The organism is Streptomyces sp. DSM 42067, assembly GCF_055792885.1.
Genome location: NZ_CM147706.1, coordinates 7,533,872 through 7,645,462 on the forward strand (window position 1 = coordinate 7,533,872; position 111,591 = coordinate 7,645,462).

Genomic DNA, 111,591 nt, shown 5'->3' on the forward strand with positions numbered 1-111,591 from the left:
GTGACTTGACGCGCTGTCACCGAGTCGGCTGATGCCTCAGGCACTGTGGCCATACCCTGGGCATGGGGCTCCGCGACTGGGATGATGAGCGAGCTGGATGCGCCGATCCCCGCGGAGGGTGGCAGCTGATGAGAGCGTGCGTTGTCGGGGCCGGCCCCGGGGGAATCGTCACCGCCAAGGTGCTGCTGGAGAACGGCTTCGACGTCACGGTCTTCGACAAGTACCAGCAGGTCGGCGGGATATGGTCGTCAGAGGGCTGCTACGACGGGCTGGCCAACCAGTCCGCGCTCCGCATCTTCGAGTTCGCGGACCTGCCCAACCGCTTGCACTTCGCCAGTGCGGTGGACACGCAACGCTACCTGGAGAACTACGCCGGGACCTTCGGTGTGCTGGACCGCGTCCGACCCGGCACCGAGGTGGTCTCCATCCGGCCCGTGGAGGGGCCTGGGCGGGTGGGCGCCTCCGGCTGGTTGATCGACTCCCGGCCCGCTGGGGACAAGACGGCGGAGGTTCATCACGAGACATTCGACTACGTCGTTGTCGCCAGTGGGGCTCATCATCATGCACAAATGCCCGAGCTGCCCGGGCGTGAGCTGTTCCGCGGGACCGTGCTGCACTCCAACGAGGTGCGGGCCGGGACATTCGCCAGCCGGCGCGTGGTAGTCGTAGGCGGCGGCAAGTCCGCATTAGACCTGATCACCCGCGCCGCACGTGAGGCGACCTCGGCCACCCTCGTGCAACGCAAGGTGAACTGGATGGTCCCCGAGCGGTTCCTGCTCGGGCTGGTCGGCTACAAGTGGATCCTGTTCACCCGGCTCGGTGAGGCGCTCCTGCCCCGCTACCACGATCCTGCCTGCATCCGTCCGATCGACCGCATCGACGAGCGGGTCAAGCGGGCTCTGTGGTGGCTCATCACCCGCGACATGCTGATTTCCACCGGGCTGTACCGGCTGCCGAGGCAGCTGCGGCCCGCTCACGCGCTCCCCTTCCACCTGGCCCACGCGGGAGTGATGCCACGCGGCTACGCGCGGGCCGTCCGCCGCGGCCAGATCGCCCCCAAGGTCAGTGCTGTCGAGGCGTATACCGACAAGGGGCTGCGACTGGCGACCGGCGAGGAAGTGGCGGCGGATGTCATCGTGTTCGCCACGGGGCACCACAAAGTCTTCCCGTTCCTGGATTCGACAGTGCCAGTGCACGACTCCGCCGGGCGGCTGCGGCTCTACCGAGGCATCGTGCCACCCAGCGCCGACCGGCTGGGGTTCGTCGGTTTCCGGCAGGTCTTCAACAACATCATGGGCATGGAACTCACCGCGCACTGGCTGACCTGTTATTTCCGGGAGACGCTGCGCACCACCCCGGGCGAGCAGGAGATGCGGGAGGCCATCGACGCTCGCCTGGCCTGGCAGGAGAAGGTGCTGCCAGGCTCCGGCGGCTACGACTTCGGCCCCTACGACATCCACTGCGCGGACGAACTCCTGCACGACATGGGGTTGCCATCCCGCCGCGCCGGCAACCTGCTGGCCGAATACCTGCTTCCCGGCGGAGTCGCACACCGCTACGCGGGCCTGACGCGATCGAGTTCGGCGACAGCCGGCAACGGTTGACTCTCGGGCAACCCGAAACCCGATGCTGTTCCAGTGAGCAACGACAACCTCCTGAGCATCGGCGGCTTCGCACTCCTGAGTGGCCTGTCCATCCATGCCTTGCGGCACTATGACGAGGTCGGACTCCTGCCTCCAGCGGTGGTCGACCCGGACACCGGATACCGCCGCTACCGACCCGACCAGGTCCAGCGCGCCCGGCTGATCGGCGCCCTGCGCAAGGTCGACCTGCCGCTCGACGAAGTGCGCCAGGTCCTGGACGACCCGGACCCGATCACCCGCAAGGCCGTCCTGACCCGGCACCAGCAGGAGCTGGCGGAACGTGCTCACACCCTGTCCCGCATGGTCCACACCCTGGACCACTACATCGAACATGGAGTCGCTATGCCACAGGTGACCAGCCCGCGCATCGTCCAGGTGACCATCAACGTCCGCAGCCTCAGCGAGGCGAGAGCCTTCTACGAGCACGTGTTTGCGGCGGAGTTCAACGAGGAGATCTCCTCCTTCCAGATCGGGACCTGGCCCGGTGAGGAGTTCTTCCTGCTGACCGTCGCGCACGAGCCCAACCATCCTGGCCCCGCCGGCCCCTCACGGTTCGGTCTTCTGGTCGCCGACCTCGACACGGTCCACAAGCGGGCGCTTGACGCAGGCGCGGCCGAGATCGAGCCCCCTGCCGACAGGCCCTGGAAGCCGCGCTCTTCCTGCGTGGCCGACCCCAGCGGCAACCGCATCGACCTCTTCCAGAGCTGACACCGGGAACCGGAGGAGGAAGGGGCCCTGATGCCCCTCACCTGGACCCGCAGGACCTGATCCGCCCCGGTCGAGTAGCGGCAGCACTCCGGCCAAGGCATCCGACGATCGGCTCGTTCGCGCCCGCGACCTATGCCTCGCGCTGGACCTGCCCTTGATGCCCAAGCACGTCGAAGGCACCCGCGCGAAACTCAAGCGCCTGGTCAGCCTCGGATTCCTCGACGAGACCGAACCCGGACTGTTCGCACAGCCCGGCCCTCAAGCCCCGACAGCCCCCGCCGACCAGCAATCCTGATCCAGACCAACGGGCAAAACGTTAGAAGACTCGCTTATTGCCCGCTGAGCTCGCGCGTTGGCGTCAGGAACGAAGGGTGCGCAGGCCGGTGCGGATTTCGCTGACAAGGATCTCGGGCTGTTCCAAGGCCGCGAAGTGCCCGCCCTTGTCGGCCTCGCCGTAGTGGATCAGATTGCTGTAGGTGTCTTCGATCCAGCTACGTGGCACGCGTGGGATGTCCCTCGGGAAGACGGTCACCGCGACCGGAAGCGTCACCTTCGGGCCGGCGAAAGTGAGCGATTTGTTCTCCCAGTAGATGCGGCCGGACGACGCTGCGCTGTTGGTGAACCAGTAGAGGGATATCGCGTCGAGCATGTCGTCGAGGCTGAGAGCATCCTCGGCGAGCCCGTGGTTGTCGGTCTTGGACTGGAACTTCTCGTAGATCCAGGCCGCCTGGCCAGCGGGAGAGTCCGCCAGGGCGAAACCGACAGTCTCCGGCTTCGTGCCCTGAAGGTGGTTCGACCCACCGAGATCACCGGCGTAGAGGGCGAGGGTCTCCACGGCGTAGCGCTGTTCGGGCGACAAGGTGTCGGGTATCTGTGCGGGAAAGGCGTACTGGGTGTTCAGATGAATTCCGAGAAGCCCCTCAGGCTGCATGGCCCCCAGGGCGGTGGTGACGACGGCACCCCAATCGCCGCCCTGCGCGGCCCATCTCGTGTAGCCGAGTCGCTTCATCAGCTCCGCCCATGCGCTGGCGATGCGCGATACAGTCCACCCGGTCTCCGTGGGCTTCTGGGAGAACCCGAACCCGGGGAGCGACGGGACGACGACGTCGAATGAATCGGCGGCGTCTCCTCCGAACGAAACCGGATCGGTCAGCGGGCCGATCAGCTTCAGGAACTCGACGATCGAGCCCGGCCATCCGTGCGTGAGTATCAGCGGCATCGCGTGGGGATTCTTGGACCTGACGTGGATGAAGTGGATGTCCAGCCCATCAATCTCGGTCAGGAATTGGGGGAAGCGATTGAGGTCGGACTCGAAGCGCCGCCAGTCGTAGCCGCGCTCCCAGTAGTCGACCAGAGATCTGGCGTTCTCCACGCGAACCCCTTGCGACCAGTCGCCCACCGTTTCCGGATCCGGCCATCGAGTTCTGGCCAGTCGCTGCTTGACGTCGTCGATCTCCGATTCCGGGATCGAGACGGTGAACGGGCGGACGAGGGTCGAGGTGGGTGGCGTCGGTGCGGTCATTGCCTTCTTCTCTTCTCCTGAGCTTCGAAGTGCAGCTCAACTCTTCACTGCACACTGGTGTACAGCCAATCTCACTGTACACACGTGTGCAATACTGGCGCCATGTCCACCCAGTCCGCCCGTGTGCGCTCGATGATCGAGACCCGCAATCGCATCCTCGACGTCGCCCTCGATGTGCTGGGAGAGAACCCCGACGCCGGAATGGGCGACATCGCCTCCGCTGCCGGCGTCGTCCGTCGCACCGTCTACGACCACTTCCCCTCACGCCTCGACCTGGTTCGGACACTCACGGAACGGGCCGTCACCGAAGTGACAGCCGTGCTCACCGAAGCCAACGCCTCCGGCACGGAAGCGGACGCGACATGGGTCGAATTCATCGCCCGCGTCTGGCCGGTGGCGCACCGGTACCGAGTGCTGTTGGCGCTGCGCCGTGGCGAGTACGGCGAGGCGATCCACGGCCTGCTCGGGCCAGTCGATGAGCTCCTCGCCGATCTCGTGAAACGGGGCCAGGACAGCGACGTGTTCGCACAGCACCTGCCGGCGGGCATTCTGAGCCAGGTTGCCTACGGCGTCGTGTTCGCCATCGCGGACAGTGACCTGTCGAACGGGACCCTAGGCGCCCGAGCAGCGACGATCACGAGCCTGCTGATGCTGGGAGTTCCCGAGACGCGCGCAATCGCTCTCGTGGGCGACCAGCCCTGACCCGCAGCACTCGAGCGGAGCCACGGATCGTCCTGCCGGACACGACATCGTCACCGCACCCCGCCAAGAATCCGGTGAGAACAGTGTGATCGCGACGATGTCGACGGGTCTCTAGTCGAGGGTGTGTGCCGCTCAGCCCGGATCGCGCTCGCTGAGGTCAGAAAAACGCGCGGCCTTGCGCCGTTCGCGGTGTGCGCAGGTTGAGCCCGTTGGCACAGGCGGCGCTGTCGAACCAGGTTCGCCTGTTGTTCTTGGGTGGGGTCCGCGGCGCGTCCGGCCTTCTCGCGCACCATCATCCGCAGCACGTCGTTGATCCGCGCATCGAGACCATCGCGCTTCCACACGTCGAAGTAGTAGCGCACCGCGCCGGTCGGCGGCAGGTCGTGCGGCAACAGTTCCCACTGGCAGCCGGTCCGGTTCTGGTACCGCAGCGCGTTGACGATCTCCCGCATCTCGTAACGCCCCTGATGGCCGGAAACCGACGGATGCCGTGCCTTCCACGCGCCCGCAGGCACGACTCTTCCGGAGATGGAGCACCACCATGCGAGGAGAAATCCTCCACACCCCCGGCGACGTGCGTGTCGAAGATCAAGGACAGTCCTCCCCGGCTTCCATGCTCGTCCAGGGCACCGCGTCGGTGGCGCCCAGGGCGCCGGCGTCGCCAGACGCGTCACACCGGGGCTGTTGCGCCCTCCCAAGAGGAAGCCGTGCCTTCCAGACCACGAATCGGCGTCGTAGGCGCCGTACACGAAACGAGGAGACCCCCACATGCGTGGAGTAGTGATGTACACGGCCGGTGATGTCCGGGTGGAGGAGCGTGAGGAGCCGAAGATCATCGACCCCACCGACGCGATCGTCCGGCTGACCGCGACCTGTATCTGCGGGTCGGACCTGTGGCCCTACCGCGGGGTCGAGCCCGCCGACCACCAGGTCATGGGGCACGAGTACGTGGGCGTGGTCGAGGAAGTCGGCTCCGGGGTGAAGAACGTCAAGGTCGGCGACTTCGTCGTCGGGTCGTTCGTCATCTCCGACAACACCTGCGAGATCTGCCGCTCGGGCTACCAGTCCGGCTGCGTCCACAGGGAATTCGTGGCGCAGACGATCGGCACCCAGGCCGAGAAGGCCCGCATCCCCCACGCGGACGGCACCCTGGTGCCCACGCCAGGGCAGCCGGACCCGGAGCTGATCCCGTCGCTGCTGGCCGCGTCCGACGTGCTCGGCACCGGCTGGTTCGGTGCCGTCGCAGCCGAAGCCGGTCCCGGCAAGACGGTCGCGGTCGTCGGGGACGGTGCGGTCGGCCTGATGGCCATTCTCGCCGCCAAGCAGCTGGGCGCCGAGCGGATCATCGCGATGTCCCGCCACCCTGAGCGGCAGGAGCTGGCCCGGTTCTACGGCGCGACCGACATCGTCGAGGAGCGCGGTGAGGCGGGCGTGGCGAAGATCAAGGAACTCACGGGCGGGCTCGGGGCGCACTCGGTGGTCGAGGCCGTCGGGACCCAGGAGGCGACGATGCAGGCGATCGGCGCCACCCGTCCTGGCGGGCACATGGGCTTCGTCGGCGTCAACTACGACGTCTCGATCCAGGGGATCGACCTGTTCTTCGCCGGCATCCACGTACACGGCGGCCCCGCCCCGGTGCGCCGGTTCCTGCCCGATCTGATCCAGCTCATCTGGGACGGCAAGATCGACCCCGGCAAGGTCTTCGACCTCACCCTGCCGCTGGACCAGGCCGCGGAGGGCTACAAGGCGATGGACGAGCGGCGTGCCACCAAGGTGCTCCTCACGCTCTGACGCGCCTTCGCACGCCCTTGCGCCGCCGTGCTCGATCTCGCCGTCGAGCCCCACGATGGCCGATCGGTGCCGGCTCCGCATCGCTCCGGCGGACGAGGCGGCCCCGATGGCGCTCAGATCCTCGAGCGCGGGTACGCCCAAACCTGCGACCGGCAGGCCGACGCCGGTCGACTTGGGCTCATGGGGAGACCGTGTTGCGCTGCTTCTACGACTTCCACGCGGCGGAGGGCAAAGGCTCGCGGTCGCCGAGGAACTGCATTTCGGGCGGGCCGCGACCATCACGCTCGACCACTACGCCCACCTCATTCCGGAGGCAGCGGAGAAGGGACGCAGGGCGATCGATAGCCTGCTTGATGATCACGTGAACGCGAGTCCTGGCTGGAACTCCCCAGACCCCCAGGACAGTTCCTGAGCGCTGATCGGATGGACCGATGCGCGTAAACAGCGAGGTGAGACGCCAGATGTTCAGTACCCGGCCCACGCTCCAGGGCACCTTCGGCATGGTCTCCTCCACCCACTGGCTCGCCTCGCAGTCGGCGATGGCCGTGCTGGAGGGTGGCGGCAACGCCTACGACGCCGCGGTCGCCGCCGGTTTCGTACTCCATGTCGTCGAGCCACACCTCAACGGCCCCGGGGGTGAGGTACCGATCATCCTGGCGCCGACGGGCGGCGAGGTGCGCGTGCTGTGCGGGCAGGGCGTCGCGCCCGCCGGGGCCACCGTCGCCCACTACCGGTCACTGGGACTGGACCTCGTCCCGGGCACCGGGCCGCTCGCCGCCGCCGTGCCCGGCGCTTTCGACGCCTGGATGCTTCTCCTTCGCGACTACGGCACGAAGTCGCTCGCCGACGTCCTCGCGTACGCCATCGGGTACGCCGAGGACGGCCACGCGCCCGTGGAGCGCGTCTGCGAGACCGTGGAGACGGTCCGTGAGCTCTTCGAGACCGAGTGGACCTCGTCGGCGGAGGTGTATCTGCCAGAGGGCCGCTCCCCACGGCCGGGGGAGTTGCTTCGCAATCCGGCGCTGGCCGCCACATGGCGCCGCCTGATCGCCGAGGCGACCGAGGCGGGCGGCACGGACCGGGTCGCACAGATCGAGGCCGCACGGCAGATCTGGAGCCGCGGGTTCATCGCCGAGGCGCTCATACGGCAGGCGCAGCGCCCCACGATGGACACCAGCGGCACCCGGCACACCGGCACGCTCACCCTGGACGATCTCGCCTCCTGGTCCGCGTCGTACGAGGCGCCGGTGACGTACGACTGGCGCGGCTGGACGCTGTGCAAGGCGGGCAGCTGGAGCCAGGGGCCCGTCTTCCTGCAGCAGCTCGCCCTGCTCCCGCAGGAGCTGCCCGAATACGGCTCCGCCGACTACGTGCATCTGCTCATCGAAGGCTGCAAGCTCGCGATGGCGGACCGCGAGGCCTGGTACGGGGACGCGGCGGAGGTGCCCGTCGCCGAGCTGCTGTCCGACGCGTACAACGCGCGGCGGCGCGCGCTCATCGACGCCAAGGCCTCGCCCGAGCTGCGGCCGGGGAGTCCCGGCGGGCGCACCCCGAAGCTGAGCGAGCACGCGCGCGTGGTGGCCTCCGGAGAACCCGGCTTCGATGCGATGGGTCTCGCGGGGGCGGGCGTGGGCGAGCCGACCGTGGGCGGGAGCGGCCGCTCGCCCGTATCCGGCGCATCGTCCGTGCCCGGCGAACCGGATGTCGCACCGGACGGCGGCACCCGTGGCGACACCTGCCATCTCGACATCGTCGACCGCTGGGGCAACATGATCGCGGCCACGCCCAGCGGCGGCTGGCTGCAGTCCAATCCCGTCGTGCCCGAGCTGGGCTTCCCGCTCGGCACGCGCCTGCAGATGGCGTGGCTGGAGGAGGGCCTGCCGAACTCGCTCACGCCCGGCCGGCGGCCCCGTACGACGCTGACCCCGTCCCTCGCCCTGAAGGACGGGGTGCCGGTGATGGCGTTCGGAACGCCCGGCGGTGATCAGCAGGACCAGTGGCAGGTGCACTTCTTCCTGGCGGTGGCGCTGCGCGGGCCGGTGCGCGGCGGGCTCGACCTGCAGGGCGCCATCGACGCCCCGAACTGGCACAACGACAGCTTCCCCGGTTCCTTCTACCCGCGCGGGATGCGACCGGGCTCCGTCACCGTCGAGTCCCGTATGGACCCCGAGGTCGTCGAGGAGCTGAGGCGCCGCGGTCATGAGGTGACGGTGGGGGAGCCGTGGTCGGAGGGGCGGCTGTGCGCGGTGGCCAGGGACCCGGAGACCGGGATTCTGTCGGCGGCGGCCAATCCGCGCGGGATGCAGGGGTACGCCGTGGGGCGCTGAGGGGCGGCCTGAGCTGCGGAAGCCCGAGGACGAGGCGGCGGAGCGGGGCGGCTTTCATCCCGTTCACGGTGATTCCACCCCCTGTACACCGGGCCCGGCGGGCGATGTCAGTGGCGCATGCTCTCATGGACGCATGATTGATGACTTTCTCGTACACGGACTGACCCACGTCGAGGAGGTGGTCCGCAAGGCGGCCGCCGTCGAGATCGTGCCTCGCTTCCGGCAGCTCGCCGCGCACGAGATCGTCGAGAAGAGCGGGCCGCACGACCTGGTGACCGTGGCGGACCGGCTGGCCGAGGAGTTCCTGACGACAGCGCTCACCGAGCTGCTGCCGGGCTCGGTGGTCGTCGGCGAGGAGGCGGTGCACGCGGACCCGACGACGTACGAGGCGATACGCGGCGAGGCGCCGGTGTGGATCGTCGACCCGGTCGACGGGACGCGGCAGTTCGTGCAAGGGGACCCCGGGTTCTGCACGCTCGTCGCGCTTGCGCTGGGCGGCGAGGTGATCGCCTCGTGGACGTATGCGCCGGCGCTCGACGAGCTGGCCGTGGCTGTTCGCGGGCAGGGTGCCGTGCTCAACGGCGAACCGCTGCGGGCCGGTTCGCCCGCCGCGGGTCAGGCGCTGCAGGTGGCCACGTCCCACCCGGACTACACCACGCCCGAGCAGAAGCAGGACCTGCTCGGGCTGCGCGTGGAGGGCGTGGACCCGCGGCCGTGCGGCTCGGCCGGGCTGGAGTATCTGGCCGTCGCCCGCGGTGAGGTGGACGCCGTGGCCTTCTCATGGGAGGCCGCCTGGGACCACGCCGCCGGGGTGCTGCTCGTGGAGGAGGCGGGCGGTGCGCATCTGACGCGTGCGGGCGAGCCGTTCCGGATAACCGGGGGCAATGCGCTGCCGTTCACGGCCGCGCGAGACGCGGCCACGGCTCGCCGGGTTGCGGGGTTGCTCTCGGGCGGAGCCTGATCTGAAGGCGTGCCCGAGCGTCCTCGAAGTCGAACCGCACAGTGGTCACCTCCAGCTCGACCTCCGTGCCGACGGGCGGCCAGTCGTCGGCATCGCGCGGCAGCCACGGCATGTCGATGAAGCCGTCGAACGGCAGCCCGATGTCGACGAACAGACCCGTGACGCCGGGCGGCCAGGGGGTCGGGGCGATTTCGCCGATCATGCGGGCGCCCGCAGGCAGCGGTCCGCTGTCGTACGGCGGCGCCTCGCAGTGGCGATACCAGCGGGCGTGCCGCCAGGCGTCGGCGAACTCCTCCTCCGTCACCGGCTCCGCATCCGGCGTCTCCTCCGCGGGCCCCTCGGCCAGGACGCCGTACACGGCCTCGTAGAGCTGCACGCCCAATGGGCCGAACTCCTCGCGGACCAGACCCAGTTCGGTCTGGGAAGCGGCGGTGACGGGAACACGGGCAGAGCCCGCGAAGGAGACCTGGCGCATCGGCCAGCCGTCCGGCGCGGTCTCGAACCAGTACGTGGTCTCGTCCTCGTCGGGCCAGACACGAAAGCGGCGCCCCACCATCCGGCCGAGACTACCAACGGCCGCCGGGCCGGCTCCCCGAGCCTGGCCGGGCCGGATTCGAGCCTGGCCCGGCTCGCTGCAAGGCTGGCCGGCTCCCTTGCTTTCAAGGCAGGCCGGGCTGGCTGCCAACTCCCCGTCGGGCTGTCAGAGGCGCGGCATATCCTGTGGTTGCAGTGGCCGTCGGCTGACAAGGGAGTCCGAAGGTGCCGTCGATGCTCGATGCCGTCGTCGTGGGTGCGGGGCCGAATGGACTGACCGCCGCCGTCGAGCTGGCCCGCCGCGGCTTCTCCGTCGCCGTCTTCGAGGCGCGGGACACGGTGGGCGGGGGAGCGCGGACCGAAGAGCTCACGCTGCCCGGTTTCCGGCACGACCCCTGCTCCGCCGCCCACCCGCTGGGGATCAACTCGCCCGCGTTCAAGGCGATGCCCCTCGAGCGGTACGGCCTGGAGTGGCTCCATGCCCCGCTGCCCATGGCACACCCCTTCCTGGACGGCACGGCCGCGGTGCTGTCACGCTCCGTCGCCGAGACGGCCGCGTCGTTCGGCCCGCGCGACGCCGGGACGTACCGCAGGCTGGTCGCCCCCTTCACCAGCAGGTGGGACACCCTCGCCCGCGACTTCATGTCGCTGCCGCTGACCGCGCTCCCACGCGACCCGGTCACCCTGGCCCGCTTCGGACTCGTGGGCCTGCCGCCGTCGACGTGGCTGATGCGCCGGTTCCGCGACGACCGGGCGAAAGCCCTGTTCGCAGGGCTCGTCGCGCATGTCATCGCGCCGCTCGACGGCCTCGCCACCGGCGCCGTCGGCCTCGTCTTCGCGCTGGCCGCGCACGCGGGCGGCTGGCCGGTCGCTCGCGGCGGCTCCCAGTCGATCGCCGACGCCCTCACCGCGTACCTGAAGGACCTCGGCGGCCTCGTGTACACGGACTACGAGGTCAAGCGCCTGGACGACCTGCCGCCCGCGCGCGCGTACGTCTTCGACACCTCGCCCGCCGCGCTCGCCCGGATCGCCGGGCTGGGGCGGGCCTACGAGCGTTATCGGTACGGCGCCAGCGTATTCAAGATCGACTATGCGCTGGACGGGCCGGTGCCGTGGACCGCCGAGGAGCCGCGCCGCGCCGGGACGGTGCAGGTCGGAGCCGGCATCCAGGAGATCGGGGCGGCCCTGCGTGCGGCGTCCCGAGAAGGCCGGGCACCGGATCCGCCGTTCCTGATCACGGTGCAGCCGAGCCTCGCCGACCCGTCCCGCGCACCCGCCGGAAAGCACGTCTTCTGGGCGTACGGTCATGTGCCGAACGGCTGGGACGGCGACCTGACGGACGCCGTCGAGCGGCAGCTGGAGCGGTTCGCCCCAGGCTTCCGCGATCGCGTCCTGGCGCGCGCCACGGCGGGCCCGCCCGAGCTCGCCGCACGCAACCCGAACTACGTCGGCGGCGACATCGCATGCGGCGCCGCCTCCGGCCTGCAGCTGCTGCTCCGCCCCAAGCTCTCCCTCTTCCCGTACAACACCCCGCACCCGGCGATCTTCATCTGCTCGTCGGCGACACCGCCCGGGCCCGGAGTGCACGGGATGTCGGGGCACAATGCGGCGAAGGCGGTGTGGCGGCGACTGCGGCAGAGAGCGTGACCTCCGGGCCTCCGGGCCTCCGGGCCTCCGGGACGGGGCGCGCACGGCGTCACGTCTGCCGATCTTCTGCGGTCTGCTGACCTACGGAAATCGGCTGGCCCTCGGGCCCTGCCGACCCCCGCGCCGCTCCGTACGATGGGTGATATGACCGCCATCACCCTGGTACAGGGGGACATCACCGAGCAGACGGTCGACGCCATCGTCAACGCCGCGAACTCCTCACTGCTCGGCGGCGGGGGTGTCGACGGAGCGATCCACCGGCGGGGCGGGCCCGCGATCCTCGAGGAGTGCCGCAAGCTGCGGGCCTCCGTGTACGGCGGAGGGCTGCCCACCGGCCGGGCAGCCGCTACCACGGCGGGGCAGCTGCACGCCGCTCACGTGATCCACACGGTGGGCCCCGTCTGGTCCCACGGCGAGGACCGTTCCGCGCTGCTGGCCTCCTGCTATCGGCAGTCCCTGCGCATCGCCGCCGAGCTGGGCGCTCGGACCGTCGCCTTCCCCGCGATCTCCACCGGACGCTACGGCTGGCCGCTGGACGACGGGGCCCGCATCGCCATCCGCACCGTGCGGGAGGCCGCCGCGCCGCCCGTCGAGGAGGTGAGGTTCGTCCTCTTCGACAAGGAGGCGTACGAGGCGTTCGAGGCGGCGCTCGCGGAGCCGGCGAAGAGCTGAGCGCGGCGCTGGCCGAGCCGGCGAAGAGCTGACCGCGGCGCTCGCCGAACCGGCGAAGAGCTGACGCGACTCAGCCGCGGGCCGCGGGGCCGGACCAGGCCCACGGGCCGAGCGCGCCAAGCATGAGACGCGCGCCCCTCAGGCATCCGGAGGGAAGCGCGCCCCCAGGCAGCGCAAGGTTGATGTCGGATTTCCGCCAGCTCCGCCCGACACCGTGCACCATCCTTGAGCCATGCACACCGATACCGAGCGCTGTCTGCGCGCCGTGCAGGCCAAGGAGGCCCGCTTCGACGGGTGGTTCTTCACGGCCGTACTGACCACGGGGATCTACTGCCGCCCGAGCTGCCCGGTCGTGCCGCCCAAGCCGCAGAACATGAGGTTCTACCCGTCCGCCGCCGCCTGCCAGCAGGCCGGATTCCGCGCCTGCAAACGCTGCCGCCCCGACACCAGCCCGGGCTCGCCCGAGTGGAACCAGCGCGCCGACCTCGTGGCCCGCGCCATGCGGCTCATCGGCGACGGCATCGTCGACCGTGAAGGTGTCCCCGGGCTCGCCGCCCGCCTCGGCTACAGCACCCGGCAGATCGAGCGGCAGCTGCTCGCCGAGCTGGGTGCCGGCCCCCTCGCGCTCGCCCGGGCCCAGCGCGCCCAGACCGCCCGCCTGCTCGTCGAGACGACCGCGCTGCCCATGGCGGAGATCGCCTTCGCCGCGGGTTTCGCCTCGATCCGCACCTTCAACGACACCGTACGAGAGGTCTACGCGCTAGCCCCGAGCGAGCTGCGCACCCGGGCCCTGAGGGGCACCCAGAGGACGAACGGAACGGGCACCCCGGGCGCGCTCACCCTGCGGCTGCCGTTCCGCGCGCCGCTCAATCCCGACAACCTCTTCGGCCACCTCGCCGCGACCGCCGTACCTGGCGTGGAGGAGTGGCGAGACGGCGCCTACCGGCGCACGCTCCGCCTCCCCTACGGGCACGGAATCGCCGCGCTCACCCCCGCCCCCGACCACATCGGCTGCCGCCTGACCCTCACCGACCTGCGCGACCTGCCCGTCGCCATCAGCCGCTGCCGCCGCATGCTCGACCTCGACGCCGACCCGGTCGCCATCGACGACCTGCTCCGCACGGACCCGCTGCTCACGCCGCTCGTCGACAAGGCGCCGGGCCGGCGGGTGCCGCGCACCGTCGACGAGGCCGAGTTTGCGGTGCGCGCGGTGCTCGGCCAGCAGGTCTCCACGGCTGCCGCACGAACCCACGCGGCCAGGCTGGTCGTCGCCCACGGCGAGCCCGTCGACGACCCCGAGGGCGGCCTCACCCACCTCTTCCCGTCACCCGAAGCGCTGGCCGCGCTGGACCCCGAGTCACTCGCCCTGCCGCGGAGCCGCCGCACCACGCTCACCACGCTTGTCCACCAACTAGCCGCAGAAGAGCTGCGGTTGGGTGCCGACAGCGACTGGGACGAGGCCCGCGTACGGCTCGCCGCGCTGCCCGGGTTCGGACCCTGGACCGTCGAGGCCATCGCCATGCGCGCCCTCGGCGACCCGGACGCCTTCCTCGCCACCGACCTCGGAATGCGGCGCGCCGCCCAGGAACTGGGCCTGCCGTCCACTCCGGCCGCGCTCACCGCCCGCGCCGCGGCCTGGCGCCCATGGCGGGCCTACGCGGTCCAGTACTTGTGGGCCACCGACGACCACCCGATCAACTTCATGCCCATGTAGGGCAGTTACGAAAAAGGATGTACGAACACATGTCACCGAGCAACCGTCAGCACACCGTCATGGACAGCCCCTACGGCCAGCTCACCGTCGTCCTCACCGACGGCGTCCTGTCCGGCCTCTATATGACCGGCCAGCGCCACCGCCCGCCCGAGGAGAGTTTCGGCGACCGCGACGACACCGCCTTCGCCTTCGCGGAGATCGCCACCCAGCTGAAGGCCTACTTCGCAGGCGAGCTGAAGGAGTTCACGCTCCCCCTCCACCTCCACGGAACGCCCTTCCAGCGCACCGTCTGGGAGCAGCTCCGGAAGATCCCGTACGGCGAGACCCGCTCCTACGGCGAACTCGCCCACGAACTCGGCAACCCCAAGGCCTCCCGCGCGGTCGGCCTCGCCAACGGCCGCAACCCCGTCGGCATCATCGTGCCCTGCCACCGAGTGGTCGGCGCGGACGGCAGCCTGACGGGCTACGGCGGCGGCCTGGAACGCAAGCAGCAGCTGCTGGACTTCGAGCGGGGCGCCGGACTGTTCTGATCGTGGACCGCGGATCATCCCCGGTCAGTGGGACAGGGACTCATCCCCGGTCAGTGGGACAGGGACTCATCCCCGGTCAGTGGGCCAGGCTCCGCAGCAACTCCGGCAGCGCCGTCCCGATCGGCTCCCGGACGACCTCGTCGGCCTGGTCGTCGTACGGCGTCGGCTCGGCGTTGACGATGATCAGCCGTGCGCCGTGGTCGGCGGCGAGACCGGCGAGACCCGCGGCGGGCTGCACCTGCAGAGTCGTCCCGACCGCGATGAACACCTGGCACGCCTTGGTGATGGCGACCGCCTGGCCCAGTACCTCCGGATCGAGCCGCTCGCCGAACATGACCGTCGCGGACTTGAGGATCCCGCCGCAGTCCAGGCACGACGGGTCCTCCTCACCCGCGGCGACCCGCGCGAGCGCGTCCTCCATCGAGGAGCGGGCGCCGCACCCGGTGCACATCACGGACCGCGCGGTCCCGTGCAATTCGAGGACCTTGCGGTCCGGCAGCCCGGCGAGCTGGTGCAGCCCGTCGACGTTCTGTGTGATGACCCGCACCGGCACCCCGGAACGCTCCAGGTCGACCACCGCCAGGTGTGCGGCGTTCGGCTGGGCCTGCAGGGTCCGGTTCTTGCGCCGCATCTGCCATGAACGGCGGCGGATCTCCGGATCCGCCATGTAGTACTCGTACGTGACGAGCTTCTCGGCCTCCGGATCCCGCCGCCACAGCCCGTTCGGCCCGCGGTAGTCCGGGATGCCGGAGTCGGTGGAGATACCGGCGCCGCTGAGGATGGCGACGAGAGGCTTGTCCATGCCGTCGAGCCTAGGCCGCGGGGCCCACGGCGGCGAACCGATATCCCAGGTCCCGCAGCGCGGGACTCCGTACCGCCGTCGTCACATCGCAGGCCGGCCGTTCTCCAACTCGGCCGTGCCGGTGCCCTCCTCCAGTACGTCGAGTGCGGCGAGCACCCGGAGGCTCAGCGTGCCGTGCAGGTACTGCTGGATCTCGGCACGTGGCACCAGCCGCCAGGACAGCAGCTCCTCCTCCTGCAGCCGGATCGACTTGAGCTGTTCCTCGGCGAGCACGCCGCCGTCGTACACATAGGCCACGATCGGCGGGCGCCCCGTGCCCAGCACCCAGTCCACCGCGAGCAGCCGCCCGAGCTCGACGTCCAGGCCGATCTCCTCCAGCGTTTCGCGCCTGGCGCCCTGCCGCGGGCTCTCACCGGCGTCGGATTCGATGGTTCCGCCGGGCAGCGCCCAGCCCTCGCGGTAGTTGGGCTCGACGACCAGTACGCGCCCTTCGGCGTCACGGAAGAGGGCGGCGGCGCCGGCGAGGACGCGGGGGAGGCCGGCGATGTAGGTGGCGTAGTCCGGAGTGGTCACCAGGGAAGGGTAACCAGCGCGGGCGCCTCCCACCCGCGGCTTCAACCCGGTGTACGTCAGGTGTTCTGCGCGGCCAGCAGTACCGTGCGCTCAGCCAGTTCGCTGATACGCGCCCCGTCGAAGCCGAACACGGCGCTGCGTACGGTGTCCTCCAGCGGTTCCTTCCACTGGGGCGGGATCGCGGCGGCTCCGCACAGCACGCCCGCGACGGAACCGGCGGTCGCGCCGTTGGAGTCGGTGTCGAGGCCGCCGCGCACCGTCAGAGCGATGGTGCGGGTGAAGTCGCCGTCTCCGTACAGGAGTCCGGCGGTGATGACGGCGGCGTTGGGGATCGCGTGGATCCAGTTGAGCCCCGCCGTCTCCTCCTGGACCGCGTCGAGTGTGTCCTCCCAGCCGAGCCGCGAGTCGTGCAGCGAGATGACGCGTCGTACCGTCCGGGCGAGACGGCTGCTCGCCGGGATCACGGTGAGCGCGGTGTCCACCGCGGCCCGCACCGTCGGCGCCGTGAACGCGGCGGACACCAGCGCCGCCGCCCACATCGCGCCGTACACGCCGTTGCCGCTGTGGGACAGCACCGCGTCGCGGCGGGCGAGCGATGCCGCGCGGCGCGGGGCGCCCGGGCAGGTCCAGCCGAAGACGTCGGCGCGGATGAGTGCGCCGATCCACTCCTGGTAGGGATTGTCGTAGGTCGCGGTCAGCGGCGGCTTCAGGCCGTTCGCGAGGTTGCGGTACGCGGCCCGCTCCGCGGTGAACGTCTGGAGATACGGGAGCCGCAGCAGCCACAGTTCGCCCACCTGTTCGGTGGTGAAGCCGAAGCCGTGGGTTTCCAGCAGGTCCAGGCCGAGGATCGCGTAGTCCACGTCGTCGTCCCGGCAGCTGCCGTGGATACGGCCCCGTACGCACGAGCGCCACTCGGGGCGCAGCGCGAACCCGTCGGACTCGGACACGGGTTCCGGCAGATAGTCCGTGAGGGGAAGGGCGGCTGCCCGTGTGAGATAGCCGTCGATGCGCTCGCGTGTCCAGTGGTCGCCCTGCTCCACCGGCTTGCCGAGCATGTTGCCCGCGATCCGGCCGAGCCAGCCGCCGAGGATCCGGTCGTCGAGTGCCGTGCCCACATCCGTGCCCACATGCGTGTCCACAGAGGTCATGCCTCCGGTTTACCCATTCCCGGGCGCTTTCGCGCGGCCGATGCCGGGCCGGGGCCAACACCACCTGACGCGGGCCATGGGCAGCGGGCCCCGCCGCCGGTTAAGGTCGCAGCGGCGCGACTGCCCTGCGTGAGCAGCAGGGCCCGGAAGCAAGGGGATGCAACGGTGGCGGACGCTGCACGGACGGCAGCGGGCAAGGCACAGGCGACGGGCCCGTCGGGGTCGTCGGGGAAGTCCGGCCAGGTCGGACGCGTGCTGATAGCCGCAGACAAGTTCAAGGGATCACTCACGGCCGTGGAGGTCGCCGAGCGTGTCGCGGCCGGCCTGCGCCGCGTCGCTCCATGGGTGGAGGTCGAGGCGCTGCCGGTGGCCGACGGCGGCGACGGTACGGTCGCGGCCGCCGTCGCCGCCGGATTCGAGCGCCGGGAGGTACGGGTCACCGGGCCGCTCGGCGACCAGGTCACGGCGGCGTACGCGCTGCGCGAGGGGACCGCCGTGGTCGAGATGGCGGAGGCCAGCGGGCTCCAGTGGCTGCCGGACGGCGTCTTCGCGCCGTTGAGCGCGACGACGTACGGCTCCGGGGAGCTGATCCGCGCGGCCCTCGACGCCGGGGCCCGCACCATCGTCTTCGGCGTCGGCGGCAGCGCCACCACCGACGGGGGCGCGGGAATGCTGGCCGCGCTCGGGGCGCGGTTCCTGGACGCTGACGGGGAACCCGTCGCGCCGGGCGGCGGGCCGCTGCGGGGGCTGGCCTCCGCGGATCTGTCCGGCCTCGATCCGCGCATCGCCGATGTCGACGTGGTGCTCGCCAGCGACGTCGACAACCCGCTGACCGGGCCTACGGGGGCGCCCGCGGTGTACGGGCCGCAGAAGGGGGCGAGCCCGGAGGACGTGGCCACGCTTGACGCTGCGCTCGGCCATTACGCCGCGGTCCTGGAGAAGGCGATCGGCCCGAAGGCTGCGGAGTACGCGCAGTCGCCGGGGGCGGGGGCCGCGGGGGGTATCGGATACGGGGCTCTCGTCGGGTTCGGGGCGAGCTTCCGGCCCGGTATCGAGGTCATGCTGGACGTTCTCGGCTTCGCGCCCGCACTGGAACGCGCCGCCCTCGTCATCACGGGGGAGGGCTCGCTGGACGAGCAGACCCTGCACGGCAAGGCCCCGGCGGGCGTCGCCGCGGCGGCGCGTGCGGCGGGCAAGGAGGTCGTGGCGGTCTGCGGCCGCCTTGCGCTCCGGCCTGAGGCGCTGGGCCGGGCAGGCATCCGTCGGGCGTACGCGCTCACGGACGTGGAACCGGACGTCGCCCGCTGCATCGCCGAGGCGGGGCCGATTCTGGAGACGGTGGCGGAGCGGATCGGCCGCGACTTCCTGACGTGATGGGCTCCGCCCACGGTGGGTGACGCCTCCGGGCGGGTGGCCCCGTCCTCTGTGTGGTGCCTCCAGCCGGGGTGGCTCCGCCCTCGCTGCGCGGTACCGCCGACCGAGTGGCGTCTGCGGCCCGTGGCCGGTACGCCACCCGCCGGTGGGTGGGGCGGGGCCGCGCCGGGATCACCGTGCGTCGCGTATGGCCAGAGCGCGGGGTTCCAGTGGCCCGCCCCGGTCAGCGGCACCGAAAAAACGGGTGTGGCCCGAGCCAGAAGGCTCGGGCCACACCCGTTTGCGTACCGTTAGGGCAGCTGCGCTGCCCTGGCCTCACGCCGGTTGTCCCGGAAGTTGTTCACCCTCCGAGCCGTGGCGAAGAGGGGAATCACCGCGCCCAGCACGAGCTGGAGGGAGCAGCCGGTCTGGAGGAGCAGCTGGCCCCCCGGCGCATCGAACGCCCAGGCCGTCAGCAGACCCATGCTGAGGACGATCCACGAGAGCATCGCCACCGCGAGGCGCCCCCGCGGCTTCGGGTACTCGACCCGGCTCACCATGAGCCAGGCCGTCCCGAGGATCGCCATGAGCGTGGCGACGAACGGCAGCTCGAGCAGAACGATCGAGACGACGGTCAGCGCACCGAACGGCGACGGCATGCCCTGGAACGTGCCGTCCTTCACCGTCACGCACGAGAATCTCGCGAGGCGGAGGACGACTGCCAGGAGGACGACGATCGCCCCGACCGCCGCCACCCGCTGGTGCGCGTCGTCCGCGACCATGCCGTAGACGAGGACGAAGTACGCAGGCGCCAGCCCGAAGCTGATCAGGTCGGAGAGGTTGTCCAGCTCCGCACCCATCGGCGACGAGCGGAGCTTTCGTGCCACCAGTCCGTCGAACAGGTCGAAGACCGCCGCGCACAGCATGAGGATCACGGCCGTGGCCGCGCTGTGCCGGGCCATGCCCGACTCCTGGCTGCCCGTGAGGTGCGGGATCAGGATGCCGGTGGTGGTGAAGTACACCGCCATGAAGCCGCACGTGGCGTTGCCGAGCGTGAGGGTGTCCGCTATCGACAGGCGCAGCGACAGCGGCATCTCTTCCGCGTCGTCGTCCACCTCGTCGGCCTCCGGCACCCAGCCGGGCTTGGTATGGGGATCAATCACGGTCAATGCGAGTCACCCCAGCCACGGTCTTCTGGCCGACCTCGACCGCGACCTCGACGCCCTCGGGCAGGTAGATGTCGACGCGCGAGCCGAACCGGATCAGACCGATCCGCTCGCCCTGCTCGACCTTCGTGCCCTGCGGGATGTAGGGGACGATGCGGCGGGCGACCGCACCGGCGATCTGCACCATCTCGATGTCGCCGAGCTCGGTGTCGAAGTGCCAGACGACGCGCTCGTTGTTCTCGCTCTCCTTGTTGAACGCCGGCACGAACCCACCGGGGATGTGCTCGACCGACGTCACTGTGCCCGCGAGGGGTGCGCGGTTGACGTGGACGTTCAGCGGGCTCATGAAGATCGCGACGCGGGTGCGTCCGTCCTTCCACGGCATGATGCTCTGCACCACGCCGTCGGCCGGGGAGATGACGCGGCCCGGAGCGATCTCACGCTCCGGGTCGCGGAAGAACCACAGCATGCCCGCCGCGAGAGCGGTGGCGGGCACGGCGACGGCGGCCGCGCTCCTGGAGCGGCGCGACCGGGCCAGGCTCAGGGCAGCGGTGGCGACGGTCGGCAGGAGCCACGGCGATGCTCCGCGCGCGAGGCGTACGCCGGCGAGGCTGTCGCGAGGTGCAGAGGTTTGGCTGTGGGGCATGGATGACCTTCGTAGCGGATGATGCCGCGCTGTTGACGGGGGACGGCGGCTTTCCGGGATCGTATCGGTTACGGCCCGCAACTGGGCAAGCCGTGAAGCCGAGTCGACGGCCGAAGTGCGCTGACGGGGTGTGATCTTCTTCTCGAAGAAAACACCCCGTACTCGGACATCTAACCCTGGAACCGGTACTCTTCGAGCAGCCTACGCCCGATGATCATTTTCTGGATCTCAGCAGTACCTTCGCCGATCAGCAGCATCGGCGCCTCCCGGTAGAGACGCTCGATCTCGTACTCCTTGGAGAAGCCGTAGCCGCCGTGGATCCGGAAGGCGTCCTCCACAACCTCTTTGCAGTATTCGGAGGCGAGGTACTTCGCCATTCCTGCTTCAAGGTCGTTTCGTTCCCCGGAGTCCTTTTTGCGAGCTGCGTTGACCATCATGGCATGGGCCGCCTCGACCTTGGTAGCCATCTCGGCCAGCTTGAACTGGATGGCCTGGTGCTGGGCGATCGGCTTTCCGAAAGTGTGACGCTGCTGGGCGTAAGCGACACCCAGCTCGAATGCACGCTGTGCGACACCACAGCCACGAGCCGCTACATTCACGCGGCCGACCTCGACGCCGTCCATCATTTGGTAAAACCCTCGGCCGGTGGTGCCGCCGAGTACACGATTGGCCGGAATACGCAGGCCGTCCATGATGAGCTCTGTCGTGTCGACGCCCTTGTAGCCCATTTTGTCGATCTTCCCGGGGATGGTGAGGCCGGGGCGGACCTCTCCGAAACCGGGCTCCTTCTCGACGAGGAAGGTCGTCATCGACTTGTGCGGGGCCGTGCCCTCGGGGTGGCCTTCGTCACTCTTGCAGAGGACCGCCACCAGAGTCGACGTTCCGCCGTTCGTGAGCCACATCTTCTGACCGTTGAGGACGAAGTCGTCGCCGTCCCGCGTCGCCTTCGACGTGATCGCCGAGACGTCCGAGCCGAGGCCCGGTTCGGACATCGAGAACGCACCGCGCACCTCGCCCGCCGCCATGCGGGGCAGGAAGTACTCCTTCTGCTCCTGCGTGCCGTGCTGCTTGAGCATGTACGCCACGATGAAGTGCGTGTTGATGATGCCGGAGACGGACATCCAGCCGCGCGCTATCTCCTCCACACACAGTGCGTAGGTGAGCAGCGACTCGCCCAGACCCCCGTACTCCTCGGGGATCATCAGGCCGAAGAGACCCAGCTCCTTGAGGCCGTCGACGATCGCTTGCGGGTACTCGTCGCGGTGCTCCAGCTCGGTGGCGACCGGGAGGATCTCCTTGTCCACGAAGTCGCGGACGGTGGAGAGGATCTCCTGCTGGATGTCGGTGAGACCGGCGGTCTGGGCGAGTCGCGCCATGGCTACTTCTCCTGTGACTTGAGCTCGGGGCGGCCGGGCTGCTCGCCGCCGCGCTCCTTGATGTACGTCTCGGTGGGGACCATCACCTTGCGGCGGAACACGCAGACGAGCGTGCCGTCCTGCTTGTAGCCCTTGGTCTCGACGTAGACGATGCCGCGGTCCGACTTGGACTTCGACGGGGTCTTGTCGAGGACCGTCGTCTCGCCGTAGATCGTGTCGCCGTGGAAGGTCGGCGCCACGTGCTTCAGGGACTCGATCTCCAGGTTGGCGATCGCCTTGCCCGACACGTCCGGCACGGACATGCCCAGCAGCAGCGAGTAGATGTAGTTCCCGACGACGACGTTCTTCCCGAAGTCCGTCGTCTTCTCCGCATAGTTGGTGTCCATGTGGAGCGGGTGGTGGTTCATCGTCAGGAGACAGAACAGGTGGTCGTCGTACTCGGTGACCGTCTTCCCGGGCCAGTGCTTGTAGACCGCCCCGACCTCGAACTCCTCGTAGGTGCGTCCGAACTGCATGATCCCTACGCCTCCGGGGCCTCGAACTTGGAGGTGCGCTGCATGCCCGCCGCGCGACCCTTGCCCGCGATGACCAGCGCCATCTTGCGGCTGGCCTCGTCGATCATCTCGTCGCCGAGCATCGCGGAGCCCTTCTTGCCGCCCGCCTCGGACGTGCACCACTCGTACGCGTCAAGGATGAGCTCCGCGTGGTCGTAGTCCTCCTGCGAGGGCGAGAAGACCTCGTTGGCCGCGTCGACCTGGCCCGGATGCAGCACCCACTTGCCGTCGAAGCCGAGAGCCGCGGCGCGGCCTGCGACCTCGCGGAAGCCGTCCACGTTCTTGATCTGCAGGTAGGGGCCGTCGATCGCCTGGAGGTTGTTGGCGCGCGCGGCCATCAGGATCTTCATCAGGATGTAGTGGTACGCGTCCGCCGGGTAGCCGGGCGGCTGCTCGCCCACGACCAGCGACTTCATGTTGATGGACGCCATGAAGTCGGCCGGGCCGAAGATGATCGTCTCGATGCGCGGGGACGCCGTGGCGATCTCGTTGACGTTGTTCAGGCCCTGGGCGTTCTCGATCTGCGCCTCGATGCCGATCTTGCCGACCTCGAAGCCCATCGTCTTCTCGATCTGGGTCAGGAGCAGGTCCAGGGCGACGATCTGCTGGGCGTCCTGCACCTTCGGCAGCATGATGCAGTCGAGGTTCTGGCCCGCGCCCTCGACGACCGTGACGACGTCTCGGTACGTCCAGTGGGTGGTCCAGTCGTTGACGCGCACGACCCGCGTCTTGCCGGTCCAGTCGCCCTCGTTCAGGAACTTCACGATGGTGTGCCGGGCCTCGGGCTTGGCCAGTGGCGCGCACGCGTCCTCCAGGTCCAGGAAGACCTGGTCGGCAGGCAGGCCCTGGGCCTTCTCCAGGAAGCGGGGGTTGCTTCCCGGCACCGCGAGACACGAGCGGCGGGGGCGCAGCCGGTTCACCGGCGTCGCGGGCGTTGTCATGCGGGGACCTCCAGAGGGTCGAGCTTGTTCGCTTTCCGGATCTCGTCGACGATGCGGCCGATGATTCCGGTGATGTCGAAGTCCTTCGGGGTGAAGACCGCGGCCACGCCCGCAGCCCTGAGCTGTTCGGCGTCGCCATTGGGGATGATCCCACCGGCGATGACAGGTATATCTGTGGCACCGGCCACACGAAGCCGTTCCAGCACGTCCGGGACCAGCTGGGCGTGCGAGCCGGAGAGGATCGACAGGCCGACGGCGTGCACGTCCTCGGCGAGGGCCGCGTCCACGATCTGCTCCGGGGTGAGCCGAATGCCCTGATAGACCACCTCGAAGCCGGCGTCGCGGGCCCGCACGGCGATCTGCTCGGCGCCGTTGGAGTGCCCGTCCAGGCCCGGCTTGCCGACCAGGAAGCGCAGTTTGCCCACGCCCAGGTCCCGCGCTGTCAGGTCGACCTTGCGGCGGACCTCACTCAGCGCCGAGCCCTCCTCGGCGGGCATCGCCACCGGCGCCGAAGAGACCCCGGTCGGCGCCCGGAACTCGCCGAACACCTCGCGCAGCGCCCCGGCCCACTCGCCGGTCGTGACGCCGGCGCGGGCGCACTCCAGGGTGGCCTCCATGAGGTTGCCGGTGCCCTTGGCGGCCTCCTTCAGGCGCTCCAGCGCCTTGCAGGGGCGGGGGTGGTTGAAGGGTGGCTGGTAGCGGGTGTCGCGCCAGTTCTGCAACGCGGAGATGACGCGGGCCTCGACAGCTGGATCGACCGTCTGGATGGCTGTGTCGAGATCGGCGGTGAGCGGATTGGGCTCGGTCGTCTCGAAGATGTTGACACCGACGATCTTCTCCTGCCCGGACTCGATACGGGCGCGGCGTTCGGCGTGCGAGGAGACCAGCTGCGACTTGAGGTAGCCGGACTCGACGGCGGCCATCGCGCCGCCCATCTCCTGGATCCGCTCGATCTCGGCGAGTGACTCCTCGACGAGCTTCGCGACCTTCGCCTCGATGACGTGCGAGCCCTCGAAGATGTCCTCGTACTCCAGCAGGTCGCTCTCGTGCGCCAGCACCTGCTGGATGCGCAGTGACCACTGCTGGTCCCAGGGCCGGGGCAGGCCCAGCGCCTCGTTCCAGGCCGGAAGCTGCACGGCACGCGCGCGTGCGTCCTTCGACAGCGTCACGGCCAGCATCTCCAGCACGATGCGCTGGACGTTGTTCTCCGGCTGCGCCTCGGTCAGACCGAGAGAGTTGACCTGGACGCCGTAGCGGAAGCGGCGCTGCTTGGGGTTCTCGATCCCGTAGCGCTCCTTCGTCACCTTGTCCCAGATACGGGTGAAGGCCCGCATCTTGCACATCTCCTCGACGAAGCGGACGCCCGCGTTCACGAAGAAGGAGATGCGCGCGACGACGTCGCCCATCCGCTCCTGCGGCACCTGACCGGAGTCGCGCACCGCGTCGAGGACGGCGATGGCGGTCGACATCGCGTACGCGATCTCCTGCACCGGAGTGGCCCCGGCCTCCTGCAGGTGGTAGCTGCAGATGTTGATCGGGTTCCACTTGGGCATGTGGCTGACCGTGTACGCGATCATGTCCGTGGTCAGGCGCAGGCTCGGCCCCGGCGGGAAGACGTGCGTCCCGCGCGACAGGTACTCCTTGACGATGTCGTTCTGCGTCGTCCCCTGGAGCCTGGTGATGTCCGCGCCCTGCTCCTCCGCGACGACCTGGTAGAGCGCCAGCAGCCACATGGCGGTGGCGTTGATGGTCATCGAGGTGTTCATCTGCTCCAGCGGGATGTCCTGGAACAGCCGGCGCATGTCACCGAGATGCGAGACCGGGACCCCGACCCGGCCCACCTCGCCGCGCGCGAGGATGTGGTCGGGGTCGTAGCCGGTCTGCGTCGGCAGGTCGAACGCGACCGACAGACCGGTCTGGCCCTTGGCGAGGTTGCGCCGGTACAGCTCGTTGGACGCCTCGGCCGTGGAGTGACCGGCGTACGTGCGCATGAGCCACGGCCGGTCTTTCTGGCGCTCAGTCATTTATGGACCTCCGGCCTCAGATGTTCCGGAAGCGGTTGATGGCCTCGACGTGCTTGGCGCGCATCTCCGGGTCGCGCACGCCCAGGCCCTCCTCGGGGGCCAGGCACAGCACGCCGACCTTGCCCTGGTGGAGGTTGCGGTGCACGTCGTATGCCGCCTGGCCGGTGTCCTCCAGCGAGTAGACCTTCGACAGGGTGGGGTGGATCTTGCCCTTGGCGATGAGGCGGTTGGCCTCCCACGCCTCACGGTAGTTCGCGAAGTGCGAGCCGATGATCCGCTTCAGGGACATCCACAGGTAGCGGTTGTCGTACTCGTGGTTGTAGCCCGACGTCGAGGCGCAGGTGACGATCGTGCCGCCCTTGCGCGTGACGTAGACCGAGGCGCCGAAGGTCTCGCGGCCGGGGTGCTCGAAGACGATGTCGACGTCCTCGCCGCCCGTGAGCTCGCGGATGCGCTTGCCGAAGCGCTTCCACTCCTTGGGGTCCTGGGTGTGCTCGTCCTTCCAGAACTTGTAGTCCTCGGCGTTGCGGTCGATGATCGCCTCGGCGCCCATGGCGCGGCAGATCTCCGCCTTCTGCGGGCTGGAGACGACGCAGATCGGGTTGGCGCCGCCGGCCAGCGCGAACTGGGTGGCGTAGGAGCCGAGACCGCCGCTGGCGCCCCAGATCAGGACGTTGTCGCCCTGCTTCATGCCCGCGCCGTTGCGCGAGACGAGCTGCCGGTACGCGGTGGAGTTCACCAGGCCCGGCGCCGCGGCCTCCTCCCAGCTGAGGTGGGCGGGCTTGGGCATGAGCTGGTTGGACTTCACCAGGGCGATCTCCGCGAGACCGCCGAAGTTGGTCTCGAAGCCCCAGATGCGCTGCTCGGGGTCGAGCATCGTGTCGTTGTGGCCGTCCGAGGACTCCAGTTCGACGGAGAGGCAGTGCGCGACGACCTCGTCGCCGGGCCGCCAGGCGTTGACGCCCGGGCCGGTGCGCAGCACGACGCCCGCGAGGTCGGAGCCGATGATGTGGTACGGCAGGTCGTGGCGCTTGGTGAGCTCGCTGAGCTTGCCGTAGCGCTCGAGGAAGCCGAAGGTCGACAGCGGCTCGAAGATCGAGGTCCAGACCGAGTTGTAGTTGACCGAGCTCGCCATGACGGCGACCAGGGCCTCGCCCGGGCCGAGCTCGGGCACGGGGACCTCGTCGACGTGCAGCGACTTGCGCGGGTCCTTGTCGCGTGTGGAGAGCCCGGCAAACATCTCCGTCTCGTCCTTGTGCACGGTGACCGCGCGGTACGACTCGGGGAGGGGCAGGGCCGCGAAGTCGGCGGCCGTGACTGCGGCGGAGCCGCTGTTCGATGCTGACTGCGATTGGATCGCGTCCAGGATTTCCTTCATCACGGGTTGCCTCCGGCGGATGGGGTCTCCCCTGCTCGAGCAGAGCCGAGAGCTTGGGGAAGCGTTGGGAGAACGCTGCGGGAACGTCGGGTGGGGTGGAGCTCTTGGGTGAGGTGCCGTCGGTTCGGCGGAGGTGGTGCTCGGCAGCGCGTTGTGGCGCGGAAGGTTGCCTGTGACGCAGGCGTCCGGGCGCGCTCGCCTTGTGGCTTGCGGGGACAGCCGGCGTACGGATGTGCTCTGCACGCCGGCCGCCCGGACAACATCAACGTATGGCACGGCGTGCCAGGCCGCAAGACACTGCGTGCCAACAATTTCTCTCACTTGTCATCTGCCGGTAACAGATGAGCGATGATCGATCAGATTCGGCTGCTGCGGGCCTGCTACCAGCCGCTTTGGGTGGGTGGCCACGCATCGGCGCCACCGCCCTCGAGCAGGGGGACCTCCGTCGCCCGGCGGAACGCCTGCCCACAACGGGACACGAAAACGGCCCCCTCCGCGGGGCGCGGAGGGGGCCGGATGCGGCGGGCTAGCGGGCCCGCAAAGCGTCCTCGATCGTGCGCATGACCTCGTCCAGAGGAGCGTCCGTGCGGGCCACCGTGACAAGCACGTCACCGCCGGTGGCCACCGCCGCCGGGGCGGGGTGGGAACCGGTGATGCGCCCGGCCCCGATCCCCGTACCGAACGTCTTGCGCACGATGGCGAAGGCGTGGTCCAGCTGGGCCTCCACGTCGCCTTGGCCCCCGGCCCGCAGCCAGCGCCGCAGTACGTGGTTGTGGGCCGTGACCACGGCCGACGCGGCGACCTCGGCGAGCAACGGGTCGTCGTTGGCGTCGTCGTCATGGGCGTGCTCGTCGAAGTGGCCCAGCAGATAGCGGGTGAACAGCCGCTCGTAACGGGCCACCGAGGCGATCTCCGCCTCGCGCAGCGTCGGGACCTCGCGGGTGAGCTTGTAGCGGGCCACGGAGATCTCCGGCTGGGCCGCGTACATCCTCATGACTTCCTTGATGCCCCGGCACACCGTGTCGAGCGGGTGCTCGTGCGGGGGCGCCGCGTTGAGCACCGCCTCCGCCCGGACCAGGGTGTCGTCGTGGTCCGGGAAGATCGCCTCTTCCTTGGAGCGGAAGTGCCGGAAGAAGGTCCGGCGGGCGACGCCGGCCCTGGCGGCGATCTCGTCGACGGTCGTCGCCTCGTACCCCTTGGTCGAGAACAGCTCCATGGCCGCGGCAGCCAGTTCTCGGCGCATCTTGAGCCGTTGGGCGGCGGCGCGACTGCCTGCGGCACTTTCCGGAGCGTCGGGCGCAGTCGACGTACGGGAGGACTTGACGGGCTGGGACATGCCCCGAACGTACTGCATCCGCGCACGGGAGCGCGTACGACCGGGACTCCCCCCGCCCGGAGCGGGGGGAGGGTTTCCGGCCGGATCGAGCAGTCCGCCCCAGTCGGCGCGCTCCCCGGACCAGTCCTCGTGTGCCTCAGCGCCGTGCATATTCGCGGAAGCCGCGGCCCGTCTTGCGGCCGAGGCAGCCCGCGGCCACCAGGTGCTCGAGTAGCGGCGCCGGGGCGAGTCCCGGATCGCGGAACTCGCGGTGCAGGACGCGCTCGATGGCCAGCGAGACGTCCAGGCCGACGACGTCCAGGAGTTCGAACGGGCCCATCGGGTAGCCGCCGCCCAGCTTCATCGCCGCGTCGATGTCGTCGAGCGAGGCGTAGTGCTCCTGCACCATCTTGATCGCGTTGTTGAGGTACGGGAACAGCAGTGCGTTGACGATGAAGCCCGCGCGGTCGCCGCAGTCCACCGGGTGCTTGCGGATCTTCGCGCAGACCTCGCGGACCGTGGCGTGCACGTCGTCCGAGGTCAGAACCGTGCGCACGACCTCGACCAGCTTCATCGCCGGTGCCGGGTTGAAGAAGTGCATGCCGATCACGTCCTGCGGGCGCGAGGTGGCACGGGCGCAGGCGACGACGGGCAGCGACGACGTGGTGGTGGCCAGGACGGCTCCCGGCTTGCACACCTTGTCGAGCGTGGCGAACAGCTGCTGCTTGATCTCGAGGTCCTCGGCGACGGCCTCAACTGCGAGATCGACGTCGGCGAACGCGTCGTACGAACCGGCCGGAACGATGCGGTCCAGCGTCTCGGCCGCCGCCTCCGCCGTCATCCGTCCCTTGTCGACAGAGCGCGAAAGCGACTTGCCGATACGGGACTTGGCGGCCTCGGCCTTCTCCTGGCTGCGCGCGGCGAGCACGACCTCGTACCCGGCCTTGGCGAAGACCTCGGCGATGCCGGACGCCATGGTGCCCGAGCCCGCGACGCCGACCGAGCTCACGGGGCGTCCGGCCGCGAGCTGCCCACCCTCGAGCGGGGTCAGCGCGTCCCGGACGACGGTGCCGCTGCCCGGCGCCTCGTACGTGTAGAAGCCGCGGCCCGACTTGCGGCCGGTCAGGCCCGCCTCGCTGAGCTGCCTGAGGATGGGCGCGGGCGCGTGCAGCCGGTCGTGCGAGGCGGCGTACATGGCCTCCAGGACGGTGCGCGCGGTGTCGATGCCGATGAGGTCGAGCAGCGCGAGCGGGCCCATCGGCAGGCCGCAGCCCAGCTTCATCGCGGCGTCGATGTCCTCGCGGGACGCGTACTTGGCCTCGTACATCGCAGCGGCCTGGTTGAGATAGCCGAACAGCAGGCCGTCGGCGACGAATCCGGGGCGGTCGCCGACCGCGACGGGCTCCTTGCCGAGTTCCAGCGCGAGGTCCGTGACGGCCGCGACGGCGGCCGGCGCGGTGAGCACGGAGGAGACGACCTCGACGAGTTTCATCGCGGGTGCCGGGTTGAAGAAGTGCAGGCCGAGCACGCGCTCGGGCCGGGCGCAGTCCGCGGCGAGCCGCGTGACGGACAGCGCGTTGGTCCCGGTGGCGAGGATCGTGTCGGGGCGGACGATGCCGTCCAGCTCGCGGAAGATCTGCTGCTTGATCTCGTACGACTCCGGGACGACCTCGATCACCAGGTCGGCGGGTGCCGCCGCCTGAAGGTCGGTGAAGGTGCGGAAGCGGGCCAGCACATCGCCGCGCTCCTGCTCGGTGAGGCGCCCGCGCTGCACGGCGCGCGCGGTCGAGGCGGACAGGGCGTCGACGGCGTGCGTGGCGGCGGCCTCGCTGATGTCGATGCCGATGACCTCGCGGCCGGCACGGGTGAGCACCTCGGCGATGCCGGTGCCCATGGTGCCGAGTCCGACGACGGCGATGGTGTTCAGGGAACGCAGAGGAGTGTCCATCGAGGACTCCAGAAAGGTGGAAGTGACGACTGAGGACCCGTGCGCCAAGCGCAGGCAGCGGGCGGAATTGGTGCCGCTTCCGGGCTGCGCGTCTGCAGTGCGCTGCACACGCCCGGAGGGGAGAACCGACGGGGCCCTGTCCCGGAGCCGCGTCGTACTGCGGTACGTGGAGTACCGAACCGACTTCCTCGCGGCGGCTGCGTCACCAGGCCGCCATGAGTGTGGTGCGGGGAGTGTGTCCCGCTCGTATGAGCTTAACCGGTGAGTAACGAGCGCGCCAGTCCCCTGGTGCTGTGACATGCCCCCTGGGTCTGTGACGTACGTCGCCGCTAGTCTCGGGCGCCATGGACGACAGCATGGACGAAGAGTCGCGAGCGCTCACGGTCCGCTTACGGAAGGAGTCGGGTGGGTCGGAGGCGTATGAGCGGCTGGTCGCGACCGACCGCCTCGACGAGCTCGCGGCCGTACTGACCGCCGGGGGCCAGCCGCTGTGGGCCCGTGAAGTCGCCGCGTTCCGCCTCGGCCGCGCCGGCGACCGGCGCGCGTTCGAGGCCCTCGTCCTGCTGCTCAACCACCGGGACCCGGAACGCTGTGCCTCAGCCGCCCATGCGCTGGCGCGCCTTCGGGACCCGCGGACGGCCCGGGCCGCGGCGGCCCTGGCGACGAACGAACTGCGCACCGCGTACGCGCTGTACCCCGTGCGTCTGCTGACCGAACTGCGTGCCCCCGAGAGCGCACCGGCACTCATCACCACGCTCGAACGCCTGCTGTCGCCCCAGAACCCCTACTGGCGGATCGCCCTCGCCTGCGTGGAGGGCCTGGGCGCCCTGGGCGACCCCCGCGCCCGCCCGGTCCTCACGGCAGCCGGCACCCATCCCCGCCTGGCAGCCGCAGCCTCGGCCGCGCTGGCCCGGCTGCGGGGCTGACGCCGTCGCCGGCCGTCGTCCTCAGGCCAGCCGGGTGCTGTACCGCACCTCGGGCACCTGAACACCGTCCACCTCGAAGGGCTCCCGGGCACCGTCCGGCGCGAGGCCGGCGCGCTCGTAGAAGCGGCGGGCGCGGGCGTTGCCCTCGAGCACCCAGAGCCGGAGCCATGTGTGCCCCGACGCCCGGCAGCGGGTCATGCAGTGCTGTATGAGAGCCCGCCCCACGCCGGTGGAAAGCTGGGAAGGATGCACGTACAGCGCGTACAACTCGGCGTCACCGGTGGTCGCTTCACCGTCCCGGTAGGGGCCGTGGCAGGCCCAGCCGACGACCTTGCCGCCGCGCTCGGCGACGACGTTCACCACTGGACCGGCCCCGCCCTGCGCGAGACGCTCGCGGCGGCGGGCGGCGTCCTCGTCGACGCTCATGACGTCGAGGAAGCGCTGCGGTATCAGACCCGCGTACGCGTTCTGCCACCCGCGTACGCGTATCTCGGCCACCGCCTCGCAGTCGGCTTCGGTCATCTCACGGATGTGCACGTCCATGTCACGCATCCTTACTCGGGACGACAGCGAAGGCCTCGGCAGTGGCGAAGTCAGCAGCGGTCACAATGCCGCGGGGGGCGTGGATGTGGGTGAGTCGGACACTCATACGCCCATCCTCGCCCAGGACCATCCACGCCCCCAGCGAATTACCTCTCTACTGCTCTACGTCTATTGCTCTACCTCTCCTGCTCTACCGCTCGCCTGCTCCGCTCCGGCGTTCAGCCACGGAAGCCCAGTAGCCCGTGCAACGCCCCGCCCCGCGAAGGAGGCGAGCTCTTTGCGGCCTGCGGTTCGGGATCGGGGAGGGTCTGGCAGACCGCGTCGGCCTCGCCGGTGCCGCGCGGGACCTCGCCGGTGGACAGGTACGTCGCCAGGTGGCCGTCCAGGCAGTCGTTCCCGCCCAGAGTGATCCCGTGGTTTCCGCCGCCCTGTTCGACGACCAGGCTCGAGCCGCGCAGCTCGTTGTGGATGACGACGCCGCCCTCGTACGGTGTGGCCGCGTCGTCCGTCGCCTGGAACAGCAGTACGGGCGGCAGGGAGTCGTTGGAGACGTCTGTCGCGGACAGCGGGCGCGTCGGCCAGAAGGCGCACGGCGCGTTGTACCAGGCGTTGTTCCAGGCCATGAACGGTGCCTTCGCGTACACCTGCCAGTTGTCGGTGCGCCATTGGTTCCAGTCGCGGGACCAGGACGCGTCCCGGCACTGCACCGACGTGTAGATGCTGTAGCCGTTGTCGCCCTCGGCGTCGACCGCGCCGAAGGTCTCGTACGCCTTGACGAGCGCGGCGGAGTCCTTGTCGTTGACGTAGGCCGCGAACGCCTGGGCCAGATGGGGCCAGTAGCCGTTGTAGTAGCCGCCGGGGATGAAGGTGTCCTCGAGCTCGGACGCCCCGACCTTCTTGCCCGCGGGGTTCTTGGCGACCGCGGTACGCATCGCGTACCACTTGGTCTCGACCAGCGCGGGGTCGGTGCCGAGCTTGTACGTCGCGTTGTGCTTGGCGATCCAGGCCATGAACGCCTTGTGGCGGGCGTCGAAGGCGTAGTCCTGCTGGATGTTGTCGTCGTACCACACGCCGGTGGGGTCGACGATCGAGTCCAGCACCATGCGGCGTACGCGGTGCGGGAACAGCTTGCCGTAGACCGCACCCAGGTAGGTGCCGTACGAGTAACCGAAGTAGTTGATCTTCGACGCCCCGAGCGCGCCGCGGATCACGTCGATGTCCTTGACGGCGCTCACCGTGTCGATGAACGGCAGCACGTCGCCGTACTTGTCGGCACACGCCTTCGCGAAGGCCTGGGCCCGGTTCAGATTGGCCCGTTCGATCGCCGGGGTCGACGGCACACTGTCGGGCCGTACCGCGTTGAAGTGGCCGGGACGGCAGTTCAGTGCGGGCTCGCTGTCGCCCACGCCGCGCGGGTCGAAACCGATGACGTCGTACTGCGCGGCCACCTTCTTCGGCAGCGACGAGGCGACGAAACCGGCCAGTGTCAGACCGCTGCCGCCGGGGCCGCCAGGGTTGACCAGCAGCGGGCCCTGGGAGGTCTTCGCGGTGTGCGGGACACGGGACAGCGCGAGGGTGATCTGCCGGCCGCCCGGCCGTTTGTGGTCGAGCGGCACCTTCACAGACGAACACTGGAGCGTCGGATAGTCCTCGGTGGCGCACTTCTTCCAGGTGAGCTTCTGAGGCTTGATGGCGCTCTGGGTGGTGTGCGGGGCGGAGTCGGCGGTCGCGCCGGCCGGGACCGCTGTGATCATCCCGGCCGCCACGGCGGCGACGCCGCACAGAGCGGCTGCTCTCTTCTTCAATCGGGCTCCCAGGACTGCGGGGGGTTAGGGCCGTAAGTGCCACGGCCCCCGCGCATCGTCCCGGAAGTCCGGTTGGAAGAAGGGGTGTTCTGGAAAGAAATGACGTGATCAGCGAAGAATTGACCCGATCAGCAGGTGTTTCGGCCTCAGGTCACTGTGGTCTCAATTACTGGTGACGTGTCGTCAGGGCACGTCAGAGAAGGGTGAGCTGCGTGGGTCCCGCGACGGGCTCCGGTTCCGGCTCCGGTACGGGGATGCGGCGTGCCGCACGCGCGTGTGACGGGCCGATGCCGAACTCCTCCGCCAGCTCGTGCACCTGACGGGTGATCCGCCGCTGGTACCACTTGGGCGCGTACGCCCCCTCCGCGTAAAGCCGCTCGTACCGCCCCACCAGATACGGGTGGTGCTGTCCCAGCCACGACATGAACCACTCGCGCGCACCCGGCCGCAGATGCAGCACGAGCGGTGTCACCGAGGTCGCGCCGGACGCGGCGATCGCCCGGACGGTCGCGCGCAGCTGGTCGGGGTGGTCGCCGAGGAAGGGGATCACCGGCGCCATCAGGACACCGCAGCCGATGCCGTGGTCGCTCAGGGTGCGTACGACGTCCAGGCGCCGCTCCGGCGCGGGCGTGCCGGGCTCCACGGTGCGCCACAGCTCGTGGTCCGTGAAGCCGACGGAGACGGAGATGCCGATGTCGGTCACGGCGGCGGCCCGGCGCAGCAGATCGAGGTCGCGCAGGATGAGCGTGCCCTTGGTGAGGATCGAGAACGGGTTCGCGTGGTCGGTCAGGGCCGAGATGATGCCCGGCATCAGCCGGTAGCGGCCCTCCGCGCGCTGGTAGCAGTCCACGTTCGTGCCCATCGCGATGTGGTCGCCGTGCCACCGGCGCGAGGCCAGCTGGCGGCGCAGCAGCTCCGGGGCGTTGACCTTCACCACGATCTGGGTGTCGAAGCCGATTCCGGTGTCGAGGTCCAGATAGCTGTGCGTCTTGCGCGCGAAGCAGTACACGCACGCGTGCGTGCAGCCCCGATAGGGATTGACCGTCCACTCGAAGGGCATGCGGGAGGCCCCTGGAACCCGGTTGATGATCGACCGCGCCCGGATCTCGTGGAACGTGATGCCGCGGAACTCCGGGGTGTCGAAGGTGCGGGTGGTCACCACGTCCGTGCCGAACAGCGCGGCGTCCCGGGTCCGGTCCCCGGCGGGACCGCCGGTGAGGTTCTCCCAGCGCATGAGGCCTCCTTGGTAGCACTGGACCCAGAATAGAACACATGTTCCCTTGATCGTGTGTGGAGTGAGTCGAACGTTCCGGCACGCGCGAACACGACCCGGCAGTGGCCACCCCGATTTGGGCCCCCGGGCGAGGGGTGGTTGGCTGATCGCGACCCCTGCAACACGAAGTCCTGGAGGAAGTGCAATGGCGCAGGTCGAGGCCACAACGGAGCGGATCATCGCGGCCCAGCCGGGCGACGTGTTCGATGCGCTCGCGGACTACAGCGGTACACGCGCGAGGCTGCTGCCCGAGCACTTCAGCGAGTACGAGGTCCGCGAGGGCGGAGACGGCGAGGGCACCCTCGTCCACTGGAAGCTCCAGGCCACCAGCAAGCGGGTTCGCGACTGCCTGCTCGAGGTGACCGAGCCGACCGACGGCGAGCTCGTCGAGAAGGACCGCAACTCCTCGATGGTCACCACCTGGCGGGTGACCCCGGCGGGCGAGGGCAAGTCGCGCGTCGTCGTGACGACGGTGTGGAAGGGTGCGGGCGGCATCGGCGGCTTCTTCGAGAAGACGTTCGCGCCGAAGGGACTGGCGCGGATCTACGACGCGGTGCTGGCAAAGCTTGCCGCCGAGACGGAGAAGTAGCCCTCCGGGGAGGAGCTCCATGCGAGACCGTCCGTTAGCCCGGACGAGTTGCTCTCACTCTCACCGTTTCGAGTGGTTTTCCGTCTGGGGCACTCGTACGCCGTAGGGCTCCGACCGGCGACGACGTTTGCCGTGCCCGCTTCGGGGGTGACTCGTCGCGCTTGCTCGTAGTTGTCGCGTAATGCGAGAAATGGGCGGCGCAGGCGCGACGAGGGGAGCGGATACGTGGGCGGGACGGCACTGGCGAAGGGCGCCGGGCAGGGTGAGCGGACGACCGCTGTTCAGCCGACGCCGTGGCCCCCGGACGGCCCGTCGGCCACGGCCGGACCCTTAACCGGGGAGACGCCCGGGCAGGCACCGGGACACGCTGCAGCACAAGCACCGGCACCCGCGCCCGAACTCAGCCCCAGCCGCGTCCGGATGGTCTTCTTCGGGCTCATGCTCGCGCTGCTGCTCGCCGCCCTCGAGCAGATGATCGTGGCCACCGCGCTCCCGAAGATCGTCGGAGAGCTCCACGGCCTCGACAAGATGTCCTGGGCCATCACCGCGTATCTGCTCACCGCCACCATCGGACTGCCCGTCTACGGCAAACTCGGCGACCTCTTCGGACGCAAGGGCGTCTTCCAGTTCGCGATCGTCGTCTTCGTCGTCGGCTCCGCGCTGGCCGGCTGGTCCCGGTCCATGGACGAGCTCATCGCGTTCCGCGCCGTCCAGGGCATCGGCGCCGGCGGCCTCATGATCGGTGTCCAGGCGATCATCGCCGACATCGTGCCGCCCCGGGAACGCGGACGCTACATGGGCCTCATCGGGGCCGCGTTCGGCGTCGCCTCGGTCGCGGGACCGCTGCTCGGCGGCTACTTCACGGACCACATCTCCTGGCGCTGGTGCTTCTACTTCAACGTGCCCTTCGGGCTCGTCACGCTGGCCGTCGTCACCCTCGTACTGAAGCTGCCGAGGCCCTCGGTCAGACCACGGCTCGACGTACTCGGGACTCTCTTCCTCACCGGCTCCTCCACGTGCCTCGTGCTGCTGACCAGTTGGGGCGGCATCGAGTACGCATGGGACTCGCGCGTGATCCTCGGGCTCGGCGCCGGAGCCGTCGTGGCGGCGCTGCTGTTCGTCGTCGCCGAGCACTTCGCGGCCGAACCCCTCATCCCGCTGCGGCTGTTCCGCGACCCGGTGTTCGTGCTCACCAGCCTGGTGGGCATGGTCGTCGGCGTCGCGCTGTTCGGTGCCGCGAGCTATCTGCCGACATTTCTGCAGATGGTCGACGGGGCGAGTGCCACCGAGTCAGGACTGCTGATGCTCCCGATGATGGGCGGCATCGTCGGCGCGTCGATCGTCTCCGGACAGCTCATCAGCCACACCGGCCGCTACCGGATCTATCCGATCCTCGGCGGAGCCCTCTCCGTCGCCGGCATGTGGATGCTGTCCTGGCTCGAGGTCGACACCCCCCGGCTGCACTACAGCATCTGGATGGCCGTGCTGGGCGCGGGAATCGGCCTTGTCCTGCCGGTGCTGATCGTCGCCGTGCAGAACGCGGTGCCCGTCACCGACCTCGGCACGGCCACCAGCGCCCACAACTACTTCCGGCAGATCGGCGGCAGCGTCGGCGCGGCCATCTTCGGCACCCTCTTCGCCGACCGGCTCGCCGACGCCCTCACCGACCGCCTCCCGTCCGGCGAAGACCTGCCGGACCCGCAGTCCATCACTCCGGACCTCGTCCACGCGATGCCCGACGCGCTGCGCGACGGCTACATCCACGCCTACGCCGACGCCATGCCGCGGATCTTCCTCTATCTCGTGCCGGTGCTCGTCCTCGGCCTGCTGATCGCCTGCTTCCTCAAGGAGACCCCCCTGTTGTCCAGTACAACGCCCCACCAGAGCCCCGCCGCCGAGCCCTCGCCCGCCACTCAGGTCCCCCAGGCCCGTTCCGCGTACGCCGCCGGGGTGCCCGTCTGCGGCCTGGTGCAGCACTCCGACGGCACCGCCGTCCCGCGCGCCGCGCTCACCCTCATCGACATCGGGGGCCGCCAGATCGGGCGGGGCGCGAGCGGCGACGACGGGCGGTACGCGCTGTCCACGCCCGGCTCCGGCTCGTACGTCCTGATCGCCGCGGCCGGAGGCCATCAGCCGCAGGCCGTGTCGGTGACCGTCGGCGAACGGCCCGTCGAGCTCGACGTGGTGCTCGGCGGTGCCGGGCGGCTCGCGGGCAGTGTCCTGACCGCCGAGGGTGCGCCGGTGCGGGACGCCGTCGTCACGCTCACCAATGTGCACGGCGAGGTCGTCGCCACCACCCGCAGCGGGCGCGAAGGAAGCTATGTGATCAACGAGTTGGTGGCAGGCGAGTACACCCTGGCCGCGAGTGCGCCGGCCTTCCGGCCGGTCGCCCTGCCCGTCACCGTGCAGGCATCCCGCGAGACCCGCCAGGACGTCGAGCTCGCCGGCGGCGCGGTGCTGCGGGGAACCGTGCGCGCAGGAGACGGCCGTCCTGTCGCGGACGCCCGGGTGACGCTGCTGGACGCGGCGGGCAATGTGGTGGACACGCTGACGACCGGCGACGACGGAACGTTCCGGTTCGTCGATCTGTCCTCCGGCGAGTACACGGTGATCGCGGCGGGCTATCCGCCGGTGGCCACGGTTCTCCGGGTGGCCGCGGGAGGACGTACGGAGCGGGACCTGCAGCTCGGGCACGAGGACTGAGCATTGTCGGGCACAAGGCCGGACTCGCGGACCCCTACGGTCCGGTGTGCGCGTCCCGTCCGGTGTGTGTGTCCGGGTGGACGCGCAGCGTCAGGGTCGTCGGATCGTCGAAGATGTGCTCCATGGCGAACGCGGCGCCGAGCACGGCGGCCACGCGGTCGACCGCGTCCACATCGCCGAGGAGCTCGACGGTGGCCGGGCCCGAGCCGGCGGGTGCGAGCGGAGCCCGGCCGGCGCTGAAACGCCTGCCGGCTGTTTCCACTCCGAAGGGCTCTTCGATTGCACCGCCGGAGGGCCGGTCGGCCGGCTCGGTTCCCCCCGCCCCGGCGGCGCCGACGGGAACCTCGAGCGTGTCGAATGAGCGAGTGATCGCAGTCCGTACGGCTTCCCTGGCCGCCGCACTGCCGTCGAGGATGCGTACCTGGGCGATGGTGGACCAGGATGACGTGCTCATCACGGGGCACTCCCTCGCAGGTGGCGGGACAGGCCGGCCGGCTCACCGTCCCGGCCGGCCTGCCCCCTGAGGTGCGGTGTCAGCCGAGCCGGGTGCGCAACAGCTGCTTGCCCAGCTCGGCGCCCTTCCGGCTGTCGGACTGCGCCTTGCGGAACAGCTCCACGACTTCGTTGTCCTTCTCGCGTTCCGCGTCGCGGATGTAGGTCTCCAGCCGCAGAGCGTTGTTCAGGCACGACTCGACGTACCAGATCAGGTTGTAGTCCTTGTCCTTCGTACCCGTGACCTCGCCGGTCTCGGTGTTGCTGGTCATGGAGTTCCCTTCTCTGTGGCGTGTATGTGCGGGACGGCCCGGCAGCATTTCCGTCGGCCCGGCGGCAGACGGCGACGCCCCGTCGCCTGCTGGGGGTGCGGCTGATGGGGGCGGACTCACGCGTGCTCACGGTGAGTGATGGCGGGCGGACCGTAACCATCTGACAGCCAGCCGGCGGGACGGTGCGCCCGACACGGAGGACCTCTCCCTCCGGTTCACACAGACGGCTGCGCACCGAAGGCCCGGTTCCGCCCACTCCGGCCTGGTGGTGCGGGGGCTGGATGGTGCGTAGCGTGAGGCCGCATGAAGATCCTCATCAGCGCCGACATGGAGGGCGCCACGGGAGTGACCTGGCCTGCCGACGTGATGCCGGGCGCTGCGCAGTGGGAGCGGTGCCGCTCGATGTTCACCTCGGACGTCAATGCCGCCGTGCTGGGCTTCTTCGACGGCGGCGCCGACGAGGTGCTCATCAACGAGGCGCACTCGACCATGCGCAATCTGCTGCTGGAGCGCCTCGACGAACGGGCGCAGATGCTCACCGGCCGCCACAAGGCGCTGTCCATGGTCGAGGGCGTGCAGCACGGCGACGTCGACGGCGTGGCGTTCCTCGGGTATCACACGGGGGCGGGCATGGAGGGTGTCCTCGCGCACACGTACCTCGCCAACTCCATCACCGGTGTGTGGCTCAACGGAGTCCGTGCCAGCGAGGGCCTGCTGAACGCGCACGTGGTCGCCGAGTTCGGTGTGCCGGTCGTGCTCGTCACCGGTGACGACCTGACCTGCGAGGACGCTCTCGGGTACGCACCCGGGGCGCTCAAGGTGGCCGTCAAGGACCATGTGTCCCGGTACGCCGCGGTGTGCCGTACGCCCGCGCGTACCGCCGCCGAGATCAGGGCCGCGGCGAAGCAGGCGGCGGCGCTCGCCGTGCGTCATGAGCCCGCCCGGGGCGGGCCGTTCACCGTGGAGCTGGAGTTCGACGCCGATCAACTGTCCATGGCGGCCACCGTGGTGCCGGGTGTGGCGCTCTCCGGTGAGCGGAAGGTGGCCTACACCCACGAGACCATGTACGAGACCATTCGCACCTTCAAGGCGGTCACCACGATCGTCTCGGCCGCGATGGAGGAGCAGTATGGCTGACCAGGTGGATCAGCAGGTGGATCAGCAGGCCCTGGACGAGGTCGTCGCCTTCACGTCCGACCTCATCCGCATCGACACGACCAACCGGGGCGGCGGGGACTGCCGGGAGCGGCCCGCCGCCGAGTACGCGGCGGAGCAGTTGGCCGGCGCGGGCCTGGAGCCGGTGCTCCTCGAGCGCACCCCGGGCCGTACGAACGTGGTCGCGCGTCTGGAAGGCACCGATCCGTCCGCCGACGCCCTGCTCGTCCACGGCCATCTCGACGTGGTGCCGGCGCAGGCCGAGGACTGGAGCGTGCACCCGTTCTCCGGGGAGATCCGCGACGGCGTCGTATGGGGCCGCGGCGCGGTCGACATGAAGAACATGGACGCGATGATCCTCGCGGTCGTACGCCAGTGGGCGCGGGCGGGAGTGCGGCCCCGGCGAGACATCGTGATCGCCTTCACCGCGGACGAGGAGGCCAGCGCCGCCGACGGCTCCGGCTTCCTCGCCGACGAGCACGCCGCCCTCTTCGAGGGCTGCACGGAAGGCGTCAGCGAGTCCGGTGCGTTCACCTTCCACGACGGCCTCGGCAACGAGCTGTACCCGATCGGGGCGGGGGAGCGGGGCACCGCCTGGCTCAGACTCACCGCGCGCGGGCGGGCCGGGCACGGATCGAAGATCAACCGCGAGAACGCGATCATGCGTCTGTCGGGGGCCGTCCTGGACATCGGCGCCCACCCGTGGCCGCTGCGGCTCACCCCGACGGTGAAGGCCGCCCTGCGTGAACTAGCCGCCGTGTACGGCATCGACGAGATCGACGGCCGCCCGCTGGACGTCGACGACGAGTTGTTCGACGCGGACGCGCTGGTCGAACGGCTCGGCAGGGCCCGCGCGATCGTCGAGCCGACGCTGCGCAACAGCACCAACCCGACCATGCTGGACGCCGGTTACAAGGTCAACGTCATCCCCGGAGAGGCCACCGCCTACATCGACGGCCGCTATCTCCCCGGCACGGAGGACGAGTTCCGCGCCACCCTCGACAAGCTGACCGGACCCGACGTGGACTGGGAGTTCCACCACCGCGAGGTGGCCCTGCAGGCACCGGTCGACTCGGCGGCGTTCGCCGCGATGCGGGCGGCGGTCGAGGAGTTCGCGCCCGAGGGGCGAGTGGTGCCGTTCTGCATGCCGGGCGGCACGGACGCCAAGCAGTTCTCCCGGCTCGGCATCACCGGTTACGGGTTCGCGCCGCTGAAGCTGCCCGAGGGCTTCGACTACGCGGCCCTCTTCCACGGCGTGGACGAGCGCGTACCGGTCGAGGCGCTGCACTTCGGCGTCCGCGTCCTCGACCGTTTCCTGCGAACGGCCTAGGGGAGTGGAGGACTTGGTGGAGACCCGGCCGTACGGATCTTGGCCGTCGCCGATCGGTGCGGACCTGGCTGCCGCGCATGACGGGCAGCCGGAGTACGTGGGCTACGTCGGGGTCGAGGCATGGTGGACCGAGCCGCGGCCCGAGGAGGGCGGCCGGCGCGCGCTGGTGCGGCGACGCCCGGACGGCCGCGAGGAGTCGGTGCTGCCCGCCCCCTGGAACGTACGCAGCCGCGTCATCGAGTACGGCGGTCGGCCCTGGGCCGCCGCCGAGCGCCCCGAAGGGCCTCTGCTGGTGTTCGTCGACTTCGCGGACCAGCGGCTGTACGCCTACGAGCCCGACGCTCCGGGCGCTGAGCCGCGCCCGCTCACGCCGCTTTCGCCGGTGGGTGGCGGCCTGCGCTGGGCCGATCCGAGCCTGCACCTCGACCGGGGCGAGGTCTGGTGCGTGCTGGAGGAGTTCACCGGGGACGGGCCGGCCGATGTGCGGCGGGTCATCGCCGCGGTGCCACTCGACGGTTCGGCGGCCCAGGACCGTGCCGCCGTGCGCGAACTCTCCGACGACCGGCACCGGTTCGTCACCGGCCCCCGCCTCTCGCCCGACGGAACGCGCGCCGCATGGCTGGCCTGGGACCACCCGCGGATGCCGTGGGACGGGACGGAGATCCTGCTCGCGGATGTCGCTGCGGACGGAACGTTCGGCGACGCGGTGCCCGTCGCGGGCGGCCCCGAGGAGTCCGTCCCGCAGGTGGAGTGGGCCGCCGACGGGCGGCTGCTCTTCGCGAGTGACCGTTCGGGCTGGTGGAACCTGTACCGGGCCGGCCCCGACGGCCGTGGAGCCACCCCGCTGTGTCCGCGCGACGAGGAGTTCGCGGGTCCGCTGTGGAAGATCGGAGTCAGCTGGTTCGCGCCGCTCGACAGCGGACTGATCGCCGTCGTCCACGGCGCGGGAGCCACCAGCCTCGGCGTTCTCGACCCCGAGACCGGTGAGGTCGTCGACACGGCGGGCCCCTGGACCGAGTGGGCACCCACCGTCGCCGTGCACGACACCCGCGTACTGGGCGTCGCAGCCAGCCCTCGCAGCGCGGGAGAGGTCGTCGAGCTGGACACCGGCACCGGCCACGCCCGGGTGATCGGCGCCGCGCACGACGACCCGGTGGACCCCGCGTACTACCCGGAGCCGCAGATCCGCACCTTCACCGGGCCCGACGGCCGCGACATCCACGCCCACGTGTATCCGCCGCGCCACCCCGGCCATGTCGCGCCCGCCAACGAGCTGCCGCCCTACGTGGTGTGGGCGCACGGCGGCCCCACCGGCCGTGCCCCGCTCGTCCTCGACCTGGAGATCGCCTACTTCACCTCACGCGGCATCGGCGTCGCGGAGGTCAACTACGGCGGCTCCACCGGGCACGGCCGCGAGTACCGCAACCGGCTGCGTGAACAGTGGGGCGTCGTCGACGTCGAGGACTGCGCGGCCGTCGCCCGAGCCCTCGCCGACGAAGGCACCGCGGACCGGGACCGGCTCGCGATCCGCGGCGGCAGCGCGGGCGGCTGGACCGCGGCCGTCTCGCTGACCAGCACCGACGTCTACGCCTGCGGCACGATCATCTACCCGGTCCTCGACCTCGCCGGGTGGGTGTCCGGGGGAACCCACGACTTCGAGTCGCAGTATCTGGAGTCGCTGATCGGGCCGTTCGCCGACGTGCCCGGCCGGTACGAGGAGCGGTCCCCGTTGGAGCACGCCGACCGGATCACCGCGCCCTTCCTGCTGCTGCAAGGGCTGGACGACGTGATCTGCCCGCCCGCCCAGTGCGAGCGCTTCCTCGCCCGCATGGAAGGGCGGCGCGTTCCGCACGAGTACGTCGCCTTCGAGGGCGAGGGGCACGGGTTCCGGCGCGCGGACACGATGATCCGTGCCCTGGAGTCCGAACTCTCCCTGTACGCCCAGGTCTTCGGCCTGGACGTGCCCGGCATACCGACCTTGGAGCTCGCCAAGTGAACCGCCCCGCAGCTGTTAGGGAGTGCGCCGAGTGAACCCTCTGACGCGTCCCGCCCGGCTCGCCCCCGGCGCCCGAGTCGCCGTCGTCGCACCCAGCGGGCCGGTCCCCGAGGAGCGCCTGCAGGCAGGTGTCGACATCCTGCGGGCCTGGGACCTGGACGTTGTCGTGGCACCTCATGTCCTGGACCGGCACGCGGAGTTCAGCTACCTCGCGGGCACGGACGAGGACAGGGCCGCCGACCTCCAGAGCGCCTGGTGCGACCCGTCCGTGGACGCGGTGCTGTGTGCCCGCGGCGGCTACGGCGCCCAGCGTATGGTGGACCTGCTCGACTGGGACGCGATGCGCGCCGCCGGCCCCAAGGTGTTCCTCGGGTTCAGCGACATCACGGCGCTGCACGAGGCGTTCGCGATACGGACGGGCCTCGTCACCCTGCACGGGCCGATGGTCGCGGGCGTCGACTTCCTCAAGAACACGCGGGCACAGGAGCAGCTGCGGGCCACGCTGTTCGAACCCGAGAGCGTCCGGACCATCTCCTCGTCCGGCTCGGCCCTGGTGCCCGGTCGCGCGCACGGCATCACGCTCGGCGGCTGCGTCAGTCTGCTCGCCGCCGACCTCGGCACTCCGTTCGCGCGACGCTCCGCGGGCGGCGGCATCCTCATGATCGAGGACATCGGCGAGGAGGCGTACCGGCTCGACCGGATCCTCACGCAGCTGCTGCGCGCCGGATGGCTCGACGGTGTAGCCGGGATCGCGCTCGGTTCGTGGGTGGAGTGCGGGCCGCCCGAGGAGGTGCGCGCCGTCCTCGCCGACCGGCTGGGCGGACTCGGGGTGCCGGTCCTGGAGGAGTTCGGGTTCGGGCACTGCGAGGGGGCCTTGACGGTTCCGTTCGGGGTGGCGGCCGAACTGGACGCGGACGCCGGGACTCTCACCCTGGATGTGCCGGCCCTGACGTGACCCGGCGAGTGTCAGTGCTGAATTTCCCGGCCCTGGCCTCCGTACGGCCCCTGGCCCCCGTACGGCCCCTGGTCCACCCCGGAGCGACGTCCACCGCGCGTCACCCCCGACCAGCGGTCCATGCTGGTCGGGGGAGGCCGCACGTACCTCCGACGGAAGGGGCCACTCATGAGGGCGAAGAGTTCCGTGGGCGGCGGCACGCACGGTTCGCGAGGCTCGGCGGTGACGGCGGGCAGGATCATCGTCCTCGTGCTCGCCGTCCTCGCCATCGTCTTCATCTTCCAGAACACCCAGAGCACCACCATCCGCGTGCTGATCCCCGAGGTGATCATGCCGCTGTGGCTGGCGCTGCTCGGCACGGGTGTGATCGGTGCGCTCTGCGGGGCCCTCTTCCTCAGCAGACGCCGATGAGCCTGATGCCGATGAGCCTCATCAGCAGATGCTGAATCTCAGGAGGCCCTGGCGATCGCGTCGGTCACCGGGTGCCCGTCGCTCACGTAGTGCAGGCCGTACAGGCCGGGATCGAGCCGCGTGGTGCCGCAGTCACTGCTCGGTGTGAGGGAGACCGTCGACAGGGCCGGTACATCGAGATGCCAGAAGGCCCTCGCCGGCATGCCCAGAGCCTGGAGGAGCAGGGCACGGACGGCGGCTTGTTCGGCGATGGCCAAGGCGTGGCCCGTACCGGGCTCCACGCTGCGCAGCCAGTTCGCCGTTCGGCGGCAGAGCCCGCGTACGGACTCGCCTCCGTGCGGCGCGGCATCCGGGTCCGTGAGCCATGCATGGAATCCGTAGGGGTCGTCGTCGGCGACTTCGGCGACCGTGCGGCCGCGCCAGTCGCCGTGGTCCAGGTCGCGCAGCGCGGGCTCGACCGCGGTCTCCAGGCCGAGGGCCTCAGCGATCTGCGCGCAGCGGACCGAAGGCGCGCGGACGGCCGGGGAGTACGGAGGGAGCACTGCTCGGGCGGCGCCCGCCTCGAGCAGGGCGAGCTCGTTCAGAGCACCCTCACCGAAGACCGCGTCCCTCGTGGCGTTCCAGGTGCTCGCACACAGGAGTGTCAGGCGGACGGTCATACGGCTGCCCTCCTTCCCAGCCCGGCATGGCGCCGGATGGTCGGTGCGCGGCGGCCTGCACGGGCGGCGGGTGTCGCCCGGGGCAGCACGGCCTGTGATGCGTCGCGCGTCATGTCCTCAAGGATTGGTGATGCGTCCGGTTTCAACCATCCGGCAGTTGTCCGGAATCGCCCCCGCCGACTGGCTGGCCTCGGCCCGCCGCCCGGCCGGACCGGGTGTCGGGCACGCGCCGGGTGGCCCTCCGCGTGGTACGAATCGGACAGTGGTCCGGTGGCGAGTGGAGCACGCGTGATCCGGGTAGTGGTGGTCGACGACGAGGCCCTGATCCGTACGGGCTTCCAGCACATCCTCGACGCGGCGGACGACATCGAGGTCGTGGGGGCCGTCCCCGGCGGCCAGGCCGTCCGGACGGTGCAGGAGACACGCCCCGACGTCGTGCTGCTGGACATCAGGATGCCGGACGTCGACGGACTCACCGTCCTGACCGATCTGCTCCGGCTGCCCCATCCGCCGGTGGTGGCCATGCTCACGACGTTCGACATGGACGAGTACGTGGCGACGGCGCTTCGCTCGGGTGCCGCGGGCTTCCTGCTGAAGGACACCGACCCCGAGGAGCTCCCGTACCTGGTGCGCGCGCTGGCCGACGGCGGCGCCGTACTGTCGTCCAAGGTCACCCGGACGGTCGTGGACGGCTACCTGGGGGCGGGCTCCCAGGAATCCGCGGCCCGGAGCCTCGACCGGCTGACCGACCGCGAGCGCGCCGTACTGGTCCTCATCGCCGAGGGGCTGTCCAACGCGGACATCGCCACACGGATGCATCTGAGCACCGGCACGGTCAAGGACCATGTGAGCGCCATCCTCACCAAGCTGGAGGTGGGCGGCCGCGTCCAGGCCGCCCTGCTCGCCGAACGGGCCGGACTCCTCAAGCCGCCACGGGACGAGGAGGCGGGATGATTCCGCGCCGCCTGACCGCCTCGCTGCTGAACGCCACCCTCGTCACAGCGGCACTGGTCGATGTCTGGGTCAATGTCGACCCTGCCGCGACGCTGCGCATGACCTGGGCCCTGGCCGCCGCCGTCGCGCTTCTGCTGCGCCGACGCCTGCCGCTGCTCACCTTCCTGCTCTCCCTTCCCGCCGTCCTGCTCTCCGACGCGATCTTCGCCGCGCTGGCCGCGCTGTACACGCTCGCCTCGCTCACCCGCAGCCGCATCCTGCTGGCCGTCTGCGCGCTGGCGTTCACGCTGAGCGACATGACCTCGTGGCCGTCGCCGAACCTCGACCTCTTCCATCCCCCGACCCTGATCACTCTGGGCTACACCGCGGCGACGGCGGCGGCTCCCGTCTTCCTGGGCCAGCTGGTCCAGGCACGGCGTGATCTGTCGCTGCGGCTGGCCGAGATCTCCGAGGCCCGCGACCACGAGCGGCTGCTGACCGCCCAGGCCGTGCTGGCCAAGGAACGCGCTCAGCTCGCCCGGGAGATGCACGACGTGGTCTCCCACCAGGTCAGTCTGATCGCGGTGCGGGCCGGAGCACTCCAGGTCGGCACCCGGGACGCCGAAGCCAAGGAAGCCGCGGCCACGATCCGGCGGCTGAGCGTGCAGACCCTGGACGAGCTGCGGCACATGGTCAGCGTCCTGCGCGCCTCGGGCGGCCGCCCCGCGGAGCTCACCCCGCAGCCGTCCCTGGCCGACCTCCAGCGGCTGGTCGACAGCAGCGGAATCGAGGCCGAGCTGACGACGGACCTGCCCGGCAGCCCTCCGCCGACCGTTCAGCGCGCCATCTACCGCACCGTCCAGGAGGCGCTGACCAACGTGCGCAAGCACGCCCCCGGAGCCACCGCGACGGTGCACATCGCCCACGAGGGCGGCGCCGTCCGCGTCACCGTCACCAACACCGCACCGACCCGGCCCGCGCTCCCCCTGCCGAGTGCGCACTACGGTCTGGTGGGTCTGCGGCAGCGCGCCGCCCTCCTCGGTGGCACGGTCACCTCCGGCCCGACACCCGAGGGCGGCTACCAGCTGCGTCTGGAGCTGCCGGCCGAGGGCACGGCGTGAACGGCTGTCCCATGGCGGGGGCCCGGCGACGGCACCCGTGGATCAGGGGGACTTGGGCGGCGGGGTCACATGGGTTTTGCGTTGCCGTCGTGAGCGTGGTCCCGGGTTCGGCCGCGCACGGCCGGGCGGTCCCCGGCCGTTGCCGTTGGGGCGGCCCCGTGCACCGCATGCACGCCATCAGGGCCGATCGGATACAACTGATCGGTGACGCAACCGACACCTGCCCTCGATCCGTGCGTACTGACCACGGACGGCCTCGTGCTGCGGCCCTTCGAAGAGAGCGACGAACCAGCGGTCGCGGAGGCGCTCCGGGACGCCGGGATTCTTCGGTGGGCCGTCGGCAGGGCGGTCGCCGGGGCGCCGGAGAGCGAACGGGCCCGGATGTGGCTTCGGCTCCGTATCGTCTACTGGGAGAGCGGCAGCGCGGCTTTCGCCGTGACCGACGCATCGGACGGCACGCTGCTCGGCTCCGTCAGCGTTCGAGAGGTGAACCGGCTGCCGGACCAGGCCGTCGTCGGCTACTGGGTGACGCCGAAGGCCCGGGGGAGAGGCGTGGCGACACGCGCCCTGGACGCGGCGAGCCGCTGGGCGTTCGATGCGCAAGAGAAGGGCGGGCTCGGGCTGCACCGCCTCTCGCTCGACCACGCGCTCGCCAATCCGGCTTCCTGCCGGGTCGCGACCAATGCGGGCTTCCAGCTCGAAGGCACCATGCGGGACTTCTATGTGGACGCGGACGGACAGCGCCACGACTCGCACCTCCACGCCCGGCTCGCGACCGACCGGATCTAGTGCCCCGACAGGCAACGTTCGCCCCGTCGCGACGCCCGGCACGCTCCCCCGAGCTCTTCGAGCAGGGGGGACCCCCACTCGCCGCACCGGCCGAAAGCCCAAGTACGTCCAGTACGAGGGCTTCCGGCCGGCCCGCCGAGGGCACGCACCGGACGCCGCCCCTTGACGGGCAAACGTTGCCTGCCGGGGCACTAGCTCGGACGTAGCAGGGGGCCGCATCGCGGACTCACATCACGGTGCGCCGGTCCACGTACTCGAAGACGGACCCGTCCGGGTGCAGGGCTAACAGGTTGCGGCCCGCCGGGGTGGGGAGCGGGCCGGCGAGGATGCGGGCGCCCGAGGCGCTCAGCACGTCGCCGGCCTCGTCGACGTCCTTCACCGCGATCGTCGCCGACACCTTCCGCAGCACCTCGAGTTCCTGCTCGGGGCCGCTCATCAGCAGGAAGCACCCGACCGCGGCGACCGACACACCCCCACGCTCGAAGCGGAGGGCTTCGCTGCCCGCTATCCGCTCGTAGAAGGGAACCGAGGCCTCCAGGTCCTCGACGCAGACACGGAGAGTTGTTCCGAGGATCTCCATACGGACGAGCCTAGTTGGGGCCGGCCGGGGGCGAGATCGATTCGGGCGATCCTCCCCCAGTACCTCAAGGCCTGGGAGGTACCCCCGGCCGGCCCTTGTGGCGACGACCGGCTCAGGAGCCGCTCATCGCCTTCCGGACGGCGTCCCGCGTACGGTCCACGACCGACGCGACCGGTCCCGCCGCCAGGTTCTTGAGCGCGGAGTCGGTGCCCGGGTGCGGGCGCGTGGGCGCGACCGCCTCGGCGGCCTGCACCGCCCTGGCCAGGTTCTCGAGCTTCGCCCGGTCCGCGTGCCGGTGGAAGTGGGCGAACTCGTAGCGCTCCTCGGCCTCCGCATGGGCGAGCACGTCCTGCCGCAGCGCGGCGAACTCGTCCAGGAACTCCGGCGAGTCGGGGTCCATGTCCTCCAGCCGCGCCAGCGCCCGCTTGGCTTGCTCCTCCTCCTGGATCCGGTCCTTGACGACCAGTTCACCGCCGTCGATCGCGCTGCGCGCGAAGGGATGCACGACCTCCTCCTCGGCGGTCTCGTGCACCGCCAGAAGGCGGACCAGATCCTGGAAGCACCGCTTCCGTTCCTCCCCCTTCGTGGCCGCAACCTCGTCGAGCAGCTCGCGGATCCTCGTGTGCTGCTCCTTCAGCAGCTCCACGACGTCGTTGTGCTGGGTCATCCTCTTCCTCCGTAGTGGGGTGCGGAGCGTGCCGGGTACCCGTCTGCGCGGCGTTACACACGGTGGCGCCCGGGTACCCGGCCGCCATGAACCGCTTGGATCATCTGGAACACCTGGACAAGGGCCTGGTCGACGAGCTCGCCCAGGTCGCCCGCGAAACCGTGCGGGACGAACTGCGCGAGCAGAGCAGGAAGCGGCGCCGCACGGCCGCGCTGTACGCGGCGTCCGGGGCCGCGGCGCTGTACGCGGGCGCCGCCGTCGCACTGGCCGTCGGACTCGCGCTGGCCCTCGCCCTGCCCGGCTGGGCGGCCGCCCTGATCACGGCCGCGCTGCTCGCCGTCGCCGCCGTCGTCCTGCGCAACACGGCACGCCCCTCGGCCGGCCGGGCCACTCCCGAGCGCCTCGCCGAAGCCGAACGCGCCAGTGAGACGCCCGGCACTGAGGGTGCGCCTCCGGTGCCGCCCATACCGCCTCCCGCCCCCAACGTGCCGCCGTCCCCGGGCACCGGCGCGACCGGGCCCGAGGCCCCGCACCACCGGGCGTAGTGGGCCATGAGGTTCGGCAGCCGCAGGACAGTCGTGGTGACCGGCGCCAGCGCGGGCATCGGCCGGGCCACCGCCCGTGCCTTCGCCGCCCGTGGCGACCGGGTCGCGCTGCTGGCCCGCGGCCGCGACGGGCTCGCGGCGGCCGCCGACGAGGTACAGCGCGCGGGCGGCGAAGCGCTCGTCGTGCCCGTCGACATGGCCGACCCCAAGGCCGTCGAGGACGCCGCGGAGCAGGTCGAGGAGACGCTGGGGCCCGTCGACGTCTGGGTCAACAACGCGTTCGCAGGCGTGTTCGCGCCCTTCATGGAGATCAGCGCGGACGAGTTCCGCCGGGTCACGGAAGTGACGTATCTCGGGTATGTGTCCGGCACACGGGCCGCCCTGCGCCATATGCTGCCGCGCGACCGCGGCACGATCGTCCAGGTCGGCTCCGCGCTCGCCTATCGCGGCATCCCGCTCCAGACCGCGTACTGCGGTGCCAAGCACGCCATCCAGGGCTTCAACGAGTCACTGCGCTGCGAACTTCTGCACCAGGGGAGCAAGGTGCGCACCACGATGGTGCAGCTCCCCGCCGTCAACACGCCCCAGTTCGACTGGGTGCTGGACCGGCTGCCGGGCCGTGCGCGGCCCGTCGCCCCCATCTACCAGCCCGAAGTGGCCGCCCGCGCCATCGTCCACGCGGCCGCGCATCCGCGGCGCCGCGAGTACTGGGTGGGCGGCTCCACCGCCGCCGCCCTCGTCGCGAACGCGCTCGCACCCGGGCTGGTGGAGCGCTACCTGGCCCGCGCCGCGTACGACGCGCAGCAGACCCCGGGCCTCCCGCCGCCCGAGACGGCCAACCTGTGGGCCCCCGCCGACGGGCCGCACGGCCACGACTACGGGGCGCACGGCCGGTTCGACCAGGAGGCGCTCCCCGCCGGGCCGCAGGAATGGCTGTCCCGTAACCGGGCGCGCATGGGCATGGGGCTCGCGGTCGGTGCGGCGGCACTGGCGGGGCGTCGGCTGTCGCGCCTGACGGCGCGCAGGTGACGCAGTGCGCCGTCAGAGCGGTGGTCGGGCCGCGGGCTGGTGGGTCCGGTGCGGGCCGGGGGCTGTGCCCACCCTCCCCCAGCTACCGCTGGGAGGTGCCCCCAGCCCTGTGGCCCCGTTCCGCCCTGCGGAACGCCTGCCCACAGCCTGGAGACAGCTCAGGCGCCGGGTGACAGCGGCAGATCTGCGAACCTGAACAGCACCCTCGTGATGTCCTCCGGTTCGGCCGTCACCGGGCGGCCGAAGTGGTCGCCGAGCGCGGGAGCGAGGGCGTACAGCCGGATGCGCTCCTCCGGGCTGTACGCGGGGAAGCGCGCCCACCCCTTCTCCGCCAGCTCCTGGGCCATGTGCTGCAGGAGGTTGACCCGGAACCGGTGTTCCTCGTCGGGCGTGAACGGTGTCCGGTAGTCCTCGTCCGTGAGCGGCGTCGGGGCGTCGTCGCCTGACAGGATGCGTACGTTGCGCAGGTCTCGGACCATGGATGACTCCGCTCGGCAGACAGGGCTGATCGCCGCGGCCATCGTCTCAGGCAGGCGGGACCGCCGGTGAGCCGGGTCACGGGGGCCGGGTGGCACGCTCACCCCCGCTGCAGCTGCGGCAGCACCTTCGTGCGGTAGAAGTCGAAGAACGCCTGCTGGTCGGGGCCGATCTGGTTGACGTAGATGCGGTCGAACCCTGCCTCCTCGAAGGCCAGCAGCGCCCGGACGTGCTGCTCGACGTCGTCGCCGCACACGACGTTCTCCGCGACCATCTCGTCGGTGATCAGCGGCTCCAGCTGCTCGAAGTGGCGCGGGCTGGGCAGCACCTGGCCCATCTCGCCGGGCAGCAGCTGGTTCGACCAGAGCCGGCGCACCGTGGCGACCGCGGCGTCCCGGTCAGTGCCGTAGCAGACCTTCGTACCGCCGAGCACCGGCTTGGCTCCCCCGCCGCCCTTGCGGAACTGGGACACCATCGACTCGTCGGGCGTCATCGTGATGTAGCCGTCGGCCACCCGTGCCGCGAGGGCCGTGGCCTGGGGGCCGAAGCCGGAGACGTCGATGGGTACGGGCTCGTCGGGCACGGTGTACAGGCGTGCGTTCTCCACGGTGTAGTGCTTGCCGTAGTGGTTGACCCACTTGCCCTCGAAGAGCTCGCGCATGACGAGGATCGCCTCTTCGAGCATCTCCAGGCGTTTGTGGGCCGGAGGCCATGCGGCGCCGATGATGTGCTCGTTGAGCGCCTCGCCGCTGCCGACGCCCAGCCGGAAGTTCCCGCCCGTCATGACCGCGCTGGTCGCCGCAGCCTGGGCGACGACCGCCGGGTGGATCCGCATCGTGGGGCAGGTGACGGCCGTCTCGACGGGCAGCGAGACCGCCTCGGCCAGTGCGCCGATCACCGACCAGACGAAGGGGCTCTGCCCCTGTGCGTCGTTCCACGGGTGGTAGTGGTCGGAGATCCACAGCGACTGGAATCCGGCCTGCTCGGCCATCCGCCCCTGCTCCACGAGGGCTGCCGGGCCGAACTCCTCCGCTGCCATGAAGTAGCCGTACTCGGCCATGGCGTCACCTCCGGAAGGGCGGTCGAGGTCGCATCCCGGGTAACCACGGCGGCATGGACGGAAACCCGGGCCGTGGCGGCAGGGTCGGAGACGGTGGCTGCGGTGGCATGGGTGGAGACGGCGGCCGTGGCGGCAGGGTCGGAGATGGTGGCTGCGGTGGCATGGGTGGAGACGGCGGCCGTGGCGGCAGGATCGGAGACGGTGGCCGTGGCGGCGGCTGAAACGGTGGCCGTGGCGGGCCCGCGACGTTTGCCGAACCCCTGCGGGGGGACGCGGGAAGCGCTGCGGTCGACGGCCCGTGGCCGTCGTAGCCCCGTGGCGGGCGTCCCCGTGGTCGACGGCCGTACCCGCCGGAACCGCCGGCCGCGCCCGCCAGGCGACCCGCCACACTTTCCCGACCGTTCCGGAGGCCCTCGTGAGCCGATCCCGAATCGTGATCGTCGGAGCCGGTTTCGCCGGCTACCGGACCGCCCGCACCCTGTCCCGCCTGAGCCGCGGCAAGGCGGACATCACGCTGCTCAACCCGACCGACTACTTCCTGTATCTGCCGCTGCTGCCCCAGGTCGCCGCCGGCGTCCTCGAACCGCGTCGGGTCACCGTCTCGCTGTCCGGCACCCTGCCGCACGTACGACTCGTGCTCGGCGAGGCCGACGACATCGACCTGGACCGGCGCACCGTCCGCTACCAGGGCCCCGAGGGCGATCGGGGCGAGCTGTCGTACGACCGGCTCGTACTGGCCGTCGGCAGCGTCAACAAGCTGCTGCCCGTTCCCGGCATCGCCGAGCACGCACACGGCTTCCGCGGCCTGCCCGAGGCGCTGTACCTGCGCGACCACGTCACCCGCCAGATGGAGCTGGCCGCGATCGCCCCGGACCCCGAGACATGCCGTGCCCGCAGCACCTTCGTCGTGGTCGGCGCCGGCTACACCGGAACCGAGGTCGCCGCGCACGGGCAGCTGTTCACCGACGCACTGGTGCGCAAGCATCCGCTGCGCAAGGGCATACGGCCACACTGGATGCTGCTCGACATCGCGCCCCGCGTGCTGCCGGAGCTCGACCGCCGGCTGTCCGACACCGCCGACCGCGTGCTGCGCAGCCGCGGCGTCGGCGTACGCACCCGGACGTCCGTGAAGGAGGCCACGCGGGACGGGGTCCTGCTCGACGACGGCCAGTTCGTGGACACCCGCACCCTCGTCTGGTGCGTGGGCGTACGGCCAGACCCGCTCGTCGGCGACCTCGGGAGGCCGCTGGAGCGCGGGCGGCTGCTCGTCGACCCGTTCCTCAACGTGCCCGGGCACCCCGACGTGTTCGCGTGCGGCGACGCGGCCGCCGTGCCCGATCTGTACAACCCCGGGCAGTACACGACGATGACCGCGCAGCACGCCTGGCGGCAGGGCAAGGTCGCCGCCCGCAACGTCGCCGCCTCGCTCGGGTTCGGGGAGCGGCGTGCGTACCGGCACCGCCCCGTGGGCTTCACCGTCGACCTCGGTGGAGTGAAGGCCGCCGCCAACCCCTTCGGCGTGCCGCTGTCCGGCCCGCTCGCCGGAGCCGTCACCCACGGCTACCACCTGGCCGCGATGCCCGGCAACCGCGTCCGCGTCGCCGCCGACTGGCTGCTGGACGCCGTACTGCCGCGCCAAGCGGTGCAACTCGGCCTCGTGCGCTCCTGGGCGGTGCCGCTCGACACCGCGTCGCCCGAACTCGCCCGCATGTCCGGAGCCCCCAGGGAGGACTCGCGATGACCGCCACCAAGACGGGTGAACTCACCGCGCTCGCCCGGCAGTTGCGCGTCGACTCGGTGCGCGCGGCCGCCGCGGCGGGCTCCGGCCATCCCACCTCGTCGATGTCCGCCGCCGACCTGATGGCCGTCCTGCTGGCCCACCACCTCCGCTACGACTTCGAGCGCCCCGAACACCCCGGCAACGACCGCTTCATCCTGTCCAAGGGCCACGCCTCGCCCCTGCTGTACTCCGCGTACAAGGCCGCCGGGGCGATCAACGAGACGGAACTGCTCACCTACCGCCGGCTCGGCAGCCGCCTCGAGGGGCATCCGACGCCGCGGCGGCTGCCGTGGGTCGAGGTGGCCACCGGGTCACTCGGGCAGGGTCTGCCCGTCGGCGTCGGCATGGCGCTGTCCGGCAAGCGGCTCGAACGGATCGGCTACCGGGTGTGGGTGCTGTGCGGCGACAGCGAGCTCGCCGAGGGCTCCGTCTGGGAGGCGGCCGAGCACGCCGGCTGCGAGCACCTGGACAACCTCACCGCGATCGTCGACGTCAACCGGCTCGGCCAGCGCGGCCCGACGCGCCACGGATGGGACCTGGACGCCTACGCACGCCGCTTCCAGGCCTTCGGCTGGCACACGATCAAGGTCGACGGCCACGACGTCGACGACATCGACCGGGCGTATGCCGAGGCCCGCTCGACCCTGGGGCAGCCCACCGCGATCCTCGCCCGCACGGTGAAGGGCAAGGGCGTCGAGTCCGTCCAGAACCGGGAGGGGCTGCACGGCAAGCCGCTGCCGGACGCCGAGGAGGCCATCGAGGAGCTCGGCGGGGTGCACGACGTGCGCGTGGAGGTCCAATCGCCGCCCGCCGCACGGATGTTGCACGCCGTCCGCAGCGGCCACCTCGAACTGCCGCGCTTCGAGACCGGCGACAAGGTGGCCACCCGCGACGCCTACGGGCAGGCCCTCGCCGCGATCGGCACGGCACGCGACGACGTGGTGGCGCTGGACGGCGAGGTGAGCGACTCCACGCGCTCCGAGTTCTTCGCCAAGGAGCACCCCGAGCGGTTCTTCGAGTGCTACATCGCCGAACAGCAGATGGTCGCCGCCGCGGTGGGTCTTGCGGCGCGTGGCTGGGTGCCGTACGCGTCGACCTTCGCGGCGTTCTTCACGCGCGCGTACGACTTCATCCGTATGGCCTCGATCAGTGGCGCCGACATCAATCTGGCCGGGTCGCACGCCGGGGTCGCCATCGGAGCGGACGGCCCCTCGCAGATGGGTCTCGAGGACCTCGCGATGTTCCGCGCCGTCCACGACTCCACCGTGCTGTACCCCTGCGACGCCAACCAGACCGCACATCTCGTCGCGGCAATGGCCGAGCAGCGCGGGGTCAGTTATCTCCGTACGAGCCGGGGCGAGATGCCCGTCCTCTACGGGCCCGGCGAGGAGTTCCCGGTGGGCGGCAGCAAGGTGCTTCGGATGTCAGACGCGGACCGGCTGACGGTCGTCGCGGCCGGGGTGACCGTCCACGAGGCGCTGGCGGCCTCCCGGCTGCTGGAGCGGGAGGGGATTCCGGTGCGGGTCATCGACCTGTACTCGGTCAAGCCCGTCGACCGGCGCACGCTGCGTACCGCCGCCGAGCGCACCGGGTGTCTGCTCACCGTCGAGGACCACCGGCCGGAGGGGGGCCTCGGGGACGCGGTCATGGATGCGTTCGTGGACGGGGGGCCGGCGCCGAGGGTGGTGCGGCTCGCTGTTCGTACGATGCCGGGGTCTGCTGCTCCGGAGGAGCAGTTGCATGCCGCGGGCATCGATGCGGAGTCGATTGCGGCGGCTGTGCGGCTGCTCGTGGAGCAGGCCGTGGTGAGGTAGTCCCCGAACCCAGGGAGAGACTCCTGTGAGCGACACACGGGCGGGCCCCGCGCGTGCGGGCCGTACCCGCACCCTGCGCGCCGGCCGTCGCACCGTCGAACTGCATCGCCCGGACAAAGTGCTCTTCCCCGAAGACGGCTACACCAAAGGCGACCTCGTCGACTACTACCGTTCCGTCGCCTCGTTCATGCTCCCCCATCTGCGCGATCGTCCGCTGATGCTGGAGCGGCACCCGGACGGGATCGACGGGTTCCAGTTCATGCAGAAGGACACCCCGGACCACTACCCGGAGTGGATCAGGCGGATCGAGGTGCCCAAGGAGGGCGGCACCGTCACGCACACCGTGTGCCAGGACACGGCCACCCTGGTGTACCTCACCGATCAGGCCTGCATCACCCTGCACCGCTGGCAGTCCCGGGTGGGCCGTGTCGACCGGCCGGACCGCATGGTCTTCGACCTGGACCCTCCGCAGGACGACTTCGAGCCGGTACGCGAGGCAGCGCGGCTGCTCGGCGGGCTGCTCGACGAGCTGCGGCTGCCGTCCGCCCTGATGACCACGGGATCCCGTGGTCTGCACGTCGTCGTGCCGGTCGGCGGAGAGCATGACTTCGACGAGGTGCGCGCGTTCGCCAAGGACGTCGCCGACACCCTCACCGACGCACACCCGGACCGGCTCACCACCGCCGCCCGCAAGAAGGACCGCGGCGACCGGCTCTATCTCGATGTTCTGGGGGCACCTCCCACGCCCATTAGGCAGTGGGGGAGCAACGGCTACGCACAGACCGCTGTCGTGCCCTACACCGTCCGTGCCCGGCCCGGCGCACCCGTGGCCGTGCCCCTCGCCTGGAGTCAGCTCGACGATCCGGCCGTCGACGCCCGCCACTGGACGATCGAAGACGCCGTTGACCAGGCCCGCAGCGACCCGTGGGCCGGGCTGCCGCGGCGCGGACGTGCGCTCGGCCCGGCGCGGCGCAGGCTGGACGCGCACCGCGGCTGAGCACGCCGTCACGCCTTGACGCCGTCGGGGTTTGGACCATTGCCCACTGGCCACTCGACCGAGGAGGTGGCCATGGGGAACACACCGAACAGAGAACAGAGACAACAAAGAGAACAACCCGCAGCGGCGGACGACCTGCCGGGCCCGATGGCGGTGCTGCGCAACGCACGCGCCCAGCTGGAGGAGCTCACCGGTATGAGCGCCGAGTCCGTCTCGTCCTTCGAGCGGACCGACGACGGCTGGAAACTGGACGTCGAGGTACTCGAGCTCGAACGGGTGCCCGACACGATGAGTCTGATGGCGAGCTACGAGGTGGATCTCGATCCACAGGGCGAGCTCATCGGCTACCGGCGCGTCCGCCGCTACGAACGCGGGAGGGCCGACACACACCGGTCCGGCGGCCGCTAGGCGGCCGCTCATCCCGTGCCGATACCACAGACGGACAAGGAGGACCGGTCGTCATGACCGTAGTCCCGGCAGCACAGACCGGAGGCGGAGGCGGCACCAGCGGCCTGTACGACGTCTTGGAGCTCGTCCTCGACCGAGGACTCGTCATCGATGCCTTCGTACGGGTCTCTCTCGTCGGAATCGAAATTCTCAAGATCGATGTGAGGGTCGTCGTCGCCAGTGTCGACACCTATCTGCGCTTCGCCGAGGCCTGCAACCGGCTCGACCTCGAGGCCGGGAAGAAGGCCAGGCCCGGCCTGCCCGAGATGGTGGGCCAGGTCACCGAGTCCGGCGCGCGCCAGAAGACCAAGGGGGCGCTGTCCGGCGCCGCCCAGACCGTGCAGGACGCCATCGGTTCGGTCCGTGAGAAGGCCGAGCAGGCGACGGCCGGCAGCACACGCGGCAGCCGTTCGGAGAGCACGGGCAGGCGGGCGAAGGCGCAGGCTCGGGAGAACAGGGAGGAGGAGCAGGAGTGAGCACTTACGTTTATGGCATCGCTCGCCGTGCTCACAAGTCGTTGCCGGACGGCATGGAAGGCATCGGCGACCCGCCGCGCCCTGTGCGGATCGTCGCCGAGGGCGAGCTCGCCGCGATCGTCAGCGAGGCGCCCGAGGGGCTGCGGCCCAAACGGAGCGACCTGCTCGCCCACCAGAGGGTGCTGAGTGAGGCGGGCGCCGCCGGTCCGGTACTGCCCATGCGGTTCGGCAGCATCGCCCCCGACGACGAGGCGGTCCGTCACGTGCTGCAGGAGCGCGCCGGTCACTACGCGGAGCGGCTGAGGACCCTCGAGGGAAAGGTCGAGTACAACGTCAAGGCCGTGCACAACGAGGAGGCCGTGCTGCACCGCGTCATGGCGGAGAACCCGGAGATCCGCGCCATGACGGAGTCCAACCGCAAGGCAGGCGGCGGCAGTTACGAGGACCGGCTGCGCCTCGGTGAAATGGTGGTGGCCGCACTGCAGACGCGCGAGGCCGAGGACGCCGTCGAACTGCAGCACACACTGGAACCGGTCGCTGAAGCGGTCAGTGTGGGCCCGGAGTCGACGGGCTGGGTGGCGAATGTGTCGTTCCTGGTGAACCAGGACTCGGCCGAGCAGTTCCTCGCCGCCGTCGAGGAGGTGCGCAAGGCCCATCCGTATCTGGAGCTGCGGGTCAACGGTCCGCTGCCGCCGTACAGCTTCGTCGAGCCCGGGCCGTCCGAACCCGCCGAAGCCACGGCGTCCGCGAGCGCGGAGTGAGTCCGAGCCCATGAGCGCGGACGCGCGGACGGAGTGCGCCCGACGTCCGACGACCACGGCTTGACGTCCGACGACAACGGCTTGACGTTCAACGACAACGGCTTGACGTTCAACGACAACGGAGTGAGCGTATGGGACTGCTGAGCGAGGTCCTGCTGCTGCCCGCCGCCCCGGTGCGCGGCAGCATGTGGGTGATCAGACGGGTACTCGCCGAGGCCGAGCGGGTGTACTACGACCCGGCGGCGATACGCGGCGCACTCGCCCGCCTCGAGCAGAAGCTGGAGGCGGGCGAGATCGACGCCGACGAGTTCGACCGGCTCGAGGACGAGCTCCTCGACCGGCTCGAGCAGGCCCAGGCGTATCTGATGCAACGGCCCTTCGGAGAGTGAGCCGACGCACATGACGACAGCAAGCAGGCTTCCCGAGCCGTACGGGCAGGGCAGCGGGGCCAATCTGGCCGACATCCTTGAACGAGTGCTTGACAAGGGCATCGTGATCGCCGGCGACATCCGCATCAACCTGCTCGACATCGAGCTGCTCACCGTGAAGCTGCGTCTCGTCATCGCCTCGGTCGACAAGGCGAAGGAGATGGGCATCGACTGGTGGGAGTCCGATCCGGCGCTCTCGACCCGTGCCCGCCGCGACGAACTCGCCCGCGAGAACGCGGAGCTCCAGGCACGCGTGGAGGAACTCGAGGCGAGGCGTCGGCTCGAGGAGCTCCACGCGTACGAGGAGCCACGCAGGCCCGCGGAGATTCGCGGATACGAGGAGCGGCGCAGGGCCGAGGAGGTCCCCGAACACGAGGAGCGGCGTAGGACCGAGGAGGTTCCCGCATACGAGGACATCCCCGCATACGAGGACATCCCCGCATACGAGGACATCCCCGAGTACGAGGAGATTCGCGAGTACGAGGACCGCCGCCGGTCCGACGAGATGCCGGGGGCCGAGGAGATACGCCGGACCGGCGAGGCACGTCGGCGAGACGAGGGGCGCCGGACCAGCGAGGTACGCCGGACCGACGAGGAGCGCCGGACCGACGAAGGCCGCCGGACCGGCGAAGGCCGCCGGACCGGCGAGGTGCGCCGGACCGACGAGGGCCGCCGCGGTTCCGGCGAGCTTCGCCGGCCCGGTGAGGTACGCCGCTCCGGCGAAGGTCATCGGCCGGAGAAGGTCCGCAGGACGGGCGAGGGCCACCATCCGGGCGAGGCACGTCGGTCGGGCGAGGGCCGTCATCCGGACAGGCCTCGCCGGTCCGCCGCCGAGGGCCGGTCGGAGAAGGCGCACGCGGCCGACGAGGGGCGCCGGTCGGAGAAGCCACACCGGGCCGACGAGGGCCGCCGGTCCGAGAAGGTCCGTCGGTCCGAGGAGGTCCGTCGGTCCGATGAGGCTCGCGAGTCCGACGACGTTGACCACGTCGGCGAGGACCTCCAGGACGGCCAGGACAGCCAGGACGGTGAGAACGGCCAGGACGAGGAGAGGGGATGAGCGACATGAGCGGTCTGCGCTATGTGTACGCCGTCTGCCGGCCCTTCGATGCGCCTCTGCAGGCCGAGCTCACGGGAGTCGCGGGCAACCCCCCGAAGCTGCTGCGCCACGGTGACCTGGTCGCCGTCGTCAGCGCTGTACCGGAGGGCGACTTCGCCGAGGAGCCCCTGCGCAGGCATCTGGAGGACCTGGACTGGCTGTCCGACACCGCCCGCGCCCACGAGAAGGTGATCGCGGCGCTCACCACTGTGACGAGTCCGCTGCCGCTGCGGCTGGCCACCGTGTTCCGCGACGACAGCGGAGTACGCACCATGATGGAGGACGAGGGAGAACGCCTCCATGCCGCGCTGGAACGGATAGCCGGCCGCGTCGAGTGGGGCGTCAAGGTGTATGTGGACCCGGAGAAACCCGCGCCGCAGAGCCGGGCAGCCGAGCCGAAGGCGAAACCCGCGACCGGCCGCGACTATCTCCGCCGCAAGCGCGCGGAGCACGAACGGCAGGAGAACACCTGGGAACGCGGGGAGAATTTCGCCCGGCGACTGCACGAACACCTTTCCCGGCATGCGCAGGTGACACGACTGCACCCGCCCCAGAATCCAGTCCTTTCGCGTGCCCCGGGCCGCAATGTGCTCAATGCCGCGTACCTCGTCGACCGTTCCCATTCCGAGGAATTCGTCGAGCTGGTGGACCGCACGAAGGACGAGGAGCCGGGTCTGCGGGTCGAACTGACCGGGCCGTGGGCCGCGTACTCGTTCTCCAGTCTGGACGACTACGGGCAGGGGGCCGCCGAGGACGAGTACGACCAGGGCGCCCGTGGCGCGTACGAAGGGGAGGACCGTCGATGACCGTCGTCGAACGACGTGAGATCGCCCTCGTGGATCTCCTCGACCGGCTACTCGCCGGGGGTGTGGTCATCACCGGCGACATCACCCTGCGGATCGCTGACGTCGATCTCGTACGCATCGACCTGAACGCCCTCATCAGCTCGGTGAACAAGCAGGTGCCCTCGCCCTGGCCGGAGACGCTGCCCGAGGATCTGCCCCGGGCGCTGCCGGAGGTGTCCTGAAGTGACACACGACAGGCCTGAGGTGACACCAGAAGTGACACAGCACAGGACGCGCAAGGCGACGCAGAAAAGGACGCGCAAGGCAACGCAGAAAAGGACGCGCAACCGGCTCGACCTCGAGCCCGACACCGTTGAACGCGATCTCGTCAAACTCGTCCTGACGGTCGTCGAGTTGCTGCGCCAGCTGATGGAAAGGCAGGCGTTGCGCCGCGTCGACACCGGCGAGCTGAGCGAGGAGCAGGAGGAGCGGATCGGGCTGACCCTGATGCTGCTGGAAGAGCGTATGACCGAACTGCGCGAGCGGTACGGCCTGCGGCCCGAGGACCTCAACATCGACCTCGGGCCGCTGGGACCGCTGCTCCCGAGGGACTGATCGGGAGCTCGTCACGGATCTGCCTTCGTCACGGATATGCCTTCGTTACGGAATTGCCTTACTGGATTCCGTAACGGGTCTCTACCACCTGTACCAGCGGGACCTCGTTCCGGTGGCGGTGGTGCTCCGTGCCAGGAATCCGAGCAGCCAGATGACCAGGACCGCGAGTGCGATCCACCAGAGCACCTTGACCGCGAAACCGGCACCGAACAACACCAGCGCCAACAGCAGGACCAGCAGGATGGGAACCATAGTTTTCAACCTCCTGCCGAACGGGTTGCCCGCAGCGGCCCGCTTACACAGCGGCTGCCGTCTCTTTACGCCGCCTGTTTTCAAGGGCGTTCACTTTCACGGCGTTCGCTTCCGTGGCGTTCGCTTCCGCGGCGTTCACTTTCGACAGAGGATTTCTCCGTGCAGCACGGAGAACCAGGCGTCCTCCTGCCTCCCCCATTCCCGCCAGGCCTCCGAGACGGCGGTCAACTGCTCCGCTGTCGCGTGGCCGCCCGCCACCGCGCGGTCCGCATACGCCGAAGCCGCCGTACGGTCGGCCCACAGGCCGCTCCACCAGACGCGCTCCTCCGCCGTGGAGAAGCACCAGGTGGCCGACGTGGCGGTGATGTCCGTGAAACCGGCCTGCAGCGCCCAGGACTTGAGACGGCGTCCCGCGTCGGGCTCACCGCCGTTGACCCGCGCCACCCGCAGATACAGGTCCAGCCAGTCGTCCATTCCCTGAGACTGCGGATACCAGGTCATCGCCGAGTAGTCCGAGTCGCGTGCGGCGATGACGCCGCCCGGCTTGCAGACCCGGCGCATCTCCCGCAGTGCCTGTACCGGGTCGCCGACGTGCTGGAGCACCTGGTGCGCGTGGACGACGCAGAAGGAGTCGTCAGGGTAGTCCAGCGCATGGACGTCGGCGACGGTGAACTCGACGTTGTCCAGGCCCCGCTCGGCCGCCGTGGCGCGGGCCTGGTCCAGGATTCCCGGCGCATGGTCCACGCCCGTGACGTGCCCGTCCGGGACCAGCGCCGCCAGGTCGGCGGTGATGGTGCCGGGCCCGCATCCGATGTCCAGGATCCGCATATGGGGCTTGAGCGAACCGAGCAGATAAGCGGCCGAGTTGGCGGCGGTCCGCCAGGTGTGCGAGCGCAGCACGGACTCGTGGTGGCCGTGTGTGTAGACGGCGGTCTCCTTGGGCATGGCGTTCTCCCCTTCGCGTCGCTCGGTCCCTCGCGGGCCGGCCTCGTGGGAGCCCGCGCAAGGCGGACCCCGGCGAGGCTGCCACGCGGGGCGATGACGATCAGCGTACGCGGCGTCGCCGAATAATGAGACGGCTATCTCGCTATGTGGTCAGACGTCAGAGGCCGGTCCGGGGGGGCGGTCGATAGGTGATCAACGCCCCGGGAAGCTTGTCGATCGTCAACTCGCCGCCGATGGTGGTGAGTTCGCCGTCGTACGCCATGGGGGTGCCCTCGGTGATGCCGCTCACCCGGAGCCGGCGCAGCCGCACTGCCGCGTGGAAGGGGGAGCGCGTCAGCGGGCCGGCGAGCGCCGCGGCCAGCAGCCGCGGGCCCGGCCTGCGGCCGCCGTGCACCAGGCGCACGTCCAGCAGCCCGTCCGCGAGATCGAAGCGGCGGCCGGGGGCCAGGCCCGTACGGTGGTAGGTGCCGTTGCCCGCGAACAGCAGCCATAACGGCTGCTCGCGGATCGCGAACCCGGCCCGCAACGGATGCCGGTGCGCCTGCAGGACGCGTACCGTCGCGAACACACCGGCCGCCCATCCGCCGATGCGCGGGGCCCATCGCTCGCGCTCCCGGACGAGTTCGGCGTAGACCCCGAGGCTGAGCGTGTTGAGGAAGTAGCCCTCGCTGACCTCGGAGCCCCTGGTTCCGGAACCCTCGCTGCTGCCGGAAGCCGTGGTGGTGCCGGGTCCCCCGCTGCTGCCGGAAGCCGTGGTGGTGCCGGGTCCCCCGCCGGTGCCGGAAGCCTCGCCGACCCCGGAAGCCTCGCTGGTGCCCGCTCCCACGCCGGTGCCGGAGGCCTCGCTTGTGCCGGAGCCCTCGCCCTCGCTTCCCTCCGTCTCGTCTCCGACGCCGTCGCGTACGACGAACCGACCGACGTCGACCGCGATCGCCTCACCACGCTCCACGGCCTGGCACACGGTCCGTACGTCCTCGATGCCGATGTCCTGCGCGAAGTGGTTGAGCGTGCCGCCCGGGACCACCGCGAGGGGCAGTCCGTGGCGCAGCGCCACCCGCGCGGCCGCGTTCACGGTGCCGTCGCCGCCGCACACACCGAGGGCCAGAGCCCGGCGGGCCGCGCGCTCCAACTCGTCCTTGATGTCGGCCGGTTCGCGCTCCACGACCTCGGCGAGCGGCAGGGCGTCGTGCAGTGCGCGGATGCGTTCCGGCTGGCCCGCAGCCGTGTTCACCACGACGACCAGGCCCTGTCCTTGCGGCAGCGCGGGTGCTTCGGCGGCCGGGCGGGCAGCGGGCTGCAGCTGGTCGCGGGTCGGGACGAGGCCGCGTACCGCGAATGCCGCACCCGCCCCCAGCGCCGCACCGGCCAGCACATCGCTCGGGAAGTGCACCCCGGTGTAGACGCGGGAGAGGGCGACAGTGGCCGCGACCGGAGCGACGGCCGAGCCCCAGCGGCGCGACTCCAGGGCCACACCCGTGGCGAAGGCGGCGGCGGACGCCGAGTGGCCCGAGGGGAAGGACGTCGTGATCGGCTGCCGCTTCAGCTGCCGGGTCAGCGGCACCACGTCGAGGATGGGCCGGGCGCGGCGTATGGAACGCTTGCCGACGGTGTTGATGGTCGCGGAGGCGAGCGCCAGCGATGCCGTCCCGCGGAGCGCGGCCCGGCGGGCCCGTGGCGACCGGGTCGCGGCGATGGCCGCGGCCGTGCCGAACCACAGCAGTCCGTGGTTGGCGCTTCGGCTCAGCCGGGGCAGGAACGGGTCGGCGCCGGGCCAGTGCCGCGAGGCTGCCGCCTCGAAGAGGCGGCAGTCGAGGGCGACCAGCCGGCTGAGGACGGTGTGGCGCTGCTGGAACTCGGGGACGGTGAGGTCGACGTCGGTAGACATGCACCACGGGTACCCGCGTCGCCGGGACTGCCACCCGGCTGTGACACGGACCGCGCCCGGGACACCTGTGGCCTGGCACCCTCGGTGCCCGGGACACCTGTGGCCTGCCACCCTCGGCGCCCGTGACACTTCGCGACCCGTGACGCTTCGCGACCCGTGACGCCCGCGTCGTGCGGAGCCGCTGCGTTCGGCTTGCGTTCGGCGTTGGGCGAAAAGCCGTTGCCGATGCCCCTCGGGGCCCGTCACAATCCGCGACCATGGGGCATCTGGAAGCGGCGCATCTCGAGTACTACCTGCCGGACGGGAGGGCGTTGCTCGGCGATGTCTCGTTCAGGGTCGGCGAAGGGGCGGCGGTCGCCCTGGTGGGGCCGAACGGCGCGGGCAAGACGACCCTGCTGAGGCTGATCTCCGGCGAGCTCAAGCCGCACGGCGGCACCGTCACGGTCAGCGGCGGGCTCGGAGTGATGCCGCAGTTCGTGGGGTCGGTGCGCGATGCCACGACCGTGCGCGACCTGCTCGTTTCGGTGGCGCCGCCGCGTATCCGCGCGGCCGCCAAGGCCGTCGACGCAGCCGAGCACGCGATCATGACCGTGGACGACGAGGCCGCGCAGCTGCAGTACGCCCAGGCGCTCTCCGACTGGGCCGAGGTGCGGGGGTACGAGGCCGAGACGCTGTGGGACATCTGCACCACGGCCGCGCTCGGCGTCCCGTACGAGAAGGCGCAGTGGCGCGAGGTGCGCACGCTCAGCGGCGGCGAGCAGAAACGCCTCGTCCTGGAGGCGCTGCTGCGCGGCACCGACGAGGTGCTCCTGCTGGACGAGCCGGACAACTACCTCGACGTGCCCGGCAAACGCTGGCTCGAGGAACGGCTTCGCGAGACCCGCAAGACGGTGCTCTTCGTCTCGCACGACCGCGAACTCCTCGCCCGGGCTGCCGAGAAGATCGCAAGCGTGGAGCCGAGCCCGGCCGGCAGCGACGTCTGGGTGCACGGCGGCTCCTTCGCGACCTACCACGACGCGCGGCGCGAGCGGTTCGAGCGGTTCGAGGAGCTGCGGCGGCGCTGGGACGAGAAGCACGCACAGCTCAAGAAGCTCGTCCTGGACATGCAGCAGTACGCGAAGCGGAGCGACGAGATGGCTTCCCGCTACCAGGCGGCGAAGACGCGGCTGCGGAAGTTCGAGGAGGCGGGCCCACCGCCCGAGCCGCCGCGCAAGCAGGACATCACGATGCGCCTGCACGGCGGCCGCACCGGCGTACGCGCCGTCACCTGTAAGGGCCTGGAGCTCACAGGCCTGATGAAACCGTTCGACCTGGAGGTCTTCTACGGCGAGCGGGTCGCGGTGCTCGGTTCGAACGGCTCCGGCAAGTCCCACTTCCTGCGGCTTCTGGCCGGAGACGGCGTCCGCCATACGGGGGAGTGGAAGCTGGGGGCCCGTGTTGTGCCCGGGCACTTCGCGCAGACGCACGCCCACCCGGAACTGGAGGGGCGTACGCTGCTCGACATCCTGTGGCGCGAGCACGCCAAGGACCGGGGCGCCGCCATGTCACGGCTGCGCCGCTACGAGCTGACCGGGCAGGCGGAACAGCGCTTCGAGAGGCTGTCGGGCGGGCAGCAGGCCCGCTTCCAGATCCTGCTCCTCGAGCTCGCGGGCACGACGGCTCTCCTGCTTGACGAGCCGACGGACAACCTCGACCTGGAGTCGGCCGAAGCGCTTCAGGAGGGCCTTGAGGCGTACGAGGGGACGGTGCTCGCCGTGACCCACGACCGATGGTTCGCTCGTTCGTTCGACCGGTATCTGGTCTTCGGTAGCGATGGTCGTGTGCGCGAGACAGCGGAGCCCGTGTGGGACGAGAGGCGGGTGGAGCGCACCCGCTGACGTTGTCACCTCCAGCGCAGCAGCGCCCCCAGTCCGCCTGCCGGAGAGTCCAGTGGGCGGGCCGTCGAGAGGGAGCGGGCCTCGGCGTCCGTCGCCACCGCGGAACGCAGCAGAGCGTCGTCCGCGCGGGCCGGCTGAGGCTCCGGTTCACCCAGCGGCTCCTTGACCTCCGTACGGCGTACGGCCAGCTGGTCCGGGTCCGGGCCGACCCAGACCTCGCGCCGGGCGTCGGGCGCGCCCGGCCGGACCAGGAGTTCCGCGATGCGGTGCTCCCGGGCGGCCTCGATCAGCGCCGGCACCCCCTCCACCGCGCCGGTGCGGCCCTCCTCGTCCGGGGCGAGGGCGGCCAGGAACCGCTCCAGGTCCTCCGCCGCCCGGCGCCGCGCATGGTCGGCGCGGGCCTGATCGACCTCCTCGTCAAGCAGCCGGCTCGTCGCGCCGTGCGCTGCCTCCACCGTCTGGGGGTGCAACCGCTGCGGCAGCCGTTCGTGCACCGCACGCCGCTGGCGGTCGTCGCCCACCAGGATCAGCAGCTCGGCCCTGGTCTCCTCCTGGCACACGGTGAGCGCGTCGGCGATCTCCGCGGCGTTGTGCTCCCAGGTGTTCTCGACCCGCAGCTGGAAGTGGCGCTCGGACCAGTCCGAGGAGGCCGTACGGTGCACCGGCCACTGCCGTCCGGCCACCGCACCGGCGTCCTGGGTGCCCCGCGCGGCGCGCAGCTCGAAATCGGCGCCCCGCCGGTCGACGTACGCCACCAGGCACACCGGGTCCTCCCCGGCCAGCTCCAGCAGTGGCGCCGTGTGCGGCAAGGCTCCCCAGTGCACCTGGTCGCCGCCCGGCGCCACGGTCAGGGGCGGATCCAGGACGACGGTTCCGGCCGTGGCGAACAGGGCTCGCCCGAACGGCTCGGTGGAGTGCCGCAGGTCCTCCACCGCCGCGCGGACGGCTCGGCACGTGGCCTCGTCGGCCCCCTGCTCGGCCAGGGTGCGGGACACGGACAGGGCCTCGAGTGATCGCTCGTCGGGCGTGGACTCAGTGCGCCGCGAGGTGTCGGCGTACACGGAGGCCCACGGCCCGGGATGTTCGTAGAGTGGATTGAGGAACTCGAGATCCATGGCTTCCTCCCGGACGCCGTCCTGTGCCGTTCGTGGCGGTTCGGGTACCCGGTACGTATGGAACGACACGATGACGAATGGGGTGCCGACATGGATGGAGTCGACCCGGTCCGACTGGACGACCAGCAGCTCATGAAGGAGCTCGAGACGATCCACCGCACCCGTCACGACACGTTGCTGCACGGGTCCAACGACGCGCTGCGCGCCCACAACGAGCGCATGGCGCAGCTGGAGGGCGAGTACCTGCGCCGCCACCCGCGCAGGCCCGTGGCCCAGGGCCGTACCCGTGCGGGCGCGCGGGAGAGGGAATGCGGACGGTGACGGCGATGGCAGAGAAGGCGAGGGAAGAGAATCCGCTGCTCGCGCGGCACTCCGAAGCGCTGGATCTGTTCACGGAACGGGTGCGGGCCGTCCATTCGGACCAGTGGGACGCGCCGACTCCGTGCACCGAGTGGAACGTCCATGACCTGGTCAATCACGTGACCGCCGAGCAGCTGTGGGTGTCACCGCTGGTCGTGTACGGCGCGGCCATCGAGGCGCTGGGCGGCACCTTCGACGGCGACATGCTCGGCCACGAGCCTGTCGCGTCCTGGGAGCATGCGGCCGATGCGTCCCGAAGGGCCTTCCACACCCACGCCGCCCTCGACCGCATCGTCCATCTCTCGTACGGCGACACCCGCGCATCGAACTACTGCTCGCAGATGACCGCGGACCTTGTGGTGCACGCCTGGGATCTGTCACGCGCGATCGGGGCCGACGAGCGCCTTCCTGTGGAGCTGGTCAACTTCGCGGTCCGGGAAATCACGCCGTACGCCGCCGAGTTGGAGAAGAGCGGCCTGTTCGCCGCACCGGTGGAGGCGCCGGCGGGTGCGGATGTGCAGACCAAGCTGCTGTGCCTGCTGGGGCGGCGACCGTAAGGCCGCTCAGCCCCTGAGTCCGCTGTCTGCACTGTGTCTGCTGTCTGCCCTGCCGGGCGGTTTGCTCTCTGCCCTGCCGTGCGCCCGGTCAGGGGCGGGCCGTCGCGTGCGAACTGCCTGGCTCCGCGCGGCTGATGTCGGCGAGCGCGGAGGACGGGTCCTGCGCGACCGCGAGGTCCCCGAGGCTCACCATCCCCACGGGGCGGCCGTTATCGACGACCGGCAGCCGGCGCACGGCGTGGTCCCGCATCAGGTGCACGGCGGCCGACACCGCGTCGTCCGGCCCGATGACGACCGGGTTCGGGGTGCACACGGACTGGGCACTCACGGTCAGGGGGTCGGCTCCGTCGGCGACCGCACGCAAGGCGATGTCCCGGTCCGTGAGCACCCCTATGACGTTCTGGTCGTCGGCGACCAGGACATTGCCGATGTCCTGGGCCCGCATGAGCTGCGCGGCTTCGACGAGCGAGGCGTCCGGACGTACCGCGACGACGCCCGACGTCATGACTTCCCTCACGAAATCGGCCATGTCCTGGGCCCTTTCTGCGTTCCATCGCCTGCAGGGGTACGGTCACTTGACCGTGACCCCGCCCGCAGTACCCCTGTGGCGAGGCCTCATTCCTCCTACCGGCCTTGCGTCTGCCGCGGCTCCTCCTGCTCACGGACCAGGGCATGGGCGAGTTCCTGCACGGTTTGGTAGACGGTGCCCCGGCGGAGCCGCTCGACCGGCTCGATCAGCGCGTCGGGCGCGTGCCGCTTGCGCAGCGTGCGCGCAAGCTTGGCGGAGTCGGCCGGGAAGGCGGTGCGTCCCAGGTGCCGAGCGAGCTCGTAGCGCATGACCGCCACTGGCCCCGGTGAACGGCCCGGTGTCACCGGCCCGTTGACGACCTCCGGGTCGTCGTCGGCGGTCGGCTCCGGGTCGTGCCACTCCTCGGTCCGGGTGGGGTGGCCCGACCGGAGCCAGCCCTTCAGTTCGTGCTTCATCTCCTCGTCCTTGTGGACGCTGAGCCGGTCGCTGCCTCGCTGCATCTTTTTCCCTCCAGTCGCTCGGGGGAGTCGTCTACGAGTACCCGACCGACTCGCGTCGACACGCGCGCGGCCACGCGGCCGAAGTCGTCCCGGCATCCCCCGTGTCCGACTGGCTGGTTTCCGATTGCTGTTGTCTCCGACTGCGCTTGATTTCCACGGCTGTGGTTTGCCTTGCGGACACGGGGAGACCCGGTGCGGACACCCCCCGCGACCACCCTTGGGAACATCGGGGAAGGGACACGGCCATGATGGTGCTCGCAGTGATCATTCCGGTACTGATGCTCGGGGCGGTCCTGGCGCTCGGCCGGTACGAGGAATGGGTGCTGCCGCCCGCCGAGGACGCGGAGCAGCAACCTCAGGGCGCCGCCCTGCGACACACCTGAACACCGCGTGCGCTGTCCAGGCGTGCGCCCGCTGTGACGCACGTCCGCCGCCGCCCTGTGCGGGCGGCGGCGGACGCGGCAGGCCGACCCCCATCCCGGCAGGACAGCGGCGGCCCGGTGGGGATACGGCAGGGGCAGCAAGGGACTAGCGTTGCCTGCCGCTCCCCGTCAGGAACTCCTGCACCTTCGCCTTCAGCCCCTGCCGGAGTACCGACTTCCGCTCCGCGTCGCCCTTGAGCAGGGACTCGGCCGTCGCCTCCATCTGCTCCCACGTCGCATGCGGCGGAATCGGCGGCACCGACGGATCCGTGAGGAACTCGATCACCGCGGGCCCCTCGGCCTCCAGGCCCGCGCGCCAGCCCGCCTCGACGTCCTCGGGCTTCTCCACGCGCACGCCGGTCAGCCCGATCGACCGCGCGAACGCCGCGTACGGCACATCCGGCAGCTCCTGCGAGGGCAGGAACGACGGGGCGCCGCCCATGGCGCGCAGCTCCCACGTCACCTGGTTCAGGTCCCCGTTGTTCCAGACCCCGACGACCAGCCGCGGGTCCTCCCACTGATGCCGGTACTTGGCCGCGGTGATCAGTTCGGCCAGGCCGTTCATCTGCATCGCACCGTCCCCGACGAGCGCGAGCGCGGGCCGGTCCGGATGCGCGAACTTCGCGCCGATCGCATACGGCACCCCGCAGCCCATCGTCGCCAGCGTCCCGGAGAGCGACGACCGCATGTCACCCCGCATCGTCAGGTGCCGGGCGTACCAGTTGGCGACCGAACCGGAGTCGGACGTGATGATCGCGTCGTCCGGCAGCATCGGGTCCAGGGCCCGCGCCACGTACTCGGGGTTCACCGGGTCCGCCGACAGGCCCGCGCGCCGCTCCATCACCTCGCGCCACCGCGCGACACTCGCGCACAGCTCGTCGAACCACTCGCGCCCGCGGTCCCTGTCCAGCAGCGGAATCAGCCGCTGCAACGTGGCCTTCGCGTCGCCGACCAGATTCACCTCGTACGGATAGCGCATCCCGACCATGTGCGGATCGATGTCGATCTGCACCGCGCGGGCCTTGCCGAACTCCGGCAGGAACTGCGTGTAGGGGAAGGACGAGCCGATCGTCAGGAGGGTGTCGCAGTCGCGCATCATTTCGTACGAAGGGCGGGTGCCCAGCAGGCCGATCGCGCCCGTGACGTACGACAGTTCGTCGCTGAGTGCGTCCTTGCCGAGCAGCGCCTTCGCGACGCCCGCGCCGAGCAGCTCGGCGATCTCCTCGACCTCGGCCCGCGCACCCGCCGCGCCCTGGCCGATCAGGATCGCGGCCTTGTCGCCCGCGTTCAGCACCTCGGCGGCCCGCTCCAGCGACGTCTGGGACGGCACCGCCGTCCAGCCGCTGCGGTCGATGCTGGAGGGCACCATCTTGAACTCGTGTGTGGGCGGTGAGTAGTCCAGCTCCTGGACATCGCCCGGGATGATCACGGCGGTGGGGCAGCGGCGCGCGTACGCGGTGCGGATGGCCCTGTCCAGGACGTTCGGCAGCTGCTCGGGCACCGTCACCGTCTCCACGAAGTCGGAGGCGACGTCCTTGAAGAGCGTGTGCAGGTCGACCTCCTGCTGATAGGAGCCGCCCATCGCGGTGCGGTGGGTCTGCCCGACGATCGCCAGCACCGGCACATGGTCGAGCTTGGCGTCGTACAGGCCGTTGAGGAGGTGGATCGCGCCCGGTCCGGACGTGGCCGCGCACACCCCGAGCCGGTGGCCGAACTTCGCATAGCCGACCGCCTCGAACGCGGACATCTCCTCGTGCCGCGACTGGATGAAGCGCGGCTGATTCTCGGCCCGGCCCCAGGCGGCGAGCAGGCCGTTGATGCCGTCCCCGGGATAGCCGAAGACATGCTCCACACCCCATTCGCGCAGCCTGGCGAGGATGTGATCGGCGACCTTGGTGCTCATGAGGGGACCTCCCGGAACGGGGTGGGGACGGACGGTGACACCACGCACCGGGTCACCACGCCGCCTGCACGGAAACCTGGCCGGCACCTCGCCCGCGGCAGCGGCCGGGCAGCGGCCGGGCAGCGGCCGGGCAGCGGCCGGGCAACGACGCCCCCAGGCACCCCCGGCACATCGACAGCGAACCCGACGCCGCAGCCGGTGTTTGCGTCGCCCGCGTAGGGGCAGGCGCAGATCAGTGCTTCGGACCGGAGGCACGTCCGTGGGAGACGGAGTCATTCGCCCCGGGTGTGCCCGCGCGGCTCGAGTGCCCCTCCCACGGTGACCGGCCACATCGCAGGCACCCACACAAGGGAGCGCGACGCACCATGCGAACCCAGGCACAAGCGAAGAAGCAGCACCCGCACGACGACGCACCCGACACCTCTGAGGCCTTCCGCAAGCTCGCAGAGCTGCCCGACGGACCCGAGCGTGACGCACTGCGCCAGGGGATCGTCGAGGCCTGGCTCCCCATGTCCGAACGGCTCGCCGGACGGTTCCGCGGCCGCGGCGAGTCCCTGGAGGATCTGCGCCAAGTCGCCGCGCTCGGCCTCGTCAAGGCGGTCGACCGGTACGACCCGGCACGCGGTTCCGCGTTCGAGAGCTACGCCGTGCCCACCGTCACCGGTGAGATCAAGCGGCACTTCCGCGACCACATGTGGACCCTCCACGTTCCGCGCCGCGTCCAGGACCTGCGTAACCGGGTGCGCTTCGCCTGCCAGGACCTGTCCCAGTCCGTCTCCGGACGGATGCCCACCGTCGCCGAGATCGCCGAGCACGCCAACATGAGCCAGGAGGACGTGCTGGTCGGCCTGGAGGCGCTGGAGAGCTTCACCGCCCTGTCCCTGGACGCCGAACTGCCGGGCAGCGAGGACGGATACGCGCTGCGCGACGCGCTCGGCGCCCCGGATCCGGCGCTCGACGTGGTCATCGACCGCGAGGCCGTCAAGCCGCGTCTGCAGCAGCTGCCCGAGCGCGAGCGCACGATCCTCTACATGCGGTTCTTCGGCGACATGACGCAGAGCCGCATCGCCGAGCAGCTCGGCATCTCCCAGATGCACGTCTCCCGGCTGATCAGCCGCTGCTGCGAGAAGATGCGCGACCAGGTGCTGAGCGAGGCGGCGTAGCCGCCGGGTGGCTTCCTGCCGGTGGGCGGTTCGCCGACTGTCGGTCGGCGGGTCGGGCCGCGCGGCGCGTCGTCAGCCGCGGCGGCGCATCGCCAGGGCGATATGGCGCGACATCATGTCGATCGCCTTCGCCTCGGCCAGGGAGAACGCCAGCCGCGCACCCGTTCTAAAGAGCGTGAGGACCCCCTGCACCGCCCCGCCCGTACGGGCGGTCAGCGGGACGCACAGCAGCGAGGTCACATCCGCCCGTACGAGAACGGGGGCGCCGGTCTTGTCCACGCCGAAGCCCTCCGGGTCCTCCGGACGCACCTGCAGGGCCGTGGACCCGCCGCGTGCCGCCTCGACGACGAGGGGGCACGCGGCGGGGTCCTGTTCCGTGACGGCCGCGATGTCCGCGCCTGGCGGGCCCAGCACCGTCGTACGCGTCAGATGCGCGGCGCCCGAGTCGGCCACCACCCAGTCGGCGAACCGGCCGTGCAGAACCCGGGCCGCCCGCTCCAGCGCGTCGGCCGCGTCGCCGGGCGGCGCGGACAGCAAGGACGTGGCCATCGCGTCCACCAGGTCCATCAGCGCCGCGTGCCGCGTCGTCTCGGCGAGATCGGGCACCGCGCCCGGGCCCGGCGAGCTGTCGGGCATGGCCAGCCGGCTGCCGGCGCCGGGCTGCAGTACGACGAGGACCGCGGTACGCGGTTCCGAGCTCGGCCGCAGCGCGGTGAGCGACGCACGGACCGGTGCCGAAGGGCGCTGCTGCAGATGGACGGTCAGGCTCCGGTCACCGTCACCCCGCGCCACGGCCGCCACCTGGGACCGGAACGCGGCCCGGTCGGCGTGCGCGAGGAATCCGGTGAGAGGGCGCCCGGTCGCGTATCCCGCGCGGACACCGGTGAACCCGGTCGCCGCGAAGTTCAGCCGGCGTACGACCGTCTCCCTGTCCACAAGCGCGACCGGCAGCGGAAACCGCTGGAAGACCGCGCGCAGCAACTGCTGCTCCTGACGGTCGTTGGCCGGACGGGTGCCTGGGGAAGCGCCCCCAGAGGCGCCGGCGGTAAGCCGCTCGTACCACGGCCACAGCTGGTCGGCTACATGATCGAGCTCGAAAATCGCCGCGTCGAGAACCGGAGACAGCTCATCCGTCGGGACGGAGCGGGCCGCCTTCAGTTCCGCCACGCGGCGTACGAAATCCGCGAGCTCTTCACCGAACTCGTCCGTCTGCGCCATGCCATGAACGTATCCCGCCGAGACCGCGTGCGGGGAGGCGACAGAAATCCGGACCGTGCGTTTTTCGGTCGTTCGTCCGGGCAGCAGCAGCAAGAGCCGGCCAGCGGGCAGGAGAACAGCGAGCACCAGCAAGAGAGCACCAGCAAGAGAGCACCAGCGAAGCATCAGCAAGAGAGCACCAGCGAAGCACCAGCAAGAGTGCATCAGCACGAGAGCATCAGCAGGAGAGGAGGCCCACAGCATGCCGGAACCCGAATTCCTCGGACCGGAATCCCCCGAATCCGCCCTTCCCGGGCGAAGGCTCTCGGAACTCGCCGAACAGGCGGCCCGCTGTACCACCGCCTGCTGTGGCGCGGGTACGACGGCGTCGGACGGCGGCTCGGAGCGGCCCGCGGCGGTGACCCATCCCGATCTGGCCGGGCTCGTCTCCGTTCAGCTGCGTTCCGGTGAGGGGCCGATACCGGCGGCTGAGGAGCGCGGCGAGCCGGTGGGCGCCGAGGACCTGCTGAACGAACGCCGGTGGCCGGAGTACCGCGCCGTGGCCCTCGACTCGGGCGTGCGTGCCTGTGTCACGCTGCCCTTCCGCCGCCCCCGTCTCACCGTCACGCTCAGTCTGTACAGCTTCCGCCCCGGCGCCCTGGAAGGGGCCGCGCACGGGCCCGCCCAGGCACTCGGTGATCTCGCCGCCAGCTGCCTCGTACGCGACCGCTCCTACCGGGCGGCTCTCACTGAGGTCGACCACCTCGGCGCCGCCCTGCGTTCGCGCCCCCTGGTCGACCAGGCCTGCGGCATCGTCATGCACGTCCTGGGCTGCGACGCCGACGAGGCCTTCGCGATCCTCAAGCGGATCTCCCAGGCCACCAACCGCAAACTCTCCGATGTGGCGTCGGGCCTGGTGGACACGCGCGGCCGGGGACTCGAGAAGGAACTGATGTCGCTGGCGGGCTGACGGCGCCCCTGGTTCGGCGAGCTGACAACACCCTGGTCCCGGCCCTCCGGCCGGGGCCAGCCTGTGTCGGCTGTGCTTGCTGTGCCGGCTCTTTCGTCACACGGCTGGCTTCGTAGGTAGCGCGAATGGGGCACGGCCGCGCGCGCATCGCCGGTGGGCGGGCTCTGATGGGGGGTGCGGGGCACGGACCCGCCGTGCCCGCCGCGACGCCGGTCGAAGGAGTCCGCTCATGCGCACTGCCCGCGCCCTCGCCGCCACCGTCCTGGCCTCGGCCGCCGTGGCCGGCACCGCGCCCCTCGCCCACGCGGTGGGGACTGAGACGTACGGGGTTGACGCCGGGCCGTACGAGGCGGGTCCGGGGGAGGGGGACGCGTCGCGGGATCCCCGTGGGCAGGGCGAGCCGGAGGGGCCGGAAAGGTCCCGGGCTCCCGAGGCACGCGAATCCAGGGGCCCCGAGGAGCCCAAGGCGCCGAAGAATTCCGGTGGGGTGAAGGATCCCCAAGTCCAGGGCAACAAGGGGGAGTTGGGCTCTACCGAGGGCTTGGAACAGTACGACAGTCCGGTGGAGTCCGCGGGGCCGGTCGAGTCCGAGAGCGTGGACGAATACGAATACGACGGGGGCGGATCCGGGGACGAGGACGAGGACGCATACGGGAGCACAGACGAAACCGAGGGCACAGACGAAACCGAGGTCCCGGACGAGTACGAGGGTGCGGGCGAGTCCCAAGGCCCAGAGGAATACGACGAGGGCCGGAACGACCCCGCCGCGCCCAGGCAACCTGGTGGCGCCGCGAAGGAGCCTGGTGGCGGCAGAGATCCGGAGGCGTCCGAGAAACCTGGTGGCGGGAGAGATTCTGCGGCGCCCGACCAGCCCGTCGGCAAGGACCCCGGCGGCAGCTATCCCGGAGGCAAAGACCCAGGGGCCAAGGACCCAGGGGCCAAGGACCCAGGAGGCAAGGACCCCGGACGCGAGGAACCTGTCGGCAAGGATTCCGCGGGGCCTGAGGACCCCGACCCGGCCGGTCCCAGGAGCCCTGACGACGTGGGGAACGCCGACGGGAACATGCCGCGCGGCGTACACGCAGGGGACGGCGGTACCTTCGCCGGATCCCCAGCCGCGATGATCAGCGGTGGTGTGCTGATCGCGGGGGCCGTCGGTGCCGGTGTCTACAGGGTGTACCGCCGGGAGGGAAGCGAGTATCGCTGAAGCGCCCGGCGGCTGTCGGACGACCGGCGGTCGGACTCGCGGTACGCGCGCCTCGCACACCACCCGACAGTCGCGGTACGCAATCCGGCCCGCCTGTCGCGCAACGGCCACGGCGGCGTGCGGGAACGTCGAGGCGGCAGTCGCGGTGCCGGCCGTGTGAAGGCCTGCGGCACGTGCCGCGGAATTGGAGCAGCGGGACGCTGGGTACTGAGAGGCCATGAGGAGCCAACGGGGCGGTATGGACAAGTGTTCGGTTGCGTGCCGCGGCGGGCGTGCGGGCACGTGAGAACAGCCGTACGGACACCGAAGGCACGGGAACCGAACAGCAACCGGCAGGGACGACAGCGGGCGCGCGGAGGTAACGCATGCGGCGGACCGACCAAGGGGGGCACGGCCCCGTCCGGTACGGCCCGCCGATCACCGAGCAGGGGCTGCCGGTACTGCCTGAGCTGTCCGCGGTGCTGGCAGCGGCGGCGGGCGTCGGTCACGCGGAACCGACTGGTGGTGGCCCGGCCCTCCTGGACGCCGTCGGCGGCTACTGGCAGCGCCGCGGTCTGTCCTGCGACCCGGGCCATGTCGCTGCCGCTCCCGGCGCTCCCGCGCTGCTGCTCGCCCTGACCGGCGCGCTCGCCGGCGACGTGTTCCTGCCGCGTCCCTGCCCCGCCTGGTGGACGCCGACGGCGCGACTGCTCGGCAGATCGGTGTTCCACGTGCCGACGCCCGCCGAGTGCGGCGGCATCCCCGATCCGTACGCACTCCTGGAGACCGTACGCCGGGTCCGTGCCGAAGGCGGGAACCCGCGGGTGCTCGTGCTCGGCGTCGCGGACGACCCCACCGCGACCGTGCCGCCGCCGGAGGTGCTCCACGAGACGGTCGAGGCCGCCGCGGGCGAGGGCCTGCACATCGTCAGCGACGAGACGTGGCGCGACACGGTGCACCGGCCGCACGAGACCGTCGTCGTGAGCCCGGCCGACATGCTGCCCGGGCAGGTCACGGTCCTGTGCGACCTCTCCGGGGCCCTGCTGCCCGTCGGCTGGCCCGCTGCGATCGCCCGCTTCCCCGCCACGGACGACGGCTCGGACCTGCGGAACCGGGTGCTCGACGTGCTCACCGCGATCGGCGCCCACGTCGCCACGCCGACCGCCGCGGCCGCCGCGTACGCCCTCGGTGAGCCCGAGGCGGTCACGGCGCGTCTGGCCGCCGAGGTGCGGGTGCACGCGCGCGTGGCGGCCGCCGCGCACCAGGCCGTGCTGGCGGCGGGCGGACTGGCCCTGCCCCCGCAGGCCGGCCGCCATCTCTACGCCGACCTCGGGCCGCTGCGGTCCGCGCTCGCCGCGCGGGGCGTCAGCGACGCGCAGGAACTGGAGGACTTCCTCACCCGGCGCCTGGACCTGCCCGTACCCGGCGGCCACCGCTTCGGCGACCACATCGGAGAGCTGCGCATCCGGATGTCCACCGGGCCGTTGCTGGGCGCCACGGAAGAGGAGCGGGCCGAGTCGCTCACGGCAGCGGACCCGCTGGAATTGCCGTGTGTCGAGCGTGCGTTGAGCATGTTCGGATCGGTACTGGACGATCTCCGCGCCGACGCCCAGCGAATGGAGCCGCCTAGATGACGCAGCACCACCCGTCGACGACGCAGCAGACCGAGCAGACCGACGAGCCGTCAGGAGAGGGGGCCACCGGGACGGACGCCGCGCCGTCGGCACGGCGCTCGACCGGGGAGGGCGACGCCGCGCCGGGGGCGCCGGTCGGGGCACACGCAGGCGAGCGCGGTGCGTCCGCCGGGGCCGACTCGCTGGCGGAGTCCGCGGCGCCGGCCCGGCTCGACGCCGTCGAGGGGCTTGGCGCGCAAGGCGCATCCGTCACTCGCCCCGCCGTCGAGGGGCTTGGCGCGCAAGGCGCATCCGTCACTCGCCCCGCCGCCCTCGGGGAGGTCGACACGCCCGGGCAGCGCACCCCCCACGGTGACAGGGGGACCATCAGCCGCACCACTGCGCCCGGCCGACCCGCCGCGCCGGGGGCCCTCGCCCCGCCGGGCGCCCTCCCCTCGCCCCGGCCCCTCGGCGAGCTCCGCCTCTGGCCGAGATCCTTCGTCGACCGGCTGACCGCACCCCTGCCCGGGATCCGGGCCTTCGCGCGGTTCGCTCGGGAAGGGGCGCTCCGGCCCCGGCCCGAAGACCTCCTCGACATTCCGCGGCTGCCGTTCGAGCCCGGGCCGCTGCCCGTCGTCGACTCCCGCACCGTCGCCCTCACCTGGGCCGGTCACGCCAGCTGGGTGGTCCGTATCGGCGGGCTCACCGTGCTCACCGACCCCGTCTGGTCCCGCAAGATCCTCGGCACGCCGGCCCGTATGACCCCGGTGGGCGTCGCGTGGGGCGCCCTGCCGGCCGTCGACGCGGTCGTCATCAGCCACAATCACTACGACCATCTGGACGCTCCCACCCTCGCCCGGCTTCCGCGCGACACCCCGCTGTTCGTGCCGGCCGGGCTCGCCCGCTGGTTCCGGCGGCGTCGCTTCAGGCGGGTCACGGAGCTCGACTGGTGGGAGGCCGCGGAGCTGGGCGGAGTGCGATTCGACTTCGTCCCTGCCCACCACTGGTCCAAGCGCCGCCTCAACGACACCTGCCGCTCCCTCTGGGGCGGCTGGGTGCTCACCGATCCGGCCGGGCAGCGCGTCTACTTCGCCGGGGACACCGGCTACGGCCACTGGTTCTCGCGTATCGGCCGCCGCTACCCGGGCATCGACCTCGCGCTGCTGCCGATCGGTGCGTACGACCCCCGGTGGTGGCTCAGGGACGTCCACTGCAATCCGGAGGAAGCGGTTCAGGCGGCCCGGGATCTCGGTGCGCGCCGCATGGTGCCCATGCACTGGGCGACGTTCCTGCTCTCGGCCGAACCCGTCATGGAACCCCTGACGCGCGTACGGACCGCCTGGGAGAAGGCGGGCCTCCCGCGCGAAGACCTGTGGGATATGCCGGTCGGAGGGTCACGGGTGCTCGAGGTGTGACCTCGCGCAGCCGGTCCAGCCGGTCGAACGGTCCGGCCGGTCGGTCGGTCCGGTCGATCCGGCCGGCTAGGCCGTCGACCCGCGCAGGCGCCGCCACACCGACGGTGCCATGCTGATCAGCAGTGTCAGCGCCACCGCCGCCGCGACACCCTCCCACGGCTCCGGGAACAGGGATCCGCCGAGGATGCCGATGAGCTGGTACGTCGCCGTCCAGGCGAGGCATGCCGGCACATTGCCATGCGCGAACCGGCGCAGCGGCATCTTCGCCAGCAGACAGGCCAGCATCACCGGGAGCCTGCCCGCGGGCACCAGCCGGGACAGGACGAGCACCATCACCCCGTGGTCGTCCAGCTTCCGCTGCGCCTGTGCCAGCCGGTCCTCGGGGGCGCGGCTGCGGATCGCCTCAAGCCAGCGCGAACCGTTCTTCGACCGCATCCCGCGCCGCCCCAGCCAGTACAGCGTCACATCGCCGAGGAACGCGGCCAGCGCCGCCACGACGAAGACCAGCAGCAGCGAGAACGGCGCCGTCTGGTGGAACGCCACCACTGCCGCCGAGCTGACGAGCGCCCCGGTCGGCACGACGGGCACCAGCGCGCCGATCAGCACCAGAAGGAACAGCGACGGGTATCCGACCGCCTGCTGCGTGGTTTCCGGCGGCACCGCCGCCGCTGCCCACTGCGGCAGCTGGGCCGCGGACGGAGCCGCGGACGCGAGGGCGACCGCTCCGGGGAACACGCGGCTCACCTGGCCCCGCCCTCCGGTCCCTCGCCGGCCCGGTCACGTGACGACGTATGGCCGGTCCGGTCACCTGGCGAGGCGTTGTCGGCCCGGCTGCATGACGAGGCGCCGCCGGTCCGGCTGTGAGGCGACGTATCGCCGCTCGGGCCGGGCGACGACCTCTCGCCGGCTCTGTTGCGTGACGAGGCGTCGCCGGCCCCGCTGTGCGACGGCCCCTCGCCGGCCCGGTCACGCGACGAGTCGTCGTCGCGTTCTCGGCGCGCCGCCGCCGGACCGTACGTGCCGACGGGCGAACCGCCGTACCCCGTGAACCGCGTGCCCGGCGGAGGCTCCGACCGCGGGCCCCCCGGTCGCACACTCTCCCCGTGTCCCAGCAGGTGCACCGCCACCTCGGGCGCCCGCGCCGCCGCCAGCCGTACGAACTCGTCGCCCGGCGCATGGAACTCGTGGGGCCGTACCGCGTCCATGCCGATCGGCCAGTACGTCCCGTAGTGCACGGGCACCGCGCTGCCGGGTGCCAGCCGGGCGAGCGCCTCGGCCGCGCGGCCCGCGTCCAGATGGCCGTGGCCGAGATACGGACCCCAGCCGCCCACGGGCAGCAGCGCCACATCGACGTCGCCCACATCCTTGGCCATGTCGTCGAACAGTCCCGTGTCCCCGGCGAAGTAGGTCCGCGCCTCGCCGCCGATCACATAGCCGAGGGCGGGCGAGCGCTGCCGCCCGAACGGCAGCCGCCGCCCGTCGTGCAGCGCGGGCACGGCCCGTACGACGAGCTCGCCGACCACCGTCTCGTCGCCGGGCCGGACCTCCGTCACCTGCAGATGGTTCAGCTTCCGCAGGCCCGGTACGGCCCGCAGTGCCCCGCGCGGTACGAGCAGCCGGGTGCCCGGCGCAAGCCGGACGAGCGACGGGAGATGCAGATGGTCGGCGTGCAGATGCGAGACGAGCACCACGTCCGCGATCGAGGCCTCGGCGGGCGGCAGCGCGCCGCGCCGGCGCCGCAGATGGGCCAGGCGCCGCGTGAACAGCGGGTCGGTCAGCACGCGGGTGCCCGAGTCCTCGACGGTGCAGGTGGCGTGACCCCACCAGGTGATCTCCACCGGCACGCGGTTCCTCCTTCGTGTAACTCCCCCCGAGCCTACGGGCAGGGGTAGGGTCAGCGGACGAAACCGGGGGTGAGGGGGACGCCATGGAGGACGCGGTGAGCGCTGCCGACCGCGTGCGCAGCGTACGTGTCACGGCGATCGCGAGCCTGACTCCTCTCGAGGAGCTCGACGCCGACCCCTTCCTGGTGGACTCGCGCAGCCAGCACGCGATGTGCGCCCGCTGGGCCGCCGAGCACGGCTACGTCGTCACCCGGGAACTGGTCGTGAACGGGCTACGCCCCGACCACCGCGTGCTGTGGGCGGACGTCGACGCGGGACTGGTGGACCTGTTCGTCGTACCGAGCCGACGCGTGCTGGAGCGCGCTCTCCAGTCCGTGGACGAGTTCACCGCCGAGTGCGCTCGCCGCGGGGTGCGTCTGGAGACGGCGGGTCTGGTCGAACCGGCGTACGACGCGGAGATGAAGGCGCGGATCCACCGCCGGCTGTCGATGCCGACGGCGGGGTACGACGGCTGTTGAGGTCGGCCGCCGTAGCCGGTGGCCGACCCGACGTTCTACGGCCCCCGCCGTCGTGGGTTGTGCCCACCCTCCCCCAGCTACCGCTGGGAGGTGCCCCCAGCCCTGCGGAACGATTGCCCACAACGGTCGGCCCCTCACCCGCCTGTGAAAGGCTGGGCGTGGACCGTCCGTCCGGGGCGGGGCAGGACGTGAGGTGAAGCAGGGCGTGGCGGACTGGCGGTGGCGGAGGATCGGCAGCGCCTCGTGGCGCGTGATCGCCGTGTGGGCGGTCAGCACCGTCACCATGCTCGTACTCGCCGGGATCCTGCCCGACTTCCGGCTGCAGTCCGCCGACGGCGACAGCGGCACGCACATCGCTATCACAGCCGCGCTCGGCGCCGGGGCCTTCGGTCTGCTGTCGGCCCTGGTGTGGCCCCTGCTCGTCAGAGCGCTGCTGCTGGTGCCCGCCCTCGTCCTCGGGCTGCTCGTGTTCTTCCTCAACGGCTCGCTGCTGCTGCTCGCCCTGCAGCTCAACCCGTCCGGCCGCGGCGCGGTCGCCCCCGAGACCGCTGTCGTCGTGGCCGCGGTGATGTCCGCCGTGGCGTCCGCGACGGGCACCGCGCTCGCCGTCCGCGACGACGACGCGTACCGCCGCAGGCTCTACCGGCTCGCCGACCGCCGGCGCAGGCGGGCCGTGGACGGAGCCTGCCCGTCCACCCCCGGCACCCTCTTCATCCAGCTCGACGGCGTCGGCCACGACGTGCTCCTGGACGCCGTCGGCAAAGGCCTCATGCCCACCGTCGCCTCATGGCTCGCCAAGGGCCCGGACGAGGATGTGGCGGAGAGCGACGGCGACGGCGAGGCGCCTCCCCGCGAACCCACCCACCGGCTCACCCCCTGGCGGACCGACTGGTCCAGCCAGACCGGCGCCAGCCAGCTGGGCATCCTGCACGGCACCAACCACGACATCCCGGCCTTCCGCTGGTACGAGAAGGACACCCGCGAGGTCATGGTCTGCAACCGCCCCAGCAGCGCCGCCGAACTCCAGCGCCGCGCCATCGCGTACACCGGCGACGGAGGTCTGCTCAGCCTCGACGGCGCCAGCCGCGGCAACCTGTTCAGCGGCGGCGCCGACCAGCTCGCCCTCGTCCTCTCGGTCTCCGCACGCCGCGGCCGCGAGAACCGCTCCCGCGCCGGCTACTTCGCGTACTTCTCCGATCCCGCCAACGCCGTCCGTACCGCCATGTCGTTCATCGCGGAGGTCTGCCGGGAGATCGCCGAGTCGACGCACGCCCGGGTGACGAAGCGGCGGCCGCGCGTCTCCCGCGGCGGCCTCTATCCGTTCGTCCGGGCCTTCGCGACGGTCGTCGAGCGGGACGTCGTGGTCGCCGCGGTCATCGGAGACATGCTCGTCGGCCGCAGCGCGGTGTACGCCGACCTCGTCGCGTACGACGAAGTGGCGCACCACTCCGGGCCGCGCAGCCGCGACGCCGAGAAGGTGCTCCAGCGGCTCGACCGGTCTCTCGCGCTGATCGCCAAGGTCGCCGAGCACGCCCCGCGGCCGTACCGCATCGTGGTGCTCTCCGACCACGGGCAGAGCCCCGGCGAGACCTTCCTCGCCCGCTACGGCCTCACCCTCGCCGACCTGGTCAGGGCCGGGTGCGGGCTGCCGGTGCGGCGTCGGGTGGAGCGGACCCGAAGCGGGGCCGAGGCGCGGGCGGCGGTCCGTGCAGCGCTGCACCGGCCGGTCGAGGAGGAGGCGGGGCAGCACCACCCACCCCGCCGCTCGGGACCGCTCGTGCTCGCGTCCGGCAATCTCGGGCTCATCTCCTTCCCGGACGTGCCGCACCGCATGACACGGGAGGAGATCGACCGGCGCCATCCCGCGCTGCTCTCCACCCTCGCCAACCACCCGGGCATCGGCTTCGTGCTCGTCGACAGCGAGGAACGGGGCGGGCTCGTGCTCGGCGCGCGCGGCGCGGACATATCCCTGCGCGAGCTCGACGGCGACCCCGGCCCACTCGCGGCCTTCGGGCCCGGCGCCGCCGAAGCCGTACGCCGCACTCACTCCTTCCCCCGCGCCGCCGACATCATGGTCAACTCCTGGTACGACCCGGAGGAGGGCGAAGTCCACGCCTTCGAGGAGCAGATCGGCTCGCACGGCGGGCTCGGCGGCGCCCAGAACCAGCCCTTCGTGCTCTCGCCGTACGCGCTCTCCGCTCCGGTCGACGACGGCCAGGAGCTGATGGGCGCCGAACATCTTCACAAGGTCTTCCGGCGCTGGCTGCGGGAGGGCGACGGACCTCAGGTGCCGGTGGGCGCACACGAGGGCGCCCGGGACGAGGCCGTGCGCGACGGCGAGGCATGAGCCCGCCCCGGGCGGCGGGTCGGCCCGCCCCCGGGTAACCCCTCGCCGTTCTCCGCCCGTGGCCCGTCTTACGGGTGCACCGGGCCCGGGTGTGATCGGATGGAGGTACGGAACCCGGACACGACACGGGACCTCATTGAAGGGATACATCGTGGCAACCACGCGCACCGCACACACCGTCTGGGAAGGCAATCTGCTCGAGGGCAACGGCGTCGTCACCTTCGACTCCTCCGGCATCGGCGAGCAGGCGGTGTCCTGGCCGTCCCGGGCCGAGAAGGCGAACGGCAAGACCAGCCCCGAGGAGCTGATCGCCGCCGCCCACTCCAGCTGCTTCTCCATGGCGCTGTCCCACGGCCTGACCGGCGCCGGCAACCCGCCGACCCGGCTGACCACCTCCGCGGACGTGACCTTCCAGCCCGGTACGGGCATCACCGGCATCCATCTGACCGTCGAGGGCCAGGTGCCGGGCATCGACGAGGCCACGTTCGTCTCGGCCGCCGAGGACGCCAAGAAGAACTGCCCGGTGAGCCAGGCACTGACCGGCACGACGATCACGCTGGACGCGAAGCTCGTCGGCTGAACAGCGGCTCGTTCACCCCTCGACCGTGCCGCCGTCCGGCTCGAACCGGACGGCGGCACGCTCGTATCCGGGGGATCGGGGTACCCGCGAACCCGGAGGCCGGTTACCCGGGGATTGACAAGCAGGCACTCAAGTTTTGTGCTGAGAGTGAAAACCCCGGTTCGGCGGAACCCCGGTTGGGCGGAAGGGGACGGACATGTCACGTGCGGTCGGTATCGACCTCGGTACGACGAACTCGGTGGTGGCCGTGCTGGAGGGCGGTGAGCCCACCGTCATCGCCAACGCCGAGGGCGCGCGCACCACGCCCTCGGTGGTCGCCTTCGCCAAGAACGGCGAGGTCCTCGTGGGCGAGGTGGCCAAGCGGCAGGCGGTCACCAACGTGGAGCGCACCGCACGCTCCGTCAAACGGCACATGGGCGACGCCCACTGGCGCTTCCCCGAGCAGGGCTCCGTGGACGGCACCCGTTACACCGCACAGGAGCTCTCCGCGCGCGTCCTGCAGAAACTGAAGCGGGACGCCGAGTCGTACCTGGGCGAGGACGTCACGGACGCGGTGATCACCGTCCCCGCGTACTTCGACGACGCACAGCGCCAGGCGACCAAGGAGGCCGGTGAGATCGCCGGTCTCAAGGTGCTGCGGATCATCAACGAGCCGACGGCCGCGGCCCTCGCCTACGGCCTCGACCGTGGCGAGGAGCAGACCGTCCTCGTCTTCGACCTCGGCGGCGGCACCTTCGACGTGTCGCTGCTGGACATCGGCGACGGCGTCATCGAGGTGAAGGCCACCAACGGCGACACGCATCTGGGCGGCGACGACTGGGACCAGCGGATCGTCGACCATCTCGTCAAGCAGTTCAAGAACGCGTACGGCCTCGATCTCGCGAAGGACAAGATGGCGCTGCAGCGGCTGCGCGAGGGCGCGGAGCGGGCGAAGATCGAGCTCTCCTCGTCGACCGAGACGACCATCAACCTCCCCTACATCACGGCCTCGCCCGAAGGCCCGCTGCACCTCGACGAGAAGCTGACGCGCGCCCAGTTCCAGGAGCTCACCTCGGATCTGCTGGACCGCTGCAAGGGCCCGTTCCACCAGGCCGTCAAGGACGCCGGAATCAATCTCTCCGCGATCGACCACGTGATCATGGTCGGCGGCTCGACGCGCATGCCCGCCGTCACGGACCTGGTCAGGCAGCTCACCGGCAAGGATCCGCACAAGGGCGTCAACCCGGACGAGGTCGTGGCCGTCGGAGCCACGCTCCAGGCCGGCGTGCTGCGCGGCGACGTCAAGGACGTGCTGCTGCTCGACGTGACGCCGCTGTCCCTCGGTATCGAGACCAAGGGCGGCATCATGACGAAGCTCATCGAGCGCAACACGACGATCCCCACGAAGCGTTCGGAGATCTTCACGACGGCCACCGACAACCAGCCGTCCGTCGGCATCCAGGTCTACCAGGGCGAACGCGAGATTGCCGCGTACAACAAGAAGCTCGGTGTCTTCGACCTCACCGGGCTGCCGCCCGCGCCGCGGGGCGTCCCGCAGATCGAGGTCACCTTCGACATCGACGCCAACGGCATCATGCACGTCTCGGCGAAGGACCTCGCGACGGGCCGCGAGCAGAAGATGACCGTCACGGGCGGCTCGGCGCTGCCCAAGGACGACATCGACCGCATGATGCGCGAGGCCGAGCAGTACGCCGACGAGGACCGCCGGCGCCGCGAGGCCGCCGAGACCCGCAACCAGGCCGAGCAACTCGTCTACCAGACCGAACGGTTCCTCGCCGACAACGCCGACCGGATTCCGGGCGACACGAAATCGGAGGTGGAGGGGGCGGTGAGCGAACTGAAGGGGTTGCTCGAGTCGGGCGGTGAGGACACGGCGGCGCTGCGCGCCGGCGTGGAGAAGCTGGCTTCCGTCAGCCAGAAGATGGGGCAGGCGATGTACGCGCAGGCGGCCGCCTCCGGCGGGGACGGCGGCACGGGTACAGGTACCGGGACCGAGGGTCCCAAGGCGGACGAGGACGTCGTGGATGCGGAGATCGTCGACGACGAGAAGGACGCCAAGGGCGGTGCCGCTTAGGCGGGTGTGCCCTGCGTCGGGGTCGCCCGGGGGTTGGTCCGGTGCCCGCCGTCGCGGGTTCCGCTGTGCCCACCCTCCCCCATTGCCTTAAGGGCATGGGAGGTACCCCCATCGCCTGGGGGCACCTCCCAGCGTTAGCTGGGGGAGGAACGACTGCCCACAGCGGGGCGGCGGACCTACACCCCCGTCCGTTCCCACCCCCGCCTCTCCGGCCGTACTCCCAGCTGTTCCGGGTCGCGGGTGCGGTACACCACGTACGGGCGGAACAGGTACTGGACCGGGGCGCTGAACATGTGCACGAGGCGGGTGAACGGGACCATGGCGATGAGGACCATGCCCACCACCGCGTGGATCTGGTACATCACCGGCACGCCCGCCATCAGTTCCGTCTTGGGCTGCAGGATGAACAGGCTGCGGGACCAAGGGGCGATCGTCTCACGGTAGTTGTAGCCCTCGCCGGAGACGTGCATCAGCTTGGCGACCATGCCCAGCACGAGCGCGGCCACGAGCACCAGGTACATGAGCTTGTCGTTGGCCGTCGTGGCGCGGAACACCGGGGCCTTGGTGCGCCGCCGGTACACGAGCAGCCCGATGCCGGCCAGTGCCAGCACCCCGGCCGCCGTCCCGCCGTAGAGCGACAGCAGATGGTAGGTGTGCTCGTTGAGGCCGATGTCGTCCGTCCACGACTCCGGAATGAACAGGCCCACCAGGTGGCCGACCAGCACGAAGAGAATGCCGTAGTGGAACACCGGCGACGCGATGTTGAGCAGCTTCGACTCGTAGATCTGCGACGAGCGTGTCGTCCAGCCGAACTTGTCGTAGCGGAACCGCCAGATCGTGCCCGCGACGAGCAGCACGAAGGCGACGTACGGCAGGACCCCCCACAGCAGTGCGTTCATGACCGTTCTCCGATGAGTGGCTCTCCGAGCTCTCCGACAGGGGGCTCTCCGACAGGGGGCTCTCCGATGGGTGGCTCTCTGATCAGCCCGAAGGGCTCCAGGCCCACCTCCTCGCGCGGCGGGCCCGACCGGGCCAGTGCCAGCGCCTCGGCCCGGTCCTTCGGGGACGGGCCCGGCAGCGTCGCGCACACAGCGTCGAGCACGCGCGCGTACGGCGTGCCGAAGTCGGTGAGGGCGAGCCGCAGCAGCTCCAGGCCGCCGCGGTGCTCCTTGAGCAGCACCGGTCCGGCGTGCGCCGAGAACTCCAGGACCACCGGCAGGAAGTCGGGCAGCTCCTCGCCGGTGAACTCCAGGCCGTGCGCCCGGTAGGTCTCCTTGAAGCGGACCAGCGACATGCCACGCCGCCGCGTGTCCCCGTCCCGCCACCAGCTCAGATACAGACTGTGCCGGTTCTTGAAGTCGAAGACCTTGACGTAGTGGGCGGCGAGATCCGAGGGCGCCTGGGCCGCCGCGCGGTCGAGGAATCCGTGCAGCTCGGGGGCGGCGGCCCGCAGCAGCGGCAGCCTCTCACGGAACTCGTCGTCGGGATAGCCCAGGCAGTATGCGGCGGCCTGATACAGCACGGCAGAGGACGTCACGGCGGTTCCCCCTTCAGTTCGCTCTCCTTGTCGGCGGTCTGCCGCTCCCGCAGTACGTGGAAGTTCTCCACAGAGACGAGTGGCAGGTGCTTGCGCCCGGAGTCCTGGCCGAGCGGTCCGTCACCGCCCATGCCGGGACCGCCCTCGAAGTCGAGGCTGCAGGAGTCCGGCAGTTCGGCCGGGAGAGCGGTCTCCTCCAGGCGGGCCGCGTCGCCGACCGCCGCGGTCGGGATGACGTAGCGCTCCTCGTACTTGGCGATCGCGAGCAGCCGGTACATCTCCTCGATCGTCGGGCCGTCCATGCCGACCGACGCGGTGATGGAACTATCCGGCTGGTCGCCGAGGTTGATGGCCCGCATGTACGATCGCATCGCGGCGAGCTTCTCCAGGGAGGCCCGTACCGGCCCCACGTCACCCGCGGTGAACAGCTCCGCCAGATACTCGAGCGGGATGCGGAGCGTGTCGATGGCGCCGAAGAGGTTGCCCGCTTCCTCGCCGTCGAAGCCCGTCTCGGCCAGCGCGTCCACGACCGGCGACAGCGGCGGGATGTACCAGACCATCGGCATCGTGCGGTACTCGGGATGCAGCGGAAGCGCGACCTTGTACTTGCTGATGAGGGCGTGCACGGGGGAGCGGCGTGCCGCCTCGATCCAGTCGTACGCGATGCCCGCCTGCTCGGCCGCCCGCTGCACACCCGGATCCTCCGGATCCAGGAACACCCCCAACTGGGCCTCGTACAGCGCCTTCTCGTCCTTCACGGACGCGGCCGCCGTCACCTTGTCCGCGTCGTACAGCATCACCCCGAGGTAGCGCAGCCGCCCCACGCACGTCTCCGAGCAGACCGTCGGCAGGCCCACCTCCACGCGCGGGTAGCAGAACGTGCACTTCTCGGCCTTGCCGGTGCGGTGGTTGAAGTACACCTTCTTGTACGGGCAGCCGGTGACGCACATGCGCCAGCCGCGGCACTGGTCCTGGTCGACCAGCACGATGCCGTCCTCGGCCCGCTTGTACATGGCGCCGGACGGGCACGACGCCACGCACGACGGGTTCAGGCAGTGCTCGCAGATCCGCGGCAGGAAGAACATGAAGGTCTGCTCGTACGCGAACTTGACCTTCTCCGCGGCCTGTTCGCGGACCTTGGCGACCATCGGATCGAGGTCCCCGTGCTCGGGCGCGCCCGCGAGGCTGTCGTCCCAGTTCGAGGACCACTCGATCTTCATCGGCTTGCCGGTGATCTGCGACAGCGGCTGTGCGACGGGGAAGTCGTCGCCGAGCGGCGCGTCGGTGAGGTTCTGGTAGTCGTACGTCCAGGGCTCGTAGTAGTCCTTGATCTCCGGCAGCACGGGGTTGGAGAAGATCCCGGCGAGCTTGCGGAACCGGCCGCCCGCCTTGAGCTTCAGGGCGCCCCGCTTGTTCAGCTCCCAGCCGCCGCGCCACCGCTCCTGGTCCTCGTACCGGCGCGGATAGCCCTGCCCTGGCCGGGTCTCGACGTTGTTGAACCAGACGTACTCCATGCCGGTGCGGTTGGTCCACGCCTGCTTGCAGGTCACCGAGCAGGTGTGGCAGCCGATGCACTTGTCGAGGTTCATGACCATGGCGATCTGGGCCATCGGGCGCATGTCAGTACTCCACTTCCTGCGAGCGGCGGCGGATGACCGTCACCTCGTCGCGCTGGTTGCCCGTCGGGCCCAGGTAGTTGAAGCCCCACGACAGCTGGGCGTATCCGCCGATGAGATGCGAGGGCTTGAGGAGCACGCGGGTCAGGGAGTTGTGGATGCCGCCCCGTTTGCCGGTGGTCTCCGTTTTCGGGACGCTCACTGTGCGTTCCTGGGCGTGGTGCATGTAGACCGTGCCGGGCGGCATCTTGTGCGAGACGACCGCGCGGGCGACGACCACGCCGTTGCGGTTCACGGCCTCGATCCAGTCGTCGTCCCGGACGCCGATCGCGTCCGCGTCCTGCGGGGACATCCAGATGTTCTGCCCGCCGCGGGAGAGCGACAGCATGAACAGGTTGTCCTGGTACTCGGAGTGGATCGACCACTTGTTGTGGGGGGTTAGGTAACGGACCGTCACCTCGCGCTGGCCGTCGGGGCCGAGCCGCGGCTCGCCGAACAGGCGGTTCATGTCCAGCGGCGGCCGGTAGACGGGCAGCGCCTCGCCCAGCTCGTGGATCCAGTCGTGGTCGAGGAAGAAGTGCTGCCGTCCGGTGAGCGTGTGCCAGGGCTTCAGATGCTCGGTGTTGAGCGTGAACGCGGTGTAGCGGCGCCCACCGGACTCACTCCCGGACCACTCCGGTGACGTGATGACCGGCACGGGCGCGGCCTGGGTGTCCGCGTACGTGATGCGCTTGCCCTCGTGCTCCGCCGCCAGATGCGCCATCTCCTGGCCGGTGCGCGCCTCCAGGGTGTGGAAACCCTGCGTGGCCAGGCGTCCGTTGGTCGTGCCGGACAGCGCGAGGATGGTGTTCGCCGCCTTGACGGCGGTGTCCAGGGCCGGACGCCCGTCGGCGGGACCACCGCGTACGACACCGTTGCGGGCCTTGAGGTCCTCGACCTCCTGATCGGGCCGCAGGGCGATGCCCTTGACGGGCAGGCCCAGACCCTCCGCCAGGGGACCGAGTGCCGCGAACTTGGCGCCGATCGCCGTGTAGTCACGCTCGACGATGGCCAGATTCGGCAGGGTCTGTCCGGGCACGGGATCGCACTCGCCGCGCTTCCAGTCCAGGACGACGCCGCCGGGCTGCGCGGTCTCGCCCGGTGTGTCGTGCTGGAGCGCGGTGGCGACGATGTCCCTGCGGACGCCGAGATGACCCACCGCGAGCTCGCTCAGCCGACGGGCCAGCGCGTGGAAGGTGTCGAAGTCGGTGCGGGCCTGCCAGGGCGGGTCCACGGCCGGTGAGAAGGCGTGCACGTAGGGGTGCATGTCCGTGGTCGACAGGTCGTGCTTCTCGTACCAGGTCGCGGCCGGCAGTACGACGTCCGACAGGAGCGTGGAGGAGGTCTGCCGGAAGTCGAGTGACAGCAGGAGGTCGAGCTTTCCCTCGGGTGCCTCGTCGCGCCAGGTGACATCCCTCGGCCGCTCGTCCTCTCCGGCTTCCTCGGCCCGTAGTGACGAGTGCGTGCCGAGCAGGTGCTTGGTGAAGTACTCGGCGCCCTTCGCCGACGAGCCGAGCAGATTCGCACGCCACAGGGTCAGCACGCGCGGCCAGTTCTGCGGCGCGTCGGGGTCCTCGACCGCGAACTTCAGTTCGCCGCTTCTGAGTTGCGCCACGACGTGCGCGATCGGATCGCCGAACACGTCCCCGAGGTCCAGCGGATTCTTGTCGAACGTCGGGTACGACGGCATCCAGCCGGAGCGCGCGGACAGCGCCAGGCAGTCGACCCCCGTCATGCCCGCGAACTGCCCGCTGCCCAGCGGCGACGCATGCACATCGGCCGCGAACCTGTCGTAGCGCCACTGGTCGGTGTGCAGGAACCAGTACGCGGCGCCGATCATCTGCCGCGGCGGCCGCTGCCAGTCCAGCGCGCCCGCGAGCGTGGCCCACCCGGTGAACGGGCGGCACTTCTCCTGGCCGACGTAGTGTGCCCAGCCGCCGCCGTTGCGGCCCTGGCAGCCCGTGAGCTGCAGCAGCGCGAGAAAGGCACGGTAGATCGTCTCGGAGTGGAACCAGTGGTTGGTTCCGGCACCCATCAGGATCATGCAGCGGCCCTGCGACTTCTCCGCGGTCCGCGCGAACTCCCGGGCGATCCTGATGGCCTGGGCGGCGGGCACGGAGGTGTGCACCTCCTGCCAGGCCGGGGTGCCGGGTTCGTCCGCGTCCTCGTACGACGAGGGCCAGTCACCCGGCAGACCCGTCCGCCCCACTCCGTACTGGGCGAGCAGCAGATCGAACACCGTGGTGACCAGCGGGCTTCCCGGCCCGCCGATCCTGACGGCCGGCACGCCGCGGCGCATGACCTCGCCGCGCCCCTGCCCGTGCTCACCGCCCTCCGTGTCGAAGCGCGGCAGCAGCACCTCGACCGGCATCGCGCGGAACGTGCCGTGCAGCGTCAGTCGCGGGCTGATGTCGCCCAGGTCAAGGTTCCACCGGCCCTTGCCGGAGTCCGTCCAGCGGAAGCCGAGCGACCCGTTCGGGACGGCGGGATGCCCGGTCGCAGCGTCCAGGACGACCGTCTTCCACTCCGCGCCCTCCCCGGCCTGATCGAGATCCGAGGCCCGCAGGAACTTCGACGGAACGTAGGCACCGTCCCGCTCGGTGAGCGTGACCAGGAACGGCAGATCCGTGAACTTCCGTACGTAGTCCGCGAAGAACGGCGTCTCGCGGTCGACGAAGAACTCCTTGAGGACCACATGGCCCATGGCCAGCGCGAGCGCCCCGTCGGTGCCGGGATGCGGATGCAGCCACTCGTCGGCGAACTTGGCGTTGTCCGCGTAGTCCGGAGAGACGACCACGACCTTCTGGCCGCGGTAGCGGGCCTCGGCCATCCAGTGCGCGTCCGGCGTACGCGTGACGGGCACGTTCGAGCCCCACATCATCAGATACGCCGCGTCCCACCAGTCGCCCGACTCCGGTACGTCGGTCTGGTCGCCGAACACCTGCGGCGAGGCGACCGGCAGGTCCGCGTACCAGTCGTAGAAGGAGAGCATCGGCGCGCCGATCAGGCCCATGAAGCGGGCCCCGCCCGCGTGCGACACCATCGACATCGCGGGGATGGGCGAGAACCCCGCGATGCGGTCCGGGCCGTACGTCTTGATGGTGTGGACGTGCGCCGCCGCCACGATCTCCAGGGCCTCGTCCCAGGTGGCCCGCACCATGCCGCCCTTGCCGCGCGCCCGCTGGTATCTGCGCCGGCGCTCGGCGTCGCCCTGGATGTCCGCCCACGCCAGCACGGGGTCCTTCAGACGCTGCTTGGCCTCCCGGTACATCTCGAGCAGCACGGCCCGGATGTACGGGTAGCGCACGCGCGTCGGCGAGTACGTGTACCAGGAGAAGGCGGCGCCCCGGGGGCAGCCCCGCGGCTCGTACTCGGGGCGGTCGGGACCCACCGACGGATAGTCGGTCTGCTGGGTCTCCCACGTGATGATGCCGTCCTTGACGTACACCTTCCAGCGGCACGAACCCGTGCAGTTCACACCGTGCGTCGAGTTCACGACCTTGTCGTGGCTCCACCGGTCGCGGTAGAAGGAGTCCCCCTGGCGGCCGCCCTTGAACTGCACACTGTGCAGATCAGGGGCCGCAGTCCCGCGCCGGAAGAACTTTCCCGTCCGCAGAAGCACCGCACCCGGTTCGGTGGGGGTCCCCGTGGTCTCTGTCACCGTGAGCTCCCTTGGTGGCCCATGCCTCGAAACCTAGGGGCGGTGCGGGGCCGGCACCTGCTCACTGCGTCCGTACGGGTTACGGTGCTGGTGCCAGCCCCCGCCCCCTGCAGGAAAGACCCCACCCGCCGTGCTCGTCGCCCGCTCCGTCGCCCTGTTCGCCGTCGCCGCCCTCTTCGAGATCGGAGGCGCCTGGCTGGTCTGGCAGGGAATCCGTGAACACCGGGGCTGGATCTGGATCGGGGCCGGCATCATCGCCCTAGGTCTGTACGGCGTGGTGGCCACGTTCCAGAGCGACGCGAACTTCGGCCGCATCCTGGCCGCGTACGGCGGGATCTTCGTCGCCGGCTCGATCGCCTGGGGCATGATCGCCGACGGTTACCGCCCCGACCGCTTCGACGTCATCGGTGCGCTGATCTGCATCGCGGGGATGGCCGTGATCATGTACGCGCCGCGCGCGCACTGACCGCTCGCCGCGCGGCCCATCGCCCTCTTCTGGAGACGGGGAGTTGCCCACCGCCCGCCGGGCCCGGGACGCCGGAGTCAGTGACGGTCGCGGGTGCTGCCCCGGACGACGAGCGACGTGGCCAGCTCGACCCGGGGGCTTTCCAGCTCCTCGCCGCCGATCAGCCGGACGAGCGTCCGCAGGGCGGTGCCCCCCATCTCCTTCAGCGGCTGGCGCACGGTCGTCAGGGGCGGGGTGACCCAGCGGGCCTCCGGCAGGTCGTCGAAGCCCACGACGCTGACGTCCCGCGGCACCTCAAGCCCGGCCTCGGCCAGCGCTTCGTAGCCGCCGATGGCCATGTGGTCGGAGCAGACGAACAGGGCCGTGGGCGGAACGGGCAGCCGCAGGAGCGCCTCGACCTGCCGCTTGCCGCTGGCACGGTCGTAGGTGCCGTGACGTACGAGTTCGGGCGGCGTGTCGACGCCCGCCGCCGCCATGGCCGAGCGGTAGCCGGCGATGCGGGCCCGGGCGAAGAGGTGTCGTGGCGGCCCGGTCACCAGGCCGATCCGCTCGTGGCCGCGCTCCAGCAGGTGGGTGGTCGCCTCGTAGGCACCGGCCCAGTTGGTGGTGCCGACGGACGGCACGCCGGGGGGCGGATCGCTGAGCGGATCGATGACCACGCAGGGGACCTGGGCCTGCTGGAGCCGGGCGAGCTGCTCGTCCGTGGGCTCGGTCAGGCCCAGCACCACTCCCGCGCTGCCGCGCTCCAGGATGCGGTCGACCCAGTCCGGGGCGTACTGGCCGCCGGTGGCGACAGGCGCCCGGGCGAGGGAGATCGCCACATGCAGTCCCGCCTCGTACGCCGCGGCCTCCATGCCGCTGACGACGCTTGCCGGCCAGGAGCCGTCCAGCCCTCCCAGGACCAGGTCGACGGTGCGCGTGGACGGGTCGGCGAGGGAGACCCCCCGGCGGATGTACCGGTGGCTACGGAGGGCGGAGTCGACTTTGTCCCGGGTGTCCTGCGAGACGTCGTCGCGGCCGTTGAGGACCTTGGAGACGGTGGAGACCGAGACGCCGGCCGTTTCGGCGATCTGGGCGAGGGTCGGGCGGGAGGTCCGGCCACCGGTCATGAAGGGGCTCCCTGTTGGTCCCGGTAGTTTTCGCAAATAATCTAGGTCCGCGCGGCGTCTGCTGACAAGAACGACTTCCGCTACTCGCTCGATTTTGGACGCCTTGACACGCTTACCCGCCAGACCTAGCTTCTCTGTCGGCCACCCTAAGGGGCTGGTTTGTCGCGAAAAAATTTTCGTAGCTGTGTGGGATCGGAGCCCCTATGTCGCCCAATATGTCCGCCGATCCGTTGCGGGTCACCGTATGGAGTGAGGGTCGTCACGAGCAGCGGGACGCGCACGTCGCGCAGTTGTATCCGCAGGGCATGCATGGAGCGGTCGCCGAGGGCGTCCGTCTGCATCTCGGCGACGGGGTCCGGGTCCGCACCGCGACGCTGGACGAGCCGGAGCACGGACTCACCGAGGAGGTGCTCGCCGACACCGATGTCCTGACCTGGTGGGGGCACATCGCTCACGACGAGGTGTCGGACGAGGTGGTCGACCGCGTACACCGGCACGTCATGGCCGGGATGGGCCTGATCGTGCTGCACTCCGGGCACTGGTCGAAGATCTTCACCCGGCTGATGGGCACGACCTGCACCCTGCGCTGGCGCGCCGAACGGGACCGCGAGCTGGTGTGGACGGTCGACCCGGCCCACCCGATCGCGGCCGGTGTGCCGCACCCGATCGTCATCGACGAGCAGGAGATGTACGGCGAGTTCTTCGACATCCCCGCCCCCGACGAGCTGGTGTTCATCAGCTCCTTCTCGGGCGGCGAGGTGTTCCGCAGCGGCTGCACGTTCCGCCGCGGCCACGGGCGGATCTTCTACTTCAGCCCCGGGGACCAGGACTATCCCGTCTACCACCACCCCGATGTGCGGCGCGTCATCGCCAACGCCGTCACATGGGCCGCCCCGGCGGCGGAACGCCGGACCCCACGGCTGGCCCACAGCGAGACCGGCTGGTTCGAGGGCGAAGGCAACCGGTCATGAACGCGCACGCGTTCAGCATCCAGCCGGCGACCGGCGCTCCGCTTCGGGTGATCGTCGTGGGCGCCGGGGGGATGGGCCGGGCTTGGCTGCACGCCATCCTGACGTCCCCCGACACCGAGTTGGCCGGAGTCGTGGACCTCGACCCGGAGGCGGCCCGCATCGCCGCCGCCGCGGTGGGCGCACCCGACACCCCGACCGGTACCGACCTGGCCGCGCTCGCCGCCGAGACCGGTGCCGAGGCCGTCATCGATGTGACCAGCCCCGCCGCCCACCTGCCCGTCACTCTCCGGGCACTCGACCTCGGCCTGCCCGTGCTCGGCGAGAAGCCGGCCGCCGCCTCCGTGGCCGAGGCGCTGCGGCTGGCGGCGGCTGCCGAGCGGTCGGGCCTGCTGTTCATGGTCAGCCAGTCGCGCCGCTACAACCGGCAGCTGTTCCGATTCCGGGAACTGGCCGGCCGGCTGGGCGACCTCGGCATCCTCACCACCGAATTCTTCCTGGCGCCGCGCTTCGGCGGCTTCCGTGACGCCATGGCTCACCCGCTGCTCCTGGACATGGCCATACACCCTTTCGACACCGCGCGGTTCCTGCTGGACGCCGAGCCCGTGTCCGTCTACTGCCATGGCTACAACCCCGCCTGGAGCTGGTACGCCGGCGACGCCGCCGCCACCGCCGTTTTCGAGATGACCGGAGGTGTCCGCTACGTCTACACCGGCAGCTGGTGCAGCCCGGGCCTGGAGACCTCGTGGAACGGCGCCTGGCGCCTGAGCGGCGCGCACGGCACCGCTGTCTGGGACGGCGACACTCCGCCCCGGATCGACGCGAAGGACACAGCGCTAGCCGAGGACAGCGGAATCCCGGACGCCGCGGAGAGTATCGAGGGCGCCCTCGCCGAGTTCGTACACGCCCTGCGCACCGGCACCGTCCCCCGCGGCGAGATCCACGAGAACGTCATGAGCCTGGCCATGGTCGACTCCGCGGTCCTGTCCGCGACCGAGGACCGGCGGGTGCACGTGGACGAGGTCCTGGACGCCGCGCACCGCGAGGCGGTCGCCACGGCCGACGACGTCGAACGGGAGGTTCTCGCCTCCTGGCCCTCCGTACGGACCGCCCTGACAAGACCGTGTCCCACGGGGTGAGGCGAAGGAGTCTCCAGGGCGTCGACGGGTTGGGCTGCCGGGAGGGCTAGCCGCCATTACCTCGCACGTAATCGACCGTGACGCGACGCCCGGGCATGGTGGTCGTACTGGACCCCGGGCCGCCGCACTGCGGCCCGGGGGATAGGTCCCGACCAGCGCTTTCGACCTCGATGGAGGCTGAGTTCGCCATGTCCGCCACGCCCACGCCCACCCCCGTGCCCGTGTCCGCGTCCCCGCTCGCCGCCCTGGCCCGTACCTCCGACCCGGGGACCATGCTGCGCCGCTTCCTCGCCCTCGATGCCGTCGTGACCACCGCCAACGGCGTCGCCTACGTCGCCGCGTCCGGGCCCCTGGGGCGGCTGCTCGGCGTGGACCCGGGGCTACTGCTCGCCCTCGGCGTGTTCCTGGTGCTCTTCGGAGCCGGCGTCGGTGTGCTCGCCGGGCGCAGGCGCCCGGCGGTCCTCGCCGTCCGTGCCGTGATCGAGGCCAACCTGATCTGGGCGGCGCTCAGCCTCGTCGCCCTCGCCGTCTGGCTCTCGCCGACCACCGCCGGTGCCGTCTGGGTCCCGTTGCAGGCCGTGACGGTCGCGGGCTTCGCGGCCCTGCAGTACGCGGCGCTGCGGAAGCTGAGGACCGTGTGACCGTGCCCGGCCTCAGGGCATGAGGGACTGCAGATACTTGGCCGTCGCAGGGTCGGCCGGGAGGAACGTCTCGATGGCCAGCTCGGCGACGGTCACGTCCATCGGTGTGTTGAACGTCGAGATCGACGAGATGAACGACAGCACACGGCCGTCGTGCTCGATCCGCAGCGGAAGGGCGAAGTACGGCACCGGATCCAAGGGCTCCTCGGCGTCGTCGTCCCTTCGCAGATCCGGCGCCGGATACGCGGCGACCTCCTCGTAGACCGCCCGCAGCGCGTCCGAACGCCTCAGCGCGATCTGGCGCTCCATCTGGGCCAGCAGATGGCCGCGCCACTCGCGCAGATTCCGGATCTTCGGCGCCAGGCCCTGCGGGTGCAGCGTCAGCCGCATCGCGTTCAGGGGCGGGGTGAGCAGATGGTCCGGGAGGCCGTCGAGCAGCATCGCGATACCGAGGTTGGCCGCGACCACCTGGTACGTAGCGTCGACCACGAGCGCCGGATAAGGCTCGTATCCTCCCAGCAGCCGTTCCAGGCCCTCGCGCAGCGAACCCAGCGCCGGGTCGTCCAGCGGGGTCTCCGGATAGCGGGGCGCGTAACCGGCCGCGAGCAGCAGCACGTTGCGCTCCCGCACGGGAACGTCCAGATGCTCGGCGAGGCGCAGTACGAGCTCCTCGCTGGGCCGGGACCGGCCCGTCTCCACGAAGCTGATGTGCCGCGCCGACGAGCCGGCTCGCAGCGCCAGCTCCAGCTGACTGATCCTGCGCTGCTCGCGCCAGTCGCGCAGCAACCGGCCGACGCCTGTGGCTCCCGTACTCGATCTCATACACCCGACCGTAGTAGCCCGACCGCAGGAGAGGTGCGGTCATGGAAGGAGCCGGAGGAGTCCGCCGGGGCGACCGGTCACCCGCTCTGTGGCAGGCTGAGGACGAGGACGACCCGCAGGCATGTGACCGAGGACCACGGGCACGTGGTCGTACGACCAAGCAGGCACCCAGTCGCTCGAACGAGCCCGCAGGCACCCAGTCGCTCGTACGACGCCGTACGGAAGGAGCGCGGCCATGGCCGTCGAACCGCTGTCGCAGAAGGACATCGAGGACCGGCTCGCGGAGCTGCCCGGCTGGTCGCTCGACGGCGACCGCCTCGCCCGCTCGTACAGGCTCGGCTCCCACTTCGCGGCCACCGCGCTGGTCGTGCACATCGCGCAGGTCCAGGACCAGCTCGACCACCACTCGGACCTCACCCTCGGCTACAACACCGTCTCCCTCACCGTGAACACCCACAGCGTGGGCGGCGCCGTCACCGAACTCGACTTCAAGCTGGCGCAGCGGGTGGAGGAGCTGGCGGCGGGGCACGGTATCCGCTGAGCGGCGCACAGGTGGTGGGGGGATCAGGTGCTGGACTACGACAAGGAAGCCGCGGTCTACGACCGTACGCGCGGGGGCGTACCGCGGGCGCGGGCCGCTGCCGAGGCCGTCCTCGGGCTCGTGCCCAGCACCTCGCGCACCCTGCTCGACGTCGCGTGCGGCACGGGTCTGGTGACCGGTCGGCTGACCCGGCCCGGGATGCGGACGATGGGCGTCGACATCTCACCCGGCATGCTGAGCGTCGCCGCGGGGCGACTGGACGGCGCCGTGGTGCTCGGCGACAGCCGCCGACTCCCCTTCGCGGACGGCTCGTTCGACGTGGTCACCGTCATCTGGCTGCTGCATCTGCTGCCGGACGCGGCGCCCGTGGTCGCAGAGGCGGCGCGTGTGCTGCGGCCCGGCGGGGTGTTCGTGACGACCGTCGACAAGAACGCCGCGCACGACGTGGGCAGCGACATCGACGTACTGGTCGCCCCACACCGTTCGGCGCGCGCCGCGGACGAGTCCGCGCGCATCACGGAGTACGCCGCCGCGCACGGCCTGCGCCCGTGGGGCGAGGCCCGCTTCCGGGGCCACGGCCAGGGCCGTACTCCGCGCCGTCTCGCCGACGACATACGACGCGGCAGGGTGTACGCGACGGGCGGCCCGGCCCTCGCGGACCGCGTCGCGGCCCTGCCGGACCCGGACATGCCGCGCGCGGAACCGGTCTACCGGCTCCGGGCGTTCCGCCGCCAGGCCTGAGAGAGCGCCAGGCCTGAGGAGGGACGCGAAAGCAAGGCCTGAGCGAAGGCGCCGATCAAGGCAGAGGACCATCAGGGACCGCGAGCCCGGCCTCGAGCCGGTACCGCGAGCGCGGCCTCGAGCCGGCTCAGTGAACCGAGAAACCGCCGTCGACGAATATCGCCTGTCCGGTGACATAGGACGAGGCGCGGCTCGCCAGGAAGACGGCCGCTCCCGCGAAGTCCTCGGCAAGACCGTTGCGCCCGATCAAGGTCCGCTCAGCCAGCGCCGCCACCTTCTCGGGGTCGGACGAGAGTCGCGCGTTGAGGGGTGTCATCACGAACCCCGGCACCAGCGTGTTGCAGGTGACGCCGTACGGCGACCATGCCTCGGCCTGTGAGCGCGCCAGCGACTCCAGGGCCCCCTTGGACACACCGTAGGCGCCGCTCTGGACGAACGCCCGATGCGCCTGCTGGGAGCTGATGTGAATGATCCGCCCGAAGCCCCGGTCGGCCATTCCGGGCCCGAAGCGCTGCCCCAGCAGATGGGGAGCCTCCAGGTTCACCGTCATCGTGGTGTCCCACTCCTCGTCGGTCAGCTCGCCCATCGGCGGCCGCAGGTTCACCCCGGCGCAGTTGACGAGGATGTCAGGCTCCCCGAACGCCTGGGCCGCCTTCTCGGCCCCCGCGCGGATGCCGTCGCGGGTCGCCAGGTCGGCGCTCACCCAGGCAGCCCGGCATCCGTGCTCCGCCAGTTCGTCCACCGTGGCCTTCAGCGAGGCCTCCGTGCGCGCCACGACCACGACGCTCGCGCCCGCGCGCGCGAGCGCCTCCGTGATGGCCCGGCCGATGCCGGAACTGCCGCCGGTCACGACGGCGACCCGGCCGTCCAGTGAGAACAGGTCGGAGAGGTATGTCTGCGAACTCATTCCCCGACCCTAATGCCGTGACCGGGATGGCCGACGGCGGGTTCACGATCACCGGAGGGCGCCCGCCCCTGCGGACAGGCACCGATGTAATAGATGTCTCCCGGACAGTCCTCGCCCACCAGGTGCGGTAGCCGAAACACCCGTGGTTTTCCCGGCAGTTCGACGGCAACCCCCGAGTGCTCGGCGGCAACTGAGGGACCGGAACCCATCCGACCACCGGGGAGGAAACCGTGCAGACCGAGCACCCGCACCCGTACGCACGTCCGCACCACCGCAGACGCCGGCTCACCCGCACCCGCGTCCTGGTCACGGCTGTCGCGGCCGGCGCGCTGGCCGCCGCCGGGCTCACCGCGCTGTCGGGCACGTCGTCCGCGGCGACGGCCCGGCAGGCCGAGAAGCTGGACCGGGGCGTCGTCAGCGTCCACACAGGCAGCGGCAACCTCGTGAGCTGGCGCTGGCTGGGCACCGACCCGGACAACGTGTCGTTCAACGTCTACCGGGCCGGTACGAAGGTCAACTCGTCGCCGATCACCGGCTCCACGAACTACTTCCACTCCGGCGCGCCCAACTCGGCCGACTACACGGTCCGCGCGATCGTGAACGGCGTCGAGCAGGGCGACTCGGTGCACGCCATCCAGTTCCGCGCCGGCTACAAGGACGTGCCGATCACACCACCCGCCGGCGGCACCACACCGGACGGCGTGGCCTACACGTACGAGGCGAACGACGCCTCCGTCGGCGACCTCGACGGCGACGGCGCCCTGGACTTCGTCCTGAAGTGGCAGCCCACCAACGCCAAGGACAACTCGCAGTCCGGCTACACCGGCAACACGATCATCGACGGCATCAAGCTGGACGGCACCCGGCTGTGGCGCATCGACCTGGGCCGGAACATCCGCTCGGGCGCGCACTACACGCAGTTCCAGGTGTACGACTACGACGGCGACGGCAAGGCCGAGGTCGCGATGAAGACCGCCGACGGGACGGTCGACGGCCGGGGCACCACCATCGGCAGCGCGAGCGCCGACTACCGCAACTCCAGCGGTTACATCCTGTCCGGGCCCGAGTACCTGACCATGTTCAACGGGCAGACGGGCGCGGCGATGGGCACCGTCGACTACGTCCCCGCGCGCGGCACGGTGTCGTCGTGGGGCGACAGCTACGGCAACCGCGTCGACCGCTTCCTGGCCGGGACCGCCTACCTGGACGGCGCCCGCCCCTCGCTGATCATGGCGCGCGGCTATTACACCCGTACGGTGATCGCCGCATGGGACTGGCGGAACGGCGCCTTCACCCGCCGCTGGACCTTCGACACCAACTCCTCGACCAACACGGGCAAGGGCTTCGACGGGCAAGGCTCACACAGCCTGTCCATCGGCGACGTCGACAACGACGGCAAGGACGAGATCGTCTACGGCTCGATGGCCGTCGACGACAACGGCTACGGCCTGTGGACGACGAAGACCGGGCACGGCGACGCGCAGCACCTGGGCGACCTCGACCCGTCCACGTCCGGCCTGGAGTACTTCAAGGTCTCGGAGTCGACCTCCCAGCCCGCCGAGGTGTACATCAACCCGTCGAACGGATCCATCCGCTGGCAGCTGGCGGCCTGCTGCGACAACGGCCGCGGCGTCGCCGGCGATGTCTACGCGGGCAACGACGGTGCAGAGGTGTGGTCGGCCTCCGACACGTCCATCCGCGACGAGGGGGGCGCCACGAAGGGCCGCGAACCGTCGTCCGTGAACTTCCTGTCCTGGTGGGACGGCGACACCACCCGCGAACTCCTCGACGGCACGCACATCGACAAGTACGGCACGTCGTCCGACACCCGTCTGCTGACCGGCTCCTCCGTCCACTCCAACAACGGCACCAAGGCGACCCCGGCGCTCTCCGGCGACATCTTCGGCGACTGGCGCGAGGAGGTCGTCTGGGCCACGTCGAACAACACGGCGCTGCGGATCTACTCCACGCCGAACGAGACCAGCACGAAGATCACGACGCTGCTCCACGACACGATGTACCGCACGGGCCTGGCCTGGCAGAACACCGCGTACAACCAGCCGCCGCACCCGAGCTTCTTCATCGGCAATGGCATGCCGACGGCACCACGCCCGACGATCACCACGCCGTAGCGGCCTGTTCGCCCGCGCGGCTATACGGACCATCTCCGACTATGCGGGGGTGGTCCCGTGGCCCGCCAGCCACGAGCCCGGCACTCAGCCGCAACACGCGATCGGATCAGCGGGCCGGGCCGGGCACGACATCGATCCGTGGCTCGGTCCGGGTGCGGGGCGCGAGAACGTCCGCGTAGTGGTGGTCGAACGACAGGATCACAGGCCTTTGCAGACGCCAGGCCAAGATGGCGTTGACGGTGTCGCTCAGGCCGAGGGCATGTCCGAAGTAGGTCTCCATCAGGCTCTCCGCCTCGGCCAGGATCGGGCCATTGACGTGTGCGATCTGGACGTGGCCAAGGCGGGCGAGTCGCGCCCAGGCGCTTTGTCGCATCGACGGCGGCTCGCTCTCCGACCCGATCAAGCAGCAGGTGGTCGAGCTCACAAAGGACCAGCGGCGAGACGACCAGTACGCGTGGGCGGCCGAGCGCTGCGACGGCGGCCTCGTGCTGGTCGTCCTTCCGGTTGTACGCCGCCAGCAGCACGCAGGTGTCGACGACGGCAATGGCCGGTGCCACCGACGACGTCACTGGCTGAACCCTTCTCGCAGATACTCATCGGCGCGCACGGACAGGTCGGGGGGACCGTCGAACAGGCCCCACTCGGGCACGCGAGGGTCCTCGCCGGTCGATTCGGAAGGGAGAGGCAGGGCTCCGGCGGCCCACTCGATCGCCAGGCTCTCAGGCGTGCGCCCCAGGACCGCTGCCAGGTCCCGCAGGAGCGTGGCCTGACTTCCCGCAACGGTGATGCTTGCGGTGATCTCTGCCTCGCGCGGCGGGACGTCGGCAGGTTGGTCACTCATCGTGGCTGGTCTCCTCGGCGGGGTTCGACTTCATGGTGCCCCACCCCTGGTGCTCCCTGCGCGGCAAATCCTCACATGGAGCACAGGCGTACATATGTACGGGTAATGCTTCTCGTGTACCTCGCCTGCGCGGGGAGGGGGCTGAGACGGGTGGGCTCGCATGTTGAGGTGTCTCTAGAGGACGACAGGAAGAAGCTGAACCAGGCCCACCCAAGTTTGGTCATTGGCCCATGTGTGGATAGCACGAACGTTCCAAAGTCCTGACGGCAGTGGGACGGGTGCCTGCTCCGATAGCCCCCCGCCGTTGGGGTACTCGACGTTCAGGTCAGCTCCGGCGGTGGCTGAGTCCATGAGCACTGCTGGGCCGGCCGTCTCCCACGTGCCGCACTCCTCCCACCCGGTAGCGGGGTCCGCGAGGACGGCCTCGGCTGCCGCAAGTAGATCGGTCTCGGAGTCGGCGGCCAGCCAGCGGAGAAAGGCCTGGTGCTCCTGGAGATAGCAACTCCTGGCGGGCTCATCCGCCAGGACCAGCGCCCGCGCACCGTCCAGGCCCACGGCAATCACGCCCGCCAGATCCTCGACCTCGCAGGCACGGTCGTAGTCGTCCATGGTGTCGCCGTCGCCGATGATGTTGCCCGCCTCCGTACATCCGCCCCATTGCCTTAGAGCGGAGAAGGGGACAGCGATCAGCGGGCCGCCCATCGACTCAACCCAGGCAAGTGGGTGTCGAGCCGAACCCGATACGTGAGATGCGGAGATGCTCATGGCGGCAGTGTGCCGTCAGCCACTGACAGCACGCCCGGTCGAAGGAATTCGTTCGCTGTCCGAGGTGATCGCTTCTAGCCTGCGTCGCGTGATGACGGCTGAAGACGTGTTGTCTGTCCTGACTCTGCTGCGATGGGCAGAGGTAGATGTCTGGATCGGTGGAGGATGGGGGATCGACGCTCTGATCGGCGAACAGACCCGAGGCCACCGTGACTTGGACCTGATGCATCGGCAAGACCAGGAAGCCGCGGTGGTGGCAGCTCTCTCTGAGTTGGGTTTCGTGGAGAGCCTGAGCTGGAGACCGATCCGATTCGTCGTCACGGCTCCGGACGGCCGAGAGATCGACCTTCATCCCCTCGTCTTTGGAGACGACGGCTCGGCGGTGCAGGCGTCACCCGAACCGGAGCGTCCTTTCATCTATCCCTCCTCATGCTTCGTGACAGGCACTATCAAGGGGACGACTGTCCCGTGTCTGTCCGCCGAGCAGCAGGTCTACTTCCATCAGGGATACGAGCCCACGGACCGCGATCGGCACGACATGTCTCAACTCCGCCGAGTCTTCGGGATCGCCACCCACTTCTGAGGAGCGATGCCAAGCCGCCGCGCTGCTCCGGCGGGCAGGTGGCTGTGGTCTCGCCGGTGCGGGGAGGCGAACAGGCCGGTGAGTACGACGACTTCGGGATAGGTGACCAGCTCGATCCGGGGGTCGGACGGGCGGTAGGGATCACCGAACGGGTCCTCGCCCAGCACGTCGAGTCGGCGGTCCCACCGCTGCCGAAGCGGCGGGCAGCTGGTTTGCGGGCCGGCCGCCCTGGGCGTACCCGGCGGCGCACACCGACAGGGCGCCGAGAGGTACATCCCGCCGAGGGTCGGCAAGCCGTGGCTTTGCTGGAGTGTGAAGGCGGCCACGGTGACAGCGCCGAGGCCGGCGGCCGTCCAGAACGTGCGTGCGTGACTCTCATGCGGAGGGCGCGTGCCCAGGCACGCGCCCTCCGTCCGTACGAGGAAACTCGAGCCACTCAGCCGACCGCGCACCCCTCCTCCCCGACCTTGAACGCCGTCGGCTTCCCGTTCGTCCCGGACGAGCTGCCGGTGAAGCCGAACGCCACCGACGCCCCGGGCGCCACGTTCGCGTTCCAGCCCACGTCCTTCGCCATCACCGCCGAACCGTCCTGCGTGTGCGACGCGTTCCACATCTGGCTGATCTTCTGGCCATCAGGGAAGGACCAGCCGAGTGACCAGCCGGACCAGGCCTCATCGCCCGTGTTGGTGAGCGTGACGTCCGCCTGGAAACCGTCCGACCACTCGTTGGCGATCTTGTATGTCACGGTGCAGGCACCGTCGGCAGGCGGATCGGTGTCACCGTCCCCGTCGCCATCCCCATCGCCAGGGGGATCGGTCTCGCCGCCGCCCGTGTCCGCCGTGTCGCCGTAGATGATGCCGCGGCCGTTCGTCGACACGTACACCCGGCCGTAGACCCGCGGATCACCCGTGATCGCGGCGCCCGTCCAGCCCCACTGATGCGCGTCGTCGTTGATCCGCACCCAGCTCTCGCCCGCGTCCGTGGAGCGGAAGATGCCGCGCACTCCGCCGATCTTCGCGCTGGTGTACAGCGTCTGGTACGAGGCGTCGGGTGCCGCTTTGCCGAAGCCGATGGTGTCAGCCTGCTCGACACCGGACACCTTGGTGAAGGTGGTGCCCTCGTCCGTCGAGTGCCACAGGCCGTACGCGCCGGTCGTCGAGCCGCCGGCCAGCCAGATGTCGCCCTCCTTGCCCGGCACCGCCTTGAAGCGGACGTCGCCTTCGGCCGGCAGGCCGGTTGACGCCTTCTCGGTGAACGAGACGCCTCCGTCCGTACTGACGTAGAACTTCCCGGACTTGAAGCCGTAGAACTTCTTCGGGTACACCCGGTCCGACTCCACGATCGCGCCCGCCGGGATGCCCGACGACGCGGTCCACGACGAGCCGTAACCGGACGTGGTGTGCACACCCGCGCCCTCCGGGCTCCACACGAAGCGGCTGCCGTCAGCCGCCGCCGCGACCGTTCCGCCGCCCGTCACGCCCGAAGGGTCTTGTCCCGCGAACCAGTTGGAGCCGTTGTCCGTGGAGAACGCGACGTGCGCCCCCGAGTCGATGTTGCCGACGCGCACCACCACGTCGGGCTTCGTCTCGGCGAAGTCCAGGCTCGTGGTCGATGTGAAGTTCGGCGAGGTGTACATCATCGGCGGCACCTTGGTGAGGTCCGTGTGCCGGAAGCCGCCGATGTCGCCGAGCGCGCTGAGCAGTGGCGCGCCGGACGGGGGAGAGGCGATGTCGAGGACCGCGGTCTCCTCCAGACCCTCCACCATCGGCTTGATGGTGAACTTGCTCCCGCTGTCCCACTGGCCCAGGTTCTCGGTGCCGTAGATGGTCGCGCCCGTTCCGTACATCATGCGGTTGGAGTTGAACGGGTCGATCTCCAGGGACTCCGTCATCCACCCCAGCTTCGGGGCCTGTTCGGGCGGCGAGGGGTTCGCGCCCCAGGTCAGCCAGGGGGACGACGACACGTCCATCGTGTAGCGGTTCTCGCGGTTGGGGTACGACGTGTAGTCCCAGGCCTTCGTCCAGGTGTCGCCGCTGTTCGTAGAGCGGAAGATCTGGGTGTCCGGCCACCAGGAGCTATAGCCGGTGACCATGACCGTGCCCGGGTTCTGCCGGTCGACCGACAGGCCGCTGAAGCCGTAGTACGTGTCGGCCTCCGCGACGGGGCTGATGTTCTTCCACTCACCGCTCTCGGTGGCGTACCGCCACACCTGGCCCTTTCCGCCGTCGTACGGGCCGCCCGTGTCGCTGTAGGCGAGGTAGAGGTAGCCGTTCTCGGCGTCCAGTACGCCCTTGTGGGCGAGGTAGCCGGTCGGCTGGCCCGCGACGCGGGACCAGGTGGCGCCCGCGTCGGTCGAGCGGTAGACGGCGTTCTCCTTGTCGGCGACCCCGACGTAGATGGTCTGCGTCTTCGAGGAGGCCGTGCCCGTCGACTCGTCGAAGGTGACCCAGACGATGCCCTGGTTGTCGGACGCGTAGCCGCTGGTGTCGCCCGGATCCTGCGCGTAATTGCCGGGGTTGGGGAAACTCGTGACCTGCGACCAGGTGGCGCCCGAGTCCGTGGAGCGCCACAGGCCCTTGCCGCTGGGTGCGCCGAGGTAGAGCACGCTGTTGTCGTGCGGGTCGACGGCCAGGCGCTCACCCATACCGCGGCCCGGCATGTTGCCGCCCAGCTTGAACGGCAGCTCGGCCTTCTGCCAGCTCGCCCCGCGGTCCGACGAGCGCAGGACGGCGCCGTTGCCCGGGTCCCAGCTGTTGGTGTACGTGCCGACGGCCGCGTACACCTTGTCGGGGTTCACGGAGTCGGAGGCCAGGCTGACCACACCCGTGTGCCCCCAGTCGTCCCAGCCCACCGAGTCGAGCAGCGGTGTCCAGGTCTTGGTGGACTCCTGCCAGCGGTAGGCGCCGCCGATGTCGGTGCGGGCGTAGGCGAGGTTCTTCTCGGTGCGGTTGAAGACGATGCCGGGGACGAAGCCGCCCCCGTCGATGCGGACGTTCTTCCAGGTGTAGGTGTCTGCGGCGATCGCCACGGGCTCCTCGGCCGCGGCGGCGGCGACCACGGGCGGGGTGCCCGCGAGCAGGCCGGCCGCCAGGGCGAGCACGACCGTGAGGATGCGGGTTCTTCGCACGGTGATGTCCTCTCCGGAAAGCGGGGGTTGGGGGGAGGAGACGCGACCGGGCGGGCCCCGGGGAGGGGGCCCGCCCGGCGGGTACGCGGAGCGGCGGGGGACTATTCGAGGAGCTCCGCATACGAGCCCATGGCGAGGGCAATGTCCGCCTGGGCCCAGAACCGGTGGTACGTGAAGGTGGGCGCGGCACCGCCCGCCAGGTAGGACTCGATCTTCGACCAGGCCGGGTCGTCCTCGTAGAAGGAACGGATCGAGGCGAAGGTCGACGACGAGTCGATCGTGTCGCCGTTCGGCATGGTGCCGGTCCAGCCGCTCGGGACGTACACGGCGTCGTCGAAGCGGTTGTAGTCGGCGCGGGTCTCCGGGACGGCGATGCCCAGCGCGTCCTGGTTGTTCTCCCACATGCCGTCGAGCAGCGCCTTCGCCGTCGTCTTCGCCTCCGTGTCACCGGACTTGGCGGCGTAGTACGTCAGGGTCTTGGCGTACGCGGCGGTCACGCCCACGTCGTTGGTGTAGTCCGCGACGGTGACGTGAAGGTCCGTGTTCTCGGCGGGACTCGACGGGTTCCAGGTCTCCGGGGCACCCGACCACCGCAGGGTGTTCGGCACCTGGAACGAACCGTCCGGGTTGACGGTCGTCTCCGACAGCGCCCAGTCGACCCACTTGTCGAGGACGCCCTTGGCCTGCGCGTCACCCGTCTCGTGGTAGTACTCGGCGACCCGCTCCATCGACCACGCCTGGAAACCGAACCACTGGTTGGACGGCGGGTCGTGGTAGACGGGCTTCTCGTCGTAGTACATGCCGTAGAACGTGGGCGTACCGGCCGGCGGGGTCGCGTAACGGCCCTGCCAGCTGTTGGTCGCGCCGCCCGCGATGGCACCCTCGGCGGACTGCAGCCACTCGTAGAACTCGAGCTGCCGGTCCAGACTGGTCGCCCAGTCGGACTGGCCCGTCGCCGACTTCGGCTTGAGCGCGTCGTACGAGCTCAGCGCGTAGGCCGCCATCGGGTTCTGGTAACCGCCGTGCGCATGGCTGGAGCCGATGCGCCAGGACCAGCCGGCCGACGTGTCGGTGGCACCGCCCCAGGCGTAGTACCAGGACATCAGGTAGTGCGAGCTGTTCTTGCCGGTGCCCGCGGGGCAGGCGGACGGGCCCACGCAGTCGCCGACTTTCTTGAAGTACTTGTCGTACATGGCGTAGCGCAGGTAGTCGCCCATCTTGGCGGCCTTGCCGACGGTCGCCGACACCTCACCGCCCTTGCCCTGCTCCTTGGCCCACAGGTCGGCCCAGTACGCGGCCTGCACGGCACGCGCGTCGGCGTCGGGGGCGTTGGTGAACTTCCACTGCTTGGCGTACGAGGCGTCGCCCGTGAACAGGTCGAGGTAGCCGTTGTCGCCGCCGTAGGTGAAGTTGTCACAGGTCGGGTGGGTGACGGTCTCCCAGACGGACTCCTGCGGGCCGCGCTGGAAGGTGTTGATGTACGACGGCCCGGTGTCGGACGGACCGGCCGAGCACTTGCCGGGCGCGTTGCCGTATCCGTAGACGTTGTCGACGTCCTGGATCCAGTGCATGCCGTAGATGTCGTCCGTGCCGTACGCGCTCTTCAGTTCGGCGGCGATCGGGTCGGAGCCCGACGTGACCGAGGAGTCGAGCTTCGCAGGGTACTGCGACGGCTGATCCCACTCCGGCGCGTAGGTGGCCGGCTTGGAGGCGCTGTAGAAGGAGTTCGTCGGCTGGTCGGCGTGCGTGGGGATCATGTACTTCTCCATGATCTCCCAGGCACCGTTGAACTTGGTCCAGTCGCCGGTGATCTTCCCGTACATCGCCTGCAGCCAGATCAGATAGCTGTACGCCTCCGAGGTCGTCTCATGGCCGTGGTCCGGCGCCTCGACGATCAGGGTCTCGACCGAGTGGTACGGGATGCCCTCCGGCGAGAAGTAGCCGTTCGCCGGGTTGGTGATCTTCCCGTACAGGTCGAGGAAGCGGGCGTCGTACGCCTTGCTGGCGGCCAGCTGCGTCACGGTGACCTCGGCCTCGGCGTGACCGGGCGCGGACACTGTGAACGTCGCGGCACCCGTGCCCGACGAGTCGGCGCTGATCGTCACCTTCTGGGCTGTGCTCCAGTTCGACGGCGTGAAGGTGAGGCTAGCCCCCTCGGTGACCGACAGGCCCGAGTTGCCCTCGGTGCGTGCCACCGACACCGTCACGTTCGAGGACGGCTCGGTCGACAGCTTCACCTCGAAGGACCCCGACTTGCCCTGCTGGACGCCCAGTTGGGTGGGCGAGGCGACGACGGCCGGTCCCTCGGCGACCGTGATGCCCACCGGCGTGGACTCCGCGGCCGCGCCGAGGCTGTCGTACGCCTTGGCGTACAGCGAGTGGTTGCCTGCCGCCAGACCGTCCGCGTCGTACGTGTACGGCGCGGTCGTGTCCGTGCCCAGCAACTCCGTGTCGTCGTAGAACTCGATCTTCTCGATGTCGGCACCGTCGGCGGCCGCGGCGGTCGCGGCCATGGGCACGGTGTCCCCCTCGCTGAAGATCGCGCCCGCCTCCGGGCTGGTCAGCACGGTCACCGGCGGCTGATGGGCGCCCGCGCACGTCGTGCCGTTGATGGCGAAGCTCGACGGCGCGGCGTTGGTGCCGCTGTAGGTGAACTGGGCGCCGGTGGAGATGGCGGCCCCTGCGGCGATCTTCGCGTTGAAGGACTCGTTCTTGACGGTGACGGTCTTGCCGGACTGCGACCAGATCCCGCTCCAGCCGTTGGTCAGCTTCTGATCACCGGTGTAGTCGTAGGTCAGGGTCCAGCCGTCGATCGCCTCGGTGCCCCGGTTGGTGACCGTCAGCTCGGCGGTGAAGCCGGAGCCCCAGTCGTTCGTCGTGTAGTCGACGCTGCACTGCACGGCCGCCGCCTGTGCGGGGCTCTGGCCGGTGGCCACCGTCGTCAAGGGAATGGCTAGAGCCGCCACCACGGCGGTCCATAACCGCCGCGCGGCGCGGCGTCTCCTTCTCTGGTGCATGCGCTGGTTTCTCCTTGCGGCTCGAAACAACAGGGGGGTGGCGCAACAAGCTTTGAACCAGTGGGAGCGCTCCCATATTGGGGAGAGGGGCTGGAGGGGTCAAGGTTCTTGAAGAGTCGAACTGTTTCGATGGATGAAGAAACTAACTCCCCTGGTTTTTACCGCCACTTGGCGCTAGCTTCTTACGCACCAGTGGGAGCGGT

The 111,591-nt window shown here is 70.5% G+C and carries 102 protein-coding genes and 3 pseudogenes; 57 read left to right on the forward strand and 48 right to left on the reverse strand.

Translation table 11 applies throughout. The features are described from left to right. Positions 1–128: 128 nt before the first annotated feature. The 3 genes from ACSMXV_RS33880 (at position 129) to ACSMXV_RS33890 (ending at position 2,646) form a co-directional block, all read left to right on the forward strand. Complete coding sequence (locus ACSMXV_RS33880) at positions 129–1,604, forward strand: flavin-containing monooxygenase (RefSeq protein WP_473174935.1); 1,476 nt, start codon at positions 129–131, stop codon at positions 1,602–1,604. 33 nt (positions 1,605–1,637) lie between these two features. After that, a complete protein-coding gene (locus tag ACSMXV_RS33885) occupies positions 1,638–2,351 on the forward strand; it encodes a MerR family transcriptional regulator (protein ID WP_473174936.1) in 714 nt (237 codons plus the stop codon). Between the two features lie 157 nt (positions 2,352–2,508). Continuing rightward, on the forward strand, positions 2,509–2,646 hold the full coding sequence (locus ACSMXV_RS33890; RefSeq protein WP_473174937.1) for a hypothetical protein: 138 nt from the start codon (positions 2,509–2,511) through the stop codon (positions 2,644–2,646). 63 nt (positions 2,647–2,709) lie between these two features. Here ACSMXV_RS33890 and ACSMXV_RS33895 read toward each other — a convergent pair whose 3' ends face one another. Next, positions 2,710–3,873 (reverse strand): epoxide hydrolase family protein, encoded by a 1,164-nt coding sequence (locus tag ACSMXV_RS33895; RefSeq protein ID WP_473174938.1) that lies wholly within the window; start codon positions 3,871–3,873, stop codon positions 2,710–2,712. Positions 3,874–3,975: 102 nt separating this feature from the next. Here ACSMXV_RS33895 and ACSMXV_RS33900 point away from each other — a divergent pair, with 102 nt between their 5' ends. Then, on the forward strand, positions 3,976–4,575 hold the full coding sequence (locus tag ACSMXV_RS33900; RefSeq protein ID WP_473174939.1) for a TetR/AcrR family transcriptional regulator: 600 nt from the start codon (positions 3,976–3,978) through the stop codon (positions 4,573–4,575). A 50-nt stretch (positions 4,576–4,625) separates the two neighbouring features. On the opposite strand, the gene ACSMXV_RS33905 is transcribed toward ACSMXV_RS33900, so the two are convergent. Next, positions 4,626–5,411, reverse strand: coding sequence for a transposase (locus tag ACSMXV_RS33905; RefSeq protein WP_473174940.1), 786 nt, complete (start codon positions 5,409–5,411; stop codon positions 4,626–4,628). Between ACSMXV_RS33905 and ACSMXV_RS33910 the strand changes: the two genes are divergently transcribed. The 3 genes from ACSMXV_RS33910 (at position 5,344) to ACSMXV_RS33920 (ending at position 9,654) form a co-directional block, all read left to right on the forward strand. Beyond that, positions 5,344–6,366, forward strand: a complete 1,023-nt coding sequence (locus tag ACSMXV_RS33910) for a zinc-dependent alcohol dehydrogenase family protein (protein ID WP_473174941.1) — start codon at positions 5,344–5,346, stop codon at positions 6,364–6,366. The two genes, ACSMXV_RS33905 and ACSMXV_RS33910, sit on opposite strands and share 68 nt — an antisense overlap. A 461-nt stretch (positions 6,367–6,827) precedes the next feature. After that, complete coding sequence (locus ACSMXV_RS33915; RefSeq protein WP_473174942.1) at positions 6,828–8,693, forward strand: gamma-glutamyltransferase family protein; 1,866 nt, start codon at positions 6,828–6,830, stop codon at positions 8,691–8,693. Between the two features lie 133 nt (positions 8,694–8,826). Continuing rightward, positions 8,827–9,654, forward strand: a complete 828-nt coding sequence (locus ACSMXV_RS33920; protein ID WP_473174943.1) for an inositol monophosphatase family protein — start codon at positions 8,827–8,829, stop codon at positions 9,652–9,654. On the opposite strand, the gene ACSMXV_RS33925 is transcribed toward ACSMXV_RS33920, so the two are convergent. Further along, positions 9,590–10,210, reverse strand: coding sequence for a S1 domain-containing protein (locus ACSMXV_RS33925; RefSeq protein WP_473174944.1), 621 nt, complete (start codon positions 10,208–10,210; stop codon positions 9,590–9,592). The two genes, ACSMXV_RS33920 and ACSMXV_RS33925, sit on opposite strands and share 65 nt — an antisense overlap. A gap of 212 nt (positions 10,211–10,422) precedes the next feature. Here ACSMXV_RS33925 and ACSMXV_RS33930 point away from each other — a divergent pair, with 212 nt between their 5' ends. From ACSMXV_RS33930 to ACSMXV_RS33945, 4 genes are all read left to right on the forward strand, one after another. Beyond that, positions 10,423–11,835, forward strand: a complete 1,413-nt coding sequence (locus ACSMXV_RS33930; protein ID WP_473174945.1) for a phytoene desaturase family protein — start codon at positions 10,423–10,425, stop codon at positions 11,833–11,835. Positions 11,836–11,979: 144 nt separating this feature from the next. Next, positions 11,980–12,507 carry an O-acetyl-ADP-ribose deacetylase gene (locus ACSMXV_RS33935; protein WP_181657596.1) on the forward strand — a complete coding sequence of 176 codons (528 nt, stop codon included), beginning with the start codon at positions 11,980–11,982 and terminating at the stop codon, positions 12,505–12,507. 232 nt (positions 12,508–12,739) lie between these two features. After that, positions 12,740–14,221, forward strand: a complete 1,482-nt coding sequence (locus ACSMXV_RS33940) for an AlkA N-terminal domain-containing protein (protein ID WP_473174946.1) — start codon at positions 12,740–12,742, stop codon at positions 14,219–14,221. A 29-nt stretch (positions 14,222–14,250) separates the two neighbouring features. Continuing rightward, positions 14,251–14,751, forward strand: coding sequence for a methylated-DNA--[protein]-cysteine S-methyltransferase (locus tag ACSMXV_RS33945; protein ID WP_473174947.1), 501 nt, complete (start codon positions 14,251–14,253; stop codon positions 14,749–14,751). Between the two features lie 76 nt (positions 14,752–14,827). Here the strand turns inward: ACSMXV_RS33945 and ACSMXV_RS33950 are convergent, their stop codons facing one another. The 3 genes from ACSMXV_RS33950 to ACSMXV_RS33960 all read right to left on the reverse strand — a co-directional run bounded on the left by ACSMXV_RS33950 (position 14,828) and on the right by ACSMXV_RS33960 (position 17,274). Beyond that, positions 14,828–15,553: an SIR2 family NAD-dependent protein deacylase gene (locus tag ACSMXV_RS33950; protein WP_473174948.1), complete on the reverse strand. Its 726-nt coding sequence runs from the start codon at positions 15,551–15,553 to the stop codon at positions 14,828–14,830. Between the two features lie 81 nt (positions 15,554–15,634). Further along, positions 15,635–16,126: an NUDIX domain-containing protein gene (locus tag ACSMXV_RS33955; RefSeq protein WP_181657593.1), complete on the reverse strand. Its 492-nt coding sequence runs from the start codon at positions 16,124–16,126 to the stop codon at positions 15,635–15,637. Between the two features lie 56 nt (positions 16,127–16,182). Continuing rightward, positions 16,183–17,274 carry an ADP-ribosylglycohydrolase family protein gene (locus ACSMXV_RS33960; protein WP_473174949.1) on the reverse strand — a complete coding sequence of 364 codons (1,092 nt, stop codon included), beginning with the start codon at positions 17,272–17,274 and terminating at the stop codon, positions 16,183–16,185. A gap of 252 nt (positions 17,275–17,526) precedes the next feature. Between ACSMXV_RS33960 and ACSMXV_RS33965 the strand changes: the two genes are divergently transcribed. Then, entirely contained in the window at positions 17,527–18,648 is a 1,122-nt protein-coding gene (locus ACSMXV_RS33965) for a glycerate kinase (protein WP_473179150.1), read from the forward strand. A gap of 290 nt (positions 18,649–18,938) precedes the next feature. Here the strand turns inward: ACSMXV_RS33965 and pssA are convergent, their stop codons facing one another. The 9 genes from pssA to ACSMXV_RS34010 all read right to left on the reverse strand — a co-directional run bounded on the left by pssA (position 18,939) and on the right by ACSMXV_RS34010 (position 29,975). Next, on the reverse strand, positions 18,939–19,760 hold the full coding sequence (pssA, locus tag ACSMXV_RS33970) for a CDP-diacylglycerol--serine O-phosphatidyltransferase (RefSeq protein ID WP_181657699.1): 822 nt from the start codon (positions 19,758–19,760) through the stop codon (positions 18,939–18,941). A 22-nt stretch (positions 19,761–19,782) separates the two neighbouring features. Next, on the reverse strand, positions 19,783–20,439 hold the full coding sequence (locus ACSMXV_RS33975; RefSeq protein WP_473174950.1) for a phosphatidylserine decarboxylase: 657 nt from the start codon (positions 20,437–20,439) through the stop codon (positions 19,783–19,785). A 170-nt stretch (positions 20,440–20,609) separates the two neighbouring features. Further along, on the reverse strand, positions 20,610–21,815 hold the full coding sequence (locus ACSMXV_RS33980; protein WP_181657590.1) for an acyl-CoA dehydrogenase family protein: 1,206 nt from the start codon (positions 21,813–21,815) through the stop codon (positions 20,610–20,612). A gap of 2 nt (positions 21,816–21,817) precedes the next feature. Next, positions 21,818–22,330, reverse strand: coding sequence for a MaoC family dehydratase (locus ACSMXV_RS33985; protein WP_181863853.1), 513 nt, complete (start codon positions 22,328–22,330; stop codon positions 21,818–21,820). 5 nt (positions 22,331–22,335) lie between these two features. Then, a complete protein-coding gene (locus tag ACSMXV_RS33990; protein ID WP_181657588.1) occupies positions 22,336–23,310 on the reverse strand; it encodes an HpcH/HpaI aldolase/citrate lyase family protein in 975 nt (324 codons plus the stop codon). Next, a complete protein-coding gene (locus ACSMXV_RS33995; protein WP_473174951.1) occupies positions 23,307–25,334 on the reverse strand; it encodes a protein meaA in 2,028 nt (675 codons plus the stop codon). Before ACSMXV_RS33995 ends, ACSMXV_RS33990 begins: the two co-directional genes overlap by 4 nt. Positions 25,335–25,350: 16 nt before the next feature. Beyond that, positions 25,351–26,712 (reverse strand): crotonyl-CoA carboxylase/reductase, encoded by a 1,362-nt coding sequence (gene ccrA / locus ACSMXV_RS34000; RefSeq protein WP_473179151.1) that lies wholly within the window; start codon positions 26,710–26,712, stop codon positions 25,351–25,353. A 526-nt stretch (positions 26,713–27,238) separates the two neighbouring features. Then, positions 27,239–28,048, reverse strand: a complete 810-nt coding sequence (locus ACSMXV_RS34005; RefSeq protein ID WP_246458986.1) for a TetR family transcriptional regulator — start codon at positions 28,046–28,048, stop codon at positions 27,239–27,241. 136 nt (positions 28,049–28,184) lie between these two features. Beyond that, positions 28,185–29,975 (reverse strand): 3-hydroxyacyl-CoA dehydrogenase family protein, encoded by a 1,791-nt coding sequence (locus ACSMXV_RS34010; RefSeq protein ID WP_473174952.1) that lies wholly within the window; start codon positions 29,973–29,975, stop codon positions 28,185–28,187. Between the two features lie 356 nt (positions 29,976–30,331). Between ACSMXV_RS34010 and ACSMXV_RS34015 the strand changes: the two genes are divergently transcribed. Next, positions 30,332–30,901 (forward strand): adenylosuccinate lyase, encoded by a 570-nt coding sequence (locus ACSMXV_RS34015; RefSeq protein ID WP_473179152.1) that lies wholly within the window; start codon positions 30,332–30,334, stop codon positions 30,899–30,901. 21 nt (positions 30,902–30,922) lie between these two features. Here ACSMXV_RS34015 and ACSMXV_RS34020 read toward each other — a convergent pair whose 3' ends face one another. The 3 genes from ACSMXV_RS34020 to ACSMXV_RS34030 all read right to left on the reverse strand — a co-directional run bounded on the left by ACSMXV_RS34020 (position 30,923) and on the right by ACSMXV_RS34030 (position 34,483). Beyond that, positions 30,923–31,444 (reverse strand): GNAT family N-acetyltransferase, encoded by a 522-nt coding sequence (locus ACSMXV_RS34020; RefSeq protein ID WP_473174953.1) that lies wholly within the window; start codon positions 31,442–31,444, stop codon positions 30,923–30,925. A gap of 218 nt (positions 31,445–31,662) precedes the next feature. Continuing rightward, positions 31,663–33,249 (reverse strand): alpha/beta hydrolase, encoded by a 1,587-nt coding sequence (locus ACSMXV_RS34025; RefSeq protein ID WP_473174954.1) that lies wholly within the window; start codon positions 33,247–33,249, stop codon positions 31,663–31,665. A 193-nt stretch (positions 33,250–33,442) separates the two neighbouring features. Next, positions 33,443–34,483: an Rv2578c family radical SAM protein gene (locus ACSMXV_RS34030; RefSeq protein WP_473174955.1), complete on the reverse strand. Its 1,041-nt coding sequence runs from the start codon at positions 34,481–34,483 to the stop codon at positions 33,443–33,445. A 184-nt stretch (positions 34,484–34,667) separates the two neighbouring features. Here ACSMXV_RS34030 and ACSMXV_RS34035 point away from each other — a divergent pair, with 184 nt between their 5' ends. Further along, a complete protein-coding gene (locus ACSMXV_RS34035; protein ID WP_181863846.1) occupies positions 34,668–35,111 on the forward strand; it encodes an SRPBCC family protein in 444 nt (147 codons plus the stop codon). Positions 35,112–35,336: 225 nt separating this feature from the next. Then, positions 35,337–37,814 carry an MFS transporter gene (locus tag ACSMXV_RS34040; protein WP_473174956.1) on the forward strand — a complete coding sequence of 826 codons (2,478 nt, stop codon included), beginning with the start codon at positions 35,337–35,339 and terminating at the stop codon, positions 37,812–37,814. 34 nt (positions 37,815–37,848) lie between these two features. Here ACSMXV_RS34040 and ACSMXV_RS34045 read toward each other — a convergent pair whose 3' ends face one another. Continuing rightward, positions 37,849–38,268, reverse strand: a complete 420-nt coding sequence (locus ACSMXV_RS34045; protein ID WP_473174957.1) for a hypothetical protein — start codon at positions 38,266–38,268, stop codon at positions 37,849–37,851. Positions 38,269–38,347: 79 nt separating this feature from the next. Continuing rightward, positions 38,348–38,578 (reverse strand): hypothetical protein, encoded by a 231-nt coding sequence (locus ACSMXV_RS34050; RefSeq protein WP_181657581.1) that lies wholly within the window; start codon positions 38,576–38,578, stop codon positions 38,348–38,350. A 303-nt stretch (positions 38,579–38,881) separates the two neighbouring features. Here ACSMXV_RS34050 and ACSMXV_RS34055 point away from each other — a divergent pair, with 303 nt between their 5' ends. The 5 genes from ACSMXV_RS34055 to ACSMXV_RS34075 all read left to right on the forward strand — a co-directional run bounded on the left by ACSMXV_RS34055 (position 38,882) and on the right by ACSMXV_RS34075 (position 44,425). Beyond that, positions 38,882–39,715: a M55 family metallopeptidase gene (locus tag ACSMXV_RS34055; RefSeq protein WP_473174958.1), complete on the forward strand. Its 834-nt coding sequence runs from the start codon at positions 38,882–38,884 to the stop codon at positions 39,713–39,715. Continuing rightward, positions 39,708–41,063 carry a M20/M25/M40 family metallo-hydrolase gene (locus ACSMXV_RS34060; RefSeq protein ID WP_473174959.1) on the forward strand — a complete coding sequence of 452 codons (1,356 nt, stop codon included), beginning with the start codon at positions 39,708–39,710 and terminating at the stop codon, positions 41,061–41,063. The genes ACSMXV_RS34055 and ACSMXV_RS34060 overlap by 8 nt, the downstream gene beginning before the upstream one ends. Before the next feature lie 16 nt (positions 41,064–41,079). Next, a complete protein-coding gene (locus tag ACSMXV_RS34065; RefSeq protein WP_473174960.1) occupies positions 41,080–43,059 on the forward strand; it encodes a dipeptidyl-peptidase 5 in 1,980 nt (659 codons plus the stop codon). Between the two features lie 31 nt (positions 43,060–43,090). Continuing rightward, positions 43,091–44,014: a S66 peptidase family protein gene (locus tag ACSMXV_RS34070; RefSeq protein WP_473174961.1), complete on the forward strand. Its 924-nt coding sequence runs from the start codon at positions 43,091–43,093 to the stop codon at positions 44,012–44,014. Between the two features lie 168 nt (positions 44,015–44,182). Beyond that, positions 44,183–44,425, forward strand: a complete 243-nt coding sequence (locus ACSMXV_RS34075; protein WP_181657576.1) for a lipopolysaccharide assembly protein LapA domain-containing protein — start codon at positions 44,183–44,185, stop codon at positions 44,423–44,425. A gap of 38 nt (positions 44,426–44,463) precedes the next feature. Here the strand turns inward: ACSMXV_RS34075 and ACSMXV_RS34080 are convergent, their stop codons facing one another. Continuing rightward, entirely contained in the window at positions 44,464–45,084 is a 621-nt protein-coding gene (locus ACSMXV_RS34080) for a histidine phosphatase family protein (protein WP_473174962.1), read from the reverse strand. 288 nt (positions 45,085–45,372) lie between these two features. Here ACSMXV_RS34080 and ACSMXV_RS34085 point away from each other — a divergent pair, with 288 nt between their 5' ends. The 3 genes from ACSMXV_RS34085 (at position 45,373) to ACSMXV_RS34095 (ending at position 47,927) form a co-directional block, all read left to right on the forward strand. Continuing rightward, positions 45,373–46,038 (forward strand): response regulator, encoded by a 666-nt coding sequence (locus ACSMXV_RS34085; RefSeq protein ID WP_181657574.1) that lies wholly within the window; start codon positions 45,373–45,375, stop codon positions 46,036–46,038. Continuing rightward, on the forward strand, positions 46,035–47,138 hold the full coding sequence (locus tag ACSMXV_RS34090) for a sensor histidine kinase (protein WP_473174963.1): 1,104 nt from the start codon (positions 46,035–46,037) through the stop codon (positions 47,136–47,138). Before ACSMXV_RS34085 ends, ACSMXV_RS34090 begins: the two co-directional genes overlap by 4 nt. Positions 47,139–47,342: 204 nt before the next feature. Then, positions 47,343–47,927, forward strand: a complete 585-nt coding sequence (locus tag ACSMXV_RS34095; RefSeq protein WP_473174964.1) for a GNAT family N-acetyltransferase — start codon at positions 47,343–47,345, stop codon at positions 47,925–47,927. 226 nt (positions 47,928–48,153) lie between these two features. Here ACSMXV_RS34095 and ACSMXV_RS34100 read toward each other — a convergent pair whose 3' ends face one another. Both ACSMXV_RS34100 and ACSMXV_RS34105 read right to left on the reverse strand, forming a co-directional pair. Then, entirely contained in the window at positions 48,154–48,507 is a 354-nt protein-coding gene (locus ACSMXV_RS34100) for a VOC family protein (RefSeq protein ID WP_473174965.1), read from the reverse strand. 112 nt (positions 48,508–48,619) lie between these two features. After that, positions 48,620–49,174: a hemerythrin domain-containing protein gene (locus tag ACSMXV_RS34105; protein WP_473174966.1), complete on the reverse strand. Its 555-nt coding sequence runs from the start codon at positions 49,172–49,174 to the stop codon at positions 48,620–48,622. A gap of 86 nt (positions 49,175–49,260) precedes the next feature. Here ACSMXV_RS34105 and ACSMXV_RS34110 point away from each other — a divergent pair, with 86 nt between their 5' ends. Beyond that, positions 49,261–49,719 carry a phage holin family protein gene (locus ACSMXV_RS34110; RefSeq protein ID WP_473174967.1) on the forward strand — a complete coding sequence of 153 codons (459 nt, stop codon included), beginning with the start codon at positions 49,261–49,263 and terminating at the stop codon, positions 49,717–49,719. Positions 49,720–49,725: 6 nt separating this feature from the next. Further along, complete coding sequence (locus ACSMXV_RS34115; RefSeq protein WP_473174968.1) at positions 49,726–50,748, forward strand: SDR family oxidoreductase; 1,023 nt, start codon at positions 49,726–49,728, stop codon at positions 50,746–50,748. 158 nt (positions 50,749–50,906) lie between these two features. On the opposite strand, the gene ACSMXV_RS34120 is transcribed toward ACSMXV_RS34115, so the two are convergent. Together ACSMXV_RS34120 and ACSMXV_RS34125 are read right to left on the reverse strand one after the other, a co-directional pair. Further along, positions 50,907–51,227: a hypothetical protein gene (locus ACSMXV_RS34120; RefSeq protein ID WP_473174969.1), complete on the reverse strand. Its 321-nt coding sequence runs from the start codon at positions 51,225–51,227 to the stop codon at positions 50,907–50,909. Between the two features lie 98 nt (positions 51,228–51,325). Then, entirely contained in the window at positions 51,326–52,285 is a 960-nt protein-coding gene (locus ACSMXV_RS34125; RefSeq protein WP_473174970.1) for an LLM class F420-dependent oxidoreductase, read from the reverse strand. 415 nt (positions 52,286–52,700) lie between these two features. On the opposite strand from ACSMXV_RS34125, the gene ACSMXV_RS34130 reads away from it, so the two are divergent. From ACSMXV_RS34130 to ACSMXV_RS34180, 11 genes and pseudogenes are all read left to right on the forward strand, one after another. After that, positions 52,701–54,026, forward strand: a complete 1,326-nt coding sequence (locus tag ACSMXV_RS34130) for an NAD(P)/FAD-dependent oxidoreductase (RefSeq protein WP_473174971.1) — start codon at positions 52,701–52,703, stop codon at positions 54,024–54,026. Then, on the forward strand, positions 54,023–55,879 hold the full coding sequence (locus ACSMXV_RS34135) for a transketolase (RefSeq protein WP_473174972.1): 1,857 nt from the start codon (positions 54,023–54,025) through the stop codon (positions 55,877–55,879). Before ACSMXV_RS34130 ends, ACSMXV_RS34135 begins: the two co-directional genes overlap by 4 nt. Before the next feature lie 25 nt (positions 55,880–55,904). Beyond that, entirely contained in the window at positions 55,905–56,876 is a 972-nt protein-coding gene (gene ligD, locus ACSMXV_RS34140) for a non-homologous end-joining DNA ligase (protein WP_473174973.1), read from the forward strand. A 72-nt stretch (positions 56,877–56,948) separates the two neighbouring features. Next, positions 56,949–57,284: a gas vesicle protein GvpO gene (locus ACSMXV_RS34145; protein WP_473174974.1), complete on the forward strand. Its 336-nt coding sequence runs from the start codon at positions 56,949–56,951 to the stop codon at positions 57,282–57,284. 53 nt (positions 57,285–57,337) lie between these two features. Further along, complete coding sequence (locus tag ACSMXV_RS34150) at positions 57,338–57,799, forward strand: gas vesicle structural protein GvpA (protein WP_473174975.1); 462 nt, start codon at positions 57,338–57,340, stop codon at positions 57,797–57,799. Then, positions 57,796–58,560, forward strand: coding sequence for a GvpL/GvpF family gas vesicle protein (locus ACSMXV_RS34155; protein WP_473174976.1), 765 nt, complete (start codon positions 57,796–57,798; stop codon positions 58,558–58,560). Before ACSMXV_RS34150 ends, ACSMXV_RS34155 begins: the two co-directional genes overlap by 4 nt. A gap of 131 nt (positions 58,561–58,691) precedes the next feature. Next, entirely contained in the window at positions 58,692–58,949 is a 258-nt protein-coding gene (locus ACSMXV_RS34160) for a gas vesicle protein GvpG (protein ID WP_181657561.1), read from the forward strand. A gap of 10 nt (positions 58,950–58,959) precedes the next feature. Then, positions 58,960–59,277 (forward strand): annotated as a pseudogene (locus ACSMXV_RS34165) (gas vesicle protein); the annotation flags it as partial. A 773-nt stretch (positions 59,278–60,050) separates the two neighbouring features. Beyond that, positions 60,051–60,890 (forward strand): GvpL/GvpF family gas vesicle protein, encoded by an 840-nt coding sequence (locus ACSMXV_RS34170; RefSeq protein WP_473179153.1) that lies wholly within the window; start codon positions 60,051–60,053, stop codon positions 60,888–60,890. Next, complete coding sequence (locus ACSMXV_RS34175; RefSeq protein ID WP_181657560.1) at positions 60,887–61,111, forward strand: gas vesicle protein; 225 nt, start codon at positions 60,887–60,889, stop codon at positions 61,109–61,111. Before ACSMXV_RS34170 ends, ACSMXV_RS34175 begins: the two co-directional genes overlap by 4 nt. Before the next feature lie 34 nt (positions 61,112–61,145). Next, positions 61,146–61,484, forward strand: a complete 339-nt coding sequence (locus tag ACSMXV_RS34180) for a gas vesicle protein K (RefSeq protein WP_473174977.1) — start codon at positions 61,146–61,148, stop codon at positions 61,482–61,484. An 81-nt stretch (positions 61,485–61,565) separates the two neighbouring features. On the opposite strand, the gene ACSMXV_RS34185 is transcribed toward ACSMXV_RS34180, so the two are convergent. The 3 genes from ACSMXV_RS34185 to ACSMXV_RS34195 form a co-directional block, all read right to left on the reverse strand. After that, positions 61,566–61,736, reverse strand: a complete 171-nt coding sequence (locus tag ACSMXV_RS34185) for a hydrophobic protein (RefSeq protein ID WP_473174978.1) — start codon at positions 61,734–61,736, stop codon at positions 61,566–61,568. Positions 61,737–61,871: 135 nt separating this feature from the next. Then, a complete protein-coding gene (locus ACSMXV_RS34190) occupies positions 61,872–62,681 on the reverse strand; it encodes a class I SAM-dependent methyltransferase (RefSeq protein WP_473174979.1) in 810 nt (269 codons plus the stop codon). 157 nt (positions 62,682–62,838) lie between these two features. Next, positions 62,839–64,566, reverse strand: coding sequence for a phosphatase PAP2 family protein (locus ACSMXV_RS34195; protein WP_473174980.1), 1,728 nt, complete (start codon positions 64,564–64,566; stop codon positions 62,839–62,841). Between the two features lie 257 nt (positions 64,567–64,823). On the opposite strand from ACSMXV_RS34195, the gene ACSMXV_RS34200 reads away from it, so the two are divergent. Further along, entirely contained in the window at positions 64,824–66,443 is a 1,620-nt protein-coding gene (locus ACSMXV_RS34200) for an ATP-binding cassette domain-containing protein (protein ID WP_473174981.1), read from the forward strand. 5 nt (positions 66,444–66,448) lie between these two features. Here ACSMXV_RS34200 and ACSMXV_RS34205 read toward each other — a convergent pair whose 3' ends face one another. Further along, positions 66,449–67,558, reverse strand: a complete 1,110-nt coding sequence (locus ACSMXV_RS34205; RefSeq protein WP_473174982.1) for a baeRF2 domain-containing protein — start codon at positions 67,556–67,558, stop codon at positions 66,449–66,451. Positions 67,559–67,615: 57 nt separating this feature from the next. On the opposite strand from ACSMXV_RS34205, the gene ACSMXV_RS34210 reads away from it, so the two are divergent. Together ACSMXV_RS34210 and ACSMXV_RS34215 are read left to right on the forward strand one after the other, a co-directional pair. Continuing rightward, positions 67,616–67,879, forward strand: a complete 264-nt coding sequence (locus ACSMXV_RS34210; RefSeq protein ID WP_473174983.1) for a DUF6158 family protein — start codon at positions 67,616–67,618, stop codon at positions 67,877–67,879. A gap of 5 nt (positions 67,880–67,884) precedes the next feature. Beyond that, positions 67,885–68,475: a TIGR03086 family metal-binding protein gene (locus ACSMXV_RS34215; protein WP_473174984.1), complete on the forward strand. Its 591-nt coding sequence runs from the start codon at positions 67,885–67,887 to the stop codon at positions 68,473–68,475. A gap of 88 nt (positions 68,476–68,563) precedes the next feature. Here the strand turns inward: ACSMXV_RS34215 and ACSMXV_RS34220 are convergent, their stop codons facing one another. After that, positions 68,564–69,004: a CBS domain-containing protein gene (locus tag ACSMXV_RS34220; protein WP_473174985.1), complete on the reverse strand. Its 441-nt coding sequence runs from the start codon at positions 69,002–69,004 to the stop codon at positions 68,564–68,566. A gap of 95 nt (positions 69,005–69,099) precedes the next feature. Next, a complete protein-coding gene (locus ACSMXV_RS34225; protein ID WP_473174986.1) occupies positions 69,100–69,504 on the reverse strand; it encodes a DUF2795 domain-containing protein in 405 nt (134 codons plus the stop codon). Between the two features lie 245 nt (positions 69,505–69,749). Here ACSMXV_RS34225 and ACSMXV_RS34230 point away from each other — a divergent pair, with 245 nt between their 5' ends. Further along, positions 69,750–69,887: a hypothetical protein gene (locus tag ACSMXV_RS34230; RefSeq protein WP_473174987.1), complete on the forward strand. Its 138-nt coding sequence runs from the start codon at positions 69,750–69,752 to the stop codon at positions 69,885–69,887. A gap of 145 nt (positions 69,888–70,032) precedes the next feature. On the opposite strand, the gene ACSMXV_RS34235 is transcribed toward ACSMXV_RS34230, so the two are convergent. Then, positions 70,033–71,829: a thiamine pyrophosphate-requiring protein gene (locus ACSMXV_RS34235; protein ID WP_473174988.1), complete on the reverse strand. Its 1,797-nt coding sequence runs from the start codon at positions 71,827–71,829 to the stop codon at positions 70,033–70,035. A 365-nt stretch (positions 71,830–72,194) separates the two neighbouring features. Between ACSMXV_RS34235 and ACSMXV_RS34240 the strand changes: the two genes are divergently transcribed. After that, positions 72,195–72,992, forward strand: coding sequence for an RNA polymerase sigma factor SigF (locus tag ACSMXV_RS34240; protein ID WP_473174989.1), 798 nt, complete (start codon positions 72,195–72,197; stop codon positions 72,990–72,992). Between the two features lie 72 nt (positions 72,993–73,064). Here the strand turns inward: ACSMXV_RS34240 and ACSMXV_RS34245 are convergent, their stop codons facing one another. Continuing rightward, positions 73,065–74,210: a PAS domain-containing protein gene (locus ACSMXV_RS34245; RefSeq protein ID WP_473174990.1), complete on the reverse strand. Its 1,146-nt coding sequence runs from the start codon at positions 74,208–74,210 to the stop codon at positions 73,065–73,067. A 241-nt stretch (positions 74,211–74,451) separates the two neighbouring features. On the opposite strand from ACSMXV_RS34245, the gene ACSMXV_RS34250 reads away from it, so the two are divergent. The 4 genes from ACSMXV_RS34250 (at position 74,452) to ACSMXV_RS34265 (ending at position 79,373) form a co-directional block, all read left to right on the forward strand. Next, a complete protein-coding gene (locus tag ACSMXV_RS34250) occupies positions 74,452–75,159 on the forward strand; it encodes an ANTAR domain-containing response regulator (protein WP_473174991.1) in 708 nt (235 codons plus the stop codon). Between the two features lie 229 nt (positions 75,160–75,388). Further along, a complete protein-coding gene (locus ACSMXV_RS34255) occupies positions 75,389–76,366 on the forward strand; it encodes a hypothetical protein (protein ID WP_473174992.1) in 978 nt (325 codons plus the stop codon). A 365-nt stretch (positions 76,367–76,731) separates the two neighbouring features. Next, entirely contained in the window at positions 76,732–77,979 is a 1,248-nt protein-coding gene (locus tag ACSMXV_RS34260) for an aminotransferase class I/II-fold pyridoxal phosphate-dependent enzyme (protein ID WP_473174993.1), read from the forward strand. Between the two features lie 365 nt (positions 77,980–78,344). Then, on the forward strand, positions 78,345–79,373 hold the full coding sequence (locus ACSMXV_RS34265) for an MBL fold metallo-hydrolase (protein WP_473179154.1): 1,029 nt from the start codon (positions 78,345–78,347) through the stop codon (positions 79,371–79,373). 66 nt (positions 79,374–79,439) lie between these two features. Here ACSMXV_RS34265 and ACSMXV_RS34270 read toward each other — a convergent pair whose 3' ends face one another. Next, complete coding sequence (locus ACSMXV_RS34270) at positions 79,440–80,057, reverse strand: DedA family protein (RefSeq protein WP_181863927.1); 618 nt, start codon at positions 80,055–80,057, stop codon at positions 79,440–79,442. A gap of 401 nt (positions 80,058–80,458) precedes the next feature. Continuing rightward, positions 80,459–81,217 (reverse strand): annotated as a pseudogene (locus tag ACSMXV_RS34275) (MBL fold metallo-hydrolase); the annotation flags it as partial. An 83-nt stretch (positions 81,218–81,300) separates the two neighbouring features. Between ACSMXV_RS34275 and ACSMXV_RS34280 the strand changes: the two are divergent. From ACSMXV_RS34280 to dnaK, 4 genes are all read left to right on the forward strand, one after another. After that, entirely contained in the window at positions 81,301–81,735 is a 435-nt protein-coding gene (locus ACSMXV_RS34280) for a recombinase family protein (RefSeq protein WP_473174994.1), read from the forward strand. Positions 81,736–82,018: 283 nt separating this feature from the next. Further along, the gene (locus ACSMXV_RS34285) at positions 82,019–84,082 is read left to right on the forward strand and encodes an alkaline phosphatase family protein (RefSeq protein WP_473179155.1); all 2,064 of its coding nucleotides are present in this window, start codon (positions 82,019–82,021) and stop codon (positions 84,080–84,082) included. A 151-nt stretch (positions 84,083–84,233) separates the two neighbouring features. Then, positions 84,234–84,662, forward strand: a complete 429-nt coding sequence (locus tag ACSMXV_RS34290) for an OsmC family protein (RefSeq protein ID WP_181657541.1) — start codon at positions 84,234–84,236, stop codon at positions 84,660–84,662. A 196-nt stretch (positions 84,663–84,858) separates the two neighbouring features. Further along, entirely contained in the window at positions 84,859–86,736 is a 1,878-nt protein-coding gene (gene dnaK, locus ACSMXV_RS34295) for a molecular chaperone DnaK (protein WP_473174995.1), read from the forward strand. Between the two features lie 176 nt (positions 86,737–86,912). Here dnaK and narI read toward each other — a convergent pair whose 3' ends face one another. Genes narI through ACSMXV_RS34315 form a run of 4 tightly spaced genes read right to left on the reverse strand, consistent with a single transcriptional unit; the run spans position 86,913 to position 93,589 of the window. Further along, positions 86,913–87,635, reverse strand: coding sequence for a respiratory nitrate reductase subunit gamma (gene narI, locus ACSMXV_RS34300; protein WP_473174996.1), 723 nt, complete (start codon positions 87,633–87,635; stop codon positions 86,913–86,915). After that, positions 87,632–88,273, reverse strand: a complete 642-nt coding sequence (narJ, locus tag ACSMXV_RS34305) for a nitrate reductase molybdenum cofactor assembly chaperone (RefSeq protein ID WP_473174997.1) — start codon at positions 88,271–88,273, stop codon at positions 87,632–87,634. Before narJ ends, narI begins: the two co-directional genes overlap by 4 nt. After that, positions 88,270–89,892, reverse strand: a complete 1,623-nt coding sequence (narH, locus tag ACSMXV_RS34310) for a nitrate reductase subunit beta (RefSeq protein WP_473174998.1) — start codon at positions 89,890–89,892, stop codon at positions 88,270–88,272. The genes narJ and narH overlap by 4 nt, the downstream gene beginning before the upstream one ends. A 1-nt stretch (position 89,893) precedes the next feature. After that, positions 89,894–93,589, reverse strand: coding sequence for a nitrate reductase subunit alpha (locus tag ACSMXV_RS34315; RefSeq protein ID WP_473174999.1), 3,696 nt, complete (start codon positions 93,587–93,589; stop codon positions 89,894–89,896). 130 nt (positions 93,590–93,719) lie between these two features. Here ACSMXV_RS34315 and ACSMXV_RS34320 point away from each other — a divergent pair, with 130 nt between their 5' ends. Beyond that, a complete protein-coding gene (locus ACSMXV_RS34320) occupies positions 93,720–94,055 on the forward strand; it encodes a YnfA family protein (RefSeq protein ID WP_473175000.1) in 336 nt (111 codons plus the stop codon). Positions 94,056–94,132: 77 nt separating this feature from the next. On the opposite strand, the gene ACSMXV_RS34325 is transcribed toward ACSMXV_RS34320, so the two are convergent. Continuing rightward, the gene (locus tag ACSMXV_RS34325) at positions 94,133–95,164 is read right to left on the reverse strand and encodes a LacI family DNA-binding transcriptional regulator (protein WP_473175001.1); all 1,032 of its coding nucleotides are present in this window, start codon (positions 95,162–95,164) and stop codon (positions 94,133–94,135) included. Between the two features lie 203 nt (positions 95,165–95,367). Here ACSMXV_RS34325 and ACSMXV_RS34330 point away from each other — a divergent pair, with 203 nt between their 5' ends. The 3 genes from ACSMXV_RS34330 (at position 95,368) to ACSMXV_RS34340 (ending at position 97,912) form a co-directional block, all read left to right on the forward strand. Then, complete coding sequence (locus ACSMXV_RS34330; protein WP_473175002.1) at positions 95,368–96,135, forward strand: ThuA domain-containing protein; 768 nt, start codon at positions 95,368–95,370, stop codon at positions 96,133–96,135. Then, complete coding sequence (locus ACSMXV_RS34335) at positions 96,132–97,271, forward strand: Gfo/Idh/MocA family protein (RefSeq protein WP_473175003.1); 1,140 nt, start codon at positions 96,132–96,134, stop codon at positions 97,269–97,271. The genes ACSMXV_RS34330 and ACSMXV_RS34335 overlap by 4 nt, the downstream gene beginning before the upstream one ends. A gap of 221 nt (positions 97,272–97,492) precedes the next feature. Next, the gene (locus ACSMXV_RS34340; protein WP_473179156.1) at positions 97,493–97,912 is read left to right on the forward strand and encodes a hypothetical protein; all 420 of its coding nucleotides are present in this window, start codon (positions 97,493–97,495) and stop codon (positions 97,910–97,912) included. A 12-nt stretch (positions 97,913–97,924) separates the two neighbouring features. Here the strand turns inward: ACSMXV_RS34340 and ACSMXV_RS34345 are convergent, their stop codons facing one another. Beyond that, positions 97,925–98,734, reverse strand: coding sequence for a helix-turn-helix domain-containing protein (locus tag ACSMXV_RS34345; RefSeq protein WP_473175004.1), 810 nt, complete (start codon positions 98,732–98,734; stop codon positions 97,925–97,927). A 235-nt stretch (positions 98,735–98,969) separates the two neighbouring features. Here ACSMXV_RS34345 and ACSMXV_RS34350 point away from each other — a divergent pair, with 235 nt between their 5' ends. Both ACSMXV_RS34350 and ACSMXV_RS34355 read left to right on the forward strand, forming a co-directional pair. After that, a complete protein-coding gene (locus tag ACSMXV_RS34350) occupies positions 98,970–99,275 on the forward strand; it encodes a 4a-hydroxytetrahydrobiopterin dehydratase (RefSeq protein ID WP_473175005.1) in 306 nt (101 codons plus the stop codon). Between the two features lie 27 nt (positions 99,276–99,302). Beyond that, complete coding sequence (locus tag ACSMXV_RS34355; protein WP_473175006.1) at positions 99,303–100,016, forward strand: class I SAM-dependent methyltransferase; 714 nt, start codon at positions 99,303–99,305, stop codon at positions 100,014–100,016. A gap of 127 nt (positions 100,017–100,143) precedes the next feature. Here ACSMXV_RS34355 and ACSMXV_RS34360 read toward each other — a convergent pair whose 3' ends face one another. Beyond that, positions 100,144–100,923 carry an SDR family NAD(P)-dependent oxidoreductase gene (locus ACSMXV_RS34360; protein ID WP_473175007.1) on the reverse strand — a complete coding sequence of 260 codons (780 nt, stop codon included), beginning with the start codon at positions 100,921–100,923 and terminating at the stop codon, positions 100,144–100,146. A gap of 230 nt (positions 100,924–101,153) precedes the next feature. Here ACSMXV_RS34360 and ACSMXV_RS34365 point away from each other — a divergent pair, with 230 nt between their 5' ends. After that, a complete protein-coding gene (locus tag ACSMXV_RS34365; protein WP_473175008.1) occupies positions 101,154–103,055 on the forward strand; it encodes a rhamnogalacturonan lyase in 1,902 nt (633 codons plus the stop codon). Between the two features lie 106 nt (positions 103,056–103,161). On the opposite strand, the gene ACSMXV_RS34370 is transcribed toward ACSMXV_RS34365, so the two are convergent. The 4 genes and pseudogenes from ACSMXV_RS34370 to ACSMXV_RS34385 form a co-directional block, all read right to left on the reverse strand. Then, on the reverse strand, positions 103,162–103,428 hold the full coding sequence (locus ACSMXV_RS34370) for a hypothetical protein (RefSeq protein ID WP_473179246.1): 267 nt from the start codon (positions 103,426–103,428) through the stop codon (positions 103,162–103,164). Between the two features lie 46 nt (positions 103,429–103,474). Then, positions 103,475–103,624: pseudogene (locus tag ACSMXV_RS34375) on the reverse strand (PIN domain-containing protein); the annotation flags it as partial. Beyond that, entirely contained in the window at positions 103,621–103,896 is a 276-nt protein-coding gene (locus ACSMXV_RS34380; protein WP_473175009.1) for a hypothetical protein, read from the reverse strand. The gene ACSMXV_RS34380 and the pseudogene ACSMXV_RS34375, both read right to left, overlap by 4 nt. Positions 103,897–104,070: 174 nt before the next feature. Further along, positions 104,071–104,661, reverse strand: coding sequence for an Imm21 family immunity protein (locus ACSMXV_RS34385; RefSeq protein ID WP_473175010.1), 591 nt, complete (start codon positions 104,659–104,661; stop codon positions 104,071–104,073). A gap of 91 nt (positions 104,662–104,752) precedes the next feature. Between ACSMXV_RS34385 and ACSMXV_RS34390 the strand changes: the two genes are divergently transcribed. Next, positions 104,753–105,244, forward strand: coding sequence for a nucleotidyltransferase domain-containing protein (locus tag ACSMXV_RS34390; RefSeq protein ID WP_473179157.1), 492 nt, complete (start codon positions 104,753–104,755; stop codon positions 105,242–105,244). A 436-nt stretch (positions 105,245–105,680) separates the two neighbouring features. Here ACSMXV_RS34390 and ACSMXV_RS34395 read toward each other — a convergent pair whose 3' ends face one another. Continuing rightward, positions 105,681–108,371: a cellulose binding domain-containing protein gene (locus tag ACSMXV_RS34395; protein WP_473175011.1), complete on the reverse strand. Its 2,691-nt coding sequence runs from the start codon at positions 108,369–108,371 to the stop codon at positions 105,681–105,683. A gap of 101 nt (positions 108,372–108,472) precedes the next feature. Continuing rightward, on the reverse strand, positions 108,473–111,388 hold the full coding sequence (locus tag ACSMXV_RS34400; protein ID WP_473175012.1) for a glycoside hydrolase family 48 protein: 2,916 nt from the start codon (positions 111,386–111,388) through the stop codon (positions 108,473–108,475). Between the last annotated feature and the right edge of the window lie 203 nt (positions 111,389–111,591).

Excerpts from the sequence above, each read along its gene's own strand:
- narH (WP_473174998.1), bottom strand. The coding sequence starts at position 89,892 with ATGCGCCCGATGGCCCAGATCGCCATGGTCATGAACCTCGACAAGTGC.
- ACSMXV_RS34350 (WP_473175005.1), top strand. The coding sequence starts at position 98,970 with ATGGCCGTCGAACCGCTGTCGCAGAAGGACATCGAGGACCGGCTCGCG.
- ACSMXV_RS34055 (WP_473174958.1), top strand. The coding sequence starts at position 38,882 with ATGAAGATCCTCATCAGCGCCGACATGGAGGGCGCCACGGGAGTGACC.
- ACSMXV_RS34195 (WP_473174980.1), bottom strand. The coding sequence starts at position 64,566 with ATGTCTACCGACGTCGACCTCACCGTCCCCGAGTTCCAGCAGCGCCAC.
- ACSMXV_RS33920 (WP_473174943.1), top strand. The coding sequence starts at position 8,827 with ATGATTGATGACTTTCTCGTACACGGACTGACCCACGTCGAGGAGGTG.
- ACSMXV_RS34005 (WP_246458986.1), bottom strand. The coding sequence starts at position 28,048 with ATGTCCCAGCCCGTCAAGTCCTCCCGTACGTCGACTGCGCCCGACGCT.
- ACSMXV_RS33960 (WP_473174949.1), bottom strand. The coding sequence starts at position 17,274 with ATGACCTCTGTGGACACGCATGTGGGCACGGATGTGGGCACGGCACTC.
- ACSMXV_RS34105 (WP_473174966.1), bottom strand. The coding sequence starts at position 49,174 with ATGACCCAGCACAACGACGTCGTGGAGCTGCTGAAGGAGCAGCACACG.
- ACSMXV_RS34345 (WP_473175004.1), bottom strand. The coding sequence starts at position 98,734 with ATGAGATCGAGTACGGGAGCCACAGGCGTCGGCCGGTTGCTGCGCGAC.
- ACSMXV_RS34360 (WP_473175007.1), bottom strand. The coding sequence starts at position 100,923 with ATGAGTTCGCAGACATACCTCTCCGACCTGTTCTCACTGGACGGCCGG.
- ACSMXV_RS34175 (WP_181657560.1), top strand. The coding sequence starts at position 60,887 with ATGACCGTCGTCGAACGACGTGAGATCGCCCTCGTGGATCTCCTCGAC.
- ACSMXV_RS33900 (WP_473174939.1), top strand. The coding sequence starts at position 3,976 with ATGTCCACCCAGTCCGCCCGTGTGCGCTCGATGATCGAGACCCGCAAT.
- ACSMXV_RS33905 (WP_473174940.1), bottom strand. The coding sequence starts at position 5,411 with ATGATCTTCGGCTCCTCACGCTCCTCCACCCGGACATCACCGGCCGTG.
- ACSMXV_RS34385 (WP_473175010.1), bottom strand. The coding sequence starts at position 104,661 with ATGAGCATCTCCGCATCTCACGTATCGGGTTCGGCTCGACACCCACTT.
- ACSMXV_RS34100 (WP_473174965.1), bottom strand. The coding sequence starts at position 48,507 with ATGGAGATCCTCGGAACAACTCTCCGTGTCTGCGTCGAGGACCTGGAG.
- ACSMXV_RS34150 (WP_473174975.1), top strand. The coding sequence starts at position 57,338 with ATGACCGTAGTCCCGGCAGCACAGACCGGAGGCGGAGGCGGCACCAGC.
- ACSMXV_RS33950 (WP_473174948.1), bottom strand. The coding sequence starts at position 15,553 with ATGGACAAGCCTCTCGTCGCCATCCTCAGCGGCGCCGGTATCTCCACC.
- ACSMXV_RS33915 (WP_473174942.1), top strand. The coding sequence starts at position 6,828 with ATGTTCAGTACCCGGCCCACGCTCCAGGGCACCTTCGGCATGGTCTCC.
- narI (WP_473174996.1), bottom strand. The coding sequence starts at position 87,635 with ATGAACGCACTGCTGTGGGGGGTCCTGCCGTACGTCGCCTTCGTGCTG.
- ACSMXV_RS33910 (WP_473174941.1), top strand. The coding sequence starts at position 5,344 with ATGCGTGGAGTAGTGATGTACACGGCCGGTGATGTCCGGGTGGAGGAG.
- ACSMXV_RS34325 (WP_473175001.1), bottom strand. The coding sequence starts at position 95,164 with ATGACCGGTGGCCGGACCTCCCGCCCGACCCTCGCCCAGATCGCCGAA.
- ACSMXV_RS34170 (WP_473179153.1), top strand. The coding sequence starts at position 60,051 with ATGAGCGGTCTGCGCTATGTGTACGCCGTCTGCCGGCCCTTCGATGCG.
- ACSMXV_RS34215 (WP_473174984.1), top strand. The coding sequence starts at position 67,885 with ATGGCAGAGAAGGCGAGGGAAGAGAATCCGCTGCTCGCGCGGCACTCC.
- ACSMXV_RS34240 (WP_473174989.1), top strand. The coding sequence starts at position 72,195 with ATGCGAACCCAGGCACAAGCGAAGAAGCAGCACCCGCACGACGACGCA.
- ACSMXV_RS34090 (WP_473174963.1), top strand. The coding sequence starts at position 46,035 with ATGATTCCGCGCCGCCTGACCGCCTCGCTGCTGAACGCCACCCTCGTC.
- ACSMXV_RS33930 (WP_473174945.1), top strand. The coding sequence starts at position 10,423 with ATGCTCGATGCCGTCGTCGTGGGTGCGGGGCCGAATGGACTGACCGCC.
- ACSMXV_RS34080 (WP_473174962.1), bottom strand. The coding sequence starts at position 45,084 with ATGACCGTCCGCCTGACACTCCTGTGTGCGAGCACCTGGAACGCCACG.
- ACSMXV_RS34190 (WP_473174979.1), bottom strand. The coding sequence starts at position 62,681 with ATGCCCAAGGAGACCGCCGTCTACACACACGGCCACCACGAGTCCGTG.
- ACSMXV_RS34380 (WP_473175009.1), bottom strand. The coding sequence starts at position 103,896 with ATGAGTGACCAACCTGCCGACGTCCCGCCGCGCGAGGCAGAGATCACC.
- ACSMXV_RS34115 (WP_473174968.1), top strand. The coding sequence starts at position 49,726 with ATGAGGTTCGGCAGCCGCAGGACAGTCGTGGTGACCGGCGCCAGCGCG.
- ACSMXV_RS34390 (WP_473179157.1), top strand. The coding sequence starts at position 104,753 with ATGACGGCTGAAGACGTGTTGTCTGTCCTGACTCTGCTGCGATGGGCA.
- ACSMXV_RS34210 (WP_473174983.1), top strand. The coding sequence starts at position 67,616 with ATGGAACGACACGATGACGAATGGGGTGCCGACATGGATGGAGTCGAC.
- ACSMXV_RS34030 (WP_473174955.1), bottom strand. The coding sequence starts at position 34,483 with ATGCGCTGGGAGAACCTCACCGGCGGTCCCGCCGGGGACCGGACCCGG.
- ACSMXV_RS34400 (WP_473175012.1), bottom strand. The coding sequence starts at position 111,388 with ATGCACCAGAGAAGGAGACGCCGCGCCGCGCGGCGGTTATGGACCGCC.
- ACSMXV_RS34230 (WP_473174987.1), top strand. The coding sequence starts at position 69,750 with ATGATGGTGCTCGCAGTGATCATTCCGGTACTGATGCTCGGGGCGGTC.
- ACSMXV_RS34255 (WP_473174992.1), top strand. The coding sequence starts at position 75,389 with ATGCGCACTGCCCGCGCCCTCGCCGCCACCGTCCTGGCCTCGGCCGCC.
- ACSMXV_RS34035 (WP_181863846.1), top strand. The coding sequence starts at position 34,668 with ATGGCGCAGGTCGAGGCCACAACGGAGCGGATCATCGCGGCCCAGCCG.
- ACSMXV_RS34060 (WP_473174959.1), top strand. The coding sequence starts at position 39,708 with ATGGCTGACCAGGTGGATCAGCAGGTGGATCAGCAGGCCCTGGACGAG.
- ACSMXV_RS33895 (WP_473174938.1), bottom strand. The coding sequence starts at position 3,873 with ATGACCGCACCGACGCCACCCACCTCGACCCTCGTCCGCCCGTTCACC.
- ACSMXV_RS34160 (WP_181657561.1), top strand. The coding sequence starts at position 58,692 with ATGGGACTGCTGAGCGAGGTCCTGCTGCTGCCCGCCGCCCCGGTGCGC.
- ACSMXV_RS34010 (WP_473174952.1), bottom strand. The coding sequence starts at position 29,975 with ATGGACACTCCTCTGCGTTCCCTGAACACCATCGCCGTCGTCGGACTC.
- ACSMXV_RS34285 (WP_473179155.1), top strand. The coding sequence starts at position 82,019 with ATGCTCGTACTCGCCGGGATCCTGCCCGACTTCCGGCTGCAGTCCGCC.
- ACSMXV_RS34205 (WP_473174982.1), bottom strand. The coding sequence starts at position 67,558 with ATGGATCTCGAGTTCCTCAATCCACTCTACGAACATCCCGGGCCGTGG.
- ACSMXV_RS34110 (WP_473174967.1), top strand. The coding sequence starts at position 49,261 with ATGAACCGCTTGGATCATCTGGAACACCTGGACAAGGGCCTGGTCGAC.
- ACSMXV_RS34135 (WP_473174972.1), top strand. The coding sequence starts at position 54,023 with ATGACCGCCACCAAGACGGGTGAACTCACCGCGCTCGCCCGGCAGTTG.
- ACSMXV_RS34335 (WP_473175003.1), top strand. The coding sequence starts at position 96,132 with ATGAACGCGCACGCGTTCAGCATCCAGCCGGCGACCGGCGCTCCGCTT.
- ACSMXV_RS34075 (WP_181657576.1), top strand. The coding sequence starts at position 44,183 with ATGAGGGCGAAGAGTTCCGTGGGCGGCGGCACGCACGGTTCGCGAGGC.
- ACSMXV_RS34200 (WP_473174981.1), top strand. The coding sequence starts at position 64,824 with ATGGGGCATCTGGAAGCGGCGCATCTCGAGTACTACCTGCCGGACGGG.
- ccrA (WP_473179151.1), bottom strand. The coding sequence starts at position 26,712 with ATGAAGGAAATCCTGGACGCGATCCAATCGCAGTCAGCATCGAACAGC.
- ACSMXV_RS34220 (WP_473174985.1), bottom strand. The coding sequence starts at position 69,004 with ATGGCCGATTTCGTGAGGGAAGTCATGACGTCGGGCGTCGTCGCGGTA.
- dnaK (WP_473174995.1), top strand. The coding sequence starts at position 84,859 with ATGTCACGTGCGGTCGGTATCGACCTCGGTACGACGAACTCGGTGGTG.
- ACSMXV_RS34245 (WP_473174990.1), bottom strand. The coding sequence starts at position 74,210 with ATGGCGCAGACGGACGAGTTCGGTGAAGAGCTCGCGGATTTCGTACGC.
- ACSMXV_RS34280 (WP_473174994.1), top strand. The coding sequence starts at position 81,301 with ATGGAGGACGCGGTGAGCGCTGCCGACCGCGTGCGCAGCGTACGTGTC.
- ACSMXV_RS34225 (WP_473174986.1), bottom strand. The coding sequence starts at position 69,504 with ATGCAGCGAGGCAGCGACCGGCTCAGCGTCCACAAGGACGAGGAGATG.
- ACSMXV_RS33940 (WP_473174946.1), top strand. The coding sequence starts at position 12,740 with ATGCACACCGATACCGAGCGCTGTCTGCGCGCCGTGCAGGCCAAGGAG.
- ACSMXV_RS34120 (WP_473174969.1), bottom strand. The coding sequence starts at position 51,227 with ATGGTCCGAGACCTGCGCAACGTACGCATCCTGTCAGGCGACGACGCC.
- ACSMXV_RS34045 (WP_473174957.1), bottom strand. The coding sequence starts at position 38,268 with ATGAGCACGTCATCCTGGTCCACCATCGCCCAGGTACGCATCCTCGAC.
- ACSMXV_RS34250 (WP_473174991.1), top strand. The coding sequence starts at position 74,452 with ATGCCGGAACCCGAATTCCTCGGACCGGAATCCCCCGAATCCGCCCTT.
- ACSMXV_RS33945 (WP_473174947.1), top strand. The coding sequence starts at position 14,251 with ATGTCACCGAGCAACCGTCAGCACACCGTCATGGACAGCCCCTACGGC.
- ACSMXV_RS34185 (WP_473174978.1), bottom strand. The coding sequence starts at position 61,736 with ATGGTTCCCATCCTGCTGGTCCTGCTGTTGGCGCTGGTGTTGTTCGGT.
- ACSMXV_RS34235 (WP_473174988.1), bottom strand. The coding sequence starts at position 71,829 with ATGAGCACCAAGGTCGCCGATCACATCCTCGCCAGGCTGCGCGAATGG.
- ACSMXV_RS34125 (WP_473174970.1), bottom strand. The coding sequence starts at position 52,285 with ATGGCCGAGTACGGCTACTTCATGGCAGCGGAGGAGTTCGGCCCGGCA.
- ACSMXV_RS33880 (WP_473174935.1), top strand. The coding sequence starts at position 129 with ATGAGAGCGTGCGTTGTCGGGGCCGGCCCCGGGGGAATCGTCACCGCC.
- ACSMXV_RS34015 (WP_473179152.1), top strand. The coding sequence starts at position 30,332 with ATGGACGAAGAGTCGCGAGCGCTCACGGTCCGCTTACGGAAGGAGTCG.
- ACSMXV_RS33995 (WP_473174951.1), bottom strand. The coding sequence starts at position 25,334 with ATGACTGAGCGCCAGAAAGACCGGCCGTGGCTCATGCGCACGTACGCC.
- ACSMXV_RS33925 (WP_473174944.1), bottom strand. The coding sequence starts at position 10,210 with ATGGTGGGGCGCCGCTTTCGTGTCTGGCCCGACGAGGACGAGACCACG.
- ACSMXV_RS33890 (WP_473174937.1), top strand. The coding sequence starts at position 2,509 with ATGCCCAAGCACGTCGAAGGCACCCGCGCGAAACTCAAGCGCCTGGTC.
- ACSMXV_RS34050 (WP_181657581.1), bottom strand. The coding sequence starts at position 38,578 with ATGACCAGCAACACCGAGACCGGCGAGGTCACGGGTACGAAGGACAAG.
- ACSMXV_RS33990 (WP_181657588.1), bottom strand. The coding sequence starts at position 23,310 with ATGACAACGCCCGCGACGCCGGTGAACCGGCTGCGCCCCCGCCGCTCG.
- ACSMXV_RS33980 (WP_181657590.1), bottom strand. The coding sequence starts at position 21,815 with ATGGCGCGACTCGCCCAGACCGCCGGTCTCACCGACATCCAGCAGGAG.
- ACSMXV_RS34330 (WP_473175002.1), top strand. The coding sequence starts at position 95,368 with ATGTCGCCCAATATGTCCGCCGATCCGTTGCGGGTCACCGTATGGAGT.
- ACSMXV_RS34145 (WP_473174974.1), top strand. The coding sequence starts at position 56,949 with ATGGGGAACACACCGAACAGAGAACAGAGACAACAAAGAGAACAACCC.
- ACSMXV_RS34370 (WP_473179246.1), bottom strand. The coding sequence starts at position 103,428 with ATGCGACAAAGCGCCTGGGCGCGACTCGCCCGCCTTGGCCACGTCCAG.
- ACSMXV_RS33975 (WP_473174950.1), bottom strand. The coding sequence starts at position 20,439 with ATGCCCCACAGCCAAACCTCTGCACCTCGCGACAGCCTCGCCGGCGTA.
- ACSMXV_RS34020 (WP_473174953.1), bottom strand. The coding sequence starts at position 31,444 with ATGGACGTGCACATCCGTGAGATGACCGAAGCCGACTGCGAGGCGGTG.
- ACSMXV_RS34260 (WP_473174993.1), top strand. The coding sequence starts at position 76,732 with ATGCGGCGGACCGACCAAGGGGGGCACGGCCCCGTCCGGTACGGCCCG.
- ACSMXV_RS33935 (WP_181657596.1), top strand. The coding sequence starts at position 11,980 with ATGACCGCCATCACCCTGGTACAGGGGGACATCACCGAGCAGACGGTC.
- ACSMXV_RS33985 (WP_181863853.1), bottom strand. The coding sequence starts at position 22,330 with ATGCAGTTCGGACGCACCTACGAGGAGTTCGAGGTCGGGGCGGTCTAC.